Genomic DNA, 112,927 nt, shown 5'->3' with positions numbered 1-112,927 from the left:
GCCGAGCCATTCGACGAAGGCCGCGTCGAAGCAGGCGCGTGCGTCGGCGCCGACGAAGCGCACGCTGCGCCGCCCCATCGGTTCGCCATTCCGCCACACTTCGACGTCCTGCACGCCCGCCCGCACCGGATGGCCGGTCTCGAACGCGGAGACGTCGACGTCGCGGGCGTTGCGCAACATCGCGGCGTCGAACCGCACGCGCGGCGATGCCGATTCGCCCGCGTGCACCGTCGCGCAAGCGAACGCGAATGCGAAGGCCGGCGCGCCGCGCATCACCGCACCGGCGCTTCGGGCAGCGGACTCTCGAACCGATCGCGACCGCCCAGGTCGTTGATCGCCTCGAAGGTGATGCGTCCGCTGCGACGGGCGGTCTTCGGCCGCACGGTGGTGCTTGCGAACGGCGCGACCATTGCACCGAGCACGTCCCAACCCTCGCCGTCGGCGATGCGTGCGATGGTCACGTGGTAGGGCGTGGGGTTGTCGATTTCCAGGCGCGCATCGTCCAGCACACGCCACCGCAATGCAGCCGGCGCCTGCCCCGGCGTGCCGGGCAGGCTGCCCGGCCGATGCAGCAGCTTCACGCGCGTGTGCAACGCGATCTTCATCGCCGATGCATCGTGTTCCGTCGGCGGATCCGGCGGCACATCGAGCACGTTGAGCCAGAACAGCGTCTCGCGATCGGTCGCCAGCGCGCCTGGCAGGCGGTGCAGGCGCAGCGTCTGCCCCTTGCCCGGGTCGATGCGGAACAGCGGCGGGTCCGGCGCGAACGGGACCTGCGCGGCCACCACCGGCGATTCCACCCACGCTTCCACCAGCACCGGATGCGCGTGGCGATTGCTCAGGCGTACCGTGACATCACGCGCGTCGCCGGGAAAGACGACGCGCGTGTTGTCGAGCACGACGCCTGCGTGCGCGGAAGACCCGAACGCGAGCGCCACCAACGCGACCCGGCAGGCCGCGTTGCGAAACAGGGTGCTCACGGATAGTGCAGCGAGTACACGACGCTCGATGTCACCACGCCGGCCATTGCACCGACCGCACCGACGTTCTGGTAGGCGACCTGGTAATCCATCGTGTCGAAGGTCTGGTAGAGCGTGTTGTCGTCGCGCTGCGTTTCGTTGCCGACGGCGATCTGCGACCCGTCGCCGTTGAAGAGCGCGAGGTTGACGTCCGGGAGGCTGGTGGTCAGCGTGCCTGAGGCGGGATCGACGGTGGGCCCGCCTTCGAAGAACACGCGCACGCCGTTGAGGACGACCTGGCAATTGGACAGCGCCATGCGGAAATTCGTGCGGCCTGCCACGTCGCCCGGGCCCAACTGGTTGGTGCTGATGATGGGCAGCCGAACCGCGAACGAGGACGTGCCCGTGGTGCCGCCGCTGACGTCGCAGGTGGAGTCCGTGATCTGCCCGTCGAACGAGATGGTGCCCGTGGTGGCGGCGGCCGTGGGGGAAGCGAGGCAACCGGCGACGAGCAGGGCCGGGATGAAACCGAAGGTGCGGGAATCCTTGTTTTGCATGGAACACTCCTTGTTGGGTGTGTCCACATCCTCCCGATTCGCCGTCCCCATCGCAGTCGGTGAACACCGCACTGCGATGTCAGAAAACCCTGAAACCTACCCCCAGCGCAGCTTCATCCCCAGGATCGCCGCCGACAGCCCCAGCGTCACCGTGTTCGACACGATCATCGGCCAGGAATGCAGCGCGATCCCGTAGGCCAGCCAGAACCCCACGCCTACCGTAAACACCGCGTACATGTGCACGGAGATGCTGCGGGTGTCGCGCGTGCGCAGGATCTTCACCGCCTGCGGCACGAAGCACAGCGTGGTGAGGGTGGCGGCCACATAGCCGGTCCAGGTGAGGTCGATGTCCATGCCGGCAGTATCGCCGAGCCTTCTCCCCGCCGGAGGGCCGCCGCCCGCGGACCGCGCCGGGGCGCGGTCTGATAGGCTCTCCGGCCCCGTATCGTCCGTGCAAATCGACCGATGTCCGCCGCCCCCGACGCGCCTGCCTACGACCCCCGCACCCTCGAAGCCGCCGCCCAGCGCTTCTGGTCCGACCGCCGCGCGTTCGAAGTCAACGAAAACGACCCGCGCCCGAAGTTCTTCTGCCTCTCGATGCTGCCGTACCCCTCGGGCGCGCTGCACATGGGCCACGTGCGCAACTACACCATCGGCGACGTCATCAGCCGCTTCCAGCGCATGAATGGCCGCAACGTGCTGCAGCCGATGGGCTGGGATGCCTTCGGCCTGCCCGCCGAGAACGCGGCAATCAAGAACCGCACCGCGCCGGCGAAGTGGACCTACGCCAACATCGACCACATGCGCGACCAGCTCCGCACGATGGGCTACGCGATCGACTGGTCGCGCGAATTCGCCACGTGCCGCCCCGATTACTACGTGCACGAGCAGCGCATGTTCGTGCGCCTGCTGAAGAAGGGGATGGCGTATCGCAAGAATTCGGTCGTCAACTGGGATCCGGTGGACCAGACGGTGCTTGCGAACGAGCAGGTGATCGATGGTCGCGGCTGGCGCTCCGGTGCGGTCGTGGAAAAGCGCGAGATCCCGCAGTGGTTCCTGCGCATCACCGATTACGCGCAGGAATTGCTCGACGGCCTGGATGCATTGCCCGGTTGGCCCGATGCCGTGCGCACGATGCAGCGCAACTGGATCGGCCGCAGCGAAGGCCTGGAGTTCGCCTTCAAGGTCGATGGCAGCGACGAAGACCTGCACGTCTTCACCACGCGCCCCGACACGTTGATGGGCGTGACCTTCATCAGCATCGCGGCCGAACATCCGCTTGCGAAACAGGCCGCGGCGGGCGATCCGTCGCTGGCGCAGTTCATCGCCGACATCCGCCACGGTGGCGTGTCTGAGGCGGAGCTCGAGACGCAGGCCAAGCGCGGCCGCGACACCGGCCTGCGCGCGCTGCATCCGATCACCGGCGAAGCCTTGCCGATCTATGTCGCCAACTTCGTGCTGATGAATTACGGCACGGGCGCGGTGATGGCGGTGCCGGGCCACGACCAACGCGACTGGGAAATGGCGCGCCATTACGGCCTGCCGATCCGCATGGTGATCGTGCCGCCGGAAGTGCGCGACGCGGTGGCGGAGCTCGCGCAGGAAACCACGACGCACCACGACCCGATGGATGCCGCGCTCCACGGCGGCAGCGCCGACGTGTACGAGTTGCGCGCCGCCGTCGAAGTCGTGCAGGATTTCGAGCGCAAGATCCAGGAAGAGGGCGCGTTCACCGAGCGCGGCCTGCTGGTGAATTCCGGCGAATTCGACGCCATGGATTACGAGGAGGCGTTCGAGGCGATCGCCGCGCGTTTCCAGGCGCAAGGCCACGGCACGCGCCGCGTGAACTTCCGCCTGCGCGACTGGGGCGTGAGCCGCCAGCGTTATTGGGGCTGCCCGATTCCCGTCATCTATTGCGCCAAGTGCGGCGCGGTGCCGGTGCCGGAAGACCAGTTGCCGGTCGTGCTGCCGGAGGACGTCGCCTTCTCGGGCGTCCAATCGCCGATCAAGGCCGACCCGGAATGGCGCAAGACAACGTGCCCGCAGTGCGGCGGCGCGGCCGAACGCGAGACGGACACGTTCGATACCTTCATGGAGTCGAGCTGGTATTACGCGCGCTACACCTCGCCGGGCGCGGCCGACATGGTCGATGCGCGCGCCAATTACTGGACGCCTGTCGACCAGTACATCGGCGGCATCGAACACGCGATCCTGCACCTGCTGTACTTCCGCTTCTATCACAAGCTCCTGCGCGACGCGGGCATGGTGCATAGCGACGAACCGGCGACGAACCTGCTCTGCCAGGGCATGGTGATCGCGGAAACCTACTACCGCGACAACGCCGACGGCTCGAAGGAGTGGATCAACCCCGCCGACGTCGACGCCGAGCGCGACGAACGCGGCCGCATCACCGGTGCGCACCTAAAGGCCGACGGCAAGCCGGTACACATCGGCGGCGTCGAGAAGATGTCGAAGTCAAAGAACAACGGCGTCGACCCGCAGGCGATGGTCGATCGCTTCGGCGCCGACACGGTGCGCCTGTTCTCGATGTTCGCCGCGCCGCCGGAGCAATCGCTGGAATGGAACGAGGCGGGCGTCGAGGGCATGGCGCGGTTCCTGCGCCGTTTCTGGCGCGAAGTGTTGACGCACGTGGCGCAGCCGGATCATCCGGATGTCGCGCCCGCGTCGCTCGACGCCGCGCAAAAAACGCTGCGCCGCCAGGTGCACGAGACCATCCAGAAAGTCGGCGACGATTACGGCCGCCGCCACAGCTTCAACACCGCGATCGCCGCGCTCATGGAACTGCTCAACCATGTTTCGAAATTCAACGACATGAGCGACCAGGGCCGCGCCGTGCGCCACGAAGCCTTGCAGGCGATGGTGCTGCTGCTCAATCCGGTGACGCCGCACGTGTGCCATGGCTTGTGGCAGGCGTTGGGGCATCCGGAGGCCTTGCTCGAAGACGTGCCGTTCCCGAAGGTCGATCCCGATGCGCTCAAGCGCGATGCGCTGACGCTCGCGGTGCAGGTCAACGGCAAGTTGCGCGGGACCATCGAGGTCGCACCCGATGCATCGGAGGCGTTCGTCGAGGCCGCGGCGCTCGCCGAACCCGCGGTCGCGCGCTTCCTCGACGGGCAGACCGTGCGCAAGGTGATCGTGGTGCCGGGGAAGATCGTCAACATCGTGGCGTCGGCGTGATCGCACGCCGGTCGGCGGCCTTGCCCGCCGCCGCCCCCTCGTCCAGACTGGCCGCCATGCGAACGCCCACGACGCTTGTCCGAATCACGATGCTGCTGGTGCTCATCGCGCTGTGCAGCGCCTGCGGCTTCCACCTGCGCAATGCGCTCACGCTGCCGACGGAACTCAACCCCGTGCGCGTGGTGTCGCCCGATCCTTACAGCCCGCTCGCCGAAACGCTCGCCGATGCGATGACGCGCGCCGGCGCCGTGCCCGCGACCGATCCCGCGCAGCCCTCGACCATCCTGCAGATCGTGTCCGAACGCTGGGGCGATACGCCGATCAGCATCGACGAACGCGGCCGCGCGCAGGAATTCAGCCTGCGCTATGCGGTGATCTTCGCGTTGCTGGACCAGGCGGGGAACGTGGTGGTGCCGCAGCAGGCGGTCGAGCTCTCGCGCGATTACGTGGCGCCGCCGAACGATGCGGTGGGCGCGACCTCCGAGCGCGAGCTGCTCGCCAAGGAATTGCGCCGCGAAATGTCGACGGCGATCCTGCGTCGCGTCGGTGCGGCGTTGAACGTCACGCGCCCGGAAATCCGCAACGGCGTGCCGACCACGGCGCCGGCGGCGTCGTCGACGACCACCGCTCCGGCGCCGGCGTCGACTGCATCGGCGCCTGCGTCCGCGGCGCCCACGCCGCAATCCTGATCCGATGGCCGAACTGAGGCCCGATCGGCTCGCGGCGCAACTCGCCTCCGAGCCCATGCGGCCTGCGTACCTGGTCGCGGGGCCCGAAACGCTGGTGGTGCTGGAAGCGGCCGACGCCGTGCGCGCCGCCGCACGCGAGCAGGGCATCGGCGATCGCGAGGTCTACGACATCGAGGGCCGCGACCCGGATTGGGACAGCGTGGCCGCTGCCTTCCAGGCACCGGGCCTGTTCGCCGCGCGGCGCGTGGTCGAAATCCGCATGCCCAGCGGCAAGCCGGGCAAGGACGGCGCGGAGATACTCACGAAGTTCGCAGCTGACCCACCGCCCGACGTCGTGTTGCTCGTCACCGCCGGCGAATGGAGCAAGCAACACGGCGGCAAGTGGAGCGAGGCGCTCGCGCGCATTGGTCATCAGCTCATCGCCTGGCAAGTGAAACCCCACGAACTCAACGGATGGATCGACGCGCGTATGCGTGCGCGCGGTTTGCGCGCCGATCGCGACGCCGTGCAGGTGCTCGCCGATCGGGTCGAAGGCAACCTGCTCGCGGCCGCGCAGGAAATCGACAAGCTCTCGCTGCTCGCCGAAGGCCGCACGCTCGACGCGGCGACGATGGAATCGCTGGTGTCCGACTCCGCGCGCTACGACGTGTTTCGTCTGGTGGATGCCGCGATGAACGGCCAGGCCGCGCAGGTCTCGCGCATGCTGCACGGCCTGCGCGGCGAAGGCGAGGCGGTGCCCGCGCTGCTCGGCATGGTCGCGATGGAATTGCAGCGTGCCGCGGCGCTCGCACGCGTCGCGGCACGCGGCGGCAACCTGCAGGCCGAATTCAAGGCGCAACGCATCTGGGATTCGAAACAGGCCGCGTATACGCGCGCATTGAAACGGCACGACGCCGCGCGCTGGGAACGCTTCGCCGCGCAAGTCGGGCGCGTGGATCGCATCGCGAAGGGTCGGGGACAGTGGGGACGCGACCCGCACGATGCATGGCTCGCGCTCGAACGCGTCCTGCTCGCCGTCGCCGACCCGCGCGCTTTGCATTTGCTGGGCTGACGCGTGACGCCGCTCGTCCTCTGCTACGGCGGCACCTTCGATCCCGTCCACACCGGCCACCTGGCCATCGCGCGCGCAGTGCGCGACGCATTGCACGCCGACGTCCATCTGATTCCCGCCGCCGATCCGCCGCACAAGGGGCCGACGCACGCCGATGCGGCACAACGCGCGCACATGCTCGACCTCGCGGTCCAGGGAGAAGCCGGGTTGATCGTCGACCGTCGCGAGCTGCGCCGCGCGGGCCCGTCCTATACGGTCGACACGCTGCGCGAACTGCGCGCCGAATACGGGCCGCATGCGCCGCTGGTGTGGATGGTGGGCGGCGATTCGGTGTTCGAACTGGACACCTGGCATCGCTGGCGCGACTTGTTCGACCTCGGCCACCTGCTGGCGATCGACCGCCCGGGCGCGCCCATCGACCAGGACGCCCTGGCCACGCGTGCACCCACGGTCCACGCCGAGCTCGCACCGCGCTGGTGCCTGCCGGCGCAACTGCACGCGCTGCCCGCCGGCGGGTTCGCCGAATTCCCCCTCGGCGCCGAGCGGCCGGAGTCTTCGACGCAGTTGCGGCGCTGGATCTCGGACGGCGACGCTCGCTGGGGCGACTGGGTGCCGGCTTCGGTAGCCGCATTCATCCGCCAGTCGGGCCTTTACGGACGCCTGGATTCGTGATGCCGACGGTTTCACGCCTACCGGCCGCGAGCGCCTCGTATAATCCCCGCGTCACCACCGAGCTCAGCTGCCCTTGACCACTGCCGCGCAAGTCATCAAGACCCGCCTTCCCAATCCGCCGCCGCCGGCAGACGTCCTCCTCCAACACGTGCGCAACGCCGTCGAGGAGCTCAAGGCAAAGGATGTCGTCGAGATCGATGTCCGCGGCAAGACCAGCGTCACCGACCACCTGGTCATCGCTTCGGGCACCTCCACCCGCCACGTCAAGTCGATCGCCGACGAAGTCGTGCGCCACGCCAAGAAGCTCGACTGCATGCCGCTCGGCGTCGAAGGCGAGCGCGAGGCCGAATGGGTGCTGGTCGACCTGGGCGACGTCGTGGTCCACGTCATGCTGCCGCGCGTGCGCGAGTTCTACGCACTCGAGCGCCTGTGGACCGTCGGCGACCAGCCGCCGGAAGAAGAAGACGCGCTGGCCGCCGGCCGCAGCGAGTAACTGCGGCGTGCGATTGCGCACGTCAATGCGATGAAAGCAAGACTCATCGCCGTCGGCGAGCGCGCCCCGGCATGGGTCGCCGACGGATTCGCCGAATATCGCAAGCGCCTGTCGCACTGGCTGCCGTTCGACCTGGTCGAAATCGAACCCGGCGTGCGCGGCAAGGGCCGCGACGCCGCGCGTGCGACCTTCGAGGAAGGCCAGCGCGTGCTGGCCGCCATTCCGAAAGGAGCGCTTGTCGTCGCACTCGACGGGCGCGGGCGCACATGGAGTTCGGAGCAACTCGCGCAACGCATGGAAGCCTGGCGTGGTGCAGGGCGCGACCTGTGTTTCCTGATCGGCGGGCCGGAAGGCCATGCGCCCGAGGTGATCGCGCGGGCCGACGACACGTGGTCACTCGGCCCGCTGACCTTGCCGCACATGCTGGTTCGACTGGTGCTGGCCGAGCAGTTGTATCGGGCGAATGCGATGTTGGCGAATCACCCCTACCACCGTGCATAGTGGAAGCAGCGCCTAGCGCAGCACGAACTTCACCGGCACCAGGCCCAGTGCCTGCACGGCGTGCCCATCCTTCGTCGCAGGCTTGAACTTCCATTTCTTCAGGATGTGCTTGCGCGCCGCTTCGTCCAGCGAGCGATTGCCGCTGCTCGTCTCCACGCGCACGTCGAGCGGTACGCCGTCGACCCCCACCAGGACTTCCAGGATCACCGTGCCTTCGATGCGGCGCACCATCGCGTCGCGCGGATAAGCGGGGGGCGGTGCGCTGGCGTATTCGAGGCTGTCGGCGTGCACCGGCCCGACGACGGGCGGCACCGTGTCGATCACGATCGCTGAGTCTGGATTCGGGTCGTAGGGCGGTGCGACACCTGCGCCAACGGGATCGACGACCGGCGGTTGCGGGATCGCCACTTCGCGCGGCGTGGTGGTCGGGCGCGGCGGAATCTTGTCGAGCTTCACCGGTGGCGGATCGACCCGCTTCGTTTCCTTTTTCTGGATCGGCACGTAGGGAATGTCGACTTCCGGCGTCGGCAACGCCTGCGGCGGCGCCATCGGCATCATCAACAAGATCAGCGCCGCGCCATGCAGTGCGATGACGCCCGCGATTGCAGTGATGCGCGCGGGGCTCGGGCGTTCGAGCAGATGCCCGGCTTGCGCGTGGCGGCGGGGCAGGGTCGGCGCGATCGTGTGCGACATGGCGTGGCCTCCGTGGGTGAGCGTTCACTCACTCCAACGCACGGGGCCAGGCCATGGGGTTGCGGTTCGAATCCGATCTTCGCTTACCGGAACGCCGTCAGATCGCGCGGTTTGATGCCGTTGGCCTTGCAATACGCCAGGTAGCGGTCCAACGCCGTCTTCCAGTTCTCGATCGCCACGACGCGGTCGTTCTCGTCCAGGTACACCAGGTCGCCGGAGACGATGTTCAGCGCGATCACCTCGCTGCCGGAGGCCTGGGGCGTGTGCTGCGACGAAGCGGTTTCGTACACGATGCTGCCGGGCGTCGCGACCCAGTCGTGTTCCTGGTATTTCCACTCGCCCTGGAGCGTGTACACGATGACCGTGCCCGAGTGGTAATGGCGCGGCATCACCGTGTGCGCGGGCGCCTTGAGCATGGCGATGACTTCGCCGCGGATCGGATCGAGCTTGAAATACTTGACCATGACCGTGTCGCTGTACGGCGCGAACGGCATCCACGGCACGGAGTCGTCGTTGATGACGGCGGTTTCGATGGTTGCCTGCAGCATCGGGGGAAGTCCTTTGGTGGGGAGTTGGCGCGCGAAATGCTATGTCCGCGCGCGCAACGACCACCATTGGTACTTGGGGCAAATCCCGACGCTATCGACGTTTCCTTGCCGGGTCCGGCTGCGCATCCGTATCGCGGTCGATGCCCGGCTCGTCGGGTTGATTCCCGGGCTTGGGCACCTCCGCCTGCGCATCGCCCTTATCCCGCGGCTGATTCTCCGCATACCCCGGATTGCGGCCCGCCCGCGGATCTGCCGCGGGCGGGGTGTCGCGTTGCTTGTCGGCCATGGCGCTGGTCCCGCGAATGCGCGCGATGCGCGATGGCCCAAGTGTCAGCGCCCGAGTTCGAAGATCACGTCAAGGCTCACCGACAACGTGGTTTCGCCCGGCGACACCGACGTATCCTTGGCCATCTGCGCGGATTCGGCGCGCATCATGTACGGCATGGGCGGACGCGCCGCACCGCCTTCGGCGATGCTCACCACGCGGCGCACGCGCAGGCCCATCGCCTTCGCGTAGGTCTCGGCACGGGCCTTGGCCTTGTCGAGCGCGGCGAGGCGGGCTTCGTCGAAAGCCGGTTCGGGTTTGTCCACTTCGAAGGTCGGGCCGTTGACCTGGTTGGCGCCGCTGGCGACGAGCGCATCGAGCACCTTGCCGAGCTTGCCGATGTCGCGGGCCTTGATGTTCAGCGTGTTGCTGGCCTGGTAGCCGGTGATCGTCGGCGGCGTGTTCTCCGCATACTTGTATTGCGGCTGCAGCGAGATGCCGGCCGTCTGGATGTCGCGTTCGGCGATGCCGGCCGCGCGCACCGCCTTCATCACCGAATCCATCTGCGTGGCGTTGTCGCGCATCGCGGCGTTGGCGTCGGCGGCCTGCGTGACGACGCCGGCGGAGAGGGTCGCAACGTCCGGCGCGCGCCGGGCTTCCGCTTGGGCGGAGACCGACAGCAGCGTGCCGTCGGCGGGGATGGGCGCGGTCTGGGTTTCCTGGGCGTGGGTCGGCATGGCGGTTCCGAAGGCGAGGGCGAGGCCGAGCGCGGTCGCGAGGGTGAGGGGGCGAAAGGTCATTCGAGGCTCCATGGGTGAGGGTGCGCTTTCCGTATCGCGGCACTGTCGTGCGGCGGAGTGAACGAACTGTGAGCCCTCATGGGGTTGGGTCGGAGCGGCGCGAATGTCCCCGTACAGCCGCGGGTTAGACTCCTGCCGATGCTGCATCTGTCCTCGCGTTCCCCTCGACGTTCCGAACTGCTGTCCCGCCTGGGATACACGTTCGGCACCCTCGAGCTCGACATCCCCGAACACCGTGGCCCCGGCGAAGGGGCGGGCGAGTACGTGCGCCGGGTCGCCCGCGAAAAGGCCGGCGCCGGCCTGTTGCAGGTGATGACCTCGCCCGGCGCGGTCGTGCTCGGCGCCGATACCGAGGTCGTGCTCGGCGACGTAGTCTTCGGCAAGCCGCGCGACGCCGACGACGCCGCCGCGATGCTCCGGCGCCTCTCCGGCCGCACGCACCAGGTGATCACCGCCGTCAGCCTGGTCAGCGCCGGGCGCGAAGCACAGGTCGTCTCCGAATCGCAGGTGACTTTCGCCACGTTGTCCGAAGACGACATCGCGGCCTACCTTGCAAGCCACGAATGGGACGGCAAGGCCGGCGCCTACGGCATCCAGGGCCGCGCGCAGGTCCTGATCGCGCACCTGGCCGGCAGCTTCTCCGGCGTGATGGGCCTGCCCATGTACGAAACCGCGCGCCTGTTGCGCGAATTCGGGATCACGCCATCGACATCGACCGGGAGCGCACGCGCATGAGCGAGGAAATCCTGGTCAACGTCACCCCGCGCGAAACCCGCGTGGCTGTCGTCGAGAACGGCATGCTGCAGGAATTGCACATCGAACGCGGCTGGCGGCGCGGCGTGGTGGGCAACATCTACAAGGGCCGCGTGCAGCGCGTGATGCCCGGCATGCAGGCCGCCTTCATCGACATCGGCCTGGACCGCGCGGCCTTCCTGCACGCCAACGACATCGTGCGCGCGGCCACGCTGCCCGCCGTCGCCGGTGAGGAAGCCCCGCTGCCGGCCGCGCAACCGCGCCCGATCCTGGAGCTGTTGCGCGAAGGCCAGGACGTCGTCGTGCAGGTGGTCAAGGACCCGATCGGCAGCAAGGGCGCGCGCCTGACGACGCAACTCTCGATTCCCTCGCGCTACCTCGTGCTGCTGCCGCAGTCGCGCGTGGTCGGCGTGTCCTCGCGCATCGAGGACGAGGCCGAACGCGCGCGGCTGAAAAGCCTCGTCGCCGAATTCGCCGGCGGCGGCGAGCAGGGTTACATCGTGCGCACCAACGCCGAAGGGCAGCCGGCCGAGGCGCTCGCCGAGGACATCGCCTACCTCAGGCGCGTGTGGGCGCTGGTGGAAGACCAGCAGGGCGCGACGAAGGTCGGCGCCTGCATCTACGAAGACCTCAACCTGCCACTGCGCGCGGTGCGCGACCTGATCCGCCGCGACGTGGAAAAGGTGAAGGTCGATTCGCGCGAAACCTGCGATCGCCTGCAGACCTTCGCCGCGCAATACATGCCCGGCCTGGCCGAGAAGATCGAACCCTACGCCGGCGCGCGCCCGATCTTCGACCTGTACGGCGTCGAAGACGAGATCCAGCGCGCGCTCGAAAAAGAGGTGCCCCTGAAGTCGGGCGGCTACCTGGTCATCGACCAGACCGAAGCGATGACCACCGTCGACGTGAACACCGGTTCCTTCCTCGGTCAGCGCAACCTGGAGGAAACCGTTTACCGCACCAATCTCGAAGCGGCGCAGGCGGTCGCACGCCAACTGCGGCTGCGCAACCTGGGCGGCATCATCATCATCGACTTCATCGACATGACCGACGCCGAGCATCGCCGCCAGGTGCTGCGCACGCTCGAGAAGTCGCTCGCCAAGGACCACGCCAAGACCACGGTGTACGACTTCTCGCCGCTCGGCCTGGTCGAGATGACGCGCAAGCGCACCGTGGAATCGCTCGAACGCCAGTTGTGCGAGCCCTGCCACGAATGCGGCGGCCGCGGCATGCTCAAGACCTCCGAAACCGTGACCTACGAGATCTTCCGCGAGATCACGCGCGCGGTGCGGCAGTTCGAAGCCGCGCGTTTGCTGGTGATCGCCTCGCCGAAGGTCGTCGCGCGCATCACCGATGAAGAAAGCGCGGCGGTGGCGGAGCTGGAAGAGTTCCTCGGCAAGTCGATCCGGTTCCAGGCCGACGAGCAGTATCTGCAGGAGCAGTTCGATGTCGTGCTGCTCTGACGACATCGGAACGCGGTAGATGCCGACGCCTTTCAGACGCCGGATGCGGCACGGGCGGCGCTTCGTCGGCTATGGCGCGCTCGTTGCGTTGATCTTCGTCGCCTTGCTGGTCGGCATCGCGAAACAGTTGTTGCCGCTGGCCGACCGACATCCCGACCACATCGCCGCGTGGCTCAGCGAACGCGCCGGGCGGCCGATGCACTTCGCGAAAGTCGAAACGCAATGGACGCGCCGCGGCCCGTTGTTGCGGCTGGACGATCTGCGCATCGGCGATGGCGCGCAGTCGGTGGTGATCGGCGATACCGAAATGCTCGTCTCGCTCTACGGCGGATTGTTGCCGGGCGGCACGTTCTCCGAACTGCGCCTGCGTGGCCTGGACCTCACGGTCGAACGCGCGGCCGATGGCTTCTGGTCCGTGCGCGGTTTGCCGGGGCAGCAGCAGGAAGGCGGCGATCCCTTCGCCGCGCTCGAACGCCTCGGCGAATTGCAGATCATTGGTGGTCGCTTGCACGTCGTGGCGCCGACGCTCGGCATCGACGCCACGATCCCGCGCATCGACCTGCGCCTGCGCGTGGAAGGCGACCGCATTCGCAGCGGCATGCGCGCGTGGATGCGGCCGAACGTGTCGCCGCTCGATGCCGCCCTGGATTTCGACCGCAGGCGCGGCGATGGCCAGGCCTATGCCGGCGCGAAGAAGGCGGACCTCGGGGCGTGGTCGCCGCTGTTGCACGTGCTCGGCGTGGAAGTGCAATCCGGCCATGGGCGCGCGCAGGCGTGGGCGCAGTTGCGCGGCCATCGCGTGGCTTCGATCGTCACGGATGCGACGCTCGACGATGTGGCGCTGCGCGGCGCGCCCTTGCGCGATGCGAGCGGCGTGCGCGTCCCGCAGGCGCGCTTCGGCCACGTGGAACTGCGCGCGCGCCTGCAGCACGAGGGCGGGCAATGGCGTTTCGATGCGCCGAAGTTGCTGATCCACACCGACAAGAGTCAACAAAAACTCGACGGCCTGCTGCTCATCGGCGGCACGCGCTTCGGCATGCGCGCCGAACGCGTGGATGCCGGTCCGCTGCTCGCGGCCGCGGCGCTGAGCGATCGCATGGACGCGGGCCTGCGACGCTGGATCCTGCTCGCGAAACCGCAAGCGTTGCTGCAGCAGGTGGAAGTCGTCGGCATGCATGCGGGCGCGTTGCAGGCGCACGGCACGATTTCGGGCGTCGGGTTCGCGCCGGTCGGGAATTCGCCGGGCCTGCGCAAGCTCGCCGGCGAAGTCATCGGCGATGCCGACGGCCTGGTGTTCACCGCCGATCCGAAGGCCACCGTCGATTTCGACTGGCCGGCGGGTTTCGGCGTCGTGCATCCGGTGGCCCTGGCCGGGCGCATCGCGTTGTGGCGCGAAGGCGCGGGCTGGCGCGTGGGCACCGATGGTTTCCGCGTCCGTGGCCGGGATTTCGGCCTGCATGCGCGCGGCGGGATGTGGTTCCAGAACGATGGCACGCGGCCGTGGATCGACTTTGCCGTCGATCTGGACCCGACCACGCTGCCGACGGGCAAGGGCTTCCTCGTCCGCCACCTCATGCCGGATGCGACGGAACATTGGCTCGACACCGCGCTCGTCGGCGGTGGTCTGAAGAACGGCCGCGCGATCGTCTCCGGCGATCTCGACGACTGGCCCTTCCTGCACCAAAACGGCTTGTTCCGCGCCGACGCCGAACTCGACGACGCAACGGTGAAATTCTCGCCCGACTGGCCGGCGACCGAACACATGTCCGGCCCCATCAGCTTCGTCGGCAACGGGTTCTCCGTCGAAGGCAAGGCGACGCTCGCCGGCGTCGACATCCCGCACATCCGCGCGGGCATCCCGGATTTCAGCAAGTCCGAGTTGTACGTGCAGGCGCAGGGGTCGAGCGATGCATCGAAGCTCGTGGGCCTGCTGCAGCACAGTCCGCTCAACAAGGAAAACGGCGAGACGCTGGCGAACATCGAAGCCAGCGGACCGGCGGATGTCACCTTCGACATGCTGTTGCCGCTGCACGCGCCCAACGCGGTCGGTCGCACGACGGGCACGGTCGAACTCAAGGGCGCGCGCTTGCGCGAAAAGCGCTGGAATCTCGCCTTCGAAGACGTGCGCGGCAAAGCCGATTACGGCGACGGCGGTTTCGCGGCGAATGCCCTGTCGGTGCGCCATGAAGGCCAACCCGGCACGCTCGGCCTGCGCGCCGGCACGGCATTCGTGCGCGACAAGGCGCAGGCTTTCGAAGCCGACATGCAGGTGACGATGGACGCAAAGGCGCTCATCGATCGCGCGGGCAACCTCGGGTGGTTGCGGTCGTACCTGGATGGCCGCTCGCCGTGGACGGTGGCGCTCGCATTGCCGAAGGCGACCGGCAGGGCTGCGATGCCGACCAAGCTCACGCTGCGCTCGACGCTCGTCGGCACCACGCTCGATTTGCCGGCGCCGCTGCACAAAGCCACGACTGCGGCCTTGCCCGCGACCATCGAAGCCGATCTGCCGATGGGCGAGGGCGAAGTGCGCGTGTCCTTCGCGAACATCCTGGCCCTGCGTGCGCGCTCGCGCGGCGATCAAACCGGATTGCGCGTCGTGGTCGGAAGCGATCGCGTCGATGAAGCGCCACCCGCGTCCGGCCTGGTTGCGACGGGGCACGCGCCGGCGCTCGACCTCATCGACTGGATCGGCCTGGCGCAAGGCGCGAAGGGCGGCGGCGACGGGAAGGGCGGTGGATTGCCCCTCCGTCGCATCGACGTGCGCACGGACAAGCTGTTGTTGCTCGGCGGGGTCTTCCCCGACGCGCGCGTGCAGGTCTCGCCCGCAAACAACAACGCCAGCAGTGTCCTCGTCAGCGGACCCGCGCTCGCCGGCACGGCGACGATGCCGGATGCGGTGGGTGCGGCCATTACCGGCCGCATGGAACGCGCGTACTGGCATTCACCGGCCAGGCCCGCGAATGCGCCGACCACGCCCGCCGCACCACCGGAACCCGACGCGCATCCGATCGATCCGGCGTCCATTCCGGCGCTCGCATTCGACGTCGCCGACCTGCGCATCAACGCCTTGTCGCTGGGCAAGGCCGTCGTCCGCACGCGTCCGACCGCGACGGGCATGCGCTTCGACACGCTGCAGGCGCAATCCGACCAGCACAAAGTCTCGGTGACCGGCGAATGGAACGGCATGGGCGCGGCGGCACGCACGCGCGTCGGCCTGCAGATCCAGAGCGAGGATTTCGGCAAGTTGATGGATGGCTTCGGCCTCGCGGGCCAGTTGGCGAGCGGCAAGGGCACGGCGAAATTCGATGCGACCTGGCCCGGCGCGCCACGCGAGTTCGGTGCGCGCGGCGTCGACGGCACGCTCGCCCTAGACGTGACGGAAGGCACGCTGCTGGAGATCGAACCCGGCGCGGGGCGCGTGCTCGGGCTGCTGAGCATCGCGCAGTTGCCGCGGCGCCTGCTGCTGGACTTCCGCGACTTCTATTCGAAAGGCCTGGCGTTCAACCGCATCGACGGCCACGTGCGCCTGTCGCAGGGCAAGGCGCGCACGGACGACCTCACGATCGACAGCCCGGCGGCGCAGATCGAGATCCGCGGCGCCGCGGACCTGCAGGCACAGACCTTCGACCAGACCGTCGAGGTGGTGCCGCGCACGGGCAACCTGCTGACCGTCGCCGGCGCGGTCGTTGGTGGCCCCGTCGGCGCGGCGATCGGCGCTGCTGCGAACGCGGTGCTGAAGAAACCCATCGGCCAGTTGACGGCCAAGACCTACCGCGTGACCGGCCCCTGGAAGGATCCGAAGGTCGAAGTCACCAAGAAATCCGAACCGCAAGGGCGCTCCAGCGCATCGACCGACGATGCCCCGAACGGATGAGGCCGTCACTGGCGGTTGCGTCACGCCCGTTGCATCACCATCTTTGTCTGCGTCCCCATGCGCATCGCCCCCGGATCGACACATGACCCTGCCGCTGAAGATTGCCGAAACCCGCCTGCTCCTTCCCGCCGGCCTCGCCACCGGGATGCTCGATACGGCCTTCGGCACATTGCTGGGCCCGGGCATCGACTTCGGCGACCTGTATTTCCAGCACGCGCGCCGCGAGAGCTGGACGATGGAAGACGGCATCGTGAAAGACGGCGCGCATGCGATCGAACAGGGCGTCGGCGTGCGCGCGATCTCCGGTGAGAAGACGGGTTTCGCCTACTCCGATGAAATCGATACACCGGCGCTGATCGAAGCGGCGAAGTCCGCGCGTGCGATCGCGCGCGATGGCTCGTCCGCGTCGCCGCGCGCGCTGGTGCCCGGTAGCGGTCGTTCGTTGTACGCCGCCGAAGATCCGATCGACGGGCTGCCCAACGAAGCCAAGGTCGAAGCCCTGCGCGAGATCGATCGCTTGTTGCGCGCCGCCGATCCGCGCGTGAAACAGGTGATGGTGTCGCTGGCCGGTGGCGTCGACACGGTGCTCGTCGCGCGCAGCGACGGCGTGCTCGCCGCCGACGTGCGCCCGCTCGTGCGCCTCAACGTCCAGGTGATCGTCGAACAGAACGGCCGGCGCGAAAGCGGTTACGCGGGCGGTGGCGGCCGGTATTCGTATGCCGAGCTGCTGGCCGACGACAAACCGGAACATTTCGCCCGCGAGGCCCTGCGCCAGGCGCTGGTCAATCTCGAAGCGATCGATGCGCCCGCGGGCGTCATGCCCGTCGTGCTCGGCAACGGTTGGCCCGGCGTGCTGTTGCACGAAGCGGTCGGCCACGGGCTGGAAGGCGACTTCAACCGCAAGGGCACCTCGACGTATGCCGGCCGCATGGGCCAGCGCGTGGCGTCGCCGGGCGTGACCATCGTGGATGACGGCACCCTGCCGAACCGCCGCGGTTCGCTCAACGTCGACGACGAAGGCACGCCGACGTCCTGCACGACGCTGATCGAAGACGGCGTGCTCGTCGGCTACATGCAGGACACGCACAACGCGCGCCTGATGGGGATGCAGCCCACCGGCAACGGCCGCCGCGAATCCTTCGCGCACCTGCCGATGCCGCGCATGACCAACACCTACATGCTCGCCGGCGACCACGACCCCGAAGAAATGATCCGCTCGGTGAAGAAGGGTTTGTACGCGGTGAATTTCGGCGGCGGCCAGGTCGACATCACCAGCGGCAAGTACGTGTTCTCCGCCACCGAGGCCTACCTGATCGAAGATGGCAGGATCACCGCGCCGGTAAAGGGCGCCACGCTGATCGGCAACGGCCCGGAGACGATGCAGCGGGTCAAGATGATCGGCAACGACCTCGCACTCGATGAGGGCGTGGGCGTGTGCGGCAAGGATGGGCAGAGCGTACCGGTCGGCGTCGGGCAGCCGAGCTTGTTGATCGATCAGTTGACGGTGGGTGGGACCCAGGCGTGAACGCGCCGACGTCAGTCTTCGTCGTTGTCTTCCGATTCGACCTGCATCGCGTCGCGCACCACCTGGAAGATTTCGCGGAACGCGCGCGGCGGCTTGTTGCGGTTGCGTTCCTCGATCGCGTTGCGCACCAGCGTGCGCAGGCGTTGGCGGTCGGATTGCGGGAACGCGTCGAGGAACTCGGCCAGGGCTTCGTCGCCGCCGTCGATCAGGCGGTCGCGCCAGGCTTCGACGCGATGCATCTGCGCCACTTCGCGGCGCGAGGCCTCGCCTTTTTCGTCGAGCGCGTCGCGGATCGCGTCCAGCGTGTCCTCGTCCTCCCGGCGCATCTGCTTGGCCAGGTACTGCAATTGCCGTTTGTGCGCGATGTGCGCGGTGATGCGGCGGGTCTCGAGGATGTGCGGCATCAGGCTTTCGGGGATCGGCAGCTTCGCCAGTTGGGCGTCGCTGAGCACCGCGAGCCGGCCGCCCAGTTCCAGCACGTCGAGCGCCGCGCGGCGCTGCTCGCTGCGACTGGGGCTGAGGAACTCGCCCGTCTCTTCGTCCTTCCCGCGCATCGTATGACCTCTGCCATTGTTCGCTTTCAAGGATAGACCATTGGACAACGCCCCCCTGTCGACGGCCGGTCCGGCCTCCACCCGCGATGAAAGCGTCGCCCGCATGGGCGTGCTGTCGGACATCGCCCGCGAGCTGCTCGACCGCTGCCGCGCCGCCGGTGCCTCACAGGCCGAGGTCTCCTGTTCGCAGGAGCACGGCCTCAACGTGAACGTACGCATGGGGGCGGTGGAAACCGTCGAATCCACGCGCGATCGGGGGATCGCCGTCACCGTGTACTTCGGCAAGCGCAAGGGCAGCGCCAGCACCGCCGACCTGCGCGAGGAGAGCCTGGCCTCCACGGTGGAGCAGGCCTGCGCGATCGCACGGCACACCGAGGACGACGCGGCGTCGGGCTTGGCCGATCGCGAATTGATGGCGACGGACTTGCGCGAGTTCGACGGCTGGCATCCGTGGGACATCGATGCCGATCGCGCGCTCGACATCGCGCTGGCGTGCGAGCAGGCCGGGCGCGATCAGGATGCGCGCATCGAGAACAGCGACGGTGCGTCGGTGGGCAGCAGCGAATCGCTCGGCGTGTATGCGAATTCGCACGGGTTCCTGGGTGCCGAACGCAGTACGCAGCACACGATCGGTTGTGCGTTGATCGCCGGTCGCGGTGACCAGATGCAGCGGGACGGTTGGTATACGACCGCGATCTCCGCGGACGATCTGGAGTCGGCGGTGGCCGTCGGGCGCCATGCGGCGGAGCGTGCGGCGTCGCGCCTGGCGCCGCGTTCGTTGCCGACGGGCGAGGTGCCGGTGTTGTTCTCTGCGGAAATCGCGCGTTCCCTGGTCGGGCATCTGTTGGGTGCGGTGTCGGGTGGGGCCTTGTATCGCCAGGCCAGTTTCCTCGTCGATTCGGTGGGGACGCAGTTGTTCCCGGATTGGTTTTCCATCGAGGAAGATCCGTTCCTGGTGCGCGGGTTCCGGTCGGCGTCGTTCGATTCGGAAGGTGTCGCGACGCGTGCTTCATCGTTGGTCGACGGTGGCGTGCTGCAGCGGTACGTGCTGGGTAGTTATTCGGCGCGCAAGCTCGGTCTGCAGACGACAGCGAATGCCGGCGGCGTGCATAACCTTCGGATTCGCGCGAACGCCGGCGATTTCGATTCGATGGTGCGCGGGATGCCGCGCGGCTTGCTGGTCACGGAGTTGATGGGGCAGGGCGTCAACACGGTGACGGGCGATTACTCGCGCGGTGCGGCGGGATTCTGGATCGAAGACGGCGAAGTGAAGTTCGCGGTCGACGGGATCACGATTGCGGGGAATCTGAAGAAGATGTTTTCGGCGATCGAGGCGGTGGGGACGGACGTGGATCCGCGCTCGCATATTCGGTGCGGATCGATTCTGGTCGGCCGCATGACGGTGGCTGGCGAGTAAGGCAAGCCTTGCAGATCGCCGCCGCTATCGGCCAGAAGCGGACATTCGCTGGGATTTGACACCAGCCGAGCCGCGAACGCGTCGTGTCAGGCATTCCCCCCGCCAAACTTCCACCACGGCTTCTTCGGCGGGGGAGTCGAAACAGATGTCTCCACGTATTTGAATGACGATTGGTGCTCAATTTTTTCGCCGTCCAGGCGAAAGTCGAGATTCGCCTCGACCCACGTATCGCCGTGGCTATCCATCCTGACGTATAACTCATCAATCAGATCACGAAGCAATTCACTGATTGAAGCAGTTCCAGGCTCGCCTTCATTTTTCAACTTGTAGTTGATGCGAACGCCGTCTGCCACGATCGTGAGTCGCCCGCGACTCCACTCCCCAGGCGTACAGGCGACGGTCTCCGCCACCAGACGGCTCAACACGTCTGTATATTCATCCAGTTTGTTCATGCCACCCCCTGACGACGTGGATGAGATTAAGTGGGAATCCGAATGTCCGCCAGAGGTCGAAAGCGGTCACCCCTGACGAATCAGATCGCCACGCCGCGATCGGTTCCGGGCGGCAGGATAAGGCGCCCGTCTTCCAGTCGCGCCCTACACCTGGCCACTAACGGCAGCGCCGCCATGGGATCGAGCAGAAAGCATTCAAGCGTTGCCTCGTCGATCTCGTAGAACTCTTCGTAATCAACCAAGCGGTTGCTCACGGGGATCGAGATGAAAGGTGTTCCAGACTTCAAATCTCGGCCCAACGAAAAGCGATGCTCCTTGGAGTACCACAGGTCCTGAAATCGCATTCGATTTGCCTTCCGCCGCCGCCTTTGGCGGCGTGACTGCGGAAAATTTAGCCCGCGCCTCCAATGGCCGCAATGGTCGAAAGCGGACACCCTGTGGCCCAACCCAAGGGCGTTGACCCTTGACAGCCCTGATGGTCGCCCGCTCTCTGAATCGATGGCAACGGCCATCGGACTGCCGATCTCCCGGGCCGCGGCAATTGGCAGAATTGCCCGGACCCTGCCGCGTTCACGCAGCAGTCACCCCTCGGGAATCGAACGGAGACGATCGTCGTGAAGATCAATCGTGCGTGCTGGATTGCGTTGGCGCTGGGCTGCGTATCGTTGGGGGCCCAGGCGCAGCAGCGCCCGACCTCCGACATCCTGTGGCGCCACACCACCACCGGCGGCAGCATCATCTGGAAAGGCGGCATCAACACGCAGACCAAGGCCGTCGCGGCCGTGACCAGCTTCGATTGGCAGATCGTCGGTGTCGGCGTGTCGCGCCTCAACGCCGTCAACAGCCTGATCTGGCGCAACGTCAAGGATGGCCGCAACGTCGGTTGGGCGTCGGCGCAGAACGACGCGTCCTACAACCTGCCGACGCTCCAGAAGACCACCTGGGTGCTTGCGGGTTCCGGTCGTTTCGATACCAACACCGGTTTGTTCGATGTGTTGTGGCGCGATTCGGCCACCGGTCAGAACGTGATCTGGCGGCATGGCGTCAATCGCTATTCGCTGCTCACCACGTCGAATCCCGAATGGAAGGTCGCGGGTGTCGGCGATTTCGACGGCGACGGCTACGACGATGTGCTGTGGCGCAACTCCCGGACCGGCGGCAACACGATCTGGAAGCGTGCGAATTCCGCAACGCCGCTGGTGGTGAGTGCCATGCCCTTGCTCACCTGGCAGGTCGCGGGCGTGGGCGATTTCGATGCCAACGGGAGCGACGACATTCTCTGGCGCAACGCGTCGACGGGTCTCAACGTGATCTGGCCCGCCGGCCGTTCGCAGGCCGCGATCGCGTTGCCGGCGATGGCGGTGAGCTGGAAGGTCGCCGGCATCGGCGATTTCGAAGGCGACGGGAAGTCGGATGTGCTGTGGCGCGACAGCGCCACGGGCCGCAACGTGGAATGGCCGTCGGGGAATGGCGCTACGCCGAAGAATCTTGCGACGGTTGCGGACCAGCGATGGGTGGTTGCCGCGATCGGTGACTTCGAGCTCAATCCGTTCTGACCGACGGTGTTTGAAAGCCGGTCGCAGTCATTCCAGCGACTGGTCCCGCCATCCCGTTACAGGTGATGCCCCAGCGTGGTGAGTTTCAGATTTTTTCCCCAAAAAATTTGGAACACACCACGTTCGGGCGACGCGGCAATGATGGTGTAGCGCTTTTAGCCTACTTCGCGACAGGCGCAGGATCGTCGGACGGGTGGTCGACGATGTATTGCCAGCGCCCATCGATTTTCTTCTGCACGTCTACGTACCGTCCGTGTTCCACCGATTCGGCCGCGGTTTTCTTGTCGACGAGCGTGATCGCGTAGGTACCCCACGTCACGCGTGTGTCGCCCAGCGCTTCCTCGCCCATCTGCGACAGCACGGCGTCCTTGACCGTCATGCTCGCCATGTAACCCGCGAACCCATCGCGGATCGCCGTGCGCCCCTTGGCCATCGGTCCGCCCGGGAACCAGATGATCGCGTCGTCGGCGTAACACGCGGCGACCGCATCGGCATCATTGGCCTTCATTCCGGCCAGGAAGCAGTCGCCGGCAGGCATCGGCTCGGCGGCCACCGCCGCCCCCGATGCCAAGGCGAGCGCGCAGGAAAGCATCGCCCCGCCAACTCGATTTCGTGTACGCATCGCGGCTCTCCTGTTGAGGGGGCATCCCGTAGGCGGTTACGCAAGGTGAACCGGCCAGCGGCCATCAGGCGAAAACGATCAGCTACCTGCAAAGCTCGGCTTGCAGGCCCAATGACTGCCCCAGCGAAAGCCCCCTGATCGAAGCGACCCGCAAGGTAATGCCCCAGCGGCGCGCCAATGATGGTGCGCGCGCTTTACTCACGGACACAAAAAAGGGCGACGCTTCCGCGCCGCCCCTTTCGATGTCGCCCAAGCAAACGTCAGTTGATCAGACGCAGCGTGAACGGATAACGGTAAGCGTTGCCTTCGTTCGCCTTGATCGCGGCGATGATCGTCAGCACGAGTGCCGCCAGACCAATGAGGAACATCAGCACGAAGCCGATGACCACCAGGATCAGGATCGCCGACACGATCATCGCGATGGTCACGGTGATCTGGAAGTTGAGCGCCTCCTTGGCCTGGTTGTCGACGAAGGGCATGGTCTCCTTCTTGATCAACCAGATCACGAGCGGCCCGATGATGTTGCCGAACGGAATGACCAGGCCTACGAGCGCGGACAGATGCGCGAACATGGCCCACTGGCGCTCCTCCTGCGAAATACCCGTCGAAGCGGTGTTGCTCGGATCGATATCGTTCATTGCGTGTCCCCGTTGAAGTGGATCGCGCCCGCACTGCGGCCCGGTAACCGAACTGTCGGCCGCCCGTCCGCCCGCGTCAAGCGCGTGGTGGATGTCGAATGAGAGAAGCCCGTCACCGTCCCGCGACCTGATCGCGGTCCAGGCGGTCCAGCCGCTCGTCCAGCGGCGGATGGGTCTTGTACAACTGCGCCAGGCTGCCCGAAGTGGTGCCGGCCGCCATCATCTTCTGCAACACCGCGTACAGCGCCAGCGGATCGTAGCCCGCGCGCGCCAAGTAGACCTGCGCCGCATGGTCGGCGTTGTACTCCGCGCCACGGTCCAGGCTGGTGGCCAGGATCGTCGCGCCGTGCCTGGCCACGTACTCCTTCGCCATGCTGCCCGCAATCCCGCCGCCGACGGCGACGTTGGACGACGCTGCGTCCGTCAACGCGCCCTGCGTTTCCTGTTTCTTGATGACGTTGTAATGGTCGCGCTGCACGATGTGCGCGAGTTCGTGACCGATGACCGCGGCGACTTCTTCATCGTCGCCGAGCAACTCGTACATTCCGCGCGTGATCAGGATGTACCCGCCGGGCGCTGCGAACGCGTTGATTTCCGGCGTGTCGATCACGCCGAAGCTCCATGGCAGGTCGGGGCGCGAAGTCTGCGACGCCATCCACCGACCGACGCGATTCACGCGCGCCTGCGCTTGCGGATCGTCGACGAGCTTAGCGGCGCCGAGGACGCGGCCCGCGATCTCCGGGCCGAGCGCGGCTTCTTCGGCGGCCTGTTCGGTTTCCGACTTGCCCTGCGCCGCTTCGGCGACATTCGCCGCCGAATCCACCGGCGCCGGTGCGCCGATGCCGACTGCCGACAACAACCCGCGCGCGAGCGACAAACCGCCGCGCTTTTCTTGCTGCGTCGCTTTGGGTCCGGTGTCGGCGACGGGCTTGAACTCGTTCGGCAACGCCACCTGCCGGGCCTGCAATCCCTTCGCGTTCGCATCCGATGCGGCGGCCTGCGGCGTCACCCGATTGCTTTCGAGCTGCGCCATTTGCGTGGCGTCGTAGCCCGCGGACTTCAGGTCGCTTTCGTCGATGCCGCGCACGCCGGCGGTTTCCGAAACGCGGCCCTTGCCGGCCTTGCCGGTGAACAACGCGTTGCCGCTGGTGCCGGCCTTCGCATATTGCATGCGCACATCGTTCACGCGCAGGAAGCCGCTACCGCCGGCGGGCAGGGTGACCTGGAACCACAGGCCCTGCTGGCCCGCGACGCTGACCTGGTCGTTCTGCTTGAGCGTCGCGACCGTGGGCGACTTCAGGTCGGGCGCACCGTGCACGTCCACGGTGGGCTTGTGCACCGTCGCGGTTTGCCCCGCGGCGAAAGCGGCCGCGCCGCACAGCGCGAGCGCACAGCCAAGGATCAGTCGTTGGATGAAGCGTCGTTGGGTGAATCGGGATTGCATGCAGCAGCTCCGGCGCGAACCTCGTCTGCTTGCATGAACGGAATTTGCCGGGAAAGCGGCCACTCTTCCTGCCGATCCAACGCGTTGCCCAGCGCCTCGCGCAAGCGCAATCGCTCGCCGCGATGGCTGTCGTCGGCGTTGTCATCGAGTTCGGAGGTGACGACGCAAACCTTCACGGTGCCGTCGTCGTCCAGGCGATCGTTGTGCGTATTCAGATGATCGTGCAGCGCGCCCAGGTCGTGGCGTGCGCGCTGCACCGCTTCAGCGCGCGTGTTGCCCTTCCAGACGAGCACCATCAGGTCGTCGAGCGTCTCGTGCAGCCAACTCTTGCGTTCGACCACGCCCTCGAGCATGACCGCGTCGCTGCCCGCATACAGGAAACGGCGCAGGCGGCGGCGATACTCGCGCCGGCGGCGCGCGGCGGCGTGTTCGTCGAGCGAGGGGTAGACCGCGAAGCGCACGCGCGCGAACACCATCCAGCGGTCCTGGTCGGGATCGAATTCCGGCAGGAAATCCGCGTTGCCCACCGCGCGCCCGCGCTGCACGCCGGCATATGTGCGGCACAGGCCGAAGCAGAGGCTGACGAAGCCGACGCTGGCGAAGATGTCGAGGAACACGCCGAAGAACGTCAATCCGGCATACGCCAGCACGAGCAGCAACAGGTTGGTGGCGACGAAGATCGAATCGATGTCGGTGGCTGGTTCCCCGCGCCAGAACGCGAAGGCGGTGAGGACGACCAGGATGGCGGCGAGCACGTATTTCAACGAGGCCGGCGGCATCCAGATGGCGCTGTCGTCCACGAGCGCGGCCACCGCTTCGGCATGGATCTCCACGCCCGGCATCGCCATGTTGACGGGCGTGGGCTTGGTGTCGTTGAGCCCGGACGCGGTGTAGCCGATGAGCGCAATCGAATTCTTCAGCGTCGGCAAGGCCTCCGTCTTGTCGCGACAGATCGGCTTTCCTTCGATCAGGTCTGCGGCGCTTACGTACGGCAGGCGCGAATCGGCGCGCCAGTTGGGGCGCACGGAGGCGGGAAACGACGTCATCGCACGCCCGGTGTCCTGCGCCGCCAATCGCAGCGGCAGCGACGGAAGGCCCCAGTCGCCCTCGTGCTCGTAAAGCGGCATGTCGCGCAGGATGCCATCGACCGAACGCGCGACGTCGACCAGGCCGGAATACCGTCGCATCCCGTCGCCGTAGGGAAACGACAGGGCGACGCGTGGACCGGGCTTGCGTGCATCGGTCGCCAGCGCAAATGCGCCGGGTACCTGCGATGCGAAGGTCGCATTCTGCGCGGACGCATCGAAGTCGGCGTGCAGGTGCGATGCGGCGAAGTAGAAGCGCCCGGCGCCGCCCGTGGCCATCAGGTCGAGCGAGCCGTCGCCGTCGGGATCTTTTTTCGAAAGGTCCGGGAACATCACGTCGTAACCCACCGACTTGATTCCCGCCTGGTCGAGCGCTTCCAGCAGGTCGGCATGCCGTTGCCTGCTCCACGGCCAGCCGCCCTCACCGCGCCGGTCGAAGTAACCGATCGAACAATCATCGATCTCGACGACGATGACGCGTCTGGAGGGTTGCGGTTCGAACGGCCGGCTCTTGATGACCTTGTCGAAGACTGCATCTTCCGCGGCGTCGAGCGAGCGGTCGCCATTCCAGTCGTACACGAGCCAGCCGACCGCGATGAGTGCGAGCAACGGATAGAACGCGAAGCGCACGCGCAACGCCAGGTGCGCGAGCGGACGCTTGTACGCGCGTTCGAGCCGGCCCCAGCCATCGATGAAGGCTTGCGCCGAGGTGGCCATCGCAGCGTCGATGACGCCGAGGAAGGTGCGCGAGCGACGCTTGCGCCGGGCCATGGCTCAGTGTTTCCGTTCTACCGCCGCGCGGCCGAGGGCCGCGAGGGCTTCGGTCTGCGCGCCAAACGGTGCCAGCGCATCGCGCATCGCATCGGACAGCGTTGACAGGCGCGCGCGCGTGGCATCGAGGCCGAGCAAGGCCGGGAACGTCGCTTTCTGTTGCGCCGCATCTTTTCCGGCCGTCTTGCCGAGCGAGGCGCTGTCGCCTTCGACGTCGAGCAGGTCGTCGCGCACCTGGAAGGCGAGGCCCAGCGCATCGGCGAATGTGTCGAGTCGCACGCGCGTCGGGATGTCGGCGCCCGCGGCAATCGCACCGAGCCGCACCGAGGCACGCAGTAGCGCCCCGGTTTTCATCGCATGCAGGCGTTCGAGTTCGAGCAGGGCGATCGCCGCGCCGCCGGTCGCATCGATGTCGAGCGCCTGGCCGCCGCACATGCCGGCCACGCCGGACGCACGCGCGAGTTCGGCGAGCATTCCGACGCGGCGCAGTGCATCGAGCGGCGCGTGCGCGAGCACGTCGAACGCGAGCGATTGCAGCGCATCGCCGGCGAGGATCGCGGTGGCCTCGTCGAAGGCGACATGCACGGTGGGTTTGCCGCGACGCAGCGCGTCGTCGTCCATCGCGGGGAGGTCGTCGTGCACGAGCGAGTAGGCGTGGATGAGTTCGACCGCGACGGCGGGCGCATCGAGTGCGTCGAGGTCGGCGCCGAATGCGGTACCCGCGGCGTACACCAGCAACGGGCGCATGCGCTTGCCGCCATCGGTGGCGGCGTAACGCATCGCTTCGTGGAGCCGTTGCGGCGTCGTATTCGCTTCGGGAAGTGCGGCCGCGAGCGCGGCGTCGACGCGCGCGCGCCACGCCGCGAAATCGATGTCAGGCATCCGCGGATGGCGCGCCGAAGGGTTCGGCGTTGTCGGGCTGTTCGGGATCGGTGAGCAGGCGCACGCGCAGTTCGGCCTGTTCCAGCGCGGTCTGGCATTTGCGATAGAGGCCGACGCCGCGTTCGTACGCGGCGAGCGATTCCTCGAGGCTCATTTCGCCGTGCTCCATCTTCTCCACCAGCTGTTCGAGCTGGTCGAGGGAGGCCTCGAAATCGGCGACCGGGGAGGGCGGGGTGTCGGGCGAGGGTGCCATGCGCGCAAGTGTGAGGCGCGCGCCGAAGCCGGTCAATCGATGCCGGGCTGGGTCCACTGCAGGCTTGCGTCGTGCGCCCGCAGCCAGGCATCGAACGAAGCGGACACCAGGCGATCGCCGGCGGCGAGCACGGTGTCGGCGGCGTCGACCAGCAGCGGCAGGCATTCGCGCGACCACGGCGGCAGGCCCGCGTCCTGCAATGCATGTTTGAGGCTGTGCGAGTGCGCACGGCCCGGCAGCGCGATGCGTTCGCCCCCGCGGCGCAGGCGCACTCGCAGCGTGACGTCGAAGGCGGGCGCACCGAGCAGGGCGAGCGTGCCGCCGTCGGGGAGGATCAGCGGCAGGCGGCCGTCCCAGACATCCGACCAATCGGCGGGCTGCTTCGCCGGAATTCGGGCGGCGCGCCAGCGATCCCGCCAACGGCGGAGTTCGGCGCCGGCCCATTCGAAACGGAAATCGGTGTCCGGCGCGTTGACCGCCAGGTCGCGCTCGATTTGCGCGATGCCTTCGGCGGGCAAGGGCGGCAGGCCGCGCTCGGCGATCCAGCGGCGCAATGCGCGCGCGCGGCGTGCGGCGGGCAACCTGCGCAACGGGTCGATCGCGAGCACGCGCGGATCGTCGGTACGCGCTTGCGCCAGGGCTTGCGCGTCATCGTCGGCGAGCAGCGCCGCCGCTTCGGCGCTCAACGCTGCGGAACGCGCGAGGGCGGCGTCGGCGTGCGGCCAGCGTTCGCGCAGCAGCGGCAGGATCTGGTGGCGCAGGTAGTTGCGGTCGTGCGCGAGGGTGTCGTTCGCCGGATCCTCGATGAAGTCCAGGGCGTGCGCCGTTGCATAGGCGCGCAGGGTTTCGCGCGACACATCGAGCAGCGGCCGCCACAACCATCCATTCGCGAACGGCCGCAGCGCACGCATCGCCGCCAATCCATCGGGGCCCGATGCACGCAGCGCGCGCAGCAGGAAGGTTTCGGCCTGATCGTCGCGATGATGCGCGAGCGCGAGCAACGCGCCGTCGTCCATTTCCGCGGCGAGTGCAGATTGACGCGCCTCGCGCGCCGCGGCTTCCAGCCCGAGTTTCGACCGCCGATCGACCACCACGTGCGCCACATGCAGGGGCACGCCGAGCGATGCGCACACGCGCTCGCAATGGGTGGTCCAGGCGTCGGCCTGGTCGCTCAGGCCATGGTGGACGTGGATCGCGCGCAGGCCGAGGTCGCGGACATCGCGCATCGCCGCGAGTGCATGCAACAGCGCGGTGGAATCCAGGCCGCCGCTGAACGCGACGAAGACCGGCGCTTCACGCCCTGCGTCGGGCAGCACGATGGGCAGCGTGGGGGCAGCCGACATCGCGCGCGGCCGCCGTCAGGCGGATTCCCGTTGCTGGAGTGCGCGCTTCGCGATGTCAACCCACGCGCGCTGATCGCGCTGGTAATACTTCGGCGCCAGCGACGCGCGCTTGACGACCTGTTCGAACACCGCCGCCGCGCGGCCTGCATGTCCACGGCGTTGCAGCAACTGCGCGTAACGCACGCGGGCTTCTTCGCCGGAGAAGTCCTGCACCACCGCTTCGTATTCTTCGAGCGCCTTGTCGATGTCGCCGCTGGCTTCGACCGCGCGTGCGTAGAGCAGGTGGCCGGCGTTGGAACGGAACGTCGGGTTCGCGGCGATGAGCGCTTCGAGCGTGGCCCGCGCTTCCTGCGGCAGATCGAGCGCGAACTGCGCCTGCGCAAGACCAAGCATCAACGTCGGATCGGTCCTGTACATGCCCGACAGCGAATTGCGATACAGCTCCAGCGCCTGTTGGTGATCGCCGCTGGCCATGCTTTGTTCGGCGAGGCGGCGGCGGTTTTCCAGGGTGTCGGCGATGTCGAGCGCACGCGCGGCGCGGCGCTTGCCATGTTCCGGATCGACTTTCCGCCGCACGTCCTGCGCAACGCGGCGCGCGACGGGGTCGCGATGGAGGTTGGGCAGCACTTCGGCGAAGAAATACACCGCCACGCCCAGGAACGAGCCGATGATGACGATGTAGATCCAGTAATGCGGGCGTCCGCTGCGGACGACGTGCACGGCGCACACGATCTGCAACAAGACCGACAAGGCGATCAATGGCATGGCGGCGGGCTCCCCTCCCGGCGACGTGTCAGGCGACTTCGTAAGCCCCGTAGGACCGCAGGCGCTGGTAACGGCGTTCGACGAGTTCGTCCACCGGCACGCCGACGAGTGCATCGAGCTCGTTCATCAGCACGGCTTTCAGGCGCGTGGCCATCTGGCGCGGATTGCGATGCGCGCCGCCGATCGGCTCGCGCACGATCTTGTCGATCAGGCCCAGTTCCTTCAGGCGCTTGGCGGTCATGCCGAGTTGTTCGGCGGCGTCCTTCGCCTTCTCCGCGGTCTTCCAGAGGATCGAAGCGCAGCCTTCGGGCGTGATCACCGAGTACGTGCCGTATTCGAGCATCAGCGTGCGGTCGCCCACGCCGATCGCGAGCGCCCCACCCGAGCCGCCTTCGCCGATCACGGTGCAGATGATCGGCACCCTGAGTTCGGACATCTCCAGCAGGTTGCGCGCGATGGCCTCGGACTGGCCGCGCTCCTCGGCATCGATGCCCGGCCAGGCGCCGGCGGTATCGATGAAGGTGAGGATCGGCAGGCCGAAGCGTTCGGCAAGCTTCATCAGGCGCAAGGCCTTGCGATAGCCCTCGGGCTTGGGCATGCCGAAGTTGCGGCGGATCTTGGCCTTGGTGTCGCGGCCCTTTTCATGGCCGATGACGACCACCGGGCGTCCGTCGATGCGCGCAAGCCCACCGACGATGGCGTTGTCGTTGGCGAAGGCGCGGTCGCCGGCGAGTTCTTCGAACTCGTCGCACATCACGCGCAGGTAGTCGAGCGTGTACGGCCGCGCGGGATGGCGCGCGAGCTGCGAGATCTGCCACGAGGAGAGATCGCGGAAGATCTGCGCGGTGCGCACGCGCAGCTTGTCCTGGAGCGCGTGGACTTCAGCGTCGATATCCACCGCCGGCCCGTGGCTGGCGTGGCGGAGTTCCTGGATCTTCGCTTCCAGGTCGGCGATGGGCTGCTCGAAATCGAGGTAGTTCGGGTTCATTGGCGACGCGGGGCGGCCACGTGAAGGCAAGGTGGGGGAGTGTAGCCCACGGCCCCGGACCGTACGCAGGGGTTCGGATGGGTATGCTTCACGGATTCCGAGAAGGGGCACGCATGGCACGGGATTGGCGCGGCTGGGTGGCCTTGGGGTTGTTGGCGCTTGCGGGCTCGGCGCAGGCCTGCAATCACTCGCCGCGCGTCGAGACGGTGGCCCCGGGCATCATGCGTATTCCGCCGGCGTCGCTGCAAGCGCAAGCCTCGTGGGCGGTGGAGATCGCGCGGGCGGGGTTGCCCGCGTCCGACCTGCGCATGGGCGGTGTCGACTTCGATTGCACGACGACCTTCGTATCGGGCCAGGGGATCGACCAGCGATCGCTGACCGCGAAGTCCGGACTCGGTCGCCTGCGTCTTTCGCTGCAATCCGGCGACCACGTTTACGGCCTGGGCGACAAGGCCGGCCCGATGGATCGGCGTGGGCGCGTGTTCACCTTATGGAACACCGACGCCTATGCATGGGATGCGGCGCGCGATCCCTTGTACAAATCGATCCCGTTCGTGCTGATCGAACACGCGGGACGTGCCTTCGGCGTGTTCGTCGACAACACGCAGCGCATGACGGTCGACGTCGGCAAGACCGAGCCGGATGTCCTGTCGTTCGCAATCGCCGAAGGGGCGATCGATGCCTATCTCATCGATGGCCCGACGCCACGCGACGTCCTGCAGCGCTACACCGCACTCACCGGACGCACGCCCTTGCCGCCGAAATGGGCGCTCGGTTTCCAGCAATCGCGTTACACCTACTTGCCCGAGGCGCGCGTGCGCGAAGTGGCGAAGACGCTGCGGGACAAGCACATCCCCGCCGATGCGATCTGGCTGGACATCGGGTTCCAGGAGGCGAACAAACCGTTCACGATCGATCGCAAGGCCTTCCCCGATTTCGAACGCATGCTCGGTGACTTGCGGCGCGATGGCTTCCACACGGTGCTGATCACCGACCTGCATGTCGCCAGGCAAGCGGGCTACGCGCCCTACGACAGCGGCAAGGCCATCGATGCGTTCGTCAAACGCGACGGCGCCGACTACGTCGGCAAGGTCTGGCCCGGCGACAGCGTGTTCCCGGATTTCACGCGCCAGCAGGTGCGCGAATGGTGGGGTGGGCTGTACACGGATTTCGTGCGCATGGGCGCATCGGGGTTCTGGAACGACATGAACGAGCCGTCGGTGTTCGATGGCCCGGGCGGCACGATGCCCGACGAGGTGGTGCATCGCCTCGACGACGGCACCACGCGCACGCATGCGCAACTCCACAACGTGTACGGGATGCTCAATGCGCGCGCGACGTACGAAGGGGTGTCGAAGCTTGCGCCCGACACGCGCCCGTTCGTACTGACGCGCGCTGCTTACGCCGGCACGCAGCGTTATGCCGCGACCTGGACAGGCGACAACACCGCCGACTGGCACCACCTCGCGCAGGGCGTGCCGAACATCCTGGGCCTGGGGTTGTCGGGCATGGCGCTGGCGGGCGACGACGTCGGCGGGTTCATCGGTTCACCGCCGACGGAGTTGCTGACGCGCTGGTATCGACTCGGCGCGTGGCAACCGATCTTCCGCAGCCACGCGGCGACGGATACGCGCGACCACGAAGCGTGGGTCGACGGGCCGGAGCAGGAAACCTTGCGCCGCGAAGCGATCGAACAACGCTATCGCCTGATGCCCTATCTCTACACGGCGGCCGAAGAGAACGCGCGCACCGGAGCGCCGATCACGCGGCCGGTGTGGTTCGAATCTCCGACCGCGGTCGGGAACGATCGCGATTTCCTGTTCGGCCGCGATCTTTTCGTCGCGCCCGTGGTGACGGAACGGCTGGATCCGCACGTCGTGCAACTGCCGCCGGGCACGTGGTACGGGTTGCGCGACGGGAAGCGATACACCGGCAAGGTCACGTTCGACCCCGCGCCGCGCGAGGTGCCGGTGTTCGTGCGCGCCGGCGCGATCGTGCCGATGCAGCCGGTCGTGCAGCACACGGGGCAGGTGCCGCAGGGGCCACTCCAAATCCATGTGTGGTGGCCGGAAGCGGGAGGACCCTGCGATGGCGCGTTGTACGACGACGATGGCACATCGCTCGCGTATCGACGCGGCACGTTCCTGCGGCTCGCCTTCGACTGCCGCGTCGAAGGCGACACGCTGGTCGTGGAAGCGCGGCCGGAACACGCGAAGTTCCGACCATGGTGGACGGCGACCGACGTGATCGCGCATCGCCCGGACGGGACGACGCGCACGCAACGCATCGGGAGCGCGCGAACCGCGTGGCGGGCGACGCTGCACTAGAGGCCAGGCGACAGCAGCGGATACGACAGGGGCGCACCCGGCCCGATCGGCCATCCGAACGCGATCCACACCGCGAACAACACCGACCACGCAATCGACAACGCGATGGCGTAGGGCAGCATCGTCGACACCAGCGTGCCGAGGCCCGCCTTCGGTTCGTAGCGCTGGAAGAAGGCGACGATCAGCGCGAAGTAACTCATCATCGGCGAAATGATGTTGGTGACCGAGTCGCCGATGCGATAGCCCGCCTGCACCAGTTCCGGCGCATGGCCTAGCAGCATGAATGTCGGTACGAGGATCGGTGCCATCAACGCCCACTTCGCCGAGGCCGAGCCAATGAACAGGTTTGCGAGCGCGGTGATGCCGACCAGCCCGAGGAACAGCGGGATCGCCGGCAACTGCAGTGCCTGCAGCACGCCCGCGAGTTTCATCGCGAGAATGAGCCCGAGGTTCGTCCACTGGAAGCACGCGACGAATTGCGCGAGGAAGAACACCAGGACGATGTAGGGGCCCAGCGTCGCCATGCTCTGGCCCATGCCGCGGACGACATCGGCATCGCTGCGCAGCGTGCGTGCACCGATGCCGTACGCGACGCCGGTGATCACGCCGTAGGCGAAGATGATCGCGACGATGCCCCGGAGGAAGGGCGAGTCGAGGACGCCGCCCGTGGCGGCGTTGCGCAGCAGGCCATCGGCGGGAAGCAGGCCCCACGCGATGACCGCGCTCAAGCCGAGCGTTGCGTAAAGCGCCCAGCGCAAGCCGCGACGTTCGTTTTCATCCGGCGCGCCGATGCGTTCGCCGTCGTCCTCCGCCGCGGGCTTTGCATCGAACCGCGGTGCGACATGGCGTTGCGTCACCCACGTCCCGACCGCGACGACGAGCGGTGTCGAAGCCATCATGAAATACCAATTGGCCGCGGCGCTGACGGTATAGGCGGGATCGACCAGGCGCGCGGCTTCCTGCGAAATACCGGAGAGAAGCGGATCGATCGAACCGAGCAACAGGTTCGCTGAGAAGCCCCCCGACACACCCGCGAACCCCGCCGCCATGCCCACGATCGGATGCCGGCCCGCGCCCTTGAACATCAGGCCAGCGAGCGGGATCAGCAAGACGTAGCCGATTTCGCTGGCCATGTTCGACATCACGCCCGCGAACACGACGACCGGTGTCAATGCCCATCGCGGCGCTGCGAAGACGAGGCGGCGCAACGCCGCACCGATCAAGCCGGAGTGTTCGGCGACACCGATGCCGATCAGCGACACGAGCACCGCACCGAGGGGCGCGAAGCCGGTGAAGTTCGGCACGAGGCCGGTCAGCAGGCGATGCAGCCCTTCGCGCGAAAGCAGATCGACGGGGCGGATGGTTTCGCCCGTCGTGGGGTGCGCTGCGGAGACATCGAACCACGTCGCGAGCGACGAGGCGACGATCACGCACAGCGTGAGCAACGCGAACAAGGTCGCCGGGTGCAGCAGTGCGTTACCGCCGACTTCGACGACATGCAGGAAGCGGTCGGTCAGTGAGCGTCGCGGTGCTGCGCTTTGCGCGGAAGAGGCCATGGCGGGATCGACTCGGGGGGAACCGGCAGTCGACCGTCGCGGCGTGGCGTTTGCAATTGTCCCTTTGGGCAAGTTCGCTACGACGCCCAGGGCTTCGCCAACGCGAGCCGCACCGTGCGCACGCCTGGAATGCTGCGCAGCACGCCGGGGAGTGCAGCATCGGCGCGCACGCCCTTGCCGCCGTTGATGCTCAGGCGCCCGACGGCGGTCGAGGTGATCGCTTCGAGCAGCATCGGCGTGGCGCCCGGCAGATACGGATGCAAGGCGCGCTCGAAATGTGCGAGTGCATCCTTCTGTCGCAGGTCGAGCTTCACCGACAGGCGTTGTGCGAATTGGGTGCACACTTGCGAGAAATCCCAGCAACGTTTCGCGCGCAGCGAGAAGCCGCCGCTGAATTCGTCTTCGCGCAGGCCGCCTTCGACCACGAGGATGCGATCGCGCGTGAGCAATTGCGCGAAGTTGTAATAGGCCTCGGCGAAGAATGCGCACTCGATGCGGCCGCGGCCGTCCTCGAGTTGCACGAAGGCCTGGCTGTCGCCGCGCTTGCGCATGCCGATGACCTGGCCGGCGATGACGACCGCCATTTCCGGGCGCCAGCCGCGGCGTTCTTCGTCCGGGCGTTCGCTCCACAGGCGATCGAGGTCGCTGAGGTCGTGGCCGACGAGGCCGCGCAGTTCTTCGCGATACGGATCCAGCGGATGGCCGCTGAGGTAATGGCCGAGGGTTTCGCGCTCGCCCTGCAGTTTCTGCTGGAGCGGCCATTCTTCAGCGTCGGGCAGGGTCAGGTGCAGCGCCGGGGCTTCGGGCATCGCACCGAACAGCGATACCTGGCCGGCCTCGCGTTCGCGTGCGAGCTGGTCGGTCGCTTTCAACACTTCGGGCAACTGCAACATCAATGAGGCGCGGTTGCGGCCGAGCGCATCGAGCGCGCCGGCGTTGACCAGCGCTTCGAGCGCGCGGCGATTGAGCTTCGAACCTTCGACGCGCTTGCAGAAATCCAGCAGGTCGATGAACACGCCATTGCGTTCGCGTTCCTCGGCGATCGCTTCGCACACGCCGCGGCCGACACCCTTCACCGCGCCCAGGCCGTAGCGGATGGTTTTCGGATCGATCGCTTCGAACATGTAGGCCGATGCGTTGACGTCCGGCGAGAGCACGTCCAGCGAGAGGCTGCGCGCTTCGTCCAGGAAACCCACCACCTTGTCCGTGTTGTCCATGTCCGAGGACAACACCGCCGCCATGAACTCGGCCGGGTAGTGCACCTTCAACCACGCGGTCTGGTATGCGACCAGCGCATACGCGGCCGAGTGCGACTTGTTGAAGCCGTACTCGGCGAACTTCTCCATCAGGTCGAAGATCGACGAGGCCACGCGCGCATCGACATTGTTTTCGGCCGCGCCGGTTTCGAACTTGACGCGCTCCTTCGCCATCTCCTCGGGCTTCTTCTTGCCCATGGCGCGGCGAAGCAGGTCGGCGCCGCCGAGCGAATAGCCCGCCAGCACCTGTGCGATCTGCATCACCTGTTCCTGGTACACGATCACGCCGTAGGTGGGCGCGAGCACGGATTCCAGCAGCGGGTGCGGATAACTGACTGCGGCGTTGCCGTGCTTGCGGTCCACCCAGTCGCGATCCATCCCCGAACCGAGCGGGCCGGGCCGGAACAACGCGGCGAGCGCGATGATGTCTTCGAACGTGTCGGGCTTGGCGCGCTTGAGCAACTCGCGCATGCCGCGCGATTCGAACTGGAAGACCGCGACCGTATCGCCGCGTGCGAACAGCTCGTAGGTCGGTTTGTCTTCGAGCGCGAGCGCGGTGATGTCGAGCGGCGCTTCACCGGCCTGCGCGCGGCGCGTGTTGATCGCCTTCACCGCCCAGTCGATGATCGTCAGCGTGCGCAGGCCCAGGAAGTCGAACTTCACCAGGCCGATGGTTTCGACGTCGTCCTTGTCGAACTGCGTGACGGGATTGCGCCCGCGGCCGCCTTCGTCGTGTTCGGCGAACAGCGGGCAGAAATCGGACAGCGGGCTCGGCGCGATCACCACGCCGCCGGCGTGCTTGCCGGCGTTGCGTGCGAGGTCTTCCAGCTCGCGTGCCAGCGACAACAGATCGCGTACGTCGTCCTCGGCCGCATTGCGCTGCATCAGCTCGGCCGACGCGAGTTCGGGGTTCTTGCGCGCAGCCTCGGATTCGCCGAGCGCATCGTCCAGGCTCACGCCCAGCGTGAGCGGGATCAGCTTGGCGATGCCGTCGACGAAACCGTAGGGATGCCCGAGCACGCGGCCGGTGTCGCGCACCACGCCCTTCGCGGCCATCGTGCCGTAGGTGATGATCTGGCTGACGCGGTCGCGGCCGTATTTGGCGGCGACGTAGTCGATCACTTCGTCGCGGCGATCCATGCAGAAGTCGATGTCGAAGTCGGGCATCGACACGCGTTCGGGATTGAGGAAGCGCTCGAACAGCAGGTCGTAGGGAAGCGGATCCAGATCGGTGATGCCCAGCGCCCACGCGACCAGCGAACCCGCACCCGAGCCGCGGCCCGGGCCGACGGGGATGCCGTGGTCCTTCGCCCAGTTGATGAAGTCGGCCACGATCAGGAAGTAGCCGGGAAAGCCCATCTTGATGATGACGTCGAGTTCGATGTCCAGGCGTTCGAAATACGACTCGCGCGTGTGGCCGGCGGCGATCGGTGCCTTCTCCAGGCGCTTGGTCAGGCCGTCGCGCGCCTGCACGCGCATCCAGCTGTCCAGCGTCTCGTCGTCGGGCACCGGGAAGGCGGGCAAGTAATACGTGCCCAGGCGCAGTTCGAGGTTGCAGCGCGTGGCGAGCGCGATCGCGTTGTCGAGCGCATCCGGGACGTCGGCGAACAGTTCCGACATTTGCTCCGAGGACTTCACGTACTGCTCGGGGCTGTAGTCCTTCGGGCGCTTGGGATCGTCGAGCACGCGGCCGGTGGCGATGCACACGCGCGCTTCGTGCGCGTCGAAACCGCTCTCGTCGAGGAAGCGCGCATCGTTGGTCGCGATGATCGGCACGCCGCGGCGCGAGGACGCATGCAGTGCGAAGGCGTTGAACGCGTCTTCGTGTTCGCGCGCGGTGCGCGTGAGTTCGAGGTGCAGGCGTTCGCCCGTGGCGTGTTGCCACTGCGCGAGCCACTGCTCGGCGAGTTCGTGCTTGCCTGCGAGCGCCAGGCGGCCCGCTTCGCTATGGCGTCCCGCCAGCAGGAACAACCCGGTGTTCGCTTCCTGCAACCAGTGCGGACGCACGACGACACCGTCGTTGCGATGACCTTCCATCCACGCGCGCGTGAGCAGGCGCGACAGACTGAGGTAACCATCGCGATCGCGGCACAGCACCGTCATGCGGGTCGGGGCTTCGTCGCCGTCGGCCAGCAACAGGTCGGCGCCCGCGATCGGCTTGATGCCCGCGCTTTCGGCGGCCTTGTAGAACTTCACCAGCGCGAACAGGTTGTTCTGGTCGGTGATCGCCACCGCCGGCTGCCCCTGCGCCACGCAACGGCCGACCAGGTCCGGAATGCGGATGGTCGAGTCGACCAGCGAATACTCGCTGTGGAGGTGGAGGTGGGCGAATGCGGGCATGCCGGGACGTTTCGAAAGCGTCCCGGCAGGTTAGGGCGCTACCTCGCGTGGCACAAGAATTGACACGCGAGTTCGCCGGGCGATCAGCTGCCGACCCGGAACGGGGCCTCCGCATGCCCGCGGTGGCTGTAGTGGCTCGCGTTCACGCGCATGTTGTGCTGCCACAACTGGATCTCGGCCAGGCGGTCGCGGATCCACGCTGCGCGCTGTTGGTCGCCGGTGCCGGCGACGCTGTTCTCCGTGCGATACGCGCAGAAGTCGCGGTAGTCCTCGGCCTCCGAGGCGAAGGCCGGCCACGCCAGTTCGAGCAGCAACACGTCGTCCAGCTTGCCGAGCAGCGGTTCGCGGTCGGGGATGAGGTCTTCATCATCGTCCAGGTACCCGATCAGCTTGGCCAGCCGCGCGCGCAGGGCATCGGGCGGGTCCCAGCAGTCGTCGTCGAGCATCGCCCGCAGCTCCTCGATGCGCCGCAGGCGGCGATCGAGCACGTCCTGCGCGGCCTGCGCGGGCATCGAAGCCAGCCAGACACACAGGTTGCGCACGCGGTCGGCGTCGACGCGCACGGCATCGGGATAGAGCTCGTGGAGCAAGGCATCGAACTGGACGACCGCCTCGGGCCGGATCGCGGGCCCGTTGCCGGAATCGGCGCCGAAGGACATCGGCAAGGGTTCGTCGGTGATGGTGGGGGCGGATAGACGCATGGCGCACCTCCCGGACCGGCTGTCAGAAGGTTGCGTGCGCCGGCCGGCGCGGCGCGCGACCGAAAGGTGGGACGGGCGGCCGAAGCGCTGGGTTCCGCGGCCCGTTCCGAATTGGATGCATCCTGAGTCTCCTCCGTTGCATGCCGGATGTCTCGGCCGGGAAGTCGGGGTGCCGAACGTCCCGACCGGCGGTAGCCGGGATGTGCGGGTTTGCCCGTTGGGCCAGACGATGCAGGACTCCATTCGCGACCCCGGGCAGGTCTACAAATTCGACGACGTCGAGGTGCGCGCGCGCCCCATCGGCGTGCGACGCGGCGACCGGATGATCGGCGTGGAACCCAAGGCGCACGCCGTCCTGCTGCAATTGCTGTCGCACGCGGGCGAGGCGATCGAGCGCGAACGCCTGCTCGATACGGTCTGGGGCCATCGCCACGTCACGCCGAGCGTGCTGAACCGCATCGTGGCGCAGTTGCGGCGCGCGTTGGGCGACGACGCATCGAACCCGCGTTACATCCAGACGCTGCACGGCCGCGGTTATCGGTTCATGGTGCAGCCGGAGAAGGTGGCGGAGGGGCACGACGAACAAACAGAGACGACGACGTCGCACTGAGTCGGCCGCGTCAGTCCTCGACGACGTCCCCGAGTTCGAGCGGCAACAGGTTCCCCTGCAACGCATCGCGCACGCGCGTGAAACTCCGCCGATGTTGCGGGCACGGCCCGTGCGTGCGCAGGGCGGCGAGGTGTTGCGGCGTGGAGTAGCCCTTGTGCTCGTTGAAGCCGTAAACCGGCCACTGGCGATGCAGTTCGACCATGTGGCGGTCGCGCGTCACCTTGGCGAGGATCGAGGCGGCCATGATCGCGCGGTCGCTCGCATCGCCGCCGACGAGCGCTTCGGCGCGGCACGACAGGCCCTTGGGAATCGCGTTGCCGTCGATGCGCGCGTATTCGCATGCGTGCAGCACGCCTTCCACCGCCAGGCGCATGCCCAGCATCGTCGCGTGGAAGATGTTGAGGCGGTCGATATCCTCGACTTCGACGTGGACCACCTTGTAGGCGATCGCACGCTCGACGATGCGGACGAAGAGTTCTTCGCGGCGCTCCGCGTTCAACTGCTTCGAATCGTTCAGGCCGTTGATCGGCGTGCGGCCCGGCGGAAACACCACCGCGGCGACGACCACCGGTCCGGCCAGCGGCCCGCGGCCGGCCTCGTCCACGCCGGCGAAGCGCGCGATCGGGGCGAGAGGGTCGGCGGTGGCGGGTTCGAAGGACATGGCGCGCGGACTGTGCAGCGCGGTGACGCATTCACGCAAGCGGTGCGTCCACCAGTTCGGCGATCGCTTCGGCCGCGCGGGCGGAGGCATCGCGGCGGAGTGCGAGATGCATCTCGCGGAAGCGGGCCTGCAGGACGAGGCCGGGCTCCGGCGTCGACAGCAGCGGGAGCAGGGCGCCGGTCAGCTTGTCGGGCGTGCAATCGTCCTGCAGCAATTCGGGCACGAGCGGTTCGCCCGCGAGGACGTTCGGCAGCGAAACGTAAGGGACCTTCAGCAGGCCGAAGGTGCGCACGATCGCGTGCGTCAGCGGCGCGAGGCGATAGGCGACGACCATCGGCCGCTTGCACAGCATCGCTTCGAGCGCGGCGGTGCCCGAGGCGAGCAGGACGGCATCGCCGGCGATCATCGCGCGCTGGGCCTGGCCGTCGAGCACGGTCACGTGCGGGAGTCCGGGCGGCAGGGCTGCTTCGATCGCGCGCCGGCACGCCGCGTTGGCCGCGGGGACGACGACGTGCAATCCGGGCAGTGCGACTGACAGGTTCGACGCGGCCGCGAAGAACGTCGCCGCGAGGCGATGGATTTCGCCGAGCCGCGAACCCGGCAACACCGCGAGCACGCGTGCGTCCTGCGGCAGCCCGAGCGCTGCACGCGCGGCGTTGCGGTCGGGTTCCAGCGGGAGCGCATCGGCGAGCGGATGCCCGATGTAGCGCGCGTCGACGCCATGCTGCGCGTAGATCGGCGGTTCCATCGGGAACAGGCACAGCACGCGATCCGCGCTTTGCCCGAGCTTCGCCGCGCGCGACTGCCGCCAGGCCCACAGCGACGGGCTGACGTCGTGCACGGTGCGGATGCCGCGTGTTTTCAGCCACTTCTCCACGCCCAGGTTGAAGTCCGGCGCATCGATGCCGACGAACACGTCGGGCTTCCACGCCAGCATCCGTTCGCGCAACGCCCGGCGCACGCGCAGCAAGCGGGGCAGGTGCGCGACGACTTCCGCCAGGCCGAACACCGCGAGCTCGGAGGCCTCATGCCACGCGTCGAACCCGACCGCGCGCATGTCGTCGCCGCCGATGCCCGCGAATTGCGCATCGGGGAAACGCACGCGCAAGGCTTCGATCAGCCCTGCGCCGAGTTGGTCGCCCGAGGTTTCCCCCGCGACCAAGCCGATCCGGAGGGTGCGCGCGGCCATGCGTCAGCGCAACAGGTGGCGTTCGCCGCGGCCGATGAACTCGACCATCGCGCGCACGTCGTCGCTGTCGTTCGCCATTTCGCGCAATTGTTCCAGCGCTTCGTCGAGCTTCGCGCCGGAGACGTACAACGCGCGGTAGGCGCGCTTGATCGCGGAAACGCGCGTGGCGTCGAACCCGCGGCGCTTGAGGCCTTCGGTGTTGATGCCGCGCGGGCGGCCGTAGCTTTCCTGCGCGACCATCAGGAAGGGCGGGACGTCGCCGTTGACGAACGCGCCCATGCCGATGAACGCATGGTCGCCGATGCGGCAGAACTGGTGCACGCCGACGAAGCCGCTGAGGATCACCTGGTTGCCGACTTCCACGTGGCCGGCGAGCGTGGCATTGTTCGAGAACACGCAGCCATCGCCGATGCGGCAATCGTGCGCGACGTGCACGTAGGCGAGCAGCCAGTTGCCGTTGCCGATGCGCGTGACATCGCCGCCGGTGCCCGTACCGCGGCTGATGGTGACGAACTCCCGAACGACGTTGTCGTCGCCGATCACCAGTTCCGTGCGCTCACCGGCGAACTTCTTGTCCTGCGGGTCGCCGCCGATGGCCGCGTGCCCGTGGAAATGGTTGCCGCGGCCGATGCGCGCAGGCCCGGTGATCGTGCAGTGCGGGCCGACGATGGTGCGCTCGCCGATATCGACATCCGCGCCGATGACGCAGAACGGGCCGATGCGCACGTCGGCGCCCAGGCGCGCGCCCGGATCGACGACCGCGGTGGGATGCACCTGCGCGGTCATGGGCTCAGCCCTTGACCTCGGCGCACAGGATCTCGGCGCACGCGACCTGCTCGCCATCCACGCGCGCGATGCCCTGGTACAGCGCCATGTTGCGGATGGTGCGCTTGAGCTCGACATGCAGTTCCAGGCGATCGCCCGGCACGACCATGCGGCTGAATTTCGCGTTGTCGATCTTGACCAGGTAGAACAACTTGTCGGTCGCGGCGGCCTGGTGCGAGAGCTGCGTGAGAATGCCGCCAGTCTGCGCGAGGGCTTCGATCACCAGCACGCCCGGCATCACCGGGTGGCCGGGGAAATGGCCCTGGAAGAAGGGTTCGTTGATCGTGACGTTCTTGATGCCGAGGATGCGCTTGTGCGCCTCGAACTCGGTGACGCGATCGACCAGCAGGAACGGGTAGCGGTGCGGCAGCAGCTTCTGGAGCGCGACCACGTCGAGGGGGAGTTGCACGTCCATCGTCTTCAATCCTTGTCCGGGGCCGCCGCCACGCGGCGGGCCAGTGCATCGAGTTGCTTGAACCGCGCGGCGCTCTTGCGCCAGCTGCGATTGTCCATGATCGGCGTGCCCGAGGAGTACTCGCCCGGCTCGCGGATGGAATGGGTGACCAGGCTCATCGCGGTGACGATCACGCGGTCGCACAGTTCCAGGTGCCCGAGGATGCCGGCGCCGCCACCGATCAGGCAGTAGCGGCCGACCTTCGCGCTGCCGGCGATGGCGGCGCATCCGGCCATGGCCGTGTGCGCGCCGATGAAGACGTTGTGGCCGACCTGGATCTGGTTGTCCAGGCGCACGTCGTCTTCGAGGATCGTGTCTTCGAGCGCGCCGCGATCGATGGTCGTGTTGGCGCCGATCTCGCAATCGTCGCCGACGAGAACGCCACCGAGTTGGGGCACCTTGAGCCAGCGGCCGGCGTCCATCGCCAGGCCGAAGCCGTCGGCGCCGAGCACCGCGCCGGGATGCACGCGCACGCGCTTGCCCAGGCGAACGCGCGTCACCAGCGTGACGCGCGCAATGAGTTCGCAGCCTTCGCCGACGACGCAGTCCTCGCCGACGATGCAGCCGGGGCCGAGCATCGCGCCGGCAGCGACCGTGCTGCGCGCGCCGATGACGACATGCGGGCCGAGGTGTGCCGTCGGATCGACGTTCGCACTCGCATCGACGACGGCGGAGGGATGGATGCCGGGCACCACCTGCGGCGCCGGTTCGAACAACGCGGAGATGCGCGCGAATGCGGCGTAGGGATCGCGTGCGATCAGCGCGGTGCCTGCGAAGCCTTCCGCATCTTCGGCACGCATGACGACGACACCCGCTTGCGAGGCCGCAAGCTGCGCGCGATAGCGGGGATTGGCGAGGAAGCCCAGCGAATCGGGGCGCCCGTTGGCGAGCGTCGACACGCCGCGAACGACGCGTTGCGCGTCGCCCGCGACATCGAGGCCAAAACGCGCCCCGAGCTCTGCTGCGGTGTAAGCCGGGGCGCCCATGGTGTCGTGTTCCGGCGGCGCCGCGGTCAGAACGACCCGCCGAAGGTGAACTGCAGGCGCTCGATGTCGTCGCCCGGGAAGAACGTCGACGGGTCGGCGTCCTTCGAGCGCAACGGCAGGGCGTAGCTGATCGACAGCGGGCCCATCGGCGAGCGCCACAGCAGCGCGACACCGGCCGAAGCGCGCAGTTCGCTTGCTTCGAAGGAGTTGATGTCCGCGAAGACGTTACCCCAGTCCAGGAACGCGGAGATGCGCGCGGCCGGCGAGTCGAACAACTTCGGGAACACCAGTTCGACGGTGCCGACGGTCTTCAGCGCGCCGCCGATCGGCTGCGACTGGAAACCGCTGATCTCGCGCGGGCCCAGCGAGTTGTCGACGAAGCCGCGCACGCGGCCCGACGAGCTGATGCCGCCGGCGTAGAAGCGTTCGAAGAAGGGCAGGCCGTCGGAATTCACCGTGCGCAGGAAGTCGTCGGACGCGGTGGTGCAGGGCACCGTCATGTTCACGCACAGGTCGCGATAGGTGACGTTGCCGTAGTTGTCGCCGTAGCCGACGTTGACCGCGGTGAGCAGGATCAGCGAGGGCATGAGCGGGAAGTAGCGGGAGTACTGGTACTCGGCCTTCCAGTATTCGGCGGTGGAGCCCGGCATCGCGATTTCGATGCTGGCGCGGTGGTAGCTGCCGGCCGAAGGCATGAAGTAGTCGTTGCGCGTGTCGCGCGAATAACCGAACTGCGTGCGCCATGCGTGGAACGTGCGCGAGCCCACGGCGATCACGTAGTCGCGGATGGACCGCGGCGTGCTGGCCGAAAGCAGGATCTCGTTGGTGTCGATGCCCGCCAGCGCCGAGACGGTGTCGTACTCGGTGATCGGCAGGCCCAGGAAGGTCTGGAATGCGCCGCTGTTGGTCGAGTAGTTCGCCGTGCCGTAGTCGCTGTAGTCGAACTCGCGCCACCACAGGTTGTAGCCCAGCGACATGCCTTCGTCGGTGAAGTACGGGTTGGTGAACGAGAAGTCGTAGCGCTTCTGGTAGCTGCTCTGCTGCGCGGCGATCGACACGCGGTTGCCGCTGCCCAGGAAGTTGTTTTCGGACAACTGCACCGAGAGGTTGACGCCGGACAACTGCGAGTAGCCCACGCCGAACATGAAGCTGCCCGAGGTGGTTTCCTTGACGGTGTAGGTCACGTCGACCTGGTCGTCGGTGCCGGCGACCGGCACGTTTTCGACTTCGACGGTTTCGAAGTAACCCAGGCGCTGCAGGCGGACCTTCGAGCGGTCGACCGCGGCCTGCGAATACCACGCGCCTTCGAACTGGCGCATTTCGCGGCGCAACACTTCGTCGGCGGTGCGCGTGTTGCCCTTGAAGACGACGCGGCGCACGTTGACGCGCGGGCCCGGGACCACCTGGAAGTTGATGCCGACGGTTTTCTTTTCGTTGTCGACTTCCGGGATCGGGTTCACCTGCGCGAAGGCGTAGCCGATGTTGGCGAGCATCGCGGTGATGCCGTCGGAGGTGAATTCCAGCAGGCGCCGGGAGAAGATCTGGCCCGCCTTCACGGGGACCATCTTCTCGACCTCGGCCTGCGGGAGGATCGTGTCGCCGGTGACCTTGACGCTGGAGATCTTGTACTGGTCGCCTTCGGTCAGGCCCGCGGTGATGAACATGTCCTGGCGGTCGGGGCTGATCGCGACCTGCGTGGAGTCCAGGCTGAAGTCGACGTAGCCGCGGTCGAGGTACCAGCTGGTGAGCTTCTCCATGTCGCCGGAGAGCTTCTCGCGCGAGTACTGGTCGTCGCGGCGGTACCAGGAGAGCCAGTTGTGCTCGCGCGATTCCCAGGCATCGGTGATCTGCTCGTCGGCGAATTTCTCGTTGCCGACCAGGTTGATGTGCTGGATCTTCGCGGCCTTGCCTTCCTTGATGGTGATCACCACGTCGACGCGGTTGCGATCCAGGCGCGAAACCGTCGGCGTGATCTCGACGTTGTACTTGCCGCGGTTGTTGTACTGGCGGTTGAGTTCCTGCGTCACGCGGTCGAGCGAGAGACGGTCGAAGGTTTCGCCTTCGGCCAGGCCGATGTCCTTCAGGCCCTTGGTCAGGTCTTCGGTCTTGATGTCCTTGTTGCCGGTCAGCGTCAGCTTGTTGATCGCCGGACGCTCGACGACGGTGATGACCAGGATTGCACTGTCACCTGTCGCGCCCTGGCGATCCAGCCGCACGTCTTCGAAGAAGCCGGTGCCATACAGCGCGCGAATCGCGTCGCCGGCGGTGGCGGCATCGAGGCGGTCGCCGCGCTCGACGGGCAGGTAGGTGAACACCGTGCCCGCGGAAATGCGCTGCAGGCCGTCGATGCGGATGTCGCTGACGGTGAAGGCGGCCGGATCGGCCGTCGGGCCGGGCACCGGTGTGGTGTCCTGCGGCTGCTGGAGCGCGAACGGGTTGGCCGTTTGCGCCGCCACCGGGGCGGCGATCGCCGATGCGAGGGCGAGGGCGAGCAGGCGGCGGGAAAGGTGTCGCGTCATCGTCACGTCCGGTTGGGGGTTCGTGCCACCGCGGTGTGGCGGTGGCGGGTCATGCGGGTGGTCGGTGGCGGGGGGGCTAATGGAAGAAAACGTCGTTGAACAACGCCAATCCCATCAGGCCGACCAGCAGCGCCAGGCCCACGTACTGCCCGGCAGCCATCGTACGCTCGCTCAGCGGGCTGCCTTTGACCAATTCAATAAGGTAATACAGCAGGTGTCCCCCATCCAATAGCGGGATGGGGAGCAGGTTGAGGATCGCCAGTGAGATCGAGAGGACGGCGAGGAAGTTCAAAAACCACGCCAGCCCCAGTTTTGCCGTCGCATTCGCGGCGCGGGCGGTGGTGACGGGGCCCGAAACGTACTTCAACGACGCATTGCCGGTCAGCATGCGCCCCATGAAACCGACGGTGTCGCGTGCCTTGTGCCAGGTCTCGGCAAAGGCCATCGGGATGGCGTCGATCGGGCCGTAGCGGCGCACCGCGTCGAATTCCGGCATCGTCCCGGACGGCTTGTGGATCACGCCGATGCGCGCGACGGGCTTGCCGTCCTCGCCCCTGTCCACGCGCGGCGTGAGCGGGAAGGCCTTGCGTTCGGCCTCCGCGTTGCCTTCCTTGCGCAGGACTTCGACCATGCCGGGGCCGCCGCGCGCGGCGAGCGCCTGGACGGCCGGGGCGATGTCGGCGTAATCGTCGATGTGTTGGCCGTCGATGGCGAGGATGCGGTCCTTTTCGGCGAGCACGCCGTAGGCCGGCGAACCGGGCACGAGGTCGTCGACGATCGGCGGTTCGAGCTGGTAGCGCGCGGTCAGGCCGACGAGCGTCGGCGCCTGCAGTTCGTCGAAATCGGCCGGCAACTTCGACAAGTCGAGCGTGCGCGTGCGCGTCTCACCGTCGGTGTTGCGGACTTCGACGGACACGCGTTCGCGATCCAACCCGGCGAGCGCGAGCGCGAAACGCACGTCGGTCCATGTCTGGATGGTGCGATCGCCGATGCGCAGCACTGCGTCGCCCGCGTGCAAACCCGCCGCGGCGGCCATGCCGTTCGCACGACCGACCACCGGCGCGTATTCCTTCAACCCGACGACGAACGCGCCCCACAGGAACAGCACGCACAACAGGACATTGGCGACGGGCCCGGCCGCGGCGATGGCGATGCGCCGCCACGGCGACTGGCGATTGAACGCGCGATGCAGTTCCCCGGGCGCGACGTCGGATTCGCGTTCGTCGAGCATCTTGACGTAGCCGCCCAACGGGATCGCGGCGATCGCGAATTCGGTGCCGTCCTTGTTGCGGCGCATCCACAGCGGCTTGCCGAAGCCGACGGAGAAACGCAGCACCTTGACGCCGCAACGTTTCGCGACCCAGTAATGCCCGAACTCGTGGAAAGTCACGAGCACGCCGATGGCGACCACGTACCACCAGATACCGCCTAAAAGGCCTTCCATCACTCGGCTTCCGAACGTGCGTTGACCACCGCCTGCGCGTACGCCCGCGCGGCGCGGTCGGCCTCGCGGAGCGTATCGAGCGTGTCGGCCGGCGTGGGGGGCAGGGCGGCGAGGGTTTCGTCGACCAGCGCAGGAATGCCTAGGAAAGCGATCCGGCCCTGAAGAAAGGCTGAAACCGCGACTTCGTTGGCCGCGTTGAGCGTGGCAGGCGCGGTGCCGCCGGCGCGCAGGGCGGCGTAGGCGAGCCCCAGGCAGGGGAACGCGTCGCGATCGGGCGGTTCGAAATCCAGCCGGCCGTGTTGCAGCAGGTCGAGCCCGCCCACCCCCGAAGACACGCGCTCGGGCCACGCCAGGCCCACCGCTAGCGCGGTGCGCATGTCGGGCAAGCCCAACTGTGCGAGCGTGCTGCCGTCGACGAATTCGACCAGCGAGTGCACCAGGCTCTGCGGGTGCACCAGCACTTCGATGTCCTCGGCCGCCACCCCGAACAGGTGATGCGCCTCGATCACTTCCAGCCCCTTGTTCATCAGCGTGGCCGAGTCGACCGAAATCTTCGGGCCCATCGACCATTTCGGATGCGCGACGGCCTGCGCCGGCGAGACATCCTCCAGTGCTTCGAGCGTCCATCCGCGGAAGGGACCCCCCGAGGCGGTGAGGCAGATGCGCTTGAGACCGTGGCGTGCATGCGCGTCGGGCAGGCACTGGAAGATCGCGTTGTGTTCGCTGTCGATCGGCACGATGGTGGCGCCTGCCGCATTCGCGGCGTGCATCAGCAACTCGCCGGCCAGCACCAGCGATTCCTTGTTGGCGAGCAACAGGCGCTTGCCCGCGTGTGCGGCGGCGAGCGTCGAACGTAGCCCCGCGGCACCAACGATGGCGGCGACGACGGTGGTGCACGCATCGCTGTCGACGAGCGCGTCGAGCGCGTCTTCGCCGGCATGCGCCTGCGTCTTGAGGCCGGCATCGTGCAGGCCATCGCGCAACCGTGCGAAACCGGCCGGATCCGCGATGACCGCGTGGTCCGGCTTGTGCGCGCGGCACAAGGCGAGCAACGCGTCGACCTGCGTGCCCGCGGCCAGCACGCTGGCGCGCATGCGCGCGGGGTGGCGGGCGATGACGTCGAGCGCGCTCGTCCCGATCGAACCGGTGGCGCCGAGGACTGCGACTTGCTGCATGTCAGAAGCCGAGCAGGCCCTTGCCGAGGGCGAACACGGGCAGCGCGGCGAGCACGCTGTCGATGCGGTCGAGGATGCCGCCGTGGCCCGGGATCAGGTCGCCCGAGTCCTTCGCGCCCACGTGGCGCTTGAGCAGGCTTTCGAACAGATCGCCGACCACCGAGAACAACACGGTCACCACGACGACGAGCGCGACCCAGGGCAGTTGCGCGACGCTGGCACCCGCGAAGGGCGCGGCAATCAACGCGATGACCACCGAGGCGATCATCCCCCCGACCAGGCCTTCGATCGTCTTGTTCGGGCTGATGCGCGGGCTGAGCTTGTGCTTGCCGAACTTGCGGCCGGCGAAATACGCGCCGCTGTCCGCGGCCCAGATCACCAGCAGCGCGATCAGCAACCAGCGATGGCCGTTGGGTTGCCCGCCGTGGATGAGCGCCAGCGCGCACCACGCCGGTACCACCGCGAGCGTGCCCGCGGCGAGCTTGAACATGCGCGCGTGCGTGGCGTGGTCGGAGGCGAAGTTGAAGTTTTTCAACCACAGCATCGACAACAGCCACCAGATCACGCCGACGACGGTGGCGAGTTGGAACAACACGAAGCTGTACCCGGTGCCCAAGCGCGAGGCCCAGACGATCGCGACCATCAGCGCCAGGTTGGCGACGAGCAGGACGGTGCGATGCAGCGTGTCGTCGATCTCGGCCAGGCGGAACCATTCCCACAACCCGGCGAGGAACAGGACCGCCCCGCAGGCGACGAGCCACGGCGTGTCGAGGAACAACACGGCCGCGATCACGAGCGGAGCCATGATCATCGCGGCCAGCAGTCGCGTGCGGGTCATTCGGGGATCCCGTGGTCGGGTGGCAGTGGAAAGGACGCGGAAACCTGCGCCCCGGTGAGACCGAAGCGCCGCTCTCGCATCGCGTAGTCGGCCAGGGCCTGGCGGAGTGTGGCGGCATCCACGTCCGGCCACAACGTTTCGGTGAACCACAGCTCGGTGTAGGCGAGCTGCCAGAGCAGGAAGTTGCTCACCCGCACGTCACCGCCGGTTCGGATGAACAGATCCGGCGGGGGAAGGTCGGCCAGTGCGATGCGCGATGCGAAGGCCTTCTCGTCGATGTCCTCGGCCTTCACGCGCCCCGCGGCCACATCCACGGCCAACGCGCGGGCGGCGTTCACGATGTCCCAGCGGCCGCCGTAACTCGCGGCGATGGTCAGGTGCAGGACGTCGTTGCCCCGCGTGGTCGACTCGGCGGCATCCATGCGCGCGCGGATCGGGGGGGCGAACAATTCGCGCTGCCCGATGAAGCGGATGCGCACGCCGCGGCGGTGGAGTTCCTCGACCTCGCGCTCGAGCGCGTTGAGGAACAACTTCATCAGCGCACCCACTTCCTCCGCCGGCCGCGCCCAGTTCTCGCTGGAGAACGCGAACAGGGTGAGCGCGTGGATGCGGTGCTCGATGCAGAAGTCCACGCAGTTCTGGACGGCGCGCGCGCCGGCGCGATGGCCGATGGCGCGCGGCCGGCGACGGCGTTCGGCCCAACGGCCGTTGCCGTCCATGATCACGGCGAGGTGGCGCGGAATGCGCGCCGGCGATGCGTCGGAAGACATGCGAAGCGACGTCAGACCGCCATCAGTTCCTGTTCCTTGGCCTTGACCACCTCGTCGACATCCTTGATCGCCTTGTCGGTGAGCTTCTGGATCTCGGTCTCGCTGCTGCGCTCTTCGTCTTCGGTGATCTGCTTGTCCTTCAGCAGTTCCTTGATCTGGTGGTTGGCATCGCGGCGGATGTTGCGGATCGCGATCTTCGCGTCCTCGCCGCCGGCATGGACGTGCTTGGACAGTTCCTTGCGGCGCTCTTCGGTGAGCGGCGGCAGGTTGATGCGGATGACGGTGCCCGCCGTGTTGGGGGTCAGGCCCAGGTCGGAGGCGAAGATCGCCTTTTCGACGACCGCGACCATGGGCTTTTCCCACGGCGTGATGGTCAGCGTGCGCGCGTCGGCGACGGCGACGGTGGCGACCTGGCTCAGCGGCATCTCCGAGCCGTAGTAATTGACCTTCAGGTGGTCGACGAGCGCGGAAGTGGCGCGACCGGTGCGCAGCTTGGTGAGTTCCTGGCGGAACGCATCCACGCTCTTCTGCATGCGGGCGGTGGCGTCTTTCTTGATGTCGCTGAGCATCGCGGGCTCCGGGTCCTTTCGATCAGCCCGGGATTATAAGGGGCGGAAGCGGCCGAAGGCCCCTGGCGACGGGGATGGGGCCCCGACCGAGTCAGTAATGCGGCGCTTTATCGTGTTCGTCGTGGCAGCCGGTGCCGAATTCGATCTGCAGCGTCGGATGGTTGATCCCGAAGCGTTCATCCAGGTCGTGGGAGAGGGCGTCGATGAAGACGTCGTGGTCGTCGGCGTTGGCACGGACCAGGTGCGCGGTCATGGCCACTTCGCCCGCGCCCAGCGACCAGATGTGCATGTGGTGTACCGCGGTCACGCCGGGGCAGGAGGCGAGGAAGGCGCGGACCTGCGCCTGGTCGATCTGGCGCGGCACGGCGTCCATCGCTGCGTTGAAGCTGTCGCGCAACAGGCCGAATGCGCTGAAGGCGACCACCGCGCCGACCAGCAACGCCGTCAGCGGATCGAGCCAGCGCCAGCCGAAGGCCAGCATGCCCGCGCCCGCAAGCACGGCCGCGAGCGACACCGCGGCATCGGCGATCAGATGCAGGAAGGCACCTCGCCGGTTGAGGTCGTCGTGCCCGCCGTGCATGAACCACGCAGCGCCGAGGTTGACGGCGATGCCGATGGCCGCGACCACCATCACCGTCGTGCCCGGCACTGCGGGCGGCGCGACGAAACGACGCACCGCCTCCCACGCCAGCGCACCGGCGAACCCGGCGAGCACGACGGCGTTGGCGAGCGGCGAGAGCAGCGTCGCGCGACGCCATCCGTAGGTATGGCGTTCGGTAGGCTTGCGCTTGGCGAGCACCGCCGCGCCCCAGGCCAGGCCGAGGCCCAGCACGTCGCCGAAGTTGTGCAAGGCATCGGAGAGCAGCGCGAGCGAATTGGTCGCGAATCCGTAAGCGGCTTCGAGCACCGTGTAGGCGAGGTTGAGCAACGTCACCCACGCGAAGGCGCGGATGCCGGCATCCCCGTGATGGTGGTCGTGCGCGTCGTGCGAGTGCCCGGCGCCCATGCCGGCCTCAGCCGCGGCCGCGGACGAGCGTGCCGATGTTCTCGCCGCGCAGGATCTTCAACAGCACGCCCGGTTGCGACATGTCGAAAATGCGCAGCGGCAGGTCGCTGTCGCGCGCCAGCGCGAAGGCGGCGGTGTCCATCACCTGCAGGTCGCGCGAAATGACTTCGTCGTACGTCAGCGAGTCGAAACGCACGGCGTCGCGGTGCTTCTTCGGATCCTTGTCGTACACGCCGTCGACCTTCGTGGCCTTGAGCAGGAGATCCGCGCCGATTTCGATCGCACGCAGCGCGGCGCCCGAGTCGGTGGTGAAGAACGGCGCGCCCACGCCCGCGGCGAAGATGGTGATGCGGCCCTTCTCCAGGTGCCGGATGGCGCGGCGTCGGATGTAGTCCTCGCACACGTCGTTGATCTTGATCGCGCTCATCACGCGCGCGCGGCCACCGCGCTTTTCGAGCGCGTCCTGCATCGCCAGCGCATTGATCACGGTGGCGAGCATGCCCATCTGGTCGCCCGTCACGCGGTCCATCCCACCGGCGGCCAGGCCCGCGCCGCGGAAGATGTTGCCGCCGCCGAGCACCAGTGCGATCTCGGCGCCGGCTTCGCGGGCTTCCATCACTTCATCGGCCAGGCGGCCGATGACCTTGGGATCGATGCCGTAGTCCTCGTCGCCCATCAACGCTTCGCCGGACAGCTTCAGCAGGACACGGCGACAGGCGAGCTGGGACATCGGCGACTCCTCGGGGGGCAAGGGAAAATGCCCGGCGATTCTAGCCGATGCCGGTCTGGCCGATGCCGGCCCAGGCGATGCCCGACCGGCCCTCAGTCGATCCGCACCACCACCTTGCCCAGGTGCCTGCCGGAGGCCAGGTGCGCGAATGCGGCCGGGACGTCGTCGAAGGCGAACACGCGATCCACCAGCGGCCGCAGGCCGCGTTGCGCGACGAATGCGACGAGGCGTTGCGCCATCGCGCGGCTGCCCACCAGCACGCCGGCCAGCCGCTTCATGCCGCCGATGAGGGCGAAGGGTTCGATCCACCCGCCGAAGCCGCCACTCGCGCCGCCGACCATCGCCACCGTGCCGCCGGGACGCACCGACGCGATCGATTGCCCGAGTGTCTTCTCGCCGCCGATTTCGACGACGAGGTCGGCGCCGCGACCGTCCGTAAGTCGCAACACTTCCCCGGACCAGTCCGGATGCGTGCGGTAATTGATGGTGGCATCTGCGAGCGTGCGCACCACTGCACGCTTGCCTTCATCGGACGTGGTCACGATGGTGCGCAGGCCGGCTGCCTTCGCAAGCGCGAGCGCCCACGTCGAAACGCCGCCGGTGCCGAGCAGCAACACCGTGTCGCCGGGGCGCAGCGTCGTCGTTTCGAACAGGGCGTGCCACGCAGTCAGTGCCGCGCAGGGGAGGGTCGCGGCTTCGACGAAATCCAGGTGCGCCGGAATCGCGAACACCGCATCTTCGTGCGCCACGATCGCTTCGACGAGCACGCCGTCGACCATGCCGCCGAGACTCCCGGCGGTGGCATCGGCGGTGGGCGGTCCGTCGATCCATCGCGGATAGAACGACGCCGCGACGCGATCACCGACGCGCCACTGCGTGACGTCGCGACCGATCGCTTCGATCACGCCCGCGCCATCGGACGCGGGAACGACGCGTCCTTCGCCCGAAGATGCGACGTCGAGATCGCGTGCATTGAGCGACGCGGCGTGGATGCGAAGGCGCACGTCGCGCGGCCCGAGCGCGGGTAGCGTGCGCGTGGTGTGGCGCAGGCGTTCGATGCCTCCGCCGCGTTCGACTTCCCAGGCGGACACCGTGTCCGCGCGACGTGGCGCGTTCATGGACGCCCTTCCAGGGTGAAGGCAGGGCTGCGGCGCAACGCGTAGTCGCCATCGCCGGAGAGCCACAGCGCGATCGATACCACGATCAGGAACAGCGGGTATTCCCAACCGCCGCCGGTCGCGGTGAACACCCAGCCGTTCGGCACGTGCGTCCAGAGCGCGACGGCCAGGATCGGCACGAGCAGCAACGCGACCTGCCTTGCATAGAGGCCCGAGAGGATCGCGAGGCCGCCGGCGATCTCGGCGGCGACGACCGGGTAGGCCAACACGCCCGGGATGCCCTTGGATTCGAAGAAAGCGGCCGTGCCGGGCAGGGTGAAGACGAAGATCTTGAGCAGTGCGTGGGAGAGCCACATCGCGGCCAGCGCGAGGCGGAGCAGCAGGGGGGCGTAAGGGCGGGTGTTCACGGGAATCTCCGGTTGCGGGGAACGCAGGCCGGACTTTAGGATTGCGGCAGCGCAAACGGAATATGTGGAATCACAAATGGCCGTTGCATCCGTGCAATACGAACTCGGGCCCGCGGACCTGCGCGTCGTCCTTGCGCTCGCGCGTCGTGGCACGCTCGCGGCGGCCGGCGAATTGCTCGGCGTCGACGCCTCCACGGTGTTCCGCGCGCTGCAACGCGTGGAGAAGGGACTGCAGCAGCGCCTGTTCGAACGCACGCGCGCCGGCTATCGTCCGAGCGAGCTGGGCGCGCAACTCGCGCGCCATGCCGAGCGCATCGAAACCGAACTCGATACGGCGCGCGGCGTCGCGCAGGCGCCAGGGCAGGCGGTGTCGGGCACCGTGCGCATCAGCACGACGGATACCTTGTTGCACGGGCTCGTGTTGCCCGCGTTGCGCGACCTGTCCCAAACGCACCCGTTGCTGTCGTTCGAAATCACCGCAAGCCACGAACTGGCGAGCCTGACCAAGCGCGACGCCGACATCGCCCTGCGCGCGACCTCGCGCCCGCCCGACCACGTGGTCGGCAAACACCTGGGCACGATCCGCGTCGCGATCTACGGCGCACGCACGCGCGGGAAAAAGCCGGATCCGGCAACCAGCCCGTGGATCGCGCCCGACGAAGCGCTGCCGCAACACCAGGGTGTGTTGTGGCGCAAACGACACTTCCCGGGCGTCGTCCCGCGCGTGCAGGTCAACAGCATCCTGTCGGTCGCCGAAGGGATTGCAGCGGGGCTTGGCGTCGGTGTGCTTCCGTTGTTCCTCGCGCGCGATCGAACGGATCTGGTTGCACTCACCGATCCCCTCACCGATGCGGAAACACAATTGTGGTTGCTCACGCATCCGGAATCGCGACACCTGCGTCGCATCGCGACAGTGGCGCAACATCTTGCAGGCACTATCTCGTTGCCGGATTGATTCCCCGACACGGTGCCCCCACCGCGACAGGCAACAAAAAACCCGCGGTTGTCCGCGGGTTTTTCGTTGCTCGCATGTCGCGATGGATCAGACCTGCATGGCCTTGGCCACTTCGGCTGCGTAGTCTTCCTTCACCTTCTCGATGCCTTCGCCGACGGCGAGGCGCTGGAAGCCGACGACATCGGCGCCGGCGGCCTTCGCCGCGGCTTCGACCGTCTTGTCCTGGTCCAGCGCGTAGGGCTGGCCGTACAGCGTCACTTCGTTGACGATCTTCGCGATCTTGCCGCTGATGATCTTCTCGAGGATTTCGGCCGGCTTCTGCTTGTCCTTGTCGGACATCTTGGCCAGTTCGATTTCCTTTTCCTTCGCCACGAAATCGGCCGGCACGTCGGCGGCCTTGTTGTACGGCGGGTTCAGCGCGGCGATGTGCATCGCGATGCCGCGCGCGAGGTCGGCGTCGCCGCCCTTGAGCTCGACCAGCACGCCGATCTTGTTGCCGGTGTGCACGTAAGCCGCGACGTTGTTGGCGGTGTCGATGCGCACGAGGCGACGGACCTGCACGTTCTCGCCGACCTTCGAGATGATGGCGGCGCGCGTTTCCTCGACCGTGTCGCCCGAAGGCATCTTCGCGGTCTTGAGCGCTTCGACATCGGCGGCGCCGGAGGTCAGCGCGGTCTGCGCGACGGCGTCGGCGAAGTTGATGAAGTTGCCGTCCTTCGCCACGAAGTCGGTTTCGGAGTTGATCTCGACCAGCACGGCCTTGCTGCCCGACTGGGCGACCGAGATGCGGCCTTCGGCGGCCACGCGGCCGGCCTTCTTGTCGGCCTTGGCCAGGCCGGACTTGCGCAGCCACTCGGCCGAGGCATCGATGTCGCCGTTGTTTTCGGTGAGTGCCTTCTTGCACTCCATCATGCCGGCGCCGGTGCGCTCGCGCAGTTCCTTGACCAGGGAAGCGGTGATTTCAGCCATGGGGGTTCCTCTAGACGAAATGAATCGCAGCCGCGCATGGTCGCGCGGCTGCGTGACAGCCGACGCTTACTCGGCCTTGGCGGCCGGCTTGCGGGGGGCGGGCTTCTTGGCCGGGGCGCGGCGCGGGCCCTTCTTGTCGTCGCCTTCGGCACCGGCGGCTTCGGCGAAGTCTTCTTCGCGGACGTTGGCGGCCGACGGCGCGGCAGCCTTGCCTTCGAGCACGGCGTCGGCGGCGGCGCGGGCGTACAGCTGCACGGCGCGGATGGCGTCGTCGTTGCCCGGGATCGCGTAGTCGACCAGGGCCGGGTCGTAGTTGGTATCGACCACCGCGATGACCGGGATGCCGAGCTTCTTGGCTTCCTTCACGGCGATGTCTTCGTGGCCGATGTCGATCACGAACAGCGCGTCGGGCAGGCGGTTCATGTCCTTGATGCCGCCGAGCGAGGCTTCGAGCTTGTCGCGCTCACGGCGCAGGCCGAGCACTTCGTGCTTGACCAGCTTCTGGAACGAGCCGTCGGTTTCGCCGGCTTCCAGTTCCTTCAGGCGCTGGACCGACTGCTTGACCGTGCGGAAGTTGGTGAGCGTGCCGCCCAGCCAGCGCTGCGTCATGTACGGCATGCTGCAACGCGAGGCTTCTTCCTTGATCGCTTCGCGCGCCGAGCGCTTGGTGCCGACGAACAGGATGGTGCCGCGCTTCTGCGCGATCGCCGAGATGAAGTTCATCGCGTCGGAGAAGAGCGGCATCGTCTTCTCGAGGTTGATGATGTGGATCTTGCCGCGGGCGCCGAAGATGTACGGGCCCATCTTGGGATTCCAGTAGCGCGTCTGGTGGCCGAAGTGGACGCCGGCTTCCAGCATCTGGCGCATGGTGACCTGGGACATTGCTGTAACTCCTGACAGTGGAACCTGCCGCCCATGGGTTGGGGCGGACGTTGGGTTCCGGGGTTGGGCCTCCCTGTCGCTTCCGCCTCCGAACCTCTTGCGAGGCACCCCGGGGCGGGCTGTTGCGGCAGGTGTGGATTCGAGGGTGACGCCCCTCGTGGGCGGCTTCCGTGGGCAGGTGCCCGGGGAAGGAGCGGAATTCTAGCGGTTCCAGCCACTTGCGGGCAAGCCGTGGAACGCTCCGGGACGGGGGCGTGATGGTCGTGAGGGCCGCCGGGAGGCGATAATCCCCCCATGTCGATCACCATCAAGTCCCCCGAGGACATCGAGAAGATGCGCGTCGCCGGCCGCCTGGCCGCCGAAGTGCTCCAAGTCGTCGCCCCGCACGTGAAGCCGGGCGTGACCACCGCCGAACTCGACCGCATCTGCCACGACCACATCGTGAACGTGCAGCAGGCCATCCCGGCCAACGTCGGTTACCGCGGCTTCCCCGCGACCGTCTGCACGTCGGTCAACAACGTCATCTGCCACGGCATCCCCAGCGAAGCCAAGGTCCTGAAGGACGGCGACATCCTCAACATCGACGTCACCGTCATCAAGGACGGCTGGCACGGCGACACCTCGCGCATGTATTACGTGGGCGCGCCCTCGGTGATGGCCAAGCGGCTGGTCGACACCACGCGCGAGGCCATGTTCCGTGGCATCCGCACCGTGAAACCGGGCGCCACGCTCGGCGACATCGGCAACGCGATCCAGCAGTACGCCGAGGGCGAACGCTTCAGCGTGGTGCGCGAGTACTGCGGGCACGGCATCGGCAGGATCTATCACGAAGATCCGCAGGTGCTGCATTACGGCCGCCCCGGCGAGGGCATGGTCCTCAAGCCGGGCATGACCTTCACGATCGAACCGATGATCAACGAAGGCGCGCGCCACACCAAGCTGCTCCCCGACGGTTGGACCGTGGTCACCAAGGACCGCAAACTTTCCGCGCAGTGGGAACACACGGTGGTGGTGACCGACGACGGCGTCGAGATCCTCACCCGCGTCCCCGGGGACGACAACGACCTGTGACCGATCACGCCGCCGCCTCCAGGCCGGCGGCGCCGCCGCCGGGCGAACCCGCCGCATGGGCCACGCAAGCGCGTGCGCGCCTGGTGGATGCCGATGCGGCGCTGGCCGCGCGCTTCGACCGTAACGAAGACATCGACACGCTGCTGCGCGACCGCGCGATGGCGGTCGATGCGATCGTGCGCGACGCATGGGCGCAGTGCATCACCGATGACGCAAAGCTCGCATTGTTCGCCGTCGGCGGTTACGGCCGCGGCGAGTTGTACCCGCAATCGGACATCGACCTGCTCGTGTTGGCCGAACCCGACGCACAGGCCGCGCAACACGACGCGCTCGCGCGCTTCTTCGCGCTGCTCTGGGATGCCGGCCTGCCGACCGGGCACGCCGTGCGGTCGCACAACGAATGCACCAGCGCCGCGCGCGAAGACATCACCGTGCTGACCGCGTTGTCCGAAGCACGCCCGCTGGTCGCCGACGAACACGATCTGCGCGCGCTGCTGCACGCGATCGACACGCGCCATGTCTGGCCGGCGCGCGACTACTTCCGCGCCAAGCGCGAAGAACAACGCGTGCGCCAGGCGCGCTTCGGCGACACCTCGGACAACCTGGAACCCAACCTCAAGGAAGGCCCGGGCGGCCTGCGCGATATCCAGACGCTCCGCTGGATGGCGCTGCGCGTGCTCGGCCAGCGCGACGCGCAGGGCATGATCGCGCTCGGCCAGCTCGGCGCCGACGAATACGCCACGCTCGAACGCGAACGCCGCGCACTCGCACGCCTGCGCTACGGCCTGCACCTGGTCGCCAATCGCCGCGAGGAACGCCTGCGCTTCGATCATCAGAAATCGCTTGCCGCGCGCCTCGGGCACGTGGATGCCGACGGCACGCTTGCGGTCGAACAGATGATGCAGGGCTTCTATCGCAGCGCATCCATCGTGTTGCGCATCAACGATCGGTTGCTGCAACGTTTCGAAGAACAGCTCGAAGGCGAAGTCGCGCCCGAGCCGATCGATGCGGCGTTCGAAATGCGCCGCGGTTATCTCGCGGCGCGCGACCCGCAGTGGCCCGATGGCGACACCGCTGCGATCTTCGCGTTGTTCGCGATCTGGGCGGCGCAACCGCACATCCGCGGCCTGCACTCGCAAACCGCACGCGCACTCGCCGAAGCGCTGCCCACGATTCCCGCATACACCGACGCGACGCCGGCCTTGCGCGCGCAATTCCTTGCGCTACTGCGTGGCCCGCAGGCGGTCGACACCGTCGCGCGGCTCGCACGCCTCGGCGTCCTCGCGCGTTGGCTGCCCGCGTTCGCGCAGGTGTCCGGGCGCATGCAGTTCGACCTGTTCCATGTCTTCACCGTCGACCAGCACACGCTCGCGGTGCTGCGCAACATCGCCGGTTTCGCCGCGGGCACGCAGGACGAGCGCTTTTCGATCGCGCACGAAATCCACCCGCGGTTGCGCAAGCCGGAGTTGTTGTTGCTCGCCGGGCTCTTCCACGACATCGCGAAGGGGCGGGGCGGCGACCACTCCGAACTCGGCGCGGTCGATGCGCGCGCATTCGGCGTCGCGCACGGCCTGAGCGAGGCCGACACCGAACTGATCGCCTGGCTCGTGCGCAAGCACCTGCTGATGTCCGTGACCGCACAGAAGCAGGACATCTCCGATCCGGAGGTCATCCATCGCTTCGCGCACGAGGTCGCCGATCGCGAACGCCTGGATCTGCTGTACCTGCTGACTTGCGCCGACATCGCCGGCACCTCGCCGAAGTTGTGGAACGCATGGAAGGACCGCCTGCTCGCCGACCTGTACACGGCGACGCGCCTGGCATTGCGACGCGGCCTCGAACACCCGGTCGCCGCGGCCGATCGCATCGCCGAAGCGCGCGCCTCCGCGCAGGCGCTGCTTGCCGCATTCGGCATCGAAGCCGACGAAGCGCAACGCCTGTTCGCGCAGATGCCCGACGAAACCTTCCTGCGCGCGCGGCCCGACCAGATCGCGTGGCAGGCCACCGTCGTGCGCGGTGCGAAGGCCGATGGCGTGCGCGTCAGTGCGCGGACGTTGAACGCGCAGGGCGCCGCGCGCATCGGTGCGCTGGAAGTGTTCGTGCTCGCGCCCGACCGCGATGGGCTGTTCGCCGCGATCGTCGCAACGCTCGACCGCGCCGGCCTCGCGATCATGCAGGCGCGCCTGTTCGACGGCCCGGACGCGCGCGTGTTCGATACGTTCGAAGTGTTGCCGGCCGAAGGCCAGCGCACGGTGGCTGCCGAAGACGTCGAACGCCGCATGTCCGCCGCGCTCGCCGTCGCCGATCTCGACACGATCAAGCCGGTGCGTCGCAACCAGCCGCGTCACCTGCGACATTTCCGCATCGCACCGCAGATCGGGTTCGTCGATGCGGCCGACGGGCGCCTGACCCTGCTCAGCCTGGTCTGCACCGATCGGCCGGGTCTTCTCGCGGATGTCACGCAAGTCTTCCGTGCGCAGCGCCTGCGCGTGCACGATGCCCGCATCGCGACCTTCGGCGCACGCGCAGAAGACGTCTTCCAACTCACCGACGAGCGCGACCACGCGCTCGACGACGCACGCCGCGATGCCCTGCGCGCGGCGCTGTCGGCCCTATTCGATGGAGATCCACGATGACCGTCCGCAAGACTGCAAGGAAGAAGGCCGCCGCGCCGCAGCCCGCACCGGGTTTGAGCGTGGAGGAGCTGAAGTTCCACATCGACAGCGCGTGGGAACGCCGCACGATGCTCACGCCAGAAGAAATCGAGTGGGCGACGCGCCCGTCGGTCGAACGCGTGATCGAAGGCATGGAAAGCGGCGAGTTTCGCGTGGCCGAACCCGACGGCAAGGGCGGCTGGCAGGTCAACGAGTGGCTGAAGAAGGCGGTGCTGCTGTATTTCCGCACCCGCGACATGACGCTGATGGAGGGCGAGCCGTCGCCGTACTGGGACAAGGTCCCGCTGCGCTTCCAGGGCTTCGGCGAATCGCAGTTCCGCAAGCTTGGCGTGCGCGTGGTGCCCGGCACCGTGGTGCGGCGCGGTTCGTACCTGGGCAAGGACGTCGTGCTGATGCCGAGTTTCGTCAACATCGGTGCGCACGTCGGCGCCGGCACGATGGTCGATACCTGGGCGACCGTGGGTTCGTGCGCGCAGGTCGGCAAGCATTGCCACATCTCCGGCGGCGCCGGCATCGGCGGCGTGCTGGAACCGCTGCAGGCTTCGCCGACGATCGTCGAGGACCATTGCTTCATCGGTGCGCGCTCGGAAGTCGTCGAAGGCGTTGTCGTCGGCCACCACAGCGTGATCGGCATGGGCGTCTTCCTCGGACAGAGCACGCGTATCTACAACCGCGCGACGAAGGAAATCAGCTACGGCTACGTGCCGCCGGGTTCGGTGGTGGTGTCCGGTTCGCTGCCCGCGGCCGACGGCACGCACTCCCTCTACTGCGCGGTCATCGTCAAGCAGGTGGATGCGAAGACGCGCGCCAAGACCTCGATCAACGAACTCCTGCGCGGGTAAGCGATGACCACTCTCTACGGCCTGTCCAACTGCGATACCTGCAAGAAGGCGCGCAACTGGTTGGAGCGATTCGGGATCGCCCACACGTTCGTCGATTACCGCGACAACCGCCAGTCCGCCGCCACGCTCGCCGGTTGGGCGCAGCAGGCGGGCAGTTGGGAGGCGCTGATCAACAAGTCGTCGACCACGTGGCGCGAGTTGCCGCCCAATCGCAAGACGCCGGCCAGCGACCCGGAATGGCAGTTGCTGCTGAAGGAATATCCGCAGTTGATGCGTCGGCCCGTCGTCGTCACCGACGATGGCACGGTGATGCAGGGCTTCACCGACAACGGGTTCAAGTTGCGTTTCGGAGTGCGCAAGTGAGCGATGTGCTCGCGTTGACGAAGGCGTTGATCGAGCGTCCATCGGTCACGCCGGATGATGCGGGATGCCAGGCCATGCTGGCCGAGCGCCTTTCGCACGCAGGCTTCGCCTGCGAATCGCTGCGCTTCGGCGATGTCGACAATCTCTGGGCGACGCACGGCAGCGCGGATCCGGTGCTGGTGTTCCTCGGCCACACCGACGTCGTGCCGCCGGGCCCGCGCGAAGCGTGGGCGAGCGATCCGTTCGTGCCCACGCAACGCGACGGTCTGTTGTACGGCCGCGGCGCGGCGGACATGAAGGGCAGCGTCGCGGCGTTCGTCGTCGCGCTGGAGCGTTTCGTCTCGGCGCATCCGGACCACCGCGGCACCGTCGCGATGCTGGTGACCTCGGATGAGGAGGGCGATGCCGTCGATGGCGTGCGCCGCATCGCCGATGTGTTTCGCGAACGTGGGCAGCGCATCGATTGGTGCGTGACGGGCGAGCCTTCGTCGAAATCGCAACTCGGCGACCTGCTGCGCGTCGGCCGCCGAGGCACCTTGTCCGCGACGCTGACGGTGCGCGGGATCCAGGGCCACGTGGCGTATCCCGACAAGGCGCGCAACCCGATCCACGAGGCGCTCCCCGCGCTCGCCGAGCTCGTCGCCCGCAAATGGGACGGCGGCTTCGAAACCTTTCCCCCGACCAGCCTGCAGATCAGCAACATGCACGCCGGCACCGGCGCGAACAACGTCATTCCCGGCGAGCTGCAGGTGTTGTTCAACCTGCGCTTCAATCCGAACTGGAGCGCCGGGCAGTTGGAAAGCGAGTGCGAGGCGGTCCTCCGCAAGCATGCGCTCGACTACGCGATCCATTGGCATCGCGGCGGCGAACCCTTCCACACGCCCGAAGGCCCGCTGCGTGCGGCGGCCCGCGAAACACTCGCCGAAATCGCCGGCTTCGCGCCGGAGGAAAGCACCGGGGGCGGTACGTCGGATGCGCGCTTCATCGCGCCGCTGGGTGCGCAATGCGTGGAGATCGGGCCGGTGAACGCGAGCATCCACAAGGTCGACGAGCATGTGTCGCTCGCCGACTTGCAAGCGCTACCCGATGTATATCTGGCGCTGATGCGCCGGCTCCTCGCGTAGCGAGCCGGCGCGGGGACCTCAGAAGCGGTAGCCGATGGAGACGCCGTAGTACACCTTGTCGGCGCTGACCGACTGCCTGGCCATGCCGAGCGATGAGACGTCGGTCGAGGCGTCCATCCAGCGCACGTCGCCGCGTGCGAACCAACCCTGCGAAATCGCGACGTCGATGCCGGCGACGGCGGCGAAACCGTTGTCGTTCGACACCTTGAGCCCCGTGACTTCGTCGTACGCGACGTTGGTGCTGATGCCGCTGACGTTGGTCCAGTGCCAGCCCGCACCGACGAACGGGGAGATGCGGCCGAAGCCACCGAAGTGGTACTGCGCCATCAGCGTGACGGGTGCGGTGGAGTATTTTGCGACCGCGATGTCGGGGCCGAACTCGGAGTCGATCTGCACCGACTGCTCGGCGCCCTGCGCGGTCCACAGCTCGATGGCGAAGTGTTGGTTGATGAACCACGAGGCCGACAGGCTCCACACGTCGTCGCTGTTGTCGTGGTCGATGGTGGCGAACGGGCCCGGCATTTCCAGCGCAACGCCCGAAAGCGGATTGCCGCCGCCGTCCAGGCTGCCGTAGCCGGCGGTAAACGCGAAGCCCGGGCCATCGGCCGCAAACGCGGTGGCCGGCGCGATGGCGAGGGCCAGCGCGATCAGTTTCAATTTGGTCATGCTCGATTCCATTTTGGGGAGGGAACTCCGCGGCATCGTATTGGCGCGCGCCCTCCATCCTTCTTGGATTCCGCCGGTTGGTGCGGACGAACTTTCGCTATTTCAGCGTCAGCGTGTGCTCTGTCGGACCCGGCAGGAAAGGCGTCGGACGTCCTTGCACCCAGTCTTCATGCCCCGCGCCCCAATACGGCGACAAGGGATGGCCGCTCTGTCCCCCCGGCATATGGAAAATACCGTCGGCTTCGTGGCCGGGCGACACCACCATGCGCTCGGATGCCCCATTGTCCGGCGATTGCGCGCGTGGCGTGGTCGCGTCGCCATCCAGCGGCTCGGCCGGCATGCACAACAGCTTTCGCGCGAAGGACAGGGCGCGCGCGAGCGGGTGACAGATGCGCGCGGTGTTGGCTTCGCCCCACGTGCGTTCAGCGAGCGGGCCTTCCTGCTCCAGATCCGTTCGCACATCCGTCGCTGCATCTTCGAACAACGCCGTCCACGTCGTGTAGCGTCGCGGCAACAGGTGCATCGGCCGTTGCGAAACCAGCGGCCACGCAACCCCTTCGAACTGCGGCATCTGCGGCATCACGAAGTCCTGGCCGAGCGCGGCCTGCGCCGGCGCGGTGAGCCCATCGGCGAGGCGATCGTGCACCGCGCGCCGCCAGGCCTTCGCGATGCGGAAGCTCACCGACGAAGGCTCCGCGCGACCCTCCCAGGTGCGCGATGCGTCGGCGAGCGCATGCAGCGCAGGCGTGTCGTCAGCCTTCGCCTGCGACTGCAACAGTTCCCACCAGCGATACAGGAACACCGCGCGATCGTCGAGCTGGATGTCGAGCAAGGCGCGTTCGTCGAATTGCGCGCGTTCGAACAGATCGGTCTTGATGCGGAAGGCGCGTACGCCGAGCCAAAAATTCCCGTCGTACAAGCGCGCCGCGCCCGCGCGATCCTCGATGACACGGGCATTCGCGCTCCACAAGCGCGCCGAGATCGGCCGCGCAACGACGGGCGACGCGTCGAGCCGCAAGCCCCACGGCGCGCACGCGCCTGCATCCGGCATCGGCGCATCGCAGCCGGCCGCGCGTTGCGGCAGCGGCCCGATCACGCGCCACGCGACGTCGCGCTTGTCCGCGAGCAACAGGTTCTGCGCGGGAATCGAAGCGCGATCGGCACGACGCAAGGCATCGTCGACATCGCGCGCATACGCCATGTCCATGAACGCCAGGCGCAACGAGCCCGGGAGATGCGCCGACCACCGCAGCGCAAGCGCGTCGCCGTTCTCGTCTTCGGCCAGCACCGGCCCCCACGCGGAGTCCTTGACATCGATCTCGACCGGCGCGCCGCCCGCAACGTCGATCCGTTCGCGATGCACCTCCAGCGGCAAGCACCCGCCCCCGATGCGATAGCGCGCCGCGCCGCATTTCGACAAACGGCCCCAATCCGCCGCATCGATGTACCCGTTGGTGAAGCCCCACGCGACATGCCCGTTGCTGCCGACCACCATCGCCGGCAGGCCGGGCAGGGTGGCGCCGTTGAGGTCGACGCGGCCGCCTTCGGCGCGCGCATCCAGATAGCGCAATCGCGCGCGGAACCAGATGTTCGGCACGCGCAGCGCCAAGTGCATGTCGTTGGCGAGGATCGCGCGGCCGTCGCGCGTGGCATCACCGCTGACGGCGAAGTTGTTGCTGCCGATCGCGGGCGGATCGGGCACGGGCGTGATCGCCGCCAGGGCGGGCACCGGCAGGTCGCGCAGATTCAACGCATCGGGCCCGGGCAAGGGTGCGTCACCCGTCGGTGGGCCGGTCAGCGGCGCATCCCAACTCGAACCCGCGTGCGTGAGCAGCGCGAACAAGGCCGGCGGTACGTGCGGCCGCAACTTCCACAACGCGAGCTCGCGCTTGTTGCCTGCATCCTGCAGGTCGAAGTACATCGCATAGCCGACCAATGGCGTGTCTTCGGGGCGCCACGGTTGCGGCTGCTGGCGCAGCACCAGATAGGCCCAGGGGCGCGCGGACAACGCCGCCAGGCCCGCGTTCACGCCTTGCGTGTAGGCATCGAGTTGCGCGCGTCGATCCCCGGCGATCTCGTTCATGCGCTCATGCACGCGGGCCCGCATGCGGTGCACGCGCGCCGCCTTGTCGACGCCGAGCGCGATGCCACCGAACAAGCCCGACAACTCGCCTGCCGCGGACCGGCGCATCAGGTCCATTTCGAAGAACCGTTCCTGCGCGTGCACGTAGCCGAGGGCGCGCAGCGCATCGGTTTCGTTGCTCGCATCGATCGTGACGACACCGAGCGCATCGCGCTGGATCGTCACCGGCGCGGAAAGGCCTGGGAACGACTGCGTTCCGTCGAGCGACGGCAAGCTCGCGCGCATCGCGAGCCACGCGGCGAACACCGCGATCAGCAACAGCCCGAGCAACCCCGATGCGATCCGGATGATCCAGCGCCGCATGCCGCCCCCTGTCGTGCGGCGCGCTCAGCGCCGCTGCATTCGATACGCCACCGCGTGCAACGCCGTCACGCCTTCCTTCCGGAACGATTCCTGGTAGGCCAGGATGTCGCGCCGCACCAGCAATTCGACCTCCCAATCGGGCTCGAACAATTCACGCACTTCCGCTTCCTGCACGGAGAAGGGCGGGCCGGGCTTTTGATGCTGCGGGAACTCGAGCGTGACCATCAACCCGACGCACCCGCGCGGCAACTGCGCATACACCTCGCGCGCATAGCGTTGTCGCAACCCCGTCGGCAACGCGATGATCGCGGCGCGATCGAAAAACGTCGTGCACCCAGACAGATCCTGCGCATCGAGCGCGAACACATCGCCATTCAACACCGCGATCGGCCCGGAACGCCACAGCGCGCCCTTTGGCGTTTGCTCGACGTCCGCGTCCAACCGCTGCTCGGAGAAGAACTGCTCGACCGCCAGCGTCGCGAGTTCGACACCGAACACACCATGCCCATGTTCGACCAACCACGGCATGTCGACGGATTTCCCCGCCAGCGGCACGAACACCGTCGAACCCTCCGGCGCACCGATCCGCTCCCAACATTCGACGAGCAAGGGCGAAGGCGACGCCTGGTGGAACCCGATCCGGCCCTCGCGCCAGCGCGACAACCAGTTTTCCCGATCTTGCAGCAGCTCCTCGCTCATTCGACCGCCAGCCCGTCGACCTTCTGCCAACCACGCGGCAACAGGCCGCCGCGCGAGGCACGCGCACCGACGTACTCGTCGAGTTCCTTGAACGACAGCGTCATCGAACGCGACCCCGACTTCACCGATAGCTTGCCGCCCGGTGGCACCACGGCCACCGCGACGACGCGCTCGGTCCCGAGCTTCGCCTTCGGAATCTCGATCAGCTTGTTGCCCTTGCCCTTGTCGAGCTCCGGCAGGTCGCGCACCGGGAACGCGAGCAGATGGCCCGCGCTCGTCACCGCGACGACGCGATCGCTTTCGACCGCACCGACCTGCGCCGGCTGCACGACCTTCGCGCCGGGCGTGAGCGACAGCATCGCCTTGCCGGCCTTCTGTCGACCGGTGAGGTTGACGAACTTCGTGACGAACCCGTAGCCGTGCGAGGAGGCGATCACGAAGCGCGTTTCATCATCGCCGCTTGCGATCGCCTGGAACGACGCCCCCGATGCGAGCGTGAAGCGACCGCTCAAGGGCTCGCCGTTGCCACGGGCACTCGGCAGCGAATGCGCGATGGTGGAATAACTGCGCCCCGTCGAATCGAGGAAGGCGACTTGCTGCGTGCTACGCCCACGTACCGCGGCGAGCAACCCATCGCCTTCGCGGTACGACAAGCCCGCCGCGTCGACATCGTGGCCCTTCGCCGCGCGGATCCAGCCCTTCTCGCTGAGCACGACCGTCATCGGTTCGCTCGGCACGAGTTCGGTTTCGTCCAGCGCCTGCGCGGCGCCACGCGACACCAGCGGCGAACGCCGCGCATCGCCGAATTTCTTCGCGTCCGCCAGCAGCTCGTCCTTCACCAGCTTCTTGAGCCTGGCCTTGCTCTCGAGCGTCGAGACGATCTTCTCCAGTTCCTTCGCCAGCTCGTCCTGTTCGCCGCGGATTTTCATCTCCTCCAGGCGCGCCAGTTGCTTCAGGCGCGTGTCGAGGATGTAGTCGGCCTGGTCTTCGCTGAGCGCGAAGCGCGCGATCAATGCGTCGCGCGGCTCGTCTTCGGTGCGGATGATGCGGATGACTTCATCCAGGTTGAGGAACGCGACCAGCAAACCTTCCAACAGGTGCAGGCGGCGCTCGACCCTGTCCCTGCGATGCTGCAGGCGGCGCACGACGGTGTTGGTGCGGAACACCAGCCACTCGGACAGCAACATCTTCAGGTTCTTGACCTGCGGGCGGCCGTCTTCGCCGATGACGTTCAAATTGACGCGGAAGGAGCGCTCGATGTCCGTCGTTGCGAACAAATGCCCCATCAACTGCTCGGCATCCACGCGATTGCTGCGCGGCACGAGCACCACTCGCACGGGATTCTCGTGGTCGGATTCGTCGCGGATGTCTTCCAGCCACGGCAATTTCTTCGCGCGCATCTGCGCCGCGATCTGCTCGATCACCTTCGACGAAGAGACCTGGTAGGGCAGGGCGGTGATGACGATGTTCGCCGCTTCCTTCACGAACGTGCCGCGGGCACGGACGCTGCCCAGGCCGGTTTCGTACATCGAGAGCAAATCGCTCGCCGGCGTGATGATCTCGGCCGTCGTCGGGTAATCGGGGCCGCGGATGTGTTCGCACAAATCGCGCACGGTCGCGTCGGGATCCTCGAGCAGGCGAATGCACGCGGCGACGACTTCGTTGAGATTGTGCGGCGGGACGTCGGTGGCCATGCCGACGGCGATGCCCGTCGTGCCGTTGAGCAGCAGGTGCGGCAGGCGCGCCGGCATCCACGAGGGTTCGTCGAGCGTGCCGTCGAAGTTCGGCACCCAGTCGACCGTGCCCTGGCCCAGTTCGCCCAGCAGCACTTCGGCGATGGGCGTGAGCTTGGATTCGGTGTAACGCATGGCGGCGAAGGATTTCGGATCGTCGCTCGAACCGAAGTTGCCCTGGCCTTCGATCAACGGATAGCGGTACGAGAACGGCTGCGCCATCAGCACCAGCGCCTCGTAACACGCCGAGTCGCCGTGCGGGTGGTACTTGCCGATCACGTCGCCCACGGTGCGCGCGGATTTCTTCGGCTTGGCCCCGGCGTTGAGCCCGAGCTCGCTCATCGCGTAGATGATGCGGCGCTGCACCGGCTTGAGCCCGTCGCCCAGGAAGGGCAGGGCGCGGTCCAGCACGACGTACATGGAATAGTCGAGATACGCGCGTTCGGCGTATTCGCGGAGGGGGATTTGCTCGAAGCCGTGGAAGACGGGGCGGACGGTGTCGTTCATCGATTGCTGCGTGGGGCGAGTCCTCGGAAGTGTACCCGCCGCCGCCGGATGAAAAATGTTTCATCTCCGGCCCATCGGCCCGCAAGCCCGCGTGGCGCAGCCTTCGTCCTGCGACATCCATCGCCCATATCCACAGGAGTTCCGCCATGCTCACCCGCAACGCCCTGCTGCTCCTTGCCCTGAGCGCCGTCGCCGGCTCCGCCTTCGCGGCCACGCCGCAGGCCGCTTCCACCGCCGCGCAGCCCGCGAAGTCCACCGCCGTCAAGTCCGAACACCACGAAAAGCGCACCTGCGAGAAGCAGGGCAAGACCGGCCATTGCGAGAAGTGGTCGAAGTCGGAAACCAAGGCCGCCGCCAAGAAGTGATCCCGAGGCGACCCCGGGCGGCGCGGAGATCCCCTGACCCCGCACCGCCGCGCCGCCCGGGACTCGCTTGGCACAGCCGGCTTTGCAACAGCCGGCTTTGCAACAGCCGGCGCGCTGAACCAATCGCCGCCCGGCCCGGCGTTATCCTCCGGGCAGGAAGGAGGCGGCGATGCGCATCTTGTTGATCGAAGACGATCCCGACACCGCGGCCTGGCTCCGACAGGGCCTGAAGGAAGCGGGGCACGCCGTCGATCACGCCGGCGACGGGAAGGAAGGCCTCTTCCTCGCCACCACCGAACCCTACGACGCGCTGATCCTCGACCGAATGCTGCCCGCGCTCGACGGCCTCACCGTGCTGCGCACGTTGCGCGGCGCAGGCAATCGCGTTCCCACGATCGTGCTGACGGCGCTGGGCGATGTCGACCACCGCGTCGAAGGCCTGCGCGCCGGCGCCGACGATTACCTCTGCAAACCCTTCGCCTTCGCCGAACTCAGCGCGCGCCTGGACAACATCCTGCGGCGCAACGACGGTGGCGCGGCGGCCGCGGAAACCAAACTCAAGGTCGCCGACCTCGAACTCGACCTGCTGCGCCGCCAGGCGCAACGCGGCACGCGCCGCATCGACCTGCAACCGCGCGAATTCCGCCTGCTCGAAGCGCTCATGCGCCAGGCCGGGCGCGTGGTGACGCGCACGATGCTGCTCGAACAAGTGTGGGACTACCACTTCGATCCGCAGACCAACGTCATCGACGTGCACATCAGCCGCCTGCGCCAGAAGATCGACCACGGCGAGGCGACGCAGCTACTGCATACCGTGCGTGGCGCGGGCTATCGATTCGGCGACGCGTGAACCTCGGCCGCGCCCTGCGCTCGACCAGCGGGCACCTGGCCTTCGCGGTGTGCGTGTCGTTCCTGCTCGGGTTCGCGTTGCTCGGCGGCGCGGTCTACGCGGCGGTGTCGACCTTGTTGGTGCGCGACGCACGCGAAGCGATCGTCGCCGAGGGCGAAGGCCTGCGCGATGCCTTCCGCGATGGCGGACGCACGGGATTGTCCGAAGCCGTGCGCGATCGCATCGCCACCCCCGACGAACCCGATGCCCTGTATGCCGCGTGGTTCGACGGCCGCGCGATCGCGACGAACACGCCGCCGTCCAGCGTCCCCGCGGGCGATGGCTGGCGCGAGGCGCGCGACGAAGACAACACGCGCGTGCTGGTCCAGCGCACCACGCTCGCGCCGGGCGTGGTCGTGGCCACCGGCCTGCGGTTGCGATCGGAAAGCGGCTTTCTCGCGTTGATGGCACGCACGACCCTGGCTGCGCTGGCGATCGCCGTCGTGCTCGGCCTGCTGATCGGTGCGATGACCGCGCGTTGGGTCGCGCGTCGCCTGCAGGCGCTCGATGCCACGGCAATGCGCGTCGGCGCAGGCGAGATCGATTTGCGCGCCCCGGTCGACGGGACCGGCGATGCCTTCGATCGACTTTCCCTGCGCTTCAACACGATGCTCGACCGCATCGAAGCGCTGCTGGCCGGCGTGCGCGAAGCCACCGACCACATTGCGCACGACCTGCGCACGCCGCTCACGCGCATGCGCACGCGGCTGGACCAATTGCGCACGCAGGGACCGGTGGATCCCGAGGCCCTCGAACCGGCCATCGCCGACGCCGACCAACTCCTCCAGGCCTCCGGCGCGCTGCTGCGGCTGGCGCGCATCGAAGCGCAGGCGCGCATCGAGGACGAGACAACGGTCGACCTTGCCAAACTGGCAAGCGACGCGACGGACCTCTACGAGCCGATCGCCGCGGAGCGGGGCATCTCGCTTTCGCTCCAGACCGCACCGCTGCACGTGCGCGGCGACGCCGACCAATTGTTCCAGCTGGTCGTGAACCTGCTCGACAACGCCATCAAGTACGCCCCGGCCGATACCGGCGTCGATGTCGCGGTCACGCGCACCGGCAACCACGCCTGCATCGCCGTGGGCGATCGCGGTCCCGGCATCCCGGTGAATGAACGCGACCGCGTCTTCGACCGCTTCCACCGCGGCGAACGCCACCGCGGCACCTCCGGCAGCGGCCTGGGCCTGAGCCTGGTCCGCGCGATCGCCGTGCGCCACCACGCGCGCATCGTCCTCGACGACAACCACCCCGGCCTGCGCGCCACGGTTTCCCTGCCGCTGGCCTATGAAGGCGACGTTCCCCCGCCCGAGGGCGCCCAAAATCATGCGCCCGCGCGTTGACATCGGCTGCCCCGCACCGCACCATACGCGCCCACCTGCCCGGGTGGCGGAATTGGTAGACGCACTAGTTTCAGGTACTAGCGAGTAAAATCGTGGAGGTTCGAGTCCTCTCCCGGGCACCAGATTTCAAGACGAAACCCCCGAGCGATCGGGGGTTTCGTCGTTTCGGGGCGCGAAGGGGCGAAAGCATCATCCGCTCGCCAGTGGAACGACGCGGAAGAACACCCGCCCGCGCCACGGGCCGCCCAATGCCACCGCGCGCTTGTCTCGCGCATGCAGGTAGGCCTGCACCTGGCGCCACGTCGCCTCCTGCACGACCCAGACGGTGCGTAACGGATCGGGATCGTCGATCAATTCACGTGCCGCGTCTTCGTCGTAGGCTGGGTTGATCGCCGCCTCGCCCGGCGGCGGCATCGGCGACAGGCAGACGTCTTCGATTTCCGCATCGAGGTGGACGCGCAAGCCGTAACGCGCCACGTCATCCACGAAAATCACCTGGTCGACGCGGCCCGGGGATCGCTCGCGGATCGCTTCGGCCCAGGCGCGCGCGTCCTGCGGTGAGTCGATGGCCGCGCCCACGATGCGGATCGCAATCAGGATGGGCACCCAGACGATCAACGCATTCCATGCGATCGGCGCCATGCCGGGTCGCGGCAAGACGGTGGCGATCGCCAAGGGAACGAACAGCGGAAGCAGGTAGAGCGGCAGTCGCGACCGCGCGATGCAGAACACGATCAACGGCACCAGGATCCAGGCCGCCACGAACCGATCGATGGACGTCGGCAATCGATTCCTGATCCATCCGATCAGCGCCCCTGTCCACGGGAGCGTGCCGACCAGCAGGGTCGGTAGGTAGACCACCGCCCACCCGTACCACTCCCCGTGCCGGCGGAATTCGTTGGTGGTGAGGCGATCGATGACTTCCATCCCGAGGAAATAACGCAACAGGTGCGGGTTGCGTGCGGTGACCGCAACGAACCACGACGTCGCCACGAGGGCGAACACGACGAACGCCAGCGGCCGGAACACACGACGCTCGATTGGTGTCTTCCATTCGGCGCCGAGCACCACCAGCATCGGCAACAACCCCGGCGGCCCCTTGGTCAGGAACGCCAGCGCGAAGGCGATCCACGTCCACCATCGCCACTGCGCGCGACCATCGCCCCAGCGCAACTCGACGTACGACCACATCGCGAGGGTTTCGAAAGCGGTGAGCAGAAAGTCGGTCGTCACCAGTTGCGATGCGATCGCCGGCAACAGCATCGTGGCGAAGGTGATCGCCGCGCGCGTTTCCTGGCCGGGCGCAAGGCGTCGCGCGATCCGCGCGACCATCCAGATGCACGAAAGGTAGGCGAGCGCGACGGGAACCCGGGCGGCCCAGGGATTGAGCCCGAACACCCCCATGCTCGCGGCCACCGCCCAGTACGTCAGGGGCGGCTTGGTCCAATGGCCGACTTCCTGTTGTCGATGCGGCACCAGCCAATCGCCGCTCGACAGCATGTTCGCCGCGACATTCGTGTAGCGCCCTTCGTCGGGATCCCACAGCCCGCGGCTGCCCAGGAAGGCGAAGGCCAACGAAAGAAAGACGGCGAACAGCAGTGCGCGTTGGCTTGCCTGCGAGAGACGCAACGCGACCATGGCGCCCATCGTGGGCGCGCAAAAGGAAGCCCGTCCTGAATGTTGGCTCAGCCGACCGTTAAGGCCCCCCGATCTCCAGTGCGATGCATCCAGCCTGCCACCCCGGAATCGGGCGATTTAACGATCGCCTCAGGGCGTCTTGAGCGCGCGTTACGATGTGGCCGGTAGCCTGTGGCGTGCCATGAAGCCTCGCGCACTCTGCTGCTTGCTTCCGATCCTTGCCTTCCCGGCGAGCGCCGCCTTCGCGACAGGCCCGTTCCAACCGGAATTCCGTCTGTCCAATTTCCACGCCCCGCTCGTGATCGACAATCCGTATTCGCCGATGCAAGCCGGCACGCGCACGGTGTCCTACGAGTTGGAAGACGGCGCGTGCAAGGTCAACGATGTTGTCGTGACGCACGCGACCAAGCACGACTTCCACGGCGCTTACGCGGGCCTGTCGGCGCGCACGGTCACCGACAGGGTCTGGTCCGATCCGCAATGCAACGGCAAACGCGTGCTCCTGCTGGAAGACACGCAGGATTGGTACGGCCAGGACAACGGTGGCAACGTCTGGTACTTCGGCGAAGCGACGACGGAATACACCTACGACGCCACTGGCAAACGCATCGATGCATCGAACGAGGGCTCGTGGGAGGCCGGAACGCGCGGTGCGAAGGCGGGCATCCTGATGTTCGATCGGCCCGTGGTCGGCACCTACTACCTCCAGGAATTCGAAGCGGGTGTCGCCGAGGATGCGGCGCTGATCCAGAAGGTGGGGATCCGCGTCGAGACCGGCCTGGGGCGTTTCCACGACTGCCTGAAGACGCGCGAGACGACGTCGCTTACACCCGGCGATGTCGAATACAAATACTACTGTCGCAATCTCGGCGTCGTGCGCGTTGAGGCGCCGGTGGTGCATGGGGGTGCGGAGTTGGTGCAGTTCGGGCTGCGTTGAGCGGATCACCCTGGATCAGGCCGCTTGACAATCTACTAATCATTTCGTACTAATGGCGCCGTACACACCGAGGCGGCGCCGATGCCCACCCCCAATCCCACCGAAGGCGAGCTCGCCATCCTCCACGTGCTGTGGTCGCGCAAGGCCGCGATGACCGTGCGCGAAGTGCACGCCGAGCTGTCGAAGGCGAAGGACACCGCGTACACGACGGTGTTGAAGATGCTCACGATCATGGCCGACAAGGGCCTCGTGCGCCGCGATGCGTCCGAGCGCAGCCATACCTACCTCGCAGTGCAGACCGAGCCGGTGGTGCAGGGCACGTTGCTGAAAGACCTGATGCGCAAAGCCTTCTCGGGTTCGGCGCTGACGCTGGTGCAACGCGCGATCGACGACGACGTGGCGAGCGCCGATGAACTCGACCAGATCGCGAAGCTCATCGCGCGCGCCAAGGCGAAGCGGAAAGGCTGATGGATGCGCTCGCCGCCCTGCAGTTCGGTCTTGCGCCCGCATTGGCGCGCGCGCTGCTGCATGCGTTGTGGCAGGACGCGATCCTGGGCATCGCCGCGTGGGCGACGCTGGCGATGATGACGCGTTCCACCGCGGCGCTCCGCCATTCGGTGGCGATGGGATTCCTGTTGGCGATGGTGCTGGTGCCCGCATCGACGTTCGCGCATTTCTGGCAGGTGCCGGGGGCTTCCATCAACGTCGGGCCACTGTCTGCGATGACGGCGCCGCGCCTGGACGGCACCGCGATGTTCGAGCAGCAAACGAGCCCGATGGCGATCCTGCTTGCGTTGCTGTGGCTCACGGGTGTTGCCGCGATGCTGCTGCGGCACCTCGGCGGTTGGTGGATCGTGAGCGCGCTGGACAAACACGCATTCGAACGCTTGCCGGCCGACTGGCAGCGACGCGTCGACGCGCTGTGCGCGGCGATGCGCATCGGCCGCGACGTCACCGTGCGCTTGTCGACCTCCGTGATCGGGCCATTCACCGCGCGCCTGTTTCGCCCGGTCATCTGGCTGCCGCTGTCGTTGATCACGCAACTCCCGCGCGAACAAGTGGAAGCGCTGCTCGCGCACGAACTGGCGCACATCGCGCGCATGGACTGGTTGTGGAACGGGCTGCAGTGCCTGGTCGAATCGCTGCTGTTCTTCCATCCCGCGGCGTGGTGGCTTGGCCGGCGCATCCGGACCGAGCGCGAACACGCCTGCGACGATCGCGCGGTGGCGGCGTGCGGGGACGCCATCGCGTTGGCCGAGGCGCTCGCGGGACTGGAGTGCCAACGCCAATCCGCTCCCCGCCTGGTACTCGCAGCCCATGGAGGCGCACTCATGCAACGCATCACCCGTCTGGTCTCGGGCCCGCCTTCGCGCGGCCGCTGGGGCGCAGGTGCGGCCATCGCCCTGGTGCTCGTCGCCGGCACCTTGCTCGCCGTGCAGGCAGGCATCGCGGGCAGGCCCGGCCTGCACGTTCGGTCCACTACCGACGGGGTGCTCGGCCCCGGCGACACGCGCGAGATCACCGCGCGCGGCATCGAAGGCGATCGCTACTACCGCGCCGATGTCGACGCGAATGGCCACTTGACCGAGGTCTACAAGTTGGACGACCAACCGCGTCCGATCGACGCCGGCGTGCGTCGTTGGCTTGCCGAAATCGAGCGCCTTAGCGTCCCGCCCGCACCCCCGCCGCTGCCGCCGTTGCCGCCGCCGCCGCTGCCGCCGCCGCCGCCGCCCCCGCCGCCGAAGTTCACCGACACCGCCGCGTTCCATGCGCTGTTCCGTCGCGTCGCCGCCGCTCCGGTCGTCGTCGCCCGCGTGGGCACGCCCGTCGCGATGGCGTCGGACGAGGTGCAGGGCCACATCGAGATCCAGGGCAGCGACGTCAAATCGCAGGACGGCGTGGCCGACATCCGCTTCGATGTCAGCGGGCCCAAGGGTCGCGCGACCGTGCTCGTCGATGCGCAACTCGACGCAGGCGCCTGGTCGATCGAGACGGTCAAGCTCGCCAACCCGCGTTGATTTTTTTTGCCTCGCAGTACTAACCGCTTAGTAGACATTCAAAAGGGAAATGCCATGACACCACGCCACACACTCGCACTCGCCTTGCTGCTCGCCATCGCCCCGACCGCAGCGCTCGCCCAGCGCGGGCCGGCACCGAAGATCCCGATCGATGCGGCGGCGCGCAAGACCGTGATCGCCGGACTTTCCACGCAATTGCATGCGCACTACGTTTTTCCCGATGTCGCCAGGCAAGTGTCCGCCTCGCTCACGGCGAAAGAGGCGAGCGGTGGATACGCCGCCGCCACCGACAGCAAGACATTCGCCGATGCACTTTCGAACGACCTGCGCACGTTCGGCCAGGACCGCCATTTCTTCGTCGGCTACGACCCGGACTTCCAGCCCTCGCCGGCGAACGGCACGCCGCCCGACGCAAAAACCGCGGCGGCGATGCGCGAGCAACTCTCGAGCACCGGCTTCGGCATCGACAGCGTGCGGCGCCTGCCGGGGAACGTCGGCTATCTCGAGGTGCGCGGCTTCGGCCCGACCGACATCGTGGCGCCCGCGCTGTCGGCGGCGATGACGATGCTGTCGGGCACCGATGCGTTGATCCTGGATCTGCGCCGCAACGGCGGCGGCGACCCCGCGACCGTCGCGTATCTGATGAGCCACTTCTTTGCCACCGGCGACGAGCGCCATCTCAACGACCTGTACTTTCGCGACGGCGACACCACGCATCAATACTGGACGAACGCCACGGTGACGACGCATTACACGCGCCCCGTCTACGTGCTGACGTCCGCGCGCACGTTCTCCGGTGGCGAAGAGTGCGCTTACGACTTCCAGACGCAGAAGCGCGCGACGCTAGTCGGCGAAGTCACCGGCGGCGGTGCGAACCCAGGCGACGGCTTCGCGATCGGCGGCGGCTTCGCAGCCTTCATTCCGAATGGCCGCGCGATCAATCCGATCACGAAGACCAACTGGGAACACACGGGCGTGAAGCCGGACATCGCAACGACCGCGGCGGACGCGCAGAAGGTGGCGTACGCAGCCATCCTGCGCACGCAGCTGGCGGCGGCAAAAGATCCGGAGGAGCAGAGCGCCTTCAAGGAGCTGATTGCGAACGTGGAAGCCGGCAAGCCCGAGGTGCCGAATTACGCGCCGCCGCATCGCTGAAGGTTAATGGACGGAGCGGCGCGGAATGGGCCGCTGCCGCTCCGGGCTTCGAACTCGATCCCGCATGTGCATCAGCGATGGCAGCCTTTGGCATACCGCTGAACTTCACGATTGATGTTGTGCCGGAATGACGCCAAGGCCGATTTTGACCGCGGCGAAGCATTACAGCGCCGCATTCGCCGCTGCTGGTCCGGTCCCACCAACGCCCGCCGTTGGCTAAGTAAGCCGGCCTCATTCGGCCCACGCCGGAGAGGCGATGTCCCTGTTCGCTGAACTCAAGCGCCGCAAGGTCTTCAAGGTTGCCGCGGGCTACCTGGTCGTCGCATGGCTCGTGATCCAGGTCGGCGCGACCGTCGCGCCACAGTTGGGCTTGCCCGATTGGGCACCGCGCATGATCACCCTGATCGCGTTGCTGGGGCTGCCGGTCGCGGTGGTCATCGCATGGCTCACCGAGCTCACGCCCGATGGTCTGAAGCTGGAGCGTGCGCCGAAGGGCAACAAACGCGTGTTCACCGTTGCGGCGTTGTTGTTCGCCGCGGCCGTCGGGTGGTTCGTGCATGGGTTGAGTGGCGATGTCGGGTTGACCGGGTCCGATGCGCGTCTGGGCGCGGCGTCGACGGCGGTGTTGCCGTTCCTCAACCTCTCTTCGCGCCCGGAGGACGAATACTTCTCCGACGGCTTGAGCGAAACATTGCTGCACCAGCTTGCCCAGGTGCCGAAGCTCAAAGTCGCCGCACGCACGTCGTCATTCACCTTCCGCGGCAAGCAGGAGGACGTGCGCCGCATCGGTGAGTTGCTCGGCGTCGCGACGCTCGTGGAAGGCAGCGTGCAACGTTCCGGCGACATGGTGCGCATCACCGCGCAATTGGTCCGCACCGACGATGGGTCGGAGTTGTGGTCGCGCAGCTACGATCGCCGCATGGCCGATCTGTTCGCGATCCAGGACGAGATTGCTTCGGAAGTCGCCAAGGCGCTGGTCGGCGAAGTGTTGCCGGGCGAGCGTGCGCAGATCGTGCAGGGCAGCACGCACGACGTGGCCGCTTACGATGCGTATGCGCACGGGTTGCAGCAGATCGCGATCGACAGTTTCGCTTCGCTCGACGCCGCCGAAAAGGCGATGCAGCAGGCGCTCGCCCGCGACCCGAATTACCGCGACGCGATGTTCGGCCTGGTGCGCGTGTGGATCCTGATGGCGCAGACGGGCAAGATCTCGCGCCGCACTGCGGGGCTGCGTGCGCGGCCGTGGCTCGATCGCATCGCGCGCATCGATCCAGGCGATGGCCAGTTGCTCGGCTTCCGTGCGGAGCTGGCCGAAGACGCCGGCGAGTTCGAGGACGCGCGGCGACTGCTGTCGCAGGCGATCGCGCGTGCGCCCAACGATACGTGGCTGCGCGCGACCCAGGCGCGCCACCATCTGTACGACATGGAGTTCGAATCGGCGGTGGCGGACATCGATGCGGTGCTGCCGCTGGATCCGCTCAACGGTTCGCTGTATTTCCTCAAGACCAGTGCGCTGTTGTGGCTGGGTCGGACCGACGCCGCGCAGGTCAGCGCGCAGCGTGGGTGGACGCTGCAACCCCGCAATCCGAATGCCGCGTCGGCGATGGCGAGCGTCGCGGCATTCCGCAATGATCTCGCCGGCTACGTTCGCTGGCAGTTGGTCGCCCATCGCATCGACCCGGAGGACCACGAGATCATCGCGGAGGCCACGCCGTTCCTCGAAGGCTTGGGCGAGCCGGCGGCGGCCGATGCGTGGCTTCGCGTGTCGCAGGGTCTCGCCCCCGGCAATCTGTTCGCCGAAAGCAACCGCGTCGTGCTCGAACATGCCCGCGGCAACCCAAAAGCCGCCTACGACGGCGCGATCGCACTGATCCCCCGCGCAGCCGAAGAGCGCCGCTGGAACTGGACCGCCGCGATGGGCGCAGGGTGTCTCGCAGCGGTGCAACTCGGGCGCACGGCGCAGATGCGCCAGGCACTCGTGCGCGCCGGCGTGCTGCCCGGGCGTTACGACGTCGCAGGCTTCCGCGCGCTCGTCCCCAGCGGCGTGCAAATCAACGCACAGGTCCGGCGGCTCGCGCCGCTGGCGCCGTGCCTGGCCGAACCGGGCGACTGGAACGCGCAACGCGCGCAGTTGCTGGCCACGGTGACGGCGTTGAAAGGGCCGGCATGGATGCGCAAACCCTGGAATGCACGGTATGTCGCCTTCCTGCAGCCCGACAACGAAGCACTGATTCGCGAAGAGCTGGGTTCGCGCTACACCGAACAAGTGGGCCGGGAAGCACGACAACGCTGGCTGGGAATTGCCGGTGATCCGCGTATCGTCGCGCGCAACGCGGAACTGCATCGGATGTATCGCGCGCAGCACGCCGGTCTTGCGGCGACGCTGGCGCGCGATCATGTGTCGCTGCTGCCTGCGGTGGATGCGACGGTGCGTGGACGGTGATCTCAGGTGCGTGATGCGGTGATCATCTAATCGGCAATGCCGCCATCGCCCGCGCGCGGCAGCCCCCAACCGCGTCGAATCGCCATCCACCGCAGCACGAAGCACAGCAATGCGCCGACCGCGGCCACCGGCGCCGATGGCAGTTGCAATGCGTTTCCCACCACGACCGCGAGCGCGCCGGCGAGCGCCGCCACCGCATACAGCTCGCGACGCAACACGTTCGGAATTTCGGTGACCAGAACGTCGCGGGCAATGCCACCGCCGATGCCACTGAGGATCCCCAACATGATCGCGCCGACAGGCCCGAGCCCCGCCGCGAGCGCCTTGGTCGCACCCAGCACCGCGAACAACGACAACCCCACCGCATCGAACATCTGCACCGGGTTGCGCATCCGCTCGACGTCGTCGTAGCGGTAGAAGGTGAGCAAGCCCGCCAACGACGAGACGGCGAGATAGCGCCAATCCACGATCGAGGTCGGCGGCAACGCGCCGATCAGCACATCACGGACGATGCCGCCCGCGGTGGCCGCGGCGAAGGACAGCACCAACACGCCGAACAGATCTAGCCGATGCCGGACGGCCACCACCCCGCCGCTGATGGCGAACGCGAACGTGCCGATGAAATCGATCAGCTGGACGAAGACGGACGTCATGGCGCCAACATAGCGTCTTTCGCCGGGCGGCTGTCGGCCGCGACGGAAGTCCTGTAGAACTGCGTCCATCCGGGTTCCAAGGCTGCGACCGCATGCACCTGGCCACCTCCGCACTCGCCTTGCTGCTGCTCTGCGGCGCTGCATCCACCGCTCGTGCCCAGGACATCGAACCGCGCGCTTACTCCAACGCGCCGGTCGGCGTGAACTTCATCATCGCCGGTGCCGTCGCGACGCGTGGCGGGTTGTCGACCGATCCGTCGATCCCGGTCACCGACCCGCAATTGAACACGTCGAGCGTCCTCCTCGCATACGCGCGCGTGCTCGACCTCGGTGGGAAGTCCGGCAAGTTCGATGTGATCGCGCCTTACACGCAACTCGATGGCACCGCGCAGTACCAGGGCGCGCCCGTCGAACGCGCGGTCGATGGCTTCGCCAGGCCCGCGTTCCGCCTGTCGATGAACTTCATCGGTGCGCCTGCGCTGTCGATGCAGGAATTCCGCGGCTGGAAGCAGGACCTCATCGTCGGCGCGAGCCTGCAGGTCTCGCCGCCCTGGGGCCAGTACGACGCCGACAAGCTCGTCAACATCGGCACCCATCGCTGGTCCTTCAAACCGGAGATCGGAATCTCCAAGGCGCTCGGGCCGTGGACGCTGGAAGGGCAGGCGGCGGTCACTTTCTTCACCGACAACACCGACTTCTACGGTGGTCGCACCCGGTCGCAGGATCCGCTGTATTCCGTGCAGGGGCACGTGATCTACGGCTTCGGCTCGGGCAAGTGGTTGTCGGTGGACGGGACGTGGTTCGGCGGTGGGCGCTCGAAAGTCGACGATCGCCTGAGCAACGACCTGCAGCAGAACTGGCGCATCGGCGCGACATTCGCGATTCCCGTGAATCGATCGAACTCGCTCAAGTTCTCCGCCAGCAGTGGCGTGTCCGCGCGCACCGGCAACAACTTCGACGCGATCGGCGTGGCATGGCAATACCGTTGGGGAGCAGGGCTGTGAACAAACTCGATGCTGCGTTGCCCACCTCGGCCCAGGCCCTGGCCAGCCTCAAGCGCGGCAATGCCCGTTTCCTCGCCGGGCACGCGCGCTTCCCGACCGTGCAGAAGGACATCCTCGCCGACCTCGCCAAGGGGCAGCATCCGTTCGCGACGATCCTGGGGTGCAGCGACAGCCGGGTGCCGCCGGAGCTGGTGTTCGATGCTTCGTTCGGCGAGCTGTTCGTGATCCGCGTCGCGGGCAATGTCATCGATCCGGCCATCGCAGGCTCATTGCAATACGCCGGCCTGCATTTGCGCACGCCGTTGCTGGTCGTGCTGGGGCACGAGGGCTGCGGCGCCGTCGAAGCCGCGATCGACGAGAAATTCCACGGCGCGACGCACGGCAGCCGGATTGCCTTGTTGCTCACGAACATCACGGCGGCGCTGGAGGGGATCGACCCGAGCCTTCCGCACGAGGACATGCTGCATGCCGGCGTCGAAGCCAACGTGCGGTGGACGCTTCGGCAAGTCATCGAATCGCCGGAATGGCAGGCGCGCCTGGGCAAGGTCGACCGGCAGGCGGTAGGTGCGATCTACGAGATGGCGACGGGTCGCGTGCGATTCCTGTCCTAGCGGTCCGCCGCGCCCGATGTGCGTTTTTCATCGTGAAGGGCAACGACGGCACCTATTGGGACCTGAGGTTCCTGGCGCGACCAGGGGAAGTGCTGCGCCCCGGTGAATATTTCTACGCCAAACGGGCGATCGCGAACCTCTACGGCCGTTCGGCCGGCATGGAATTCACCGGCGAAGGCCGCGGCTGCAACGAGATCAACGGGTACTTCGTCATCCGGCAGATCCAGTTCGACGCGCAGGGCAAGTTGGTCCGCCTGGAAGCCTCGATGGTGCAGTACTGCGATTACAACTACGTGCCGTTGGCGGTCTCCGTCATCCACAACGCCCCGCAGTTGCACTTCAACATCACCGCGCCCGAATTCGGCCTGGCCAATCGGACCTACTACGGCGACACCACGCTCTTCACCCTCGCCACGCCGACGCCCAACACATTCCAGTACGTGTCCTCCGGCGAAAAGGCCATCTGGACGATGAACCTCACCGCGCCGATCGGCCAGGCCCAATTCGCCAAGGGCATGTACCTGACCGAACCCACGGCGCGCACCGGCGTGGCCGGCATGGACATCGCCGTGTGGGACACGCGCAGGGCCGAATACGGGAAGTTCGAAATCCTGACGATCACCTATCGCAACGGCCAGATCGTGCAACTGAGTGCGCGCTGGTGGTTCTATTCCGACGCTGCGCGGACCCAAGTGCTGCGCAGTGGCCGCATCAACTTCTGGAAGTAGCGCGCGTCACGGCGCGAATCGCCGGGTTCGAGCACGACCGGCGGTTTGCCGTCGATGCGATATTCGATGCGCCCGCGAGCACGTAGGCCACCGCTTCGCCCGGGCTGTGGCGCGCGGCGGATGCATGCGGCGCGAAGCCCACGCGCACCTGGACCACCTGCTTGCCCGGCGTGCTGGGGTCTTCCCATGAGCACCGCAACCGCTGAGTTGAATGCGCGATTGCCTTTCAGTCGAAAGCACTCCCGAGTCATCGATTCCTCTCGCGGCGCGCGCATGACCGATCGCTAACGCAGGCAATGCGAGCATCCTCCGGACAGGCGTTTCCGGAGGTGAATCATGGCGACTTACAAGGTCGGTTACCTGGTCGGAAGCCTGGCGAAAGGCTCGATCAATCGCCTGCTCGCACAGGCCTTGGCCAAGATGGCGCCGGAAGCCGGCCTGTCGCTCCAGGAAATCCCGATCCGCGAGCTGCCGCTGTACAGCTACGACTACGATGCCGACTATCCACCGGTGGCGCGCGCGCTCAAGCAGTCGATCGCGCAGGTCGACGCGATCCTGTTCGTCACGCCGGAATACAACCGGTCCATCCCCGGTGCCTTGAAGAACGCCATCGACTGGGCCAGCCGCCCGTGGGGCGAGAATGCCTTCGCGCGCAAGGCGACCGGGATCATCGGCACGTCCCCCGGTTCGATCGGCACGGCGATCGCCCAACAACATCTGCGCGGGGTGCTGTGTTTCTGCAACTCGCCGCTGATGAACACGGTCGAGGCCTACATCCAGTTCAAGCCCGGGCTCATCACGGAGGCCGGGGAGGTGACAGATGCCTCCACCGAGGAATTCCTGCGCAATTACCTCCGGGAGTTCCACCTGTTCGTGGCCCGGGTGCTGACGGTGCTGCCGCGCGACGCGTGAGGGGCGGGGCCGGAGGACTTGCCGAGGCTGGGCCCCGGTTGCCGTAGGATGGCCGGTATCTCCTTCGTATCGGGCGCGCGACATGACCAACGGGTTGGCGGACTTCATCGAGCTGCACGCCGAACAGATCGTGCGGCACGCCGTGACTTTCGCAAGGACGGTCGATGTCGGCACGCCGCTGGACGAGGAGGCGCTGACCGACCACCTGCCGGACATCGTCGCCGCGATCATCGCCGACCTGCGCACGCCGCAAACGCGCGACGAGGAGATCGCGAAGTCCGAAGGTCGCGCACTGGCCACGAAGGACGGGCGTCGCACGGCGGCGGGCACGCATGCCTTGTTCCGCGCGCACAGCGGCTACAACGCTGCGCAGCTGGTGTCCGAGTACCGCGCCTTGCGCGCTTCGGTGTTGCGGCTCTGGGCGGACTCGCCCCAGGGGGGCGCAGGTACGCGGGAGGAAATCTCGCGTTTCAACGAGGCGATCGACGAAGCCATCGCCGAGTCGGTCGCCCACTTCTCGGAGGAAGTGGGGCGCTGGCGCAATATCTTCCTCGGCGTATTGGGCCACGACCTGCGCAGCCCGCTCAGCGCCATCGTCATGACCTCCGAATTGATCGCGCGCATGGCGGTCGATGCACCGATCGCGGACGCCGCGCAACGCCTGGTGCGCAGTGGTCAACGCATGAGCAAGTTGCTGGACAACCTGCTGGTCTACAACCGCGCGGAGATGGGCGTCGGGTTCGAGTTGGAAAAAGAGGACGTCGATCTTGCGCAGTCATGCCACGAAGAAATCGAGCTGTTGCAGGCCGCATTGCCGGACACGCGGATCCGCTTCACGTCCGATGGTGCGGCGCGTGGCGCATTCGACGCCGGCCTGGTCCGCGAAGCGCTGGCCAACCTCGTGGTGAATGCACAGAAGTACGGCACGCCGGGCGCGGAGATCCATGTCGAACTGCGCGATGCGGGCGATGGCCCCGATCTCATCGTGCGCAACGCCGGAGCCCCCATCGCCCGGGAAACGCTCGACCTGATGTTCGACCCGCTCCGGCGCGGTGGCGTGTCCGCCGGCGCATCCGAGCGCGCCAGCCTCGGCCTTGGCTTGTTCATCGTCAGCCAGATCGCGCGGGCGCATGGCGGCACCATCCGCGGTGAATCGGCGGACGGCATGACGACGTTCCGGTTGCACTTGCCGCGGGGCTGAGGCGCCCACGATGCATTGACGCGCTGCGTGGCAACGTCGCGGCTCCGCCCCGCGAAGACCCCTCGTGCCCAAACTCCGTCACACCGACTGGCCCGATCGCCTGTGGATCGTGCGCCACGGGCAAAGCGCCGGCAACGTCGCGCGCGACCTCGCCGAGCGCGATGGCCTTTCGCTGATCGCACTGTCCACGCGCGACGCCGATGTCCCGCTGTCGCCGCTGGGCGAACAACAGGCGGACGCGCTCGCGCATTGGTTCGCAGGCAAGCCCGCGAGCGAGCGCCCCAACATCTTCCTGACCTCGCCGTTCGTGCGCGCGCAGCAGACGTGCATGGCGGTCGCGAACGGCGTGGCATTCGACGCCGACGACGTGCAGGTCGACGAACGCCTGCGGGAAAAGGAATTCGGCATCCTCGACCGCTATACGCGGCACGGCATCCTGGAGAAATTCCCGGAGCTCGCCGAACAACGCAAGCTCGTCGGCAAGTTCTATTTCCGACCGCCCGGTGGCGAAAGCTGGTGCGACGTCGTGCTGCGGCTGCGCAGCTTGCTCGAAGTCTTGCGTCGCGACCACGTCGGCGACCGCGTGCTGATCGTCGGGCACCAGGTGATCGTCAATTGCTTCCGCTATCTCTTGGAGTGCATGGGCGAAAGCGAAGTGCTCGCGATCGATGCGAAGGCCGACGTCCCCAACTGCGGCATCACCGAATACGCGATCGATCGCACGGCGCTCGACGCACGATTCCACCTGGTGCAGGCGAACCTCGCCCTGCCGATGCGCGAAGCCGGTGCGCCGGTGACGACGGCGCCCGACAAACCGGCCGGCCCCAAGTGAAGACGGTACGCGTGACCGATGCGTTGCTGCGCAAGTGGCCGCTGCCGGATGCCGAAGCGACGCACGGCAAGGAAGAACGCGGCCGCGTGCTGATCATCGGCGGCAGCACGCGCATTCCCGGTGCGGCGATGCTCGCGGCGACGGCGAGTTTGCGCGCGGGCGCGGGCAAGTTGCACGTGGCGACGAGTCGACAGGCTGCGCTGGCGCTTGCGGTCGCGATGCCCGAAGCGATGGTGTCGGGGTTGGCGGCCGATGCGCGCGGCGAGATCGCCAGCCTGGGGCGCGATGTCACGCAAGCGGTGGAGAACGCGGACGCGGTGCTCGTCGGCCCCGGGATGGAGGAGACGGCAGCGACGCGTCGCGTTGCGGCCGCCGTGTGTCGACGCGCGAAGACCGTGGTGCTCGATGCAGGCGCACTGGAAGCAGTGAAGTCGACCGCACGCGCGGGCGCGTGCGTGATGACGCCGCATTTCGGCGAGATGGCCAGCTTGCTCGACATCGACGCATCGGAGGTCGAAGCGCATCCCGTCGACATCGCGCGTGCATTTGCGATGCAGGTCGATGCGATCGTCGTGTTGAAAAGCGCGGAAACGGTGATTGCGGATCCGGATGGCCGCGTCTGGCTGCATACGCGCGGCTGCGCGGGCCTGGGCACCTCCGGTTCCGGCGATGTGCTTGCGGGCCTGATCTGCGGGCTGATGGCGCAGGGGATTCCGCCCGACCAGGCGGCGGTGTGGGGCGTCGTGTTGCACGCGCGTGCAGGCGAAGTGCTGAGCCGCGAGATCGGGACGACGGGATTCCTCGCGCGGGAGATCGCCGGGCGCGTGCCTGCGATCCGGGACGTTTTGTCCGCACGACGCACATGATCCGCATCGGGTGCGCGGGCTGGTCGATCGCGTCGCGGCAGGCGGCGTTGTTCGGCGACGGCGACTCGACGCTCGCGCGCTACGCGACGCGCTTTTCCGTGGTCGAAGTCAATTCCACGTTCCATCGTTCGCATCGCCCCGAGACCTTCATCCGCTGGGCCGAGGCGGTGCCCCGTGCGTTCCGGTTCTCGGTGAAGGTGCCGAAGACCATCACGCATGAAGCGCGCCTGGTCGGCAGCGGCCCGGCGATCCGCCGTTTCGCCGAAGAGATCGCGGGGCTCGGCAGCAAGCTCGGCGGCGTGCTCGTGCAACTCCCGCCGTCGCTGGTCTTCGATGCGCGCGTGGCGGGTACCTTTTTCCGGCAACTTCGCAGCGTGTTCGATGTGCCGATCGCCTGCGAGCCGCGGCATGCAAGCTGGTTCGACTCGCGCGTGGATGCAGTGTGGGCGCGCCACGAGGTCGCGCGCGTCGCGGCCGATCCCGCGGTGCCGGAAGGCGCGGGCGCGCCCGGCGGGGCAGGGCCCTGGCACTACTTCCGTTTGCATGGCGCACCGCGCATGTATTACAGCGCGTACGACGACGACCGCCTGTCCGCGTTGGCCGATCAGTTGCTCGCCTTTGCGCGGCACCGTCGGCCGGCGTGGTGCCTGTTCGACAACACCGCGCATTCGCACGCGGTCGAGAACGCGGCCCGGCTGCAGGACCTCCTGGCGCAGCGAGAACCGATACCAAAGTCCAATCGATCCCGCCAATCGCCTCTGCTGTGATCCGACTTTCAAGGAGGATCCACCATGAAACGCGACAGCCGATTCACGTTTGTCATCGCGGCGGCAGTGAGCGCCGTCCTGTGCGGAACCGGCCTGTACGCGCAGGCCAAGGGCGACAAGTACGCGCTGAAGTCGCCGAGCGGCATCGCCTTTTCCGATTTCCGGGGCTACGAGGACTGGGCCGTGGTCTCCTCGGCGCGTACCGATGAGGTGCTGAAGGTGATCGTCGCCAACCCGACGATGATCAAGGCCTACAAGTCCGGCATTCCGGGCAACGGCAAGCCCTTCCCCGACGGTTCGAAGATCGCCAAGCTGCAGTGGAAGCCGAAGAAGAGCACCACGGCGCCATTCGCCGTGGATGTGCCCGACGTCTTCACCCAAGCCTTCGTGATCGAGAAGGACGCGAAGAAATTCCCGAAGAGCGGCGGCTGGGGCTACGCGCTGTTCAACTACGACACGAAGGCCGACACGTTCTCCGCCGATGCGGCCAGCAAATCCGACTGCGGCCACGCCTGCCACCTGAAGGTGGCCAAGCAGGATTTCATCTTCCACCCGTACCAGAAACGTTGAGCTCCAAGCGCTGGCACCGTCGAGTCGGGAACCTGGCGCGCACTGGCGCATCTGGAGGTATGGCCGCCCACGGAGGATCGCCATGTCCCAGCCAGCCATGCCCCAGCAAGCTCGACAAGACACCCGGACCGGGTCGCTGCGACGCACCACGATGCTCTTCGCAGCGATGACCGCCCTCGGCGTGGTGGCAACGCTCGCCGCCGCGCCCGTACCCGACGCGACGAAGCAGCACGACGCCGCATTCCTCGCGGAAGGCCAGCGCATCTTCCGCTTCGACACCTTCGGCGACGAGCGCCAATGGACCGACCAGTTGCGCATGCACGAGGTCGTCGAGCAGCACGTCGATCCGACGACCGCGCTCGCCGTCGGCCTGAAGGTCGATGCCGATGCGTTGCCGCCCGGCATTCTCGAAAAGGTCGATCTCAAGAGCCCTGCCACGACGGTCGCGTTGCTCAAGATGAATGCCGTCGTCGGATTACAGGCCACCGTCGATGCGAACAACCACATCACGAAACTCGGCGTCACGTGCGCGCTGTGCCATTCGACCGTCGACGATTCGGTCGCACCCGGGATCGGACATCGCAAGGATGGTTGGCCGAATCGCGATTTGAACGTCGGCGCGATCATCGCGTTGTCGCCTGCGTTGCCGGCCGACAAGAAGGCCGTCTACAACGGTTGGGGCAAGGGCAAGTACGACCCGCGCTACAACATCGACGGCAAGAACACGCCGCTGGTGTTGCCGCCGGCCTACGGCCTGGCGCACGTGAAGAACGAAACCTACACGGGCGATGCGCCCATTTCGTACTGGAATGCCTATGTGGCGGTCACGCAGATGGGCGGGCAGGGCAAGTTCTCGGATCCGAAACTCGGCATCGACGTGAACCGTACGCCGGACCTGGTGACACCGAAGTTGCCCGCCTTGCGCGCATATCAGCTCAGTCTGCACGCGCCCGCGCCACCGGCCGGAAGCGTCGACGTGGCGTCGGCCAAACGCGGCCGCGGCGTGTTCGCGAAGAATTGCTCGGCGTGCCACGTCGGGTTCGACGGAACGGACAACAACGGCGGAAAACTGCACAAGCCGGAGGAGACCGGCATAGAAGGCGCATATGCCGCGCGCACTAACAACAAGGCGTACCGCACGACGCCGTTGCGCGGGCTGTGGCAACACCCGCCGTATTTCCACGACGGGAGTGCGGCGACGTTGGCGGACGTGGTGACGCACTACAACCAGGTGCGCAAACTGGGCCTGGATGCGCAGCAGAAGCAGGACCTGGAGGCATTCTTGAAGACGCTTTGATTCGGCTAACATGGCGCGATGATCCGCATCGCCGACTACGACCCCCGCTGGCGCGCCGATTTCGCGCGCCTCAACATCGACTGGCTGGAACGCTTCTTCGTCGTCGAAGACGTGGACCGCGCGGTACTTTCCGATCCGGAAACGCACATCCTCGCAGACGGTGGGCGCGTGTTGTTCGCGATCGCTGCGGACGACAAGGCCATCGGCACCGTGGCGCTCAAGCACGAAGGCGATGGCGTGTACGAGTTGACCAAGATGGCGGTCGATCCGGCGTTCCAGGGCCAGGGCATCGGACGCCTGTTGATGGAAGGCGCGCTCGCGGCGTATCGCGGGATGGCTGGGCGCGAGTTGTTCCTGGAATCGAGCAGCAAGCTCGCCCCCGCGCTCGCCCTGTACGAAAGCGTTGGCTTTCGCCATCGGCCCGCACCGCGCCCGGGTTCGCACTATGCGCGCGCGGACGTCTACATGGTGCTTGAGGAGTAGGTCATGCGTGCGAAGCGTGCCACGTTCCTGGTCGCGATCTTGCTGTGGTCCAGCGCAAGCGCGAGCGAACCCACCTTCGATCGCCGGTCCCTGCAAGCCGACGTCGACGTGCTCGTGAGCACCTACACGCAGTTGCATCCCGGCTTGTATCGGTACAACACGCCCGCGCAGTTCGACGCGCACGTGCGGACTTTGCGAAAGGCCCTGGACGGGTCGCGCGACCTGCGGGATACCTACCTGGCCTTCTCCGAGTTCGCCGCCACGATCCGCTGCGGCCACACCTACCTCAACCCCACCAATCAACCCGAGTCGATCCGGCACGCGCTGCTCGAAGGCCACGATCGCGTGCCCTTCGAATTCCGGTGGCTCGACGGGCGCATGATCGTCACCCGCGATCTGACCACGCAGAAGGTGCTTGCGCGCGGAACGGAGGTCCTCGCCATCGACGGCGTCGAGACACGGCGCATCCTGGATCGGCTGATGCGCATCGCCCGCGCCGACGGCAGCAACGATGCCAAGCGCGTGGCCCTGCTCGAAGTGCAGGGGACCGAAAAGTACGAGACCTTCGACATCTATCTTCCGCTTTACTTCCCGCAAGTGGATGCGAAGCAGACCCTGGTGGTCCGTTCGCCCGGGGGCATCGAACGCACGCTCGAAGTGGATGCGCTCACCTACGCGCAACGCCTGGCCGCGCGGCAGGCGAGCGCCGATGACGCGCAAGCCGGTTGGTCCATGGACGCCGCGGTCCCCGGCATGGCCATCCTGCGGATGCCGACGTGGGCGCTGTACGACGGGAAATGGGATTGGAAGGCGTTCCTCGCGCACGCGTTCGCCGAACTCGATCGGAGCAAGCCGCCGGCGTTGGTGATCGACTTGCGCGGAAACGAAGGCGGGCTCGATGTCGGCGATGCGATCCTGCCGCACCTGCTGGAGACGACCCTGGCGTTCCCCGTGCCGGAACGCCGCGTGCGATATCGCAAAGTGCCCGATGCGCTGGCCCCGATGCTCGATACCTGGGATCCGTCGTTCAAGGACTGGGGGAAGGACGCAGTGCCCGCCGGCAAGCGCTTCTTCACTTTGCTCGAGGACGGACAATCGCCCGGGGTGAAGCGCATCGAGCCGCAAGCGCCGCGCTACACCGGACGTGTCTATGTGCTCGTCGGGCCGACCAACAGTTCCGCGACCTTCCAGTTCGCCGAGCAGGTCCAACATCACCACCTCGCCACGCTGGTCGGCCAACCCACGGGCGGAAACCAGCGCGGCATCAACGGCGGTGCGTTCTTCTTCCTGCGATTGCCCAATACGAAGATCGAGCTCGATCTTCCCCTGATCGCGCGCTTCGTGGACAGCGCACCGGACAGCGGGCTCCGGCCCGATGTCGTGGTCGCCACGACGGTCGAGGACATCGTTCGCAACCGGGACGTCGAACTCGACGCGGTCAAGACAGCAGAGGCGAAGGCCGGCGCGATCGCCAACACACCGCTATAGCTGCGTGATGCCGCCCTTTGCGACGATCGGCCCGGTCGGCGCGGCGTGCGGGATGCCCGTCGGCGGTTCGAGCGACACGGCCAAGGTTGCGCCGACGCTGAGTTCGCGCCGCAAGTTCACGGGCACGTCGATGGTCAGCGCCTGCGCGTTCGAAATCCTGCCGAGCGAAATCGGCGCCCGGCCTTCGGGAATGACCCACAGTTCGCTCACGCGGCCGTTGGCGTCGGGCGGCGAAGGCACCGGGACCATCAGCAACTTGCCGTTGGCCGGGTCGATGCGCGCGATCCATCCCGCGCTGCCGTCGTCGCGTGCGAGCACGGTGACAGGCAGGGCCGGCGCTTCCACTGCAGGCGGACGCACGACGACCGCCGGCGGCGAAGGCGCGGGCGTCGGCGCGCGTTGCAGCAGGACGACGATCGCCGCGACGCCCGCGGCAGCGGCCAGCGTCGTTGCCACGCGCCAGAAGCGCACGCTGTTCCACAACCCGGTGCGCGCCGGTTCGACTGCGTTCCAACCCAACTGCGTGCGGATGCGCGGCCACACCTGCGCGCCGGGCGCGACGGCGTCCACGCGCACGCTCCAGGGCGAGAAGTGCGTTTCCCACGCATCGACCAAGGCTGCGAACGCAGGCTCTCGCGCGATGCGCGCTTGCACGCGGTCGCGTTGTTCGCGATCGAGGACGCCGAGCACGTATTCGCCCGCGAGCACGCCATCGTCCGGCGGCGAGGGATCGTTGGGGTCGATGCGGTCGGCGGTCGTGTTCATCGTTCCAGGCACGCTTTCAATTGCGCCAGGGCGCGCCGGATCCAACTCTTGATCGAACCCAGTGGCGAACCCGAGCGTTCGGCCAATTCGCCGTAGGTCGCGCCGTCATAGAACGCCGTGCGGATCAGTGCCTGGCGGCGCGGATCGAGTTCGTCGATGCACTCGTCCAGGCGTGCGCGATCGGCGGCCGTGCCGGCGCGCGTCGCGGGCGAGGGCCCGGGGTCCGGGATCGACTCGGCCCATTCGATCGAAGCGCGCAATGCGGGTGCGGGAAGGCTGCGCAGGCGGTCGATCGCGCGATTGCGCGCAATGCTGCACAGCCAGCCGATCGCATGGGAACGCGCGGGATCGAATTGCGTGGCCTTGCCCCACACGAGGACGAAGACGTCCTGCAGCACGTCCTCGGCTTCCGCACGATCCGGCAACACACGCAGGCAGATACCCATCAGTGTCGGCGCCGTATCGTGGTACAGCGATTCGAACGCGGCGCGGTCGCCGGCGGCCACGAGGGGCAGCAGGCGGTCGGCGTCAACGAAACCGGATTCGTTCATGCGCGCCCTTATGCCACGACGGCCAGTTGACACCCGATGACGGGCGGCGGGGCCGCGTCGGCGTGGCGATAGAGAGGCGGTGCGCACTTCACGCCGTCAGCCGCTGCACCATCCACACCGTCGCGCAGCCGGCGATGGCCAGCGAGGCCACCGGCATGACGCGGCGTGCGTACCAGGCGCGGTAGCGGATCGCCAGCAACAGCGACAGCGCGACCGTCACCACGATGATCTGCCCGATCTCGACGCCGAGGTTGAAGCCCACCAGCGAGACCAGGCGCACCTGTTTCGACAGGCCAAGCTCGGCCAATGCGCCCGCGAAGCCGAATCCGTGGACCAATCCGAAACCGAAACCGATCAGCCATGCGCGGCGCTCCACCACGGGCCATACGTTGTTGAGGGCCGCCAGCACGACACTGGCTGCGATCGCCGATTCCACGATGCGCGAGGCGGGCACGATCCAGCCCAACGCTGCCAGCGACAATGTCACCGAGTGCGCGAGGGTGAAGGCGGTGGCGATGCCGACCGCGCGTGTGATGCAGGCCCGCGGGCTGGGCGCGGGTGTCCATGCGCTGCCGGTGCGGATCAGCGCGGCGGTGAGCAGCAGCGAGAGCAGGAAGGCGAGGTGGTCGTAACCGACGAGGATGTGGTGCGTGCCTTCGCGCACGAACTGCAGGAAGGTGGCTTCGCCGTCGGCATCGAGCACGACGTCGCGCGCGTCGGTTCGGGCAATGCCGGTTGCCTCACGCTGGCCGGTGTGCAGCGTGACCAGGGCGCGGTGTTGCGGGTCGCGATCGAACAGGAGCGCGTAGTGCACCTGCACGCGGCCGGCGTTCGCGCACCTTGCGTGGAATCGCAGCGCGGCGTGCGTGCCTTCGTCGTAAGCGCGGATGCCGAAGCCGGCGGGCTGCAGGGTGCATGGTTCGCCACCGCGCTCGATGACGACGCCGGCCTCGACCATCGCACGCAGCGACGTTTGGATCGCCTGCAATTCGCCCCACGTCACCTGCTCGTTGCGGTCGCGATCCAGCGGCAACGTCAACGCGATGTCGCGGAGCGAGAGGTCGACTTCCACCTCCAGCGACTTGTCGGGTGCTTCGACCAGATCGACATGCGACACCGACAAGGTGTGCGCCATTGCACCCGAACTTGCGAGCAGCAACAGGAGCAAACAGACGATCCGGTTCATCGCGATGCCACCCGTCGGGTATCGATGCCCGATCGCAGCAGCCATGCCGCGGTGTCCGCCACGACGTCGCTTCGACCTGCGGCGCGCGCGGCGCGCAGCAGGATGTCGACATCCTCGAAATCGCGTTGTTGCCCGAAGTTCTTCTGCGCGAGCGCAAGCGCTGCCAACGGATTGTTTTCGATCACGAGGCGGAAGTCGGCCTCGTCCCGCAACTCCGGCTCCGTCCCCACCGCGTGCGCGAGTGCATAGCGACGTCGCATCGATGCGGCAAGAGGTGCAGCGTCGCGCGCCCCCACGGCATGCGCGGCGAGCGTTTTCTGCAATTGCAGGCCATCGCTGTCCGGCGCGTGCGCGAGGAGTGCCAGGGCCTCGGCATCGCGGCCGCGTGCGCGCAATGCACGCGCATAGGCCGCCAGCGTGCGGACGTCCTGCGGATCGATCGTCAGTGCGCGTGCGAAGTAGGTGTCCGCATGCGCATCGCCGATCCGTGCGGCAAACTCGCCACGGGAAACGAGCACGCTGCGCAGCGCCCGTGGGTCGCGCGCAGGTTGCGCGAGCCATCCATCGAGCGATCCGTTCGCCGCGTCGTACCGGCCTTGCCGCCCGACCAGCGCCGCAACGCACAGCAGGCCCGCTTCGCTGTCGACGCCGAGCACCAGCGTCGTGCAATCCGAGCGCGCTTCGACCAGATGGCCCTGGACCAGCAGGATCTGCGCGCGCGAGAGGCGCGCGCCGCCATCGCGCGGATGTTCGGCCAATACCGACGACAACAGGCGCGTGGCGTCGTCGAATGCGTGGCGGTGTTGCGCTGCGAACGCGCGCGCTTTCCGCACTTCCACGGATTGTCGCGGTATCGCGGCGAGGATCGCTTCCGCGCGCGCGGCCAAGCGCGCATCGCCCGTGCGTGCTGCCGCGGCGAGCAGGGCGTTCGCCTGCGGCAATGCTTGGACGCGCGGGCCCGGAGCGGGTTCGAGCGCGGCATATCCGCGCGGGAGGCGTTCGAGCAGCGTGTCGCGCGAAGTCGGTACGACAAACGGTGGTTGTTGCGCCAGGACGCTCGCGGGCGCGAGTGCGAGCAGCACGAGAAGTGCGAAGCGGTATCCCATCGATTCACTCCATCCCCGGTGGCGCCTCGGCCACCGGGGGTTGATGGCTCGACGCAACTCAGTCGGTCGCGCCCGGGAGCGGCGTGTTGAGGTACGGGAACGAATTGCGGAATTCGGTCGCGCGCACGTCCGCGCCATCGGTGAACGGCAGGCGGCGCGACGGCGCCTGCTGATCGTTCAACAGCACGCCCATCGCCACGCGCAGCTCGATGTCCACCACGTCGTCGCCGGGGCGTCGCCCATTCGGGAAGCCCGCCGTGTCGCCTGCCAGGACGCCGAGCGATTTCTGCTGGCTCGCCACCTTGGGTGCGATGGACGTGTTGAGCCGCATGATTTCCGCGGGACGCACGTTCGCCGGTTGGTTGAGGCCGGGAACGCCGGTGAGGAACGCGGCGACGAGGTCCGTGCGCGGAAACAGGGTGGGCGCGGTCACGCTCGGATAGAGCACCTGGATCAACGCGGGCAAGGTCGGGTTGGTCACGTACTTGGCGAACTGCGCGTCGTCGACGGGCTGYGAGGCGTTGAACTTGTCCTTGTCGGGCAATCCGATGATGACTTCGTTGATCAGCGGCGAGGACAGGCGCGAGACCTGCACCTGCGTGCCGGCCTTGTTCGGCAGTGACGCCGTACTCCATGCGCCGATGATCGGGCTGCCGCCGGTCAGGCACCCGATGGGCATCTCGAGCGCGATCGTGGTGATGTTCTTCCTCGCCAGGGTGTTGGTCTCGCCGTTGGTGGCGCCGACCGGGTTGGTGTGGATGAGGTCGAAGATCTCGCCGAGGTTGACGGCGAAGCCTTCGCGCCGTTGCCCCACGAACACGCGGCCGGTGCCCGCGCAGCCATCGACATTGATGCGCGAGATGTACTGCTCGGCGTACGCGGCGTACTTGGGAATCGACTTCGTGCCGATGTTGTCGAAGGGCTTGATGAACACGTGCTTGCTGGTGGCTGCGTTGACCGCGATCTTCGGCTGGGCGCCTTCGCGCAACGTGGTCACGGTGTAGGCCTCCACCACGTTCAGCGTCGGGTCCTTGCTGGAAGAGAACGGGCCGATGTTGCTCAGGGRAACCGCCACGCTGGTGCCGCCGATGTTCAATGCCGCATTGCGGTAGTGGTTCGCGAACTGGAAGCGGAAGGTCAGGTCGGAACGGGCATCGCCATCGTTGTCGATGTGGATGTCGTAGCGCGCGTCCGGATCCATCAGGTAGTAGTTCGGGCCGGCGTAAGCGTCCTCGCCGGGCTGGAAGTTGGCGAGGATCGTGACGTAACCGCTGCGGCCGCTCTCGTAGCTGCGGAACAGATAAACGTCGGTGTTGTCGACCTTGGGGATCTTCGTGATGTTGGGGGCCTCGCGATGGCTCGATGCGAGGGCCGTGCCGCCGATCAGCAACGCCGCGCAGGCGCCTGCGAGAATCGTGAATTTCATGTTGGTGTTCCTGTGCATGTCGGCGGGCATCGGGGGGAAGTGCCGGCGACCGCTCGTCGTTCGCCACCGGCATCGGCAAGTCGCCAGCGGCCTGCCCACTGGGCTCTACGACGCGGATGCGAGAGCGGATGCAGGCGGGAGAGCAAATCGCGTGACCGTCGAGTTCGCCGCCCTCCGACGTCCATGTCCGAAAACGGCGAGTCGGCGCCTGCAGCGGGTGCTAGCCTGCGGACATGACGCACTTCGCATCGCTCGCCACGACCGCGCTCCCGCCGCACCAGGTGTGCGAACAGGCGCGTATCAGCCGCGACGTGCGCTTCGATGGCCTGTTCTTCACCGCGGTCACGAGCACGCGCATCTATTGCCGCCCGGTGTGTCCGGCACCGGCGCCCAAACCGAAGAACGTCGTGTATTACCCGAATGCCGCAGCCGCCGAAGCCGCGGGCTTCCGGCCGTGCCTGCGTTGCCGCCCGGAGTTGTCGCCTGGCGATGGTGCATGGCGGCAGGGCGATGCTGCGGTGTCGCGCGCGATCAAGCTCATCAACGAAGGGGTGTTGTCCGAGGCGCCGGTGTCGGTGCTGGCGCAGCGCGTGAATCTCGGCGAGCGGCAGTTGCGTCGCCTGTTCGTCGAACGCCTGGGCGCGACGCCGATCGACGTGCACGGCACGCGCCGGTTGTTGTTCGCCAAGCAATTGTTGACCGAAACCGACCTGTCGATCACCGACATCGCGATGGCCTCGGGCTTCGGTAGCCTGCGTCGGTTCAACACGACGTTCAAGGAGGCCTATCGCATGGCGCCGCGCGATCTGCGCAAGCGGCCTGCGCCATCGCGTGGCGAAGGGCTCGTGCTCCGGCTCGGTTATAGGCCGCCGCATGATTTCGCGGCGATGCTGCGATTCCTGCAGGGACGTGCGTTACCTGGCGTTGAAATCGTCGACGACACGGCGTATCGGCGCGCGGTCGCGCCGTCCATGCCCGGCGCGGCGCCCGGCGGGTTGCGCGTGTCCGCGTGGCCCGGCGAGGCGGCACTCAAGCTCGAAGTGCACGGCATCGCGCCGCTGCAATTGCAGTCGGTGGTGCAGCGCGTGCGGCGCATGTTCGACCTGGATGCCGACCCGCAGGCGATCGCGTCGGCCTTGTCGGTCGATCCGCGCCTGCGGCCGTGGGTGCAACGTCGTCCCGGATTGCGCCTGCCGAGCGGGTGGGACGGGTTCGAAATCGCGGTGCGCGCGATCATCGGGCAGCAGGTGAGCGTTGCGGCAGCGCGGACGGTCGCGTCGCGGGTCGCACGTGCGTTCGGCACGCCGTTGGTCGCCGGCGAGTTCGAACATCTGTTTCCGACGCCCGAAGTGTTGGCCGATGCGGATCTTGCCGGCGTCGGCCTGACGCAGGCGCGTGCCGCCACCATTCGCACCGTCGCGCGCGCGTTGATCGACGGCGCCGTGGATTTCGCGCCCGAGCGCACGCTCGATGCCTTCGTCGAGCGCTGGGTTGCGTTGCCGGGCATCGGCCCATGGACGGCGCACTACATCGCGTTGCGCGCGTTGTCGCATCCGGATGCCTTCCCCGCGGAAGATCTCGTCCTGCAGAAGACCTTGCCGGCCGACGGTACGCGCCTGACGGCCCGTGCCTTGCGTGAACGCGCCGAGGCGTGGCGACCATGGCGCGCCTATGCGGTGCTCCATCTGTGGAACGCCGCTGCATGAATGCCGTGATCTTTCATCGCGTGCACGAAAGCCCCGTCGGCCCGCTGGCCATCGCGGCCTCCGATGCGGGCGTGCATGCCATCGAATTCCACGCGCCGCGGCATGCAGTGGCGCGCGACGTGCGATGGCGTGAAGGGACGCACGTCGTGCTCGACGCGATCGCGATGCAACTCGACGAATATTTCGCGGGCAAGCGCAACACCTTCGACCTGCCGCTGGCGCCGGAAGGCACCGACTTCCAACGCACCGTCTGGCACGCGCTCGCCACGATTCCGTACGGCGAAACGATCAGCTACGCACAATTGGCCACGCGCATCGGCAAGCCGAGCGCGGTTCGCGCCGTCGGCGCCGCGAATGGCCGCAATCCCATCCCCATCGTCTTGCCATGCCATCGCGTGATCGGCGCCGATGGAAGCCTCACTGGCTTCGGCGGTGGCCTGCCGACCAAGCGCTTCCTGCTCGCACTGGAAGGCGCCTTGCCGCAAGATCCGATGCCTGCCGATCTGTTCGCCTGATCGCTGACCTTCCCGACAAGGACGCACGCCCCATGCATGCCCGATTCCTCGCCTTGCACCACGCCGACAAGCCTCTGCTGATCGCCAACGCCTGGGACGCCGCCAGCACGGCGTTGTGGCAACACGCCGGCGCGCCCGCCATCGGCACGAGCAGCGCCGCGCTCGCATGGGCCAGCGGATACGCCGACGGTGGCCCGCTCGATCACGATGCATTGCTCGCGAAAGTGCGCGAGATCATGCGGGTGGCGCGCGTGCCGGTGAGCATCGACCTGGAAGACGGCTACAGCGACGATCCACGCCGCGTCGCACAGCTCGTGCGTGAACTCGTCGATCTCGGCGTCGTGGGCATCAATCTGGAAGACGCCGGCAAGGAGGCGAGTGTCCTGGTCGACAAGATCGACGCGATCCGCGCAGACCTCGGCGACACCCCGTTGTTCATCAATGCGCGCACCGACGTGTACCTGCGCGGCATGGCGAGTGGCGAAGCCGCGGTCGTGATGACGAACGACAAACTCGCGCAGTTCGCCAAGGCGGGCGCGAGCGGTGTCTTCGTGCCGGGGCTCAGTGCGTTGCCCGAGATCGCCGCCGTCGCGTCGGCCACGCCGCTGCCGTTGAACGTGATGACCGTGCCGGGCCTTCCGCCGCTCGATCAATTGCAACAGGCCGGCGTGCGTCGCGTGAGCGCGGGCATCGGCTTGTTCCAGCATGCCTTCGCGGCAGGCCTGCTGGCTTGCCGCGCGTTCCTGGGCGGAGACGTCACGCGTTCGTTCGACCGCCCGATGCCTTACGACGATCTCAACGCCTTGTTCGAATCGCTGCGTTGAGCGATCAAGGCATGCGATAGGTCTCGCGCATCAACGCGGCGACGACCAGCGCCGCGGTCGCGCTGATCAGCAGCGGGCGTGAGGCGAACTGCGCGATGTCGAGCGAGCCCGGCGCGAGGCCTGCTTCGATCCCCAGGCCCACGCGCATGCCCGGCCGGCTGATCAGGATGCCGCCGACGACGAACATCAGCCCGTTGACGATCGATGCCGACGTGCCGATGTGGCGGGGCTCGACGACATCGGCCGCCGTGCTGAAGGCGAGCATGTGCGCCGAGTTGCCGAAACCGAACAGGAAGCAGCACGCCAGCGCGAGCGGCGCCGGCAGTGCCTGTACGTAGAGCAGCGACGCGAGCGCGGCCAGTTGCAGGACCAGGCCGACGAGCACCGGCCGCTTGCGGCTGCGCATCCGGTCCGACACCCAGGGCGTCACGAAACACCCAGCGGCCAGGCCCAACCACAACAACGATGTGCCGACATTCGCGGCGTGCACGTCGAACCCGCGCACGGCGAGCAACTTCGGTCCCCATACCACGCCGAGCGCGAGCATCGGCCCGAAGCACAGCGCACCGAAGATCGCCGCCACCCACACGTGCGGAACGCGGGCCACGGCCGCGAGCGCATGGCCCACGTGGGAAAAGAACCGGCCGATGCCGCCTCCTGTGTTCGCGATGGGCGCCGGATCGCGTAGATAGACGAACGCTGCAACCAGCAACACGACGCCGAACGACACCGCCCACAGGAACACGGTCCGCCAGGACATCGCCGACACCGCCCACCCGAGCAGGTTCTGGTTGATCACCGAGAACAGCGACGCGGCGAACTGCACCAGCCCGAACATGAAACTGAACTTCGCCATCCCGAACCACTGGCCGCCGACGTACCCGGCGCCGACGAAGCCAGTGCTCGCGCCGATCGCCACCAGGGCCTGCGACAGCAGCAACATCTGGAAACTTTGCGCGCGCGCGAACAGCGTGATCCCGATGGTGACGAGCACGATCGCCGGCAGCAGCACGCGCCGCGCGCCCAGCCGGTCGAGCGTCGGCCCGCTGAGCAACTGGCACAGCGCGAAGACCCAGGTATACGTCGCCGCCACGATCCCGACCTGCGTCAGCGAGAGCGACAAGTCCTCCTGCACATTCGGATTGACGATCGCGTAGCCGGTCTGCGAACTGAAATAGAACACGACGAAGGCGACCGCCACGAGCCACGCAGCCCATGCGCGGACGCCGCCCGAAGGTCGGACAGCGTCCTGTGTGGCCTGCGCGGCACTCGCACTCACGCGTGGCCGCCGCGCGGGTAGGTCTCGCGCATCACGAAGGCCAGTACCAGGGCGAGCACGCACGCGATGATCAACGGCAGGCTCGCGTATTGCGCGAGGTCGAGCGATTTCGGCGTGATGCCCGCCTCGATGCCCAGGCCGATCCGCACGCCCGGCCGGCTGATCAACACGCCGCCGAGGATGAACATGATGCCGTTGACGATCGCGGCCGACGTGCCGATCTGGTCGGGCCGCACGACATCGGCCGACGTGCTGAAGGCGAGCATGTGCGCGGCATTGGCGAACCCGAACACGAAGCAGCACGCGAAGGCGACGAACATGGAGATCGAAGGCATGTAGACCAGCGCGAGGAACGCGACCAGCTGCACGATCGCGCCGAGGATGAGCGGCTTCTTGCGGCTGTGGATCCTGTCGGACCATGCGGGAATCACCGCGCTGCCCGCCGCCAGGCCCAACCAGAGGAGCGAGGCACCGAGGTTGGAACGGCTCTCGGAAATCCCGTGAACCTGCAGCAGCTTTGGCATCCACACCACGCCGAGCGCCAGCATCGCGCCGAAGGAACACGCCCCCTGGAGCGACGCGATCCACACGTGCCCGATCTTCGCCACCTCCGCCATGCCCTTGAGCACGTTGCTGAAGAACGTGCCGATGCTTTCCTGCATCTTCGGCACCGGCTTCGGATTCTTGAGATACATCAACCCGAGCACGAACAACACGATGCCGAACACCGCGGTCGCGTTGAACAACGAGCGCCACCCCATCGTTCCGAGTGCCATGAAGATGAGGTTGACCGAGAAGGCCGAAGTGAGTGCGGCGAACACCTGCACCAGGCCGAACATGAAGCTGAACTTCGCCATCCCGAACCATTGACCGCCGATGTAACCGGCGCCCACGAAGCCCGTGCACGAGCCCATCGCGATGATCACCTGCGAGAGCAGGAGCATCCCGTAGCTCTGCGCATTGGCGAACACGAAGATGCCCAGCGTCACCAGCGCGATGGAGATCGGCAGGATCGCGCGCGCGCCGAGTCTGTCGAGCAGCGCGCCGCCGAAGAATTGGCAGATCGCGAAGGCCCACGTGTAGACCGCGGCGATGGTGCCGACCTGGCCGATGGTGAGCCCGACGTCCTTCTGCACGCTGGGGTTCACGATCGAATAGCCGGTCTGGAAACTGAAGAGATAGACGACGAAGACGACGGCGAGGATCCAGACCCACCACGCCATCGCACCACCGAGGGTGTACGTGCGGGGGCCGGGAGGGGCGACGCCGTGCTGGGCGGCAGGATTGGCGGACATGGGAAATACTCCTGTCAGTGGAGGGCGGCGCGTTCGTGCTGCAATTTGCCGGCCACGTACGTGGCGCGGACGGCGCGGTCGTCGCCCAGGGTCATCTGGACGAAGAGCGCCTCGTGGATGTCCTCCACGAATTGCATGCGGTAATCGATGATCGGTGTGGACTTCATGTCGAGCACGACGAGGTCGGCTTCCATGCCCGGTGCGATGCTGCCCACCTTGTCGTCGATATACATCGCGCTCGCGGTGCCACGCGTTGCGAGATAGAACCCGTGTGCGCCGGTGAGCTTCTGCCGGTTGAGTTGCGCGGCCTTGTAGGCCTCGTTGAGCGTCAGCAGGATGGAGAACGAGGTGCCTGCGCCGAGATCGGTGCCGAGCCCGACGCGCACGGGACGGGCCTTGTCCATCGCCCGGTAGATATCGAGATACCCGCTGCCGAGGAAGAAGTTCGACGTCGGGCAATGCGAGATCGCCGAGCCCGTGCGATGCATCGTCGACAATTCGTCGTCGGTGAGATGGATGCCGTGCCCGAACACCGCGCGCGGCCGGCACAATTTGTGGTGGTCGTACACGTCGAGGTAACCCGCGCGATCGGGGAACAGGCTCTTCACCCAGGCGACCTCGTCGACGTTTTCCGACACGTGCGTCTGCATGTGGCAGTCGGGGAACTCGTCCCACAGCTCGCCGGCCGATTGCAGTTGGTCGGCCGTGCTGGTGGGCGCGAAACGCGGCGTGATGCAATACATCAGGCGCCCGCGGTTGTGCCACTTGCCGATCAGCGCCTTGCTGTCGTCGTAACCCGATTGTGTCGTGTCCATCAGGTAATCGGGCGCATTGCGGTTCATCAGCACCTTGCCCGCGGCGATCCGCATGCCGAGCCGCTCGGCTTCTTCGAACAGAGCGTCCACCGACTGCGGGAACACCGTGCAGTAGATGCAACTGGTCGTCGTGCCGTTCTTGAGTTGTTCTGCGAGGAAGGTCTTCGCGACCGATGCGGCGAAGGCCTTGTCGGCGTACTTCCGCTCCGTGGGGAAGGTGTACTTGTTGAGCCAGTCGAGCAGTTGTTCCCCGAAGGCGGCGATCATCGGCGTTTGCGGAAAGTGCACGTGGCTGTCGAGGAAGCCGGCGGAAATCAGCGCGTCCTTCCCGTAATTGCGCACGTCCATGCCCGCGGGCAATTGCGCCTTCACCGTATCGGCGGGCCCGAAGTGCGTGATCCGGCCATCGCCCATGGCGACGATGGCATCGGGTTCGTACACCATCGTCGCGTCGATGCCGTCCTTGAACGGGTCGCCCTTGAACGTCAGGGCCGGTCCACGGATCGCCTGGGTCGGCGTTGCCTGGGAGGTCATGGCAGGGTCCTCAGAAGTGGTACTTCAACAACAGGCTCACCGCGGCCTGGTTGGTGTCGAAATCGGACGTGTTGACGATCTGGTACTTGTTCCACCACAGGTCGACTTCCACGCCGAGTTGCAACTTGCCCGGCTTGCCGTGGTTGGCCAGCACGTCCCAGGAGATCTGCGGATTGAGGTGGTAGCTCCAGTCTTCCTTGCTGCCGATGCCGAGCACCCAGTCAAAATAGCCGTCGACGAGGAAATTCTGCTCGCCGATCTTGAAGGGGTAACTCGCCACCATCGTGACCTGCATGTCGTGGAAGCCGTCGTTGGCGTACGGCGTCAGGTCGTTGCGCGCGTAGAAGTTGAGCTGCACGTAGTTGAACTTGCCCAGTCGCCCGAGCAGCCCGGCTTCGCGCACGTCGAGGTCGAAACCGATGCCGATCAGGGCCGCTTCGGCGACATCGGGGTCCTCGCCACGCTCGTATTGCGCGGCGAGCAGCACGTCCTTGAATTCGAACAGGCTGCGCTTGAAGAAGGTGTGCGACAAATCCTTGCCGAGCATCTTGCCCAGGCTCAGGCGCGGGCTGAGCTCGCCGTACCACGTCGAGTCGTCGGCGCCCGGCGGCGTGCCGTGGAACTTGTTGAAGTCGATGAAGCCGAAGAAGTCGCCGATGCGCGAGGCATGCGCGTGTTCGATCGTGATTGTCGATTGCTCGTCGGGGTCGACTTCGAAGCCATCCCGTAAGGCAGCACCGACACGCTGGTGTCGGTGAAGAAGAAGAATTTCGAATCGCCGGAGTCGGGCGCATCCGCAGCCGGTGCATCCTGCGCGTGCGCGCGCGGCGCCAGCGCGGCGGCGAAGACGATCGCCGCCGCTGCGAGCCAAAGCCGAATCCGGTTCGGTGCAGCCGCCATCTCACAGCCCTTTCGGGTGCTACGGCGCGATTGCACTCCTGTCGCGTCGGCGGGTCCATTGGCCCTTCGGCCATGGCCGCCTAACGTTTCCTCACGCTGTCGGCAATCGCTGCACGTACTCGCGTTCCAGGCGCGTGTGCTGGCGCCAGAAGCCTTCGGGTTGCGTGTCGTCGAGGCGTGCGCGCAGGATGTCCAGGTGCGTGTGCCAACCGGCCGCGACGCTGGTCATCTGTTCGGCCGATAGGCGGCGATGCGTCAGGATCAGATGGACCTCGTCGCCTTGCGGCGTGAGTTCGTAGCGCACTTCCGACGAGGAAGTCGCGTCCTCGCCCCAGATGTAGGCGAGCGCGCGCGGCGGGTCGAATTCGGTGACGCGGCCCTGCATGCGCGCTTCCTCTGCGATGTGCGCGTACTTGGGCGGTGCGGGATCATCGTTCGTCGTCAGTGCGTTGTTGTGCCACACATGTTCGACGCGCCCGCCGACGCGCGGTTCGATCTCGCCCGAGGCGAGCTACTGCGCGCGCAGGTCGGAATCCACCAGGTATTGCCAGACGCGATCGATGGGGCCGGGAAGGGTGCGTTCGATGCGGACGGTGTCGGACGACAACGGAACGGCGTAGGGGGAGTTCATTTGGTGTTCCTCTTTTTCGAGTCCTGCTTGAGCAAACGTTCCAGCGCATCGAGGCGCTGGTTCCAGAAGCGTTCGTAATGCCGGAGCCATTCGGCGCCCGCATGCATGGGCGCGGCTTCGAGAGAACACTTGTGCGAGCGGCCCTCGATTTCGCGGCGCACCAGGCCGGCGCGTTCGAGCACCTGGATGTGTTTCGACGCCGCGGCGAGCGACATCTCGAAAGGCGCGGCGAGTTCGCCCACGCTGTGCGGCCCCTGCGCGAGGCGTTCGAGCATCGCGCGGCGCGTGCCGTCGGCGAGGGCGTGGAAAACGGCGTCGAGGGGTTGTTCAACCATGCGGTTGAATATCCGCGTGACCCCTCTGACTGTCAACCATTCGGTTGAACGTTCCGACGGACGGCGAGGCGACCGCGTGCTTGTTTCAGTGGGTCGTTGCCGATGGCGTGAGATACGCGCCGCGGAATTTCTGCACGATGCGCTTGGCGGTCTTCTTCATCGGGCCGAGCGTTGCGCGATGCACGTGCCCAAGCGCGCGCCGGCTCGGCGGAATGCGCCAACCGAAGCCGTCGGTCATTACGCCCTGGCAGGGATTGCACATGCCGCAGGGTTGGCCGGCGAGGGGCTTGTGGCAGAACCAGGTCATGGCGAGCAGCGGGATCCATCCGCGCAGGTCGGCTTCCTTCTTCATCGCGTGCTTGTCGGTTTTCGCGAGCGGGAAGGTCAGGCGGCCGAAAAGCTGGCCGATGTCGGATTCCCGCACCGCGGGCGTGAGGCGGTATGTGACATGGCCTTGCCTGGCCATGTACGGCTCGGTGCGATCGATCAGCAACAGGCTCGCGCCATGGTGCGTGAATTCAGAACCCAACTCCACGTCGTGCAGGTCGTGCTGCTTCAGGAAGCGCGCGATCCACGGATACTGCGACCCGATCGCCGTCTTGCGCAGGATGCGGTGGTAGGCATGTTCGATCTCGGGGTCGGGCGCGAGTTCGGCGATGTCGCAATATTGCGTCGGCAGCAGCAACGTGCGCGTCTGTGGGTAGTCGGTTCCCAATGTTTCGCGAAGGCGGTCCATCGTGCGCAGTTCCACGTCGAGCGAACCGCGCGTGTGGTCGAGCAGGTAGAGCGGCTCGACCGCCACGCCGTGCACGAGCAACAGGCGCAACAACTGGAAGGTCGAATCCCACCCACCGGTCCACAACAGGCGCACTGGCATGCGTTGCATATCGCGCTCCTCCGGATTCCACTGTCCGAAGCAAACGCGGCGCAGGGCTTTGGAAGGTCGCTTTCACGAACGGCCTCACATGCGCGCATTCATGGATGTGACCCGCGCGTCAAAAGGTTTGCGAATCGATGACGAAGCGGTATTTGACGTCGCTGCGAATCATGCGGTCGTACGCGCGGTCGATGTCCTGGATGGGGATCATCTCGATGTCGCAGACGATGCCGTGCTCGGCGCAGAAATCGAGCATTTCCTGGGTTTCCGGCAGGCCGCCGATGAGCGAGCCGGCGATGGATTTTCGGCCGAAAATCAACGCGGCCGCGGTGGGGCTGGGATGCGGGTGTTCAGGCGCGCCCAGCAGGCACAGCGTGCCGTCGCGCTTGAGCAGCGCCGTGTAGGCATCCAGGTCGTGGCTCATGGCCACGGTGTCCAGGATGAAATCGAAACTGCTCGCGTGCGCCTGCATCTGCGCAGCGTCGCGGGAGATCACGACCTGGTCGGCCCCCAGGTCGTGCGCGTCCTGCCGCTTGTTCTCCGATGTGGTGAAGGCCACGACGTGTGCGCCCATCGCGTGCGCGATCTTGATGGCCACGTGGCCGAGTCCACCGATGCCGACGACGCCCACCTTCTGCCCGCGGCCGACCTTCCAGTGCCGCAGCGGCGAATAGGTGGTGATGCCCGCGCACAACAATGGGGCGACGGCGGCCAGTTGTTCCTCGGGGTGGCGGATCTTCAGCACGAAGTCTTCATCGACCACGATGCGCTGCGTGTAACCACCGAACGTATGGCCGGGCGGGTCCGCGGTCGGCCCGTTGTAGGTGCCGATGAAGCCCACTTCGCAATACTGTTCCAGGCCCGCCTTGCAGGAAGCACATGTGCGGCAACTGTCGACCAGGCAACCGACACCGACAGTTTCGCCCACCTTGAACTGCGTGACCTGGCCGCCGACGGCGCTCACATGGCCGACGATTTCGTGCCCCGGCACGCAGGGGTACTTCGTACCGCCCCATTCCGAACGCACGGTGTGCAGGTCGGAGTGACAGACGCCGCAATACTTGATCTCGATCTGTACGTCGCGCGGCCCCGGCGCGCGACGCGTGATGTCCATCGGCTCGAGCGGGATCTCGGCGGCGCGTGCGCCATAGGCTTTGGTGGTCATGCGGGGCTCCGGAGGTGAAGCGACATTCTGCAACGACTTGCGTTAGAGGGCGGTGCAGTAGAAATACTGACGCGCGCCCGGTAGTTATCGCGTAGCTGCGCCGGCGCGCGTTTCAGATCATGGTCGTTCCACGATCGGAGTTGCGCGCATGGCCAAGACCAAGACGGCACCGCCGCCGAAGACGAAGAAAGGCAAGGGCGGCAATGGCGGGCGCAAGCCCAACATCCTGGTGATCTGGGGCGACGACATCGGCATCGCCAACCTGAGCTGTTACACGCACGGGTTGATGGGATACCAGACGCCCAACATCGATCGCATCGCGGCCGAAGGCATGCGCTTCACCGATTCCTATGGCGAGCAGAGCTGCACGGCGGGACGCTCGTCGTTCATCACCGGTCAGAGCGTGCATCGCACCGGTCTGTCGAAGGTCGGCATTCCCGCGGCGCCGCAAGGCATGATGGAGTCGATCGTCACGATCGCCTCGCTGCTCAAGGACCAGGGCTACGCCACGGGTCAGTTCGGCAAGAACCACCTCGGCGACCTCAACAAGCACCTGCCGACACTCCACGGCTTCGACGAGTTCTTCGGCAACCTCTACCACCTGAATGCGCAGGAAGAGCCGGAGATGGACGGGTATCCCAAGGATCCCCGCTATCTCGAGCAGTTCGGTCCGCGCGGCGTGCTCCACAGCTGGGCGACCGACAAGGACGACAAGACGACGCATCCGCGTTGGGGCCGCGTGGGCAAGCAGAAGATCGAAGACACCGGACCGCTGAACACCAAGCGGATGGAAACCTGCGATGACGAGTTCGTCGCCGCGGCATCGGATTTCATCAAGCGCGCGGACAAGAACGACACGCCGTTCTTCGTGTGGCTCAACACCACGCACATGCACTTCATCACCCACACCAAGAAGAAGAGCCTCGGACAGGCCGGCGAAGACCAGTCGGCGTACCACGACACGATGGTCGACCACGACCGGAACGTCGGACAGATGCTCGATCTGCTCGACGACCTCGGGCTCGCCGAAGACACCATCGTGATTTATTCCACCGACAACGGCCCGCACATGAATACCTGGCCGGACGGCGGCATGACGCCGTTCCGCAGCGAGAAGAACACGAACTGGGAAGGCGCTTTCCGCATCCCGGAAATAATCCGCTGGCCCGGCCGTATCGCCCCGGGCGCTGTTTCGAACGAAATCATCCAGCACCACGATTGGCTACCCACCCTGCTCGCCGCGGCAGGCGACACGACGTGCATGGATCGGCTGAAGAAGGGCGCGACCGTCAACGGGCGCAAATACAAGAACCATATCGACGGCTTCAACTTCCTGCCGCACCTCACCGGGGAGACCAGGCAAGGCCCGCGCAATTGGTTCTTCTATTTCAGCGACGATGGCGACGTGCTCGGCATCCGCTGGAAGAACTACAAGATCGTCTTCATCGAGCAGCGTTGCAAGGGAACCATGCAAGTGTGGGCCGAGCCGTTCACCACCCTGCGCGTCCCGAAGATATTCAACCTGCGCACCGACCCTTACGAGCGCGCGGACGTAACGTCCAATACGTACTGGGACTGGATGGTGCACCACGCATTCTTCGTCTACGGCGCGTCGGCGGCCGCCGCACAGTTCATGGGCACGTTCAAGGAATTCCCGCCTGCGCAGATGCCCGGGACGTTCACCATCGACCAGGCGATGCAGAAGATGACCGAGGTACAGGGATCGTCATGACGCTCGCGCGGATCGGCGTTCCGTTCCTCCTCCTGGCCGCGCCGTTCGCGGCGCGCGCCCAGGATGCGGATGCATTGGCGAAGAAGCTCTCCAACCCGGTCTCCGACCTGATCAGCGTGCCGTTCCAGTTCAACCATGACGATGGCTACGCCGATGGCGGCAGCCGCACGTACATCAACGTGCAACCCGTCGTGCCGGTCTCCCTTTCCGAGCACTGGAACATGATCTCGCGCACGATCCTGCCGATCGTCGACCAACACGACGTGCCGCCGGGATCGGGCGACGAGTTCGGCCTCGGCGACATCACGCAGAGTTTGTTCTTCACGCCGAAGACGCCGACGTCGAACGGTTGGGTGATCGGTGTCGGCCCTGCGTTCCTGATTCCGATCGCGACCGATGATCTGCTCGGCACGGAGAAGTGGGGGCTCGGCCCCACGGCGGTCGTGCTGAAACAGGATCGCGGATGGTCCTACGGCGCGCTGGTGAACCACATCTGGTCGGTGGCGGGCGAAGACGATCGGCAGGACATCAGTTCGACGTTCCTGCAACCGTTCCTGTCGAAAGCGTTGGGGCAGGGGCGCACGCTGTCGTTCAATTTCGAGTCGACCTACGACTGGAAGCACGCGCAATGGACCGTGCCGTTCAACGTCGGCTACAGCAAGGTGACGAAGGCCGGATCGCAGATGTTGAGCTGGCAGATCGGGGCGCGTTACTTTTTCGAAACACCCGAGGGCGGCCCGGACTGGGGCGTACGGGCCACGCTGACGCTGCTCTATCCGGCGCATTGAACACTGCATGGCATTCGCGTTGATCCTGGTCGCGATCTTCGACAAGAACACGCGGCGCGGCTAACCTTCCGGCAACAAGCGGATCCGTTCCAGGTTCGCCTGCAGCGTCGCCAGCCGATCCCCGCGCCCTTCGCACAACAGCACGAACAAGCGATCCAGCAAGTGCTGCACGCCGGCCTGGTACAACAGCGGCGCGACGTGCGGGCGATCATCCTGGCCACTCACCAGCAAGGCGATGTCCGCGTGCGCGCGCAGCGCATTGGACGTATGCCGCGTGATCGCGACCACCTTGCCCTGACGTTCGCGCATGCTGCGCGCCAGTTGGCAAAGCGCGGCCTGTTTGCCGTGTTCGCTGATGGCCAGCAGCACGTCGCCCGCGCGACACGCGGCGATGCTGGCGCCCAGGTGCGCGTAATCGAAGTGGTGCACGCTGCCGATGCCGAGCATCGAGAGGCGATAGGCGAAGGCGCGCGCAGTCGTGCTGTCTTCGGCCGCGCCGATCATCAGCACGCGATTGGCGCGGCCGAGGATGGAGGCGACGTACTCCAGCGCCGAGGGCGGGTTGATCGCGCGCGTTTCGGCCTCGGCTTCGCTTTTGCGCCGCCACAGATCGCCCGACATCAACTCCGGCACTTCGGCGGTCGCGGGCACGCTCGCGGCGCCCGGGTCCGGCGTCATCGCTTCGGCGATCGAGTACTTCAGGTCCGGGTAGCCGCGATAACCGAGCTTCTGGCTGAACTTCACGACGCTCGACTGGCTGATGCCCAGCGCCGCGGCCAATTGCTGCGAAGAGTAGTCGCGCAGCAGTTGCGCATTCTCCAGGATGAAATCGGCGATGCGACGCTCGATCGCGGACATCTGTTCGCGTTCGGCGCGGATCTTGGGCAACGGCTTCATGTCAGGCGGCAATGGGTTCGAGGCCCCGGATGTGCTTGATGCCCAAGCCCGGCGCGTCGCCGATCGTGATCTCCGACTCGTTGAAAAGCACGCCGCCGTCGACGGGGTTGAACTGGCTCAGCGACGGGCCGTCGAGGTCGACCTTGGTGATCGCGTCGGACTTGGCGACCGCCACGTGCGCGGCCGCGGCCACGCTGATGGAGGATTCGAGCATGCAGCCGATCATGCACTCGATGCCGTGCAGCGCTGCGATGTCGGCAATGCGGATCGCGTTGGAGATGCCGCCGGTCTTCATCAGCTTGATGTTGACGATGTCGGCCGCGTGCATGCGGATCAGGTCGATCACCTGCGCGGGGCCGAAGACGCTTTCGTCGGCCATGATGGGCGTGCGCACGCGCTCGGTGACGTAACGCATGCCCTCGAGATCGGCGGCCTTCACCGGCTGCTCGACGAGCTCCAGGATGATGCCGGCGTCTTCCATCGCGCTGATGGCGTGCACGGCCTGCTTGGCGGTCCAGCCCTGGTTGGCATCCAGGCGGAGCAGGGCGCGGTTTTCGACGGCGGCGTAGATCGCCTTGGCGCGTTCGATGTCGACCCCGATCTCCTTGCCGACCTTGATCTTCAGCGAATCGAAACCGCGTTCGACGGCCGCGAGCGAGTCGGCCACCATCTTGTCGATCGTGTCGACGCTGATCGTGATGTCGGTGGTGATCACCGGGTCGCCGCCGCCAAGCACGCGGTAGAGCGGCGCATCGAAGGATTGCGCGAACAGGTCGTACAACGCGATCTCCACCGCGGCCTTCGCGCTGGTGTTGCGTTCCATCGAGGTCTGCACCAGGCGCGTGAGCCGGTTGAGGTCGCCGACCTCCTGTCCGATCACGCGCGGCGCGATGTAATGCTTGATCGCATCGATGATCGAGCCATGCGTATCGCCCGTGATGACGGCCGTGGCCGGCGCCTCGCCGTAGCCGACGTGGCCGGTGTCGGTGTGCATCATCACGATGACGTCCTCCACCTTGTCCACCGTGCGCAGCGCCGTCTTGAACGGCGTCTTCAGCGGCACGCGCAGCATGCCGAATTCGATGCGGGTGATCTTCATGGCAGTCGTGTCCCTGGAGACATCAGTGCGAAGTGGCGACGCGGACGACGCTGGTCATGCGGTCCACGTAGCGGTGCGATTCGTCGTACATCAGCGGGAGCAGCGGCGTCACCGAGACGCCGTTGAGGTGCAGCGAGCGCAGCTTCCCGTCGGCGGCGCGCATGGTGCCGCCGTTGGTGTCGTGGATGACGTAGGGCTGGTCGCCGATCCAGCCGATCACCATCATCACGTGGCCGGGGATGTAGACCAGGTCCCCGGTCTGCAGGTCCTTGATCGTGGCCTCGCGCTGCGCGCGCGTGCTCTTGTCGTCGAACAGTGTCTTGTGCAGCGACGGGCTCTTCGACTGGTCGCGCGTATTGCGCGGCATCAGGATGCCCATCGTTGCGTAGACGTCGGAGACGAAGCCGCTGCAATCGCGCGCGTCGTAGTCGTGTCCCCAGCCATAGCGTTCGCCGAGGAACTTGAAGGACTGGCGCAGGATGTTGGCGTGGGTGAGCGGCAGGTAGTCGCCCTGCGTGTCGGCGTTCTTCTGCACCAGCGCGGGCGCGATGCGCAGCGTGCCGTTCGCCTCGCGCACGGGCAACTCGACGGTCCAGGACGAATAGGGGTGCTGGCCGTTGACGATCTTGTCGGGCGCGAGGTTCGCGATCGGCAGCCGCGTGGACATGTCCAGCGAGAGTTCGGAGCCTTGCGGCAATTCGGGCGAATACACGGTGCGGACCTTCGCGCCGGTCATGACGCGGAAGGGCGTGCGCTGCGGAAAGCCGAGGACCACCTCGCGCGCACCTTCGGCCAGGGATTTCCTTTCGACCCAGGCGCGATAACGCGGGCTGACGATGAACGCCCATTGCCCGTCGCGGCTTTCGTGCACGATCGCCACCGGGGTGCCGGGAAACAGCGCGCTTTCCTGGAAGCGGTCGATATCGGTGTCGTCGTTACTGGAAAAAACCCGCAGCATCGTCGGGAACGTCCGCAGCGCCGCGCGTTCGACGACCAGCGCGTAACGCGTCGGCGCCGACGGCGCGAGCTTGTCGAGTGCGAGCGCATCGACCAGGCCATCGAGCGTCGCCGCCG

107 protein-coding genes and 1 tRNA gene (2 of these 108 only partly in view) are annotated in these 112,927 nt (G+C 67.0%); 46 read left to right on the top strand and 62 right to left on the bottom strand.

Features of this window, described 5'->3' with window-relative positions; translation table 11 throughout:
* From ACXJJ8_RS00705 to ACXJJ8_RS00690, 4 genes are all read right to left on the bottom strand, one after another.
* Positions 1-273, bottom strand: the 5' portion of a protein-coding gene (locus ACXJJ8_RS00705; RefSeq protein WP_499026272.1) for a fimbria/pilus outer membrane usher protein. 2,136 nt of this gene lie to the left of the window's left edge; the window shows 273 of its 2,409 coding nt (coding positions 1-273); its start codon is at positions 271-273; its stop codon lies off the left edge, out of view.
* Positions 273-980, bottom strand: coding sequence for a fimbrial biogenesis chaperone (locus tag ACXJJ8_RS00700; RefSeq protein ID WP_499026270.1), 708 nt, complete (start codon positions 978-980; stop codon positions 273-275). The genes ACXJJ8_RS00705 and ACXJJ8_RS00700 overlap by 1 nt, the downstream gene beginning before the upstream one ends.
* A complete protein-coding gene (locus ACXJJ8_RS00695) occupies positions 977-1,516 on the bottom strand; it encodes a fimbrial protein (protein WP_499026268.1) in 540 nt (179 codons plus the stop codon). The genes ACXJJ8_RS00700 and ACXJJ8_RS00695 overlap by 4 nt, the downstream gene beginning before the upstream one ends.
* A gap of 96 nt (positions 1,517-1,612) precedes the next feature.
* Entirely contained in the window at positions 1,613-1,870 is a 258-nt protein-coding gene (locus tag ACXJJ8_RS00690) for a SemiSWEET transporter (RefSeq protein ID WP_499026266.1), read from the bottom strand.
* Between the two features lie 111 nt (positions 1,871-1,981).
* Here ACXJJ8_RS00690 and leuS point away from each other — a divergent pair, with 111 nt between their 5' ends.
* From leuS to rlmH, 6 genes are all read left to right on the top strand, one after another.
* Entirely contained in the window at positions 1,982-4,714 is a 2,733-nt protein-coding gene (leuS, locus tag ACXJJ8_RS00685; RefSeq protein WP_499026264.1) for a leucine--tRNA ligase, read from the top strand.
* A gap of 56 nt (positions 4,715-4,770) precedes the next feature.
* The gene (locus tag ACXJJ8_RS00680; RefSeq protein WP_499026262.1) at positions 4,771-5,403 is read left to right on the top strand and encodes an LPS-assembly lipoprotein LptE; all 633 of its coding nucleotides are present in this window, start codon (positions 4,771-4,773) and stop codon (positions 5,401-5,403) included.
* Between the two features lie 4 nt (positions 5,404-5,407).
* Positions 5,408-6,454 carry a DNA polymerase III subunit delta gene (gene holA, locus ACXJJ8_RS00675; protein WP_499026260.1) on the top strand — a complete coding sequence of 349 codons (1,047 nt, stop codon included), beginning with the start codon at positions 5,408-5,410 and terminating at the stop codon, positions 6,452-6,454.
* A gap of 3 nt (positions 6,455-6,457) precedes the next feature.
* Positions 6,458-7,126: a nicotinate-nucleotide adenylyltransferase gene (gene nadD / locus ACXJJ8_RS00670; protein WP_499026258.1), complete on the top strand. Its 669-nt coding sequence runs from the start codon at positions 6,458-6,460 to the stop codon at positions 7,124-7,126.
* A gap of 73 nt (positions 7,127-7,199) precedes the next feature.
* Complete coding sequence (gene rsfS, locus ACXJJ8_RS00665) at positions 7,200-7,619, top strand: ribosome silencing factor (protein WP_499026256.1); 420 nt, start codon at positions 7,200-7,202, stop codon at positions 7,617-7,619.
* Positions 7,620-7,649: 30 nt separating this feature from the next.
* Positions 7,650-8,120, top strand: a complete 471-nt coding sequence (gene rlmH, locus ACXJJ8_RS00660; RefSeq protein WP_499026254.1) for a 23S rRNA (pseudouridine(1915)-N(3))-methyltransferase RlmH — start codon at positions 7,650-7,652, stop codon at positions 8,118-8,120.
* A gap of 12 nt (positions 8,121-8,132) precedes the next feature.
* Here rlmH and ACXJJ8_RS00655 read toward each other — a convergent pair whose 3' ends face one another.
* The 4 genes from ACXJJ8_RS00655 to ACXJJ8_RS00640 form a co-directional block, all read right to left on the bottom strand.
* Complete coding sequence (locus ACXJJ8_RS00655) at positions 8,133-8,813, bottom strand: energy transducer TonB (RefSeq protein WP_499026252.1); 681 nt, start codon at positions 8,811-8,813, stop codon at positions 8,133-8,135.
* Between the two features lie 83 nt (positions 8,814-8,896).
* Positions 8,897-9,361 carry a 2,4'-dihydroxyacetophenone dioxygenase family protein gene (locus ACXJJ8_RS00650; protein WP_499026250.1) on the bottom strand — a complete coding sequence of 155 codons (465 nt, stop codon included), beginning with the start codon at positions 9,359-9,361 and terminating at the stop codon, positions 8,897-8,899.
* Between the two features lie 91 nt (positions 9,362-9,452).
* Positions 9,453-9,647, bottom strand: coding sequence for a hypothetical protein (locus tag ACXJJ8_RS00645; RefSeq protein ID WP_499026248.1), 195 nt, complete (start codon positions 9,645-9,647; stop codon positions 9,453-9,455).
* Between the two features lie 44 nt (positions 9,648-9,691).
* A complete protein-coding gene (locus ACXJJ8_RS00640) occupies positions 9,692-10,438 on the bottom strand; it encodes an SIMPL domain-containing protein (protein WP_499026246.1) in 747 nt (248 codons plus the stop codon).
* Positions 10,439-10,564: 126 nt separating this feature from the next.
* Between ACXJJ8_RS00640 and ACXJJ8_RS00635 the strand changes: the two genes are divergently transcribed.
* The 4 genes from ACXJJ8_RS00635 to tldD all read left to right on the top strand — a co-directional run bounded on the left by ACXJJ8_RS00635 (position 10,565) and on the right by tldD (position 18,044).
* Positions 10,565-11,161, top strand: a complete 597-nt coding sequence (locus ACXJJ8_RS00635; RefSeq protein ID WP_499026245.1) for a Maf family protein — start codon at positions 10,565-10,567, stop codon at positions 11,159-11,161.
* Positions 11,158-12,642 (top strand): ribonuclease G, encoded by a 1,485-nt coding sequence (rng, locus tag ACXJJ8_RS00630; protein ID WP_499026243.1) that lies wholly within the window; start codon positions 11,158-11,160, stop codon positions 12,640-12,642. Before ACXJJ8_RS00635 ends, rng begins: the two co-directional genes overlap by 4 nt.
* Positions 12,643-12,661: 19 nt before the next feature.
* Positions 12,662-16,519 (top strand): YhdP family protein, encoded by a 3,858-nt coding sequence (locus ACXJJ8_RS00625; RefSeq protein WP_499026241.1) that lies wholly within the window; start codon positions 12,662-12,664, stop codon positions 16,517-16,519.
* 82 nt (positions 16,520-16,601) lie between these two features.
* Positions 16,602-18,044 (top strand): metalloprotease TldD, encoded by a 1,443-nt coding sequence (tldD, locus tag ACXJJ8_RS00620; protein WP_499026239.1) that lies wholly within the window; start codon positions 16,602-16,604, stop codon positions 18,042-18,044.
* A gap of 11 nt (positions 18,045-18,055) precedes the next feature.
* Here tldD and yjgA read toward each other — a convergent pair whose 3' ends face one another.
* Positions 18,056-18,598 carry a ribosome biogenesis factor YjgA gene (gene yjgA / locus ACXJJ8_RS00615; protein ID WP_499026238.1) on the bottom strand — a complete coding sequence of 181 codons (543 nt, stop codon included), beginning with the start codon at positions 18,596-18,598 and terminating at the stop codon, positions 18,056-18,058.
* A 103-nt stretch (positions 18,599-18,701) separates the two neighbouring features.
* Between yjgA and pmbA the strand changes: the two genes are divergently transcribed.
* Complete coding sequence (gene pmbA / locus ACXJJ8_RS00610) at positions 18,702-20,015, top strand: metalloprotease PmbA (protein WP_499027177.1); 1,314 nt, start codon at positions 18,702-18,704, stop codon at positions 20,013-20,015.
* A gap of 86 nt (positions 20,016-20,101) precedes the next feature.
* Here the strand turns inward: pmbA and ACXJJ8_RS00605 are convergent, their stop codons facing one another.
* Both ACXJJ8_RS00605 and ACXJJ8_RS00600 read right to left on the bottom strand, forming a co-directional pair.
* The gene (locus ACXJJ8_RS00605; protein WP_499026236.1) at positions 20,102-20,467 is read right to left on the bottom strand and encodes a hypothetical protein; all 366 of its coding nucleotides are present in this window, start codon (positions 20,465-20,467) and stop codon (positions 20,102-20,104) included.
* A gap of 80 nt (positions 20,468-20,547) precedes the next feature.
* On the bottom strand, positions 20,548-20,811 hold the full coding sequence (locus ACXJJ8_RS00600) for a hypothetical protein (RefSeq protein WP_499026235.1): 264 nt from the start codon (positions 20,809-20,811) through the stop codon (positions 20,548-20,550).
* Positions 20,812-21,081: 270 nt separating this feature from the next.
* Between ACXJJ8_RS00600 and ACXJJ8_RS00595 the strand changes: the two genes are divergently transcribed.
* Positions 21,082-22,023 carry an FG-GAP repeat domain-containing protein gene (locus ACXJJ8_RS00595; protein ID WP_499026233.1) on the top strand — a complete coding sequence of 314 codons (942 nt, stop codon included), beginning with the start codon at positions 21,082-21,084 and terminating at the stop codon, positions 22,021-22,023.
* Positions 22,024-22,183: 160 nt separating this feature from the next.
* On the opposite strand, the gene ACXJJ8_RS00590 is transcribed toward ACXJJ8_RS00595, so the two are convergent.
* From ACXJJ8_RS00590 to ACXJJ8_RS00550, 9 genes are all read right to left on the bottom strand, one after another.
* Positions 22,184-22,576 carry a YybH family protein gene (locus ACXJJ8_RS00590; RefSeq protein ID WP_499026230.1) on the bottom strand — a complete coding sequence of 131 codons (393 nt, stop codon included), beginning with the start codon at positions 22,574-22,576 and terminating at the stop codon, positions 22,184-22,186.
* A gap of 329 nt (positions 22,577-22,905) precedes the next feature.
* On the bottom strand, positions 22,906-23,283 hold the full coding sequence (locus ACXJJ8_RS00585; protein ID WP_499026228.1) for a DUF4870 domain-containing protein: 378 nt from the start codon (positions 23,281-23,283) through the stop codon (positions 22,906-22,908).
* Between the two features lie 112 nt (positions 23,284-23,395).
* Positions 23,396-24,727: a M48 family metalloprotease gene (locus tag ACXJJ8_RS00580; protein WP_499026226.1), complete on the bottom strand. Its 1,332-nt coding sequence runs from the start codon at positions 24,725-24,727 to the stop codon at positions 23,396-23,398.
* On the bottom strand, positions 24,685-26,583 hold the full coding sequence (locus tag ACXJJ8_RS00575) for a CHASE2 domain-containing protein (protein WP_499026224.1): 1,899 nt from the start codon (positions 26,581-26,583) through the stop codon (positions 24,685-24,687). The genes ACXJJ8_RS00580 and ACXJJ8_RS00575 overlap by 43 nt, the downstream gene beginning before the upstream one ends.
* Positions 26,584-26,586: 3 nt before the next feature.
* Positions 26,587-27,465: a polyprenyl synthetase family protein gene (locus tag ACXJJ8_RS00570; RefSeq protein ID WP_499026222.1), complete on the bottom strand. Its 879-nt coding sequence runs from the start codon at positions 27,463-27,465 to the stop codon at positions 26,587-26,589.
* A complete protein-coding gene (locus ACXJJ8_RS00565; RefSeq protein ID WP_499026220.1) occupies positions 27,458-27,718 on the bottom strand; it encodes an exodeoxyribonuclease VII small subunit in 261 nt (86 codons plus the stop codon). Before ACXJJ8_RS00565 ends, ACXJJ8_RS00570 begins: the two co-directional genes overlap by 8 nt.
* Positions 27,719-27,750: 32 nt before the next feature.
* Positions 27,751-29,061 carry a tRNA lysidine(34) synthetase TilS gene (gene tilS, locus ACXJJ8_RS00560; protein ID WP_499026218.1) on the bottom strand — a complete coding sequence of 437 codons (1,311 nt, stop codon included), beginning with the start codon at positions 29,059-29,061 and terminating at the stop codon, positions 27,751-27,753.
* A 15-nt stretch (positions 29,062-29,076) separates the two neighbouring features.
* The gene (locus ACXJJ8_RS00555) at positions 29,077-29,826 is read right to left on the bottom strand and encodes a tetratricopeptide repeat protein (protein ID WP_499026216.1); all 750 of its coding nucleotides are present in this window, start codon (positions 29,824-29,826) and stop codon (positions 29,077-29,079) included.
* 28 nt (positions 29,827-29,854) lie between these two features.
* A complete protein-coding gene (locus ACXJJ8_RS00550; RefSeq protein WP_499026214.1) occupies positions 29,855-30,814 on the bottom strand; it encodes an acetyl-CoA carboxylase carboxyltransferase subunit alpha in 960 nt (319 codons plus the stop codon).
* A gap of 113 nt (positions 30,815-30,927) precedes the next feature.
* Between ACXJJ8_RS00550 and ACXJJ8_RS00545 the strand changes: the two genes are divergently transcribed.
* On the top strand, positions 30,928-33,141 hold the full coding sequence (locus tag ACXJJ8_RS00545) for a glycoside hydrolase family 31 protein (RefSeq protein ID WP_499026212.1): 2,214 nt from the start codon (positions 30,928-30,930) through the stop codon (positions 33,139-33,141).
* Here ACXJJ8_RS00545 and ACXJJ8_RS00540 read toward each other — a convergent pair.
* The 3 genes from ACXJJ8_RS00540 to ACXJJ8_RS00530 form a co-directional block, all read right to left on the bottom strand.
* Positions 33,138-34,697 (bottom strand): AbgT family transporter, encoded by a 1,560-nt coding sequence (locus tag ACXJJ8_RS00540; RefSeq protein ID WP_499026210.1) that lies wholly within the window; start codon positions 34,695-34,697, stop codon positions 33,138-33,140. The genes ACXJJ8_RS00545 and ACXJJ8_RS00540 overlap by 4 nt on opposite strands.
* 77 nt (positions 34,698-34,774) lie before the next feature.
* On the bottom strand, positions 34,775-38,293 hold the full coding sequence (gene dnaE / locus ACXJJ8_RS00535) for a DNA polymerase III subunit alpha (protein WP_499026208.1): 3,519 nt from the start codon (positions 38,291-38,293) through the stop codon (positions 34,775-34,777).
* A gap of 83 nt (positions 38,294-38,376) precedes the next feature.
* A complete protein-coding gene (locus ACXJJ8_RS00530) occupies positions 38,377-38,994 on the bottom strand; it encodes a hypothetical protein (protein WP_499026207.1) in 618 nt (205 codons plus the stop codon).
* A gap of 229 nt (positions 38,995-39,223) precedes the next feature.
* Here ACXJJ8_RS00530 and ACXJJ8_RS00525 point away from each other — a divergent pair, with 229 nt between their 5' ends.
* Complete coding sequence (locus ACXJJ8_RS00525) at positions 39,224-39,604, top strand: winged helix-turn-helix domain-containing protein (protein WP_499026205.1); 381 nt, start codon at positions 39,224-39,226, stop codon at positions 39,602-39,604.
* A 10-nt stretch (positions 39,605-39,614) separates the two neighbouring features.
* On the opposite strand, the gene rnhB is transcribed toward ACXJJ8_RS00525, so the two are convergent.
* The 15 genes from rnhB to ACXJJ8_RS00450 all read right to left on the bottom strand — a co-directional run bounded on the left by rnhB (position 39,615) and on the right by ACXJJ8_RS00450 (position 54,295).
* Positions 39,615-40,265 (bottom strand): ribonuclease HII, encoded by a 651-nt coding sequence (gene rnhB, locus ACXJJ8_RS00520; RefSeq protein WP_499026204.1) that lies wholly within the window; start codon positions 40,263-40,265, stop codon positions 39,615-39,617.
* A gap of 31 nt (positions 40,266-40,296) precedes the next feature.
* Positions 40,297-41,454, bottom strand: a complete 1,158-nt coding sequence (gene lpxB, locus ACXJJ8_RS00515) for a lipid-A-disaccharide synthase (RefSeq protein ID WP_499026202.1) — start codon at positions 41,452-41,454, stop codon at positions 40,297-40,299.
* A 3-nt stretch (positions 41,455-41,457) separates the two neighbouring features.
* Complete coding sequence (lpxA, locus tag ACXJJ8_RS00510) at positions 41,458-42,240, bottom strand: acyl-ACP--UDP-N-acetylglucosamine O-acyltransferase (RefSeq protein WP_499026200.1); 783 nt, start codon at positions 42,238-42,240, stop codon at positions 41,458-41,460.
* 4 nt (positions 42,241-42,244) lie between these two features.
* Entirely contained in the window at positions 42,245-42,694 is a 450-nt protein-coding gene (fabZ, locus tag ACXJJ8_RS00505; RefSeq protein WP_499026198.1) for a 3-hydroxyacyl-ACP dehydratase FabZ, read from the bottom strand.
* A gap of 5 nt (positions 42,695-42,699) precedes the next feature.
* Complete coding sequence (gene lpxD / locus ACXJJ8_RS00500) at positions 42,700-43,719, bottom strand: UDP-3-O-(3-hydroxymyristoyl)glucosamine N-acyltransferase (protein ID WP_499026197.1); 1,020 nt, start codon at positions 43,717-43,719, stop codon at positions 42,700-42,702.
* 26 nt (positions 43,720-43,745) lie between these two features.
* Positions 43,746-46,238: an outer membrane protein assembly factor BamA gene (gene bamA, locus ACXJJ8_RS00495; protein WP_499026195.1), complete on the bottom strand. Its 2,493-nt coding sequence runs from the start codon at positions 46,236-46,238 to the stop codon at positions 43,746-43,748.
* Between the two features lie 76 nt (positions 46,239-46,314).
* Positions 46,315-47,682 (bottom strand): RIP metalloprotease RseP, encoded by a 1,368-nt coding sequence (gene rseP / locus ACXJJ8_RS00490; protein ID WP_499026194.1) that lies wholly within the window; start codon positions 47,680-47,682, stop codon positions 46,315-46,317.
* A complete protein-coding gene (locus ACXJJ8_RS00485) occupies positions 47,682-48,857 on the bottom strand; it encodes a 1-deoxy-D-xylulose-5-phosphate reductoisomerase (RefSeq protein ID WP_499026193.1) in 1,176 nt (391 codons plus the stop codon). Before ACXJJ8_RS00485 ends, rseP begins: the two co-directional genes overlap by 1 nt.
* 1 nt (position 48,858) lies before the next feature.
* Positions 48,859-49,695: a phosphatidate cytidylyltransferase gene (locus ACXJJ8_RS00480; protein ID WP_499026191.1), complete on the bottom strand. Its 837-nt coding sequence runs from the start codon at positions 49,693-49,695 to the stop codon at positions 48,859-48,861.
* A complete protein-coding gene (uppS, locus tag ACXJJ8_RS00475; protein ID WP_499026190.1) occupies positions 49,692-50,465 on the bottom strand; it encodes a polyprenyl diphosphate synthase in 774 nt (257 codons plus the stop codon). Before uppS ends, ACXJJ8_RS00480 begins: the two co-directional genes overlap by 4 nt.
* Before the next feature lie 11 nt (positions 50,466-50,476).
* Positions 50,477-51,034 (bottom strand): ribosome recycling factor, encoded by a 558-nt coding sequence (frr, locus tag ACXJJ8_RS00470; RefSeq protein ID WP_499026188.1) that lies wholly within the window; start codon positions 51,032-51,034, stop codon positions 50,477-50,479.
* 91 nt (positions 51,035-51,125) lie between these two features.
* Positions 51,126-52,040, bottom strand: coding sequence for a cation diffusion facilitator family transporter (locus tag ACXJJ8_RS00465; protein WP_499026187.1), 915 nt, complete (start codon positions 52,038-52,040; stop codon positions 51,126-51,128).
* A 7-nt stretch (positions 52,041-52,047) separates the two neighbouring features.
* Positions 52,048-52,770 (bottom strand): UMP kinase, encoded by a 723-nt coding sequence (gene pyrH, locus ACXJJ8_RS00460; RefSeq protein ID WP_499026186.1) that lies wholly within the window; start codon positions 52,768-52,770, stop codon positions 52,048-52,050.
* A 92-nt stretch (positions 52,771-52,862) separates the two neighbouring features.
* On the bottom strand, positions 52,863-53,888 hold the full coding sequence (locus tag ACXJJ8_RS00455) for a zinc-dependent alcohol dehydrogenase family protein (protein ID WP_499026185.1): 1,026 nt from the start codon (positions 53,886-53,888) through the stop codon (positions 52,863-52,865).
* The gene (locus ACXJJ8_RS00450; RefSeq protein WP_499026184.1) at positions 53,885-54,295 is read right to left on the bottom strand and encodes a DoxX family protein; all 411 of its coding nucleotides are present in this window, start codon (positions 54,293-54,295) and stop codon (positions 53,885-53,887) included. Before ACXJJ8_RS00450 ends, ACXJJ8_RS00455 begins: the two co-directional genes overlap by 4 nt.
* Positions 54,296-54,371: 76 nt before the next feature.
* Here ACXJJ8_RS00450 and ACXJJ8_RS00445 point away from each other — a divergent pair, with 76 nt between their 5' ends.
* Positions 54,372-55,250 (top strand): LysR family transcriptional regulator, encoded by an 879-nt coding sequence (locus ACXJJ8_RS00445; protein ID WP_499026183.1) that lies wholly within the window; start codon positions 54,372-54,374, stop codon positions 55,248-55,250.
* A gap of 87 nt (positions 55,251-55,337) precedes the next feature.
* On the opposite strand, the gene tsf is transcribed toward ACXJJ8_RS00445, so the two are convergent.
* Complete coding sequence (gene tsf, locus ACXJJ8_RS00440; protein WP_499026182.1) at positions 55,338-56,219, bottom strand: translation elongation factor Ts; 882 nt, start codon at positions 56,217-56,219, stop codon at positions 55,338-55,340.
* Between the two features lie 66 nt (positions 56,220-56,285).
* Entirely contained in the window at positions 56,286-57,101 is an 816-nt protein-coding gene (gene rpsB / locus ACXJJ8_RS00435; protein ID WP_499026181.1) for a 30S ribosomal protein S2, read from the bottom strand.
* 294 nt (positions 57,102-57,395) lie between these two features.
* Between rpsB and map the strand changes: the two genes are divergently transcribed.
* From map to dapE, 5 genes are read left to right on the top strand one after another with little or no spacing between them, the layout of a single operon-like run.
* Complete coding sequence (gene map, locus ACXJJ8_RS00430) at positions 57,396-58,172, top strand: type I methionyl aminopeptidase (RefSeq protein WP_499026180.1); 777 nt, start codon at positions 57,396-57,398, stop codon at positions 58,170-58,172.
* Positions 58,169-60,808, top strand: a complete 2,640-nt coding sequence (gene glnD, locus ACXJJ8_RS00425) for a [protein-PII] uridylyltransferase (protein ID WP_499026179.1) — start codon at positions 58,169-58,171, stop codon at positions 60,806-60,808. Before map ends, glnD begins: the two co-directional genes overlap by 4 nt.
* Positions 60,805-61,689: a 2,3,4,5-tetrahydropyridine-2,6-dicarboxylate N-succinyltransferase gene (dapD, locus tag ACXJJ8_RS00420; protein WP_499026178.1), complete on the top strand. Its 885-nt coding sequence runs from the start codon at positions 60,805-60,807 to the stop codon at positions 61,687-61,689. The genes glnD and dapD overlap by 4 nt, the downstream gene beginning before the upstream one ends.
* A gap of 3 nt (positions 61,690-61,692) precedes the next feature.
* Entirely contained in the window at positions 61,693-62,052 is a 360-nt protein-coding gene (locus tag ACXJJ8_RS00415; protein WP_499026177.1) for a Spx/MgsR family RNA polymerase-binding regulatory protein, read from the top strand.
* Positions 62,049-63,176, top strand: coding sequence for a succinyl-diaminopimelate desuccinylase (gene dapE, locus ACXJJ8_RS00410; RefSeq protein ID WP_499026175.1), 1,128 nt, complete (start codon positions 62,049-62,051; stop codon positions 63,174-63,176). The genes ACXJJ8_RS00415 and dapE overlap by 4 nt, the downstream gene beginning before the upstream one ends.
* Positions 63,177-63,194: 18 nt before the next feature.
* Here the strand turns inward: dapE and ACXJJ8_RS00405 are convergent, their stop codons facing one another.
* From ACXJJ8_RS00405 to parC, 4 genes are all read right to left on the bottom strand, one after another.
* A complete protein-coding gene (locus tag ACXJJ8_RS00405; protein WP_499026173.1) occupies positions 63,195-63,842 on the bottom strand; it encodes an OmpW/AlkL family protein in 648 nt (215 codons plus the stop codon).
* Positions 63,843-63,939: 97 nt separating this feature from the next.
* Complete coding sequence (locus tag ACXJJ8_RS00400) at positions 63,940-66,288, bottom strand: penicillin acylase family protein (RefSeq protein WP_499026171.1); 2,349 nt, start codon at positions 66,286-66,288, stop codon at positions 63,940-63,942.
* A gap of 24 nt (positions 66,289-66,312) precedes the next feature.
* On the bottom strand, positions 66,313-66,987 hold the full coding sequence (locus ACXJJ8_RS00395; protein ID WP_499026169.1) for a thiopurine S-methyltransferase: 675 nt from the start codon (positions 66,985-66,987) through the stop codon (positions 66,313-66,315).
* Complete coding sequence (gene parC / locus ACXJJ8_RS00390) at positions 66,984-69,227, bottom strand: DNA topoisomerase IV subunit A (RefSeq protein WP_499026168.1); 2,244 nt, start codon at positions 69,225-69,227, stop codon at positions 66,984-66,986. Before parC ends, ACXJJ8_RS00395 begins: the two co-directional genes overlap by 4 nt.
* 146 nt (positions 69,228-69,373) lie before the next feature.
* Here parC and ACXJJ8_RS00385 point away from each other — a divergent pair, with 146 nt between their 5' ends.
* From ACXJJ8_RS00385 to ACXJJ8_RS00370, 4 genes are all read left to right on the top strand, one after another.
* Positions 69,374-69,592: a hypothetical protein gene (locus tag ACXJJ8_RS00385; RefSeq protein ID WP_499026166.1), complete on the top strand. Its 219-nt coding sequence runs from the start codon at positions 69,374-69,376 to the stop codon at positions 69,590-69,592.
* A 169-nt stretch (positions 69,593-69,761) separates the two neighbouring features.
* Positions 69,762-70,442 (top strand): winged helix-turn-helix domain-containing protein, encoded by a 681-nt coding sequence (locus tag ACXJJ8_RS00380; protein ID WP_499026165.1) that lies wholly within the window; start codon positions 69,762-69,764, stop codon positions 70,440-70,442.
* Complete coding sequence (locus ACXJJ8_RS00375; RefSeq protein WP_499026164.1) at positions 70,439-71,824, top strand: sensor histidine kinase; 1,386 nt, start codon at positions 70,439-70,441, stop codon at positions 71,822-71,824. Before ACXJJ8_RS00380 ends, ACXJJ8_RS00375 begins: the two co-directional genes overlap by 4 nt.
* Before the next feature lie 37 nt (positions 71,825-71,861).
* Positions 71,862-71,946 (top strand) — tRNA-Leu (locus ACXJJ8_RS00370).
* Positions 71,947-72,013: 67 nt separating this feature from the next.
* On the opposite strand, the gene ACXJJ8_RS00365 is transcribed toward ACXJJ8_RS00370, so the two are convergent.
* A complete protein-coding gene (locus ACXJJ8_RS00365) occupies positions 72,014-73,462 on the bottom strand; it encodes an ArnT family glycosyltransferase (protein ID WP_499026162.1) in 1,449 nt (482 codons plus the stop codon).
* Positions 73,463-73,643: 181 nt separating this feature from the next.
* Between ACXJJ8_RS00365 and ACXJJ8_RS00360 the strand changes: the two genes are divergently transcribed.
* The 5 genes from ACXJJ8_RS00360 (at position 73,644) to ACXJJ8_RS00340 (ending at position 80,015) form a co-directional block, all read left to right on the top strand.
* Positions 73,644-74,399 carry a hypothetical protein gene (locus ACXJJ8_RS00360; RefSeq protein WP_499026160.1) on the top strand — a complete coding sequence of 252 codons (756 nt, stop codon included), beginning with the start codon at positions 73,644-73,646 and terminating at the stop codon, positions 74,397-74,399.
* Positions 74,400-74,480: 81 nt separating this feature from the next.
* Positions 74,481-74,867, top strand: a complete 387-nt coding sequence (locus ACXJJ8_RS00355; RefSeq protein WP_499026158.1) for a BlaI/MecI/CopY family transcriptional regulator — start codon at positions 74,481-74,483, stop codon at positions 74,865-74,867.
* Complete coding sequence (locus ACXJJ8_RS00350) at positions 74,867-76,417, top strand: M56 family metallopeptidase (RefSeq protein ID WP_499026157.1); 1,551 nt, start codon at positions 74,867-74,869, stop codon at positions 76,415-76,417. The genes ACXJJ8_RS00355 and ACXJJ8_RS00350 overlap by 1 nt, the downstream gene beginning before the upstream one ends.
* Before the next feature lie 54 nt (positions 76,418-76,471).
* The gene (locus ACXJJ8_RS00345; RefSeq protein ID WP_499026155.1) at positions 76,472-77,572 is read left to right on the top strand and encodes a S41 family peptidase; all 1,101 of its coding nucleotides are present in this window, start codon (positions 76,472-76,474) and stop codon (positions 77,570-77,572) included.
* Positions 77,573-77,828: 256 nt separating this feature from the next.
* Complete coding sequence (locus tag ACXJJ8_RS00340) at positions 77,829-80,015, top strand: hypothetical protein (protein WP_499026154.1); 2,187 nt, start codon at positions 77,829-77,831, stop codon at positions 80,013-80,015.
* Positions 80,016-80,041: 26 nt separating this feature from the next.
* Here ACXJJ8_RS00340 and ACXJJ8_RS00335 read toward each other — a convergent pair whose 3' ends face one another.
* Positions 80,042-80,668: a trimeric intracellular cation channel family protein gene (locus ACXJJ8_RS00335; RefSeq protein WP_499026153.1), complete on the bottom strand. Its 627-nt coding sequence runs from the start codon at positions 80,666-80,668 to the stop codon at positions 80,042-80,044.
* A gap of 92 nt (positions 80,669-80,760) precedes the next feature.
* Between ACXJJ8_RS00335 and ACXJJ8_RS00330 the strand changes: the two genes are divergently transcribed.
* The 12 genes from ACXJJ8_RS00330 to ACXJJ8_RS00275 all read left to right on the top strand — a co-directional run bounded on the left by ACXJJ8_RS00330 (position 80,761) and on the right by ACXJJ8_RS00275 (position 91,427).
* A complete protein-coding gene (locus ACXJJ8_RS00330) occupies positions 80,761-81,672 on the top strand; it encodes a transporter (RefSeq protein WP_499026151.1) in 912 nt (303 codons plus the stop codon).
* Positions 81,669-82,283 (top strand): carbonic anhydrase, encoded by a 615-nt coding sequence (locus ACXJJ8_RS00325; protein WP_499026150.1) that lies wholly within the window; start codon positions 81,669-81,671, stop codon positions 82,281-82,283. The genes ACXJJ8_RS00330 and ACXJJ8_RS00325 overlap by 4 nt, the downstream gene beginning before the upstream one ends.
* Before the next feature lie 32 nt (positions 82,284-82,315).
* Complete coding sequence (locus ACXJJ8_RS00320) at positions 82,316-83,011, top strand: hypothetical protein (protein ID WP_499026148.1); 696 nt, start codon at positions 82,316-82,318, stop codon at positions 83,009-83,011.
* Positions 83,012-83,347: 336 nt separating this feature from the next.
* Positions 83,348-83,923, top strand: a complete 576-nt coding sequence (locus ACXJJ8_RS00315) for an NADPH-dependent FMN reductase (RefSeq protein WP_499026146.1) — start codon at positions 83,348-83,350, stop codon at positions 83,921-83,923.
* Between the two features lie 82 nt (positions 83,924-84,005).
* Positions 84,006-85,124 carry a sensor histidine kinase gene (locus ACXJJ8_RS00310; RefSeq protein ID WP_499026144.1) on the top strand — a complete coding sequence of 373 codons (1,119 nt, stop codon included), beginning with the start codon at positions 84,006-84,008 and terminating at the stop codon, positions 85,122-85,124.
* Between the two features lie 64 nt (positions 85,125-85,188).
* Positions 85,189-85,956: a histidine phosphatase family protein gene (locus ACXJJ8_RS00305; RefSeq protein WP_499026143.1), complete on the top strand. Its 768-nt coding sequence runs from the start codon at positions 85,189-85,191 to the stop codon at positions 85,954-85,956.
* Between the two features lie 11 nt (positions 85,957-85,967).
* On the top strand, positions 85,968-86,822 hold the full coding sequence (locus ACXJJ8_RS00300; RefSeq protein ID WP_499026142.1) for an NAD(P)H-hydrate dehydratase: 855 nt from the start codon (positions 85,968-85,970) through the stop codon (positions 86,820-86,822).
* Complete coding sequence (locus tag ACXJJ8_RS00295; protein ID WP_499026141.1) at positions 86,819-87,589, top strand: DUF72 domain-containing protein; 771 nt, start codon at positions 86,819-86,821, stop codon at positions 87,587-87,589. Before ACXJJ8_RS00300 ends, ACXJJ8_RS00295 begins: the two co-directional genes overlap by 4 nt.
* 24 nt (positions 87,590-87,613) lie before the next feature.
* Entirely contained in the window at positions 87,614-88,159 is a 546-nt protein-coding gene (locus tag ACXJJ8_RS00290; protein ID WP_499026139.1) for a cytochrome P460 family protein, read from the top strand.
* An 82-nt stretch (positions 88,160-88,241) separates the two neighbouring features.
* Positions 88,242-89,456 carry a c-type cytochrome gene (locus ACXJJ8_RS00285; protein ID WP_499026137.1) on the top strand — a complete coding sequence of 405 codons (1,215 nt, stop codon included), beginning with the start codon at positions 88,242-88,244 and terminating at the stop codon, positions 89,454-89,456.
* Between the two features lie 18 nt (positions 89,457-89,474).
* The gene (locus ACXJJ8_RS00280) at positions 89,475-89,939 is read left to right on the top strand and encodes a GNAT family N-acetyltransferase (protein ID WP_499026135.1); all 465 of its coding nucleotides are present in this window, start codon (positions 89,475-89,477) and stop codon (positions 89,937-89,939) included.
* A 3-nt stretch (positions 89,940-89,942) separates the two neighbouring features.
* Positions 89,943-91,427: a S41 family peptidase gene (locus ACXJJ8_RS00275; RefSeq protein ID WP_499026133.1), complete on the top strand. Its 1,485-nt coding sequence runs from the start codon at positions 89,943-89,945 to the stop codon at positions 91,425-91,427.
* Here ACXJJ8_RS00275 and ACXJJ8_RS00270 read toward each other — a convergent pair.
* From ACXJJ8_RS00270 to ACXJJ8_RS00250, 5 genes are all read right to left on the bottom strand, one after another.
* Positions 91,422-92,192: an anti-sigma factor gene (locus tag ACXJJ8_RS00270; protein ID WP_499026132.1), complete on the bottom strand. Its 771-nt coding sequence runs from the start codon at positions 92,190-92,192 to the stop codon at positions 91,422-91,424. The genes ACXJJ8_RS00275 and ACXJJ8_RS00270 overlap by 6 nt on opposite strands.
* The gene (locus tag ACXJJ8_RS00265; RefSeq protein WP_499026131.1) at positions 92,189-92,743 is read right to left on the bottom strand and encodes a sigma-70 family RNA polymerase sigma factor; all 555 of its coding nucleotides are present in this window, start codon (positions 92,741-92,743) and stop codon (positions 92,189-92,191) included. Before ACXJJ8_RS00265 ends, ACXJJ8_RS00270 begins: the two co-directional genes overlap by 4 nt.
* A gap of 88 nt (positions 92,744-92,831) precedes the next feature.
* Positions 92,832-93,974, bottom strand: a complete 1,143-nt coding sequence (locus tag ACXJJ8_RS00260) for a HupE/UreJ family protein (protein WP_499026130.1) — start codon at positions 93,972-93,974, stop codon at positions 92,832-92,834.
* Entirely contained in the window at positions 93,926-95,035 is a 1,110-nt protein-coding gene (locus tag ACXJJ8_RS00255; protein WP_499026129.1) for a tetratricopeptide repeat protein, read from the bottom strand. Before ACXJJ8_RS00255 ends, ACXJJ8_RS00260 begins: the two co-directional genes overlap by 49 nt.
* A gap of 58 nt (positions 95,036-95,093) precedes the next feature.
* Positions 95,094-96,461, bottom strand: a complete 1,368-nt coding sequence (locus ACXJJ8_RS00250) for a DUF4331 domain-containing protein (protein WP_499026128.1) — start codon at positions 96,459-96,461, stop codon at positions 95,094-95,096.
* 233 nt (positions 96,462-96,694) lie between these two features.
* Between ACXJJ8_RS00250 and ACXJJ8_RS00245 the strand changes: the two genes are divergently transcribed.
* Genes ACXJJ8_RS00245 through ACXJJ8_RS00235 form a run of 3 tightly spaced genes read left to right on the top strand, consistent with a single transcriptional unit; the run spans position 96,695 to position 99,506 of the window.
* Entirely contained in the window at positions 96,695-98,167 is a 1,473-nt protein-coding gene (locus tag ACXJJ8_RS00245) for a DNA-3-methyladenine glycosylase 2 family protein (RefSeq protein ID WP_499026127.1), read from the top strand.
* Positions 98,164-98,682: a methylated-DNA--[protein]-cysteine S-methyltransferase gene (locus tag ACXJJ8_RS00240; RefSeq protein WP_499026126.1), complete on the top strand. Its 519-nt coding sequence runs from the start codon at positions 98,164-98,166 to the stop codon at positions 98,680-98,682. The genes ACXJJ8_RS00245 and ACXJJ8_RS00240 overlap by 4 nt, the downstream gene beginning before the upstream one ends.
* Before the next feature lie 32 nt (positions 98,683-98,714).
* Positions 98,715-99,506 carry an isocitrate lyase/PEP mutase family protein gene (locus ACXJJ8_RS00235; RefSeq protein ID WP_499026125.1) on the top strand — a complete coding sequence of 264 codons (792 nt, stop codon included), beginning with the start codon at positions 98,715-98,717 and terminating at the stop codon, positions 99,504-99,506.
* Positions 99,507-99,510: 4 nt separating this feature from the next.
* On the opposite strand, the gene ACXJJ8_RS00230 is transcribed toward ACXJJ8_RS00235, so the two are convergent.
* From ACXJJ8_RS00230 to ACXJJ8_RS00195, 8 genes are all read right to left on the bottom strand, one after another.
* Complete coding sequence (locus ACXJJ8_RS00230; protein ID WP_499026124.1) at positions 99,511-100,785, bottom strand: MFS transporter; 1,275 nt, start codon at positions 100,783-100,785, stop codon at positions 99,511-99,513.
* Positions 100,782-102,080 carry an MFS transporter gene (locus ACXJJ8_RS00225; protein WP_499026123.1) on the bottom strand — a complete coding sequence of 433 codons (1,299 nt, stop codon included), beginning with the start codon at positions 102,078-102,080 and terminating at the stop codon, positions 100,782-100,784. The genes ACXJJ8_RS00230 and ACXJJ8_RS00225 overlap by 4 nt, the downstream gene beginning before the upstream one ends.
* Positions 102,081-102,094: 14 nt before the next feature.
* Positions 102,095-103,429 (bottom strand): guanine deaminase, encoded by a 1,335-nt coding sequence (gene guaD, locus ACXJJ8_RS00220; protein WP_499026121.1) that lies wholly within the window; start codon positions 103,427-103,429, stop codon positions 102,095-102,097.
* A gap of 10 nt (positions 103,430-103,439) precedes the next feature.
* Entirely contained in the window at positions 103,440-104,300 is an 861-nt protein-coding gene (locus tag ACXJJ8_RS00215) for an outer membrane protein OmpK (RefSeq protein ID WP_499026120.1), read from the bottom strand.
* Between the two features lie 120 nt (positions 104,301-104,420).
* Positions 104,421-104,792, bottom strand: a complete 372-nt coding sequence (locus tag ACXJJ8_RS00210; protein WP_499026118.1) for an SRPBCC domain-containing protein — start codon at positions 104,790-104,792, stop codon at positions 104,421-104,423.
* 164 nt (positions 104,793-104,956) lie between these two features.
* Entirely contained in the window at positions 104,957-105,295 is a 339-nt protein-coding gene (locus tag ACXJJ8_RS00205; protein WP_499026117.1) for an ArsR/SmtB family transcription factor, read from the bottom strand.
* 85 nt (positions 105,296-105,380) lie between these two features.
* Entirely contained in the window at positions 105,381-106,181 is an 801-nt protein-coding gene (locus ACXJJ8_RS00200) for a hypothetical protein (protein WP_499026115.1), read from the bottom strand.
* 109 nt (positions 106,182-106,290) lie between these two features.
* Positions 106,291-107,337 (bottom strand): NAD(P)-dependent alcohol dehydrogenase, encoded by a 1,047-nt coding sequence (locus ACXJJ8_RS00195; RefSeq protein WP_499026114.1) that lies wholly within the window; start codon positions 107,335-107,337, stop codon positions 106,291-106,293.
* A gap of 148 nt (positions 107,338-107,485) precedes the next feature.
* Here ACXJJ8_RS00195 and ACXJJ8_RS00190 point away from each other — a divergent pair, with 148 nt between their 5' ends.
* Entirely contained in the window at positions 107,486-109,069 is a 1,584-nt protein-coding gene (locus tag ACXJJ8_RS00190) for an arylsulfatase (RefSeq protein ID WP_499026113.1), read from the top strand.
* A complete protein-coding gene (locus ACXJJ8_RS00185) occupies positions 109,066-109,857 on the top strand; it encodes a transporter (RefSeq protein ID WP_499026111.1) in 792 nt (263 codons plus the stop codon). The genes ACXJJ8_RS00190 and ACXJJ8_RS00185 overlap by 4 nt, the downstream gene beginning before the upstream one ends.
* Before the next feature lie 60 nt (positions 109,858-109,917).
* Here ACXJJ8_RS00185 and ACXJJ8_RS00180 read toward each other — a convergent pair whose 3' ends face one another.
* The 3 genes in view from ACXJJ8_RS00180 to ACXJJ8_RS00170 are tightly spaced (at most 22 nt apart) and all read right to left on the bottom strand, a layout consistent with a single transcriptional unit that may run on beyond the window.
* Positions 109,918-110,754 carry a MurR/RpiR family transcriptional regulator gene (locus ACXJJ8_RS00180; RefSeq protein WP_499026109.1) on the bottom strand — a complete coding sequence of 279 codons (837 nt, stop codon included), beginning with the start codon at positions 110,752-110,754 and terminating at the stop codon, positions 109,918-109,920.
* Position 110,755: 1 nt separating this feature from the next.
* Positions 110,756-111,853, bottom strand: coding sequence for a dipeptide epimerase (locus ACXJJ8_RS00175; protein ID WP_499026107.1), 1,098 nt, complete (start codon positions 111,851-111,853; stop codon positions 110,756-110,758).
* Positions 111,854-111,875: 22 nt separating this feature from the next.
* Positions 111,876-112,927: the 3' portion of a C40 family peptidase gene (locus ACXJJ8_RS00170; RefSeq protein ID WP_499026106.1), read on the bottom strand. It continues 358 nt past the right edge of the window; the window shows 1,052 of its 1,410 coding nt (coding positions 359-1,410); the start codon falls outside the window, past its right edge; the stop codon is at positions 111,876-111,878.

Source organism: Lysobacter sp. P5_C4 (assembly GCF_054049695.1).
The sequence above is the reverse complement of the archived record's forward strand: the minus strand, read 5'-3'. Positions and strand labels throughout refer to the sequence as shown.

What these genes read in the sequence shown, in the direction of transcription:
- ACXJJ8_RS00335 (WP_499026153.1), bottom strand. Translation starts at nt 80,668, where the DNA reads ATGACGTCCGTCTTCGTCCAGCTGATCGATTTCATCGGCACGTTCGCG.
- ACXJJ8_RS00355 (WP_499026158.1), top strand. Translation starts at nt 74,481, where the DNA reads ATGCCCACCCCCAATCCCACCGAAGGCGAGCTCGCCATCCTCCACGTG.
- lpxB (WP_499026202.1), bottom strand. Translation starts at nt 41,454, where the DNA reads ATGGCCGCGCGCACCCTCCGGATCGGCTTGGTCGCGGGGGAAACCTCG.
- ACXJJ8_RS00175 (WP_499026107.1), bottom strand. Translation starts at nt 111,853, where the DNA reads ATGAAGATCACCCGCATCGAATTCGGCATGCTGCGCGTGCCGCTGAAG.
- ACXJJ8_RS00580 (WP_499026226.1), bottom strand. Translation starts at nt 24,727, where the DNA reads ATGCAATCCCGATTCACCCAACGACGCTTCATCCAACGACTGATCCTT.
- ACXJJ8_RS00405 (WP_499026173.1), bottom strand. Translation starts at nt 63,842, where the DNA reads ATGACCAAATTGAAACTGATCGCGCTGGCCCTCGCCATCGCGCCGGCC.
- ACXJJ8_RS00550 (WP_499026214.1), bottom strand. Translation starts at nt 30,814, where the DNA reads ATGAACCCGAACTACCTCGATTTCGAGCAGCCCATCGCCGACCTGGAA.
- rnhB (WP_499026204.1), bottom strand. Translation starts at nt 40,265, where the DNA reads ATGTCCTTCGAACCCGCCACCGCCGACCCTCTCGCCCCGATCGCGCGC.
- ACXJJ8_RS00310 (WP_499026144.1), top strand. Translation starts at nt 84,006, where the DNA reads ATGACCAACGGGTTGGCGGACTTCATCGAGCTGCACGCCGAACAGATC.
- ACXJJ8_RS00455 (WP_499026185.1), bottom strand. Translation starts at nt 53,888, where the DNA reads ATGAACGCGCCACGTCGCGCGGACACGGTGTCCGCCTGGGAAGTCGAA.
- ACXJJ8_RS00260 (WP_499026130.1), bottom strand. Translation starts at nt 93,974, where the DNA reads ATGGCTGCTGCGATCGGGCATCGATACCCGACGGGTGGCATCGCGATG.
- ACXJJ8_RS00245 (WP_499026127.1), top strand. Translation starts at nt 96,695, where the DNA reads ATGACGCACTTCGCATCGCTCGCCACGACCGCGCTCCCGCCGCACCAG.
- ACXJJ8_RS00190 (WP_499026113.1), top strand. Translation starts at nt 107,486, where the DNA reads ATGGCCAAGACCAAGACGGCACCGCCGCCGAAGACGAAGAAAGGCAAG.
- ACXJJ8_RS00600 (WP_499026235.1), bottom strand. Translation starts at nt 20,811, where the DNA reads ATGCGATTTCAGGACCTGTGGTACTCCAAGGAGCATCGCTTTTCGTTG.
- ACXJJ8_RS00585 (WP_499026228.1), bottom strand. Translation starts at nt 23,283, where the DNA reads ATGAACGATATCGATCCGAGCAACACCGCTTCGACGGGTATTTCGCAG.
- ACXJJ8_RS00235 (WP_499026125.1), top strand. Translation starts at nt 98,715, where the DNA reads ATGCATGCCCGATTCCTCGCCTTGCACCACGCCGACAAGCCTCTGCTG.
- pyrH (WP_499026186.1), bottom strand. Translation starts at nt 52,770, where the DNA reads ATGTCCCAGCTCGCCTGTCGCCGTGTCCTGCTGAAGCTGTCCGGCGAA.
- ACXJJ8_RS00555 (WP_499026216.1), bottom strand. Translation starts at nt 29,826, where the DNA reads ATGCCATTGATCGCCTTGTCGGTCTTGTTGCAGATCGTGTGCGCCGTG.
- ACXJJ8_RS00385 (WP_499026166.1), top strand. Translation starts at nt 69,374, where the DNA reads ATGCTCACCCGCAACGCCCTGCTGCTCCTTGCCCTGAGCGCCGTCGCC.
- ACXJJ8_RS00480 (WP_499026191.1), bottom strand. Translation starts at nt 49,695, where the DNA reads ATGACCCGCACGCGACTGCTGGCCGCGATGATCATGGCTCCGCTCGTG.
- fabZ (WP_499026198.1), bottom strand. Translation starts at nt 42,694, where the DNA reads ATGGACGTGCAACTCCCCCTCGACGTGGTCGCGCTCCAGAAGCTGCTG.
- ACXJJ8_RS00240 (WP_499026126.1), top strand. Translation starts at nt 98,164, where the DNA reads ATGAATGCCGTGATCTTTCATCGCGTGCACGAAAGCCCCGTCGGCCCG.
- ACXJJ8_RS00525 (WP_499026205.1), top strand. Translation starts at nt 39,224, where the DNA reads ATGCAGGACTCCATTCGCGACCCCGGGCAGGTCTACAAATTCGACGAC.
- ACXJJ8_RS00655 (WP_499026252.1), bottom strand. Translation starts at nt 8,813, where the DNA reads ATGTCGCACACGATCGCGCCGACCCTGCCCCGCCGCCACGCGCAAGCC.
- bamA (WP_499026195.1), bottom strand. Translation starts at nt 46,238, where the DNA reads ATGACGCGACACCTTTCCCGCCGCCTGCTCGCCCTCGCCCTCGCATCG.
- frr (WP_499026188.1), bottom strand. Translation starts at nt 51,034, where the DNA reads ATGCTCAGCGACATCAAGAAAGACGCCACCGCCCGCATGCAGAAGAGC.
- ACXJJ8_RS00645 (WP_499026248.1), bottom strand. Translation starts at nt 9,647, where the DNA reads ATGGCCGACAAGCAACGCGACACCCCGCCCGCGGCAGATCCGCGGGCG.
- ACXJJ8_RS00380 (WP_499026165.1), top strand. Translation starts at nt 69,762, where the DNA reads ATGCGCATCTTGTTGATCGAAGACGATCCCGACACCGCGGCCTGGCTC.
- dnaE (WP_499026208.1), bottom strand. Translation starts at nt 38,293, where the DNA reads ATGCCCGCATTCGCCCACCTCCACCTCCACAGCGAGTATTCGCTGGTC.
- ACXJJ8_RS00205 (WP_499026117.1), bottom strand. Translation starts at nt 105,295, where the DNA reads ATGGTTGAACAACCCCTCGACGCCGTTTTCCACGCCCTCGCCGACGGC.
- ACXJJ8_RS00340 (WP_499026154.1), top strand. Translation starts at nt 77,829, where the DNA reads ATGTCCCTGTTCGCTGAACTCAAGCGCCGCAAGGTCTTCAAGGTTGCC.
- ACXJJ8_RS00265 (WP_499026131.1), bottom strand. Translation starts at nt 92,743, where the DNA reads ATGAACGAATCCGGTTTCGTTGACGCCGACCGCCTGCTGCCCCTCGTG.
- ACXJJ8_RS00365 (WP_499026162.1), bottom strand. Translation starts at nt 73,462, where the DNA reads ATGGTCGCGTTGCGTCTCTCGCAGGCAAGCCAACGCGCACTGCTGTTC.
- ACXJJ8_RS00605 (WP_499026236.1), bottom strand. Translation starts at nt 20,467, where the DNA reads ATGAACAAACTGGATGAATATACAGACGTGTTGAGCCGTCTGGTGGCG.
- ACXJJ8_RS00545 (WP_499026212.1), top strand. Translation starts at nt 30,928, where the DNA reads ATGGCACGGGATTGGCGCGGCTGGGTGGCCTTGGGGTTGTTGGCGCTT.
- ACXJJ8_RS00680 (WP_499026262.1), top strand. Translation starts at nt 4,771, where the DNA reads ATGCGAACGCCCACGACGCTTGTCCGAATCACGATGCTGCTGGTGCTC.
- ACXJJ8_RS00185 (WP_499026111.1), top strand. Translation starts at nt 109,066, where the DNA reads ATGACGCTCGCGCGGATCGGCGTTCCGTTCCTCCTCCTGGCCGCGCCG.
- rseP (WP_499026194.1), bottom strand. Translation starts at nt 47,682, where the DNA reads ATGGAAGGCCTTTTAGGCGGTATCTGGTGGTACGTGGTCGCCATCGGC.
- ACXJJ8_RS00640 (WP_499026246.1), bottom strand. Translation starts at nt 10,438, where the DNA reads ATGGAGCCTCGAATGACCTTTCGCCCCCTCACCCTCGCGACCGCGCTC.
- ACXJJ8_RS00445 (WP_499026183.1), top strand. Translation starts at nt 54,372, where the DNA reads ATGGCCGTTGCATCCGTGCAATACGAACTCGGGCCCGCGGACCTGCGC.
- pmbA (WP_499027177.1), top strand. Translation starts at nt 18,702, where the DNA reads ATGGGCGTGCTGTCGGACATCGCCCGCGAGCTGCTCGACCGCTGCCGC.
- rpsB (WP_499026181.1), bottom strand. Translation starts at nt 57,101, where the DNA reads ATGTCCCAGGTCACCATGCGCCAGATGCTGGAAGCCGGCGTCCACTTC.
- ACXJJ8_RS00280 (WP_499026135.1), top strand. Translation starts at nt 89,475, where the DNA reads ATGATCCGCATCGCCGACTACGACCCCCGCTGGCGCGCCGATTTCGCG.
- ACXJJ8_RS00415 (WP_499026177.1), top strand. Translation starts at nt 61,693, where the DNA reads ATGACCACTCTCTACGGCCTGTCCAACTGCGATACCTGCAAGAAGGCG.
- ACXJJ8_RS00570 (WP_499026222.1), bottom strand. Translation starts at nt 27,465, where the DNA reads ATGCCTGACATCGATTTCGCGGCGTGGCGCGCGCGCGTCGACGCCGCG.
- ACXJJ8_RS00400 (WP_499026171.1), bottom strand. Translation starts at nt 66,288, where the DNA reads ATGCGGCGCTGGATCATCCGGATCGCATCGGGGTTGCTCGGGCTGTTG.
- leuS (WP_499026264.1), top strand. Translation starts at nt 1,982, where the DNA reads ATGTCCGCCGCCCCCGACGCGCCTGCCTACGACCCCCGCACCCTCGAA.
- ACXJJ8_RS00485 (WP_499026193.1), bottom strand. Translation starts at nt 48,857, where the DNA reads ATGCAGCAAGTCGCAGTCCTCGGCGCCACCGGTTCGATCGGGACGAGC.
- parC (WP_499026168.1), bottom strand. Translation starts at nt 69,227, where the DNA reads ATGAACGACACCGTCCGCCCCGTCTTCCACGGCTTCGAGCAAATCCCC.
- ACXJJ8_RS00330 (WP_499026151.1), top strand. Translation starts at nt 80,761, where the DNA reads ATGCACCTGGCCACCTCCGCACTCGCCTTGCTGCTGCTCTGCGGCGCT.
- dapD (WP_499026178.1), top strand. Translation starts at nt 60,805, where the DNA reads ATGACCGTCCGCAAGACTGCAAGGAAGAAGGCCGCCGCGCCGCAGCCC.
- ACXJJ8_RS00275 (WP_499026133.1), top strand. Translation starts at nt 89,943, where the DNA reads ATGCGTGCGAAGCGTGCCACGTTCCTGGTCGCGATCTTGCTGTGGTCC.
- ACXJJ8_RS00315 (WP_499026146.1), top strand. Translation starts at nt 83,348, where the DNA reads ATGGCGACTTACAAGGTCGGTTACCTGGTCGGAAGCCTGGCGAAAGGC.
- uppS (WP_499026190.1), bottom strand. Translation starts at nt 50,465, where the DNA reads ATGTCTTCCGACGCATCGCCGGCGCGCATTCCGCGCCACCTCGCCGTG.
- ACXJJ8_RS00225 (WP_499026123.1), bottom strand. Translation starts at nt 102,080, where the DNA reads ATGTCCGCCAATCCTGCCGCCCAGCACGGCGTCGCCCCTCCCGGCCCC.
- ACXJJ8_RS00350 (WP_499026157.1), top strand. Translation starts at nt 74,867, where the DNA reads ATGGATGCGCTCGCCGCCCTGCAGTTCGGTCTTGCGCCCGCATTGGCG.
- yjgA (WP_499026238.1), bottom strand. Translation starts at nt 18,598, where the DNA reads ATGCGCGGGAAGGACGAAGAGACGGGCGAGTTCCTCAGCCCCAGTCGC.
- ACXJJ8_RS00465 (WP_499026187.1), bottom strand. Translation starts at nt 52,040, where the DNA reads ATGGGCGCCGGGCACTCGCACGACGCGCACGACCACCATCACGGGGAT.
- ACXJJ8_RS00540 (WP_499026210.1), bottom strand. Translation starts at nt 34,697, where the DNA reads ATGGCCTCTTCCGCGCAAAGCGCAGCACCGCGACGCTCACTGACCGAC.
- ACXJJ8_RS00650 (WP_499026250.1), bottom strand. Translation starts at nt 9,361, where the DNA reads ATGCTGCAGGCAACCATCGAAACCGCCGTCATCAACGACGACTCCGTG.
- tilS (WP_499026218.1), bottom strand. Translation starts at nt 29,061, where the DNA reads ATGTCGGCTGCCCCCACGCTGCCCATCGTGCTGCCCGACGCAGGGCGT.
- tldD (WP_499026239.1), top strand. Translation starts at nt 16,602, where the DNA reads ATGACCCTGCCGCTGAAGATTGCCGAAACCCGCCTGCTCCTTCCCGCC.
- rng (WP_499026243.1), top strand. Translation starts at nt 11,158, where the DNA reads ATGAGCGAGGAAATCCTGGTCAACGTCACCCCGCGCGAAACCCGCGTG.
- ACXJJ8_RS00180 (WP_499026109.1), bottom strand. Translation starts at nt 110,754, where the DNA reads ATGAAGCCGTTGCCCAAGATCCGCGCCGAACGCGAACAGATGTCCGCG.
- lpxA (WP_499026200.1), bottom strand. Translation starts at nt 42,240, where the DNA reads ATGACCGCGCAGGTGCATCCCACCGCGGTCGTCGATCCGGGCGCGCGC.
- ACXJJ8_RS00345 (WP_499026155.1), top strand. Translation starts at nt 76,472, where the DNA reads ATGACACCACGCCACACACTCGCACTCGCCTTGCTGCTCGCCATCGCC.
- ACXJJ8_RS00565 (WP_499026220.1), bottom strand. Translation starts at nt 27,718, where the DNA reads ATGGCACCCTCGCCCGACACCCCGCCCTCCCCGGTCGCCGATTTCGAG.
- ACXJJ8_RS00285 (WP_499026137.1), top strand. Translation starts at nt 88,242, where the DNA reads ATGTCCCAGCCAGCCATGCCCCAGCAAGCTCGACAAGACACCCGGACC.
- ACXJJ8_RS00625 (WP_499026241.1), top strand. Translation starts at nt 12,662, where the DNA reads ATGCCGACGCCTTTCAGACGCCGGATGCGGCACGGGCGGCGCTTCGTC.
- ACXJJ8_RS00695 (WP_499026268.1), bottom strand. Translation starts at nt 1,516, where the DNA reads ATGCAAAACAAGGATTCCCGCACCTTCGGTTTCATCCCGGCCCTGCTC.
- holA (WP_499026260.1), top strand. Translation starts at nt 5,408, where the DNA reads ATGGCCGAACTGAGGCCCGATCGGCTCGCGGCGCAACTCGCCTCCGAG.
- ACXJJ8_RS00200 (WP_499026115.1), bottom strand. Translation starts at nt 106,181, where the DNA reads ATGCAACGCATGCCAGTGCGCCTGTTGTGGACCGGTGGGTGGGATTCG.
- lpxD (WP_499026197.1), bottom strand. Translation starts at nt 43,719, where the DNA reads ATGGGCGCCCCGGCTTACACCGCAGCAGAGCTCGGGGCGCGTTTTGGC.
- ACXJJ8_RS00690 (WP_499026266.1), bottom strand. Translation starts at nt 1,870, where the DNA reads ATGGACATCGACCTCACCTGGACCGGCTATGTGGCCGCCACCCTCACC.
- ACXJJ8_RS00360 (WP_499026160.1), top strand. Translation starts at nt 73,644, where the DNA reads ATGAAGCCTCGCGCACTCTGCTGCTTGCTTCCGATCCTTGCCTTCCCG.
- ACXJJ8_RS00530 (WP_499026207.1), bottom strand. Translation starts at nt 38,994, where the DNA reads ATGCGTCTATCCGCCCCCACCATCACCGACGAACCCTTGCCGATGTCC.
- ACXJJ8_RS00255 (WP_499026129.1), bottom strand. Translation starts at nt 95,035, where the DNA reads ATGGGATACCGCTTCGCACTTCTCGTGCTGCTCGCACTCGCGCCCGCG.
- ACXJJ8_RS00195 (WP_499026114.1), bottom strand. Translation starts at nt 107,337, where the DNA reads ATGACCACCAAAGCCTATGGCGCACGCGCCGCCGAGATCCCGCTCGAG.
- rlmH (WP_499026254.1), top strand. Translation starts at nt 7,650, where the DNA reads ATGAAAGCAAGACTCATCGCCGTCGGCGAGCGCGCCCCGGCATGGGTC.
- ACXJJ8_RS00575 (WP_499026224.1), bottom strand. Translation starts at nt 26,583, where the DNA reads ATGGCCCGGCGCAAGCGTCGCTCGCGCACCTTCCTCGGCGTCATCGAC.
- guaD (WP_499026121.1), bottom strand. Translation starts at nt 103,429, where the DNA reads ATGACCTCCCAGGCAACGCCGACCCAGGCGATCCGTGGACCGGCCCTG.
- ACXJJ8_RS00290 (WP_499026139.1), top strand. Translation starts at nt 87,614, where the DNA reads ATGAAACGCGACAGCCGATTCACGTTTGTCATCGCGGCGGCAGTGAGC.
- ACXJJ8_RS00395 (WP_499026169.1), bottom strand. Translation starts at nt 66,987, where the DNA reads ATGAGCGAGGAGCTGCTGCAAGATCGGGAAAACTGGTTGTCGCGCTGG.
- map (WP_499026180.1), top strand. Translation starts at nt 57,396, where the DNA reads ATGTCGATCACCATCAAGTCCCCCGAGGACATCGAGAAGATGCGCGTC.
- ACXJJ8_RS00270 (WP_499026132.1), bottom strand. Translation starts at nt 92,192, where the DNA reads ATGAACACGACCGCCGACCGCATCGACCCCAACGATCCCTCGCCGCCG.
- tsf (WP_499026182.1), bottom strand. Translation starts at nt 56,219, where the DNA reads ATGGCTGAAATCACCGCTTCCCTGGTCAAGGAACTGCGCGAGCGCACC.
- ACXJJ8_RS00295 (WP_499026141.1), top strand. Translation starts at nt 86,819, where the DNA reads ATGATCCGCATCGGGTGCGCGGGCTGGTCGATCGCGTCGCGGCAGGCG.
- ACXJJ8_RS00635 (WP_499026245.1), top strand. Translation starts at nt 10,565, where the DNA reads ATGCTGCATCTGTCCTCGCGTTCCCCTCGACGTTCCGAACTGCTGTCC.